Here is a 115,343-nt window from a genome sequence, read left to right as displayed (position 1 = left end):
CATTCCAGTGGTTTTATGGGTCACGAACTGGCCGGTTTCAGACGCTGCTCGGTCTGCGCATCGAAGATCAATGCCTTGCCCTCGGCAATTTTGAGGCCGATTTTTGTTCCTGCGTTGAGCAAACTCCTGCTTTTGGACGCGGCTAGGATCTGCCCTACCGGACTGTCGCAGATGACAGTGGTATCGGAACCCGTCGTCTCAACAGCGTGAACGGTTGCAGGCAATGCTTCAGCCGTATCTTCAGAGACAATTTCCAGATATTCCGGCCGCACGCCGATGATCACGTCACGCCCGCGCGCGTCTGGATAGTTGCCGGGTATAGGCAGCACCTTCTGACTATTGTCGAGAAGCAATGTCCTGGCGTCCTCGCTCACCTTCGCCTTGAACAGGTTGATGGCCGGCGAGCCGATGAAGCTTGCGACGAACACGCTGTTGGGCAGGTCGTAAAGTTCCAGAGGCGTTCCAGCCTGTTCGACACGTCCATCCCGCAACACAACGATCTTCTGACCCATCGTCATCGCTTCCACCTGATCGTGGGTCACATAGACGGAGGTGGTGTTCCATTTTTGATGAAGGTCGCGGATTTCGCCGCGAACCTGGCTTCTCAGCTTCGCATCCAGATTGGAAAGAGGTTCGTCGAAAAGAAACACCGACGGATTGCGCACGATGGCACGTCCCATGGCGACGCGCTGCCTCTGTCCGCCAGAAAGCTCCTTGGGAAGGCGATCAAGGAGTTTCTCGAGGTCCAGCATATGTGCGACGTCGTCAATCTTCTTCTTGATTTCCTCCTTGGGGCGCTTCGCCAGACGCAGCGCAAAGCTCATATTTTCGCGCACGGTCATCTGCGGATAGAGCGCATAACTCTGGAACACCATGGCGATATCGCGCTCTTTCGGCTCCAGGTCGGTCACGTCACGCTGCCCGATCTCAATGGTGCCATTGCTGGCTTCTTCCAGTCCGGCAATGATGCGCAACAGAGTTGATTTGCCTGAGCCGCTCGGCCCGATCAACACGCAGAACTCGCCATCCTCTATGTCGATGGACACGTCCTTGATGACATCGACGGCACCGAATGACTTGGAAACATTCCGCAGGGATACTGCACCCATATTTTCCTCCTGAATATACTGGCGCCTCGGCGCAATTAGCCTTTGACCGCGCCTGCCATGATGCCGCGATTGAACTGCCGCTGAAGCAGGAGATAGACGATGACACTCGGCGCCATGGCCACAAGCGTCGCAGCAACGAGTATGTTTGGTGTAATCGTATCGTCCACGCGCAGGGAGCCAAGTGCCACCGGAAGCGTCATCAGATCCTTGTCGTTTACGACGATGAGAGGCAGCAGATACTGATCCCAGATCATGATGAAGCCAAAGATCAGCACGGTTCCGAGTGCGGGCCTTACCAGAGGCAGGATGACGCGGAAGAATATCTGCCATTCACTTGCACCGTCGATACGGGCAGCCTCTTCCAGCTCAAGCGGGATTGCCCGCATGAACTCCGTCAGCATGAAGATCGAAAAAGCCCACCCCACCACCGGCAGGATCATTGCGAGATAGGTGTTGTAGATCGAAACGTTGATGATCGGCAGTTCCTTCTGCATCACCAGATAAAGCGGGATGGCTATGACCTCTTCAGGCAGCATGAGCGTGCATAGGATGAGAAGGCTGACGACAGCAGCACCACGAAACTTCTTGCGCGCCAGCGCATAGGCCGCCAGCGCGCTGACGGTAACCTGCAAGGCGGTGCCGACAATCACGACGATTACCGAGTTCATCAGGTAGCGCCACACCTTCATGTCCACGAGGGCGATGCGGAAATTCTCCAGCGTCGGGCTCTGCGGGATCAGCGTCAGTTCACCGGGTTTGAGGCTGACGCCACTAAATGCCGTGACAAGTGCACCCCAGAATGGGCCTACGAAGACGGCAATCAGCACCGCATAGAGAACATACCGGATCAGGGTCAGCCAGAGGGGAGTTTTCATCTATGGCCTCCTTAGCGGGTAAGTCTGGATTTGATGGTCATGTGCAGAACCGTCAGCAAAACGGTAAAGACAAGCAGCATCAGGGAAACGGCGGACGCGTAGCCGTAATTCAGCTCTTCGAAGCCGACCTTGTAGATGTGCGTCATGATGGTGGAAGTAGATCCCGCCGGGCCGCCGCCGGTGGTGGCATAGACCTCCGCAAAGACCCGGAAACCGCGAATGAAGGACAGCATAAGGACGACGGAAATGGACGGGATGATTCCGGGTAGCGTAACGTGCCAGAGCTTACGCCAGTGGCTTGCTCCATCGACGCTCGCCGCATCGTAGAGTTCACGGTTGACGCCAACCAGCCCGGCGACAAAAATGACCATGTCATAGGGCGCGCTTTTCCACACGCTCATCAGGATCAGCACCCACAGCGCCTGATTGGGATCACTCAGAAACCCTTGCGGCGCAATGCCAAAGAAGCCGATGACGGAATTGACCAGACCGTAATCTGCCGAATTGAAAAGAATACGCCAGATTTCTGCGATAATGGCGACGCTGGTAATCGCTGGAAGGAAGACCGCCGTGCGGATGACGGAGAGGTGACGCGCTGGCCCTTCAAGCGCCAGAGCCATGAAGAAGGCGATGAAGGAGGCCGAAAGCGTCGCTACAATGACGTAGATCGTCGTGTGAATCACTGCCTCTCTCAAGGCCAGATCGTTGAAAGCGCGGTAGAAATTGTCCAGCCCGACCCATTTGCTGTCCGAGTAGAACTGGACGTCATAGAAGGACATCGAGAAGCCCGACACCATGGGATAGAACTTGAACCATGTGAAAATGATCAAGGCAGGCGCCAGAAACAGCCATGGCGTCAAGGATGCACGAAAGCTCTTTCGGGCGCGGTGGCGTTTGGGCGCAGACCGAACGGCTGCTTTTCCAACAGGGGAAACCTGGGATGTGACGGACATTTGCACCTCGCTGAACAGGGCCTGTCCCGCGCCGCCATTTTTCGGCAACGCGGGAAGAACATTTACTGCTGGGAAGCCGACAGGGCATCCTGCCCGCTAAGCTCGATCGCGACCTGCTTGTTCAGCGCTTCGAGTTCCTTGGCGACATCTGCATCGCATTGCGCCAGAATACGGTTGAAGCCTTCACCCGTGACGGTACGGATCGCAGTCCAGTTGGGAACAGCGGGCATGTAATGTCCGTATTTGTCGAATGTTTCCTTGAAAACCATCCAGCGCGGATCGTTGCGGACCTTGTTGACATCGACCTTGTTGTTGACCGGCAAACGGACGATAGGTGTCTTTCCGGAGCCTTGCGCCATCGCAATCTCCTGTCCCTTCGGCGAAATCAGGAACGCCAGAAACTTGTTTGCAGCCTCGACGTTCTTTACGCTTTTCAGGAGATAGGCACTGGTGCCTTCCGCAAGAGAAGCAACGCCACCGGGACCCGCTGGCATCATCACCACTTCAACGACATCCTTGCCCGGTTCTGCATCCAGCTGAGGAATGTGATACGGACCGGAAACGAAAATCCCCGTCTGCCCGGAACGGAATGTCGGCAGGGTGTCACCCGTTGTGGCATTGATCGCGCCCGGCTGCGCAAGCTTGTCGCAAATCATCCCACGCATATAGGTCATCGCTTCCGCGACCTCCTTCGTATTCAGCGTCGGAACGAAACCATCGCCTTCCTGCTTGACGTAATCGCCACCGGCCTGCCAGATGAAACTGCTCATGAACCAGCTGGCGTAGCCTCTCGTAGTCGATCCGGGAATCGCCATGCCGAACGTATCTGCCTTCCCGTTGCCATCGGGATCCTTGTTCGTGAAAGCTTCAGCCAGCTTGCGCACGTCCTCCCAGGTCTTTGGCTGGGGCAGACCGAGCTTTTCGCGCCAATCCTTTCGGATGAACATGGCGAAGGACTGGGCGGAAATTGGAACGGAATAAATCTTGCCATCGTTCGCCTTGGCGCCGTCCCAGGCCGAAGCCGAAACATCCTGGCTACCGTCGATCTTGCTGGCATCAATGGTTTCGAGAATGCCCATCTGCCGCATCTGGCCCATGGCGGTGGTGTCATTCAGCACGATATCCGGCAAGGTCCGACCTGCCGCAGCACGCGCAAGGCGTTGCTCGAAGTCGATCCCGGTATTGAAAGTCTCCACCGTGATACCGCTTTCCGCAGTGAAGGCATCGGTTAGCGCCTTCAGGACGCTGATGGATTCATCGGTCTGGCGGGACCAGACGCTGATGCTTTCCGCCTCGGCGGTCGCGATGCTGCCGCAGCAGATTGCGCAACCCATCAGCAGCGCCTTCAGAGAATTTCTTTGCATTCGTACCTCCCAAGCTTTCTCCCAGAACAGCCGGACGACTGCTCAAACTCAAATGATGAGTTAGCCTAACTTATACGATGTTACAAGAAATTTATATGCTCGACCGCTAAGAGCCGGGATGAACACAGGCCCGTTTCGTCGGAAAAACAACCTAAAGGTCAATCAAGAAAAGAGATGCTTCGAGGGTGGCTCGCGAATTTTTCGATCGGAAAACAGTTAGAGCAAGGCCACATGCTCCGACCGTTTTGGCTTACATCTCATTGTTATCACTTATTTTTCCGATTTTCTTTGCAATATTAGATCAGAACAAATAGCAGGACGGCCAGATATTTCTTGTCGCGGGGTCCACAGCCGTCGCTATATTTTAGTAATTCAAAATACATATGATAAGTTTAGAAAACTCATCGCGCTGATAATGAGAAACGGCCCCCTCGGTTTGAGGGAGCCGTCTCGCGGAGGTCAATTGATGATCTGCTGTTCAGGACTTGTCTGGATTAGTCTCGTCAAAGTTCACGTCCCAGTCCTTGTCCGACTTTTCCTTGCGAGGGGAATCGCGGTTGACGGTCGCGTCTTCCGAATGCGTGACGGCTGTGGGCTTCGCACTCGCCACTCCCGAAGCTTTGGGATCGGCCTGCGAAGGCGCGTACTGGCCTTTTGCATCACCCTCTACTGCACTTTTAGGATCGTTGTTGTTCATTTGAGAAACTCCTTATGTGCATCTAACAGCCCCGGGCGCAGTTCGTTCCCGCCTCCTGCGGCAAGGGTCATCCACGTGGGCGCAAAGCGGCGATACCGAAACCAGTCCAACAAAAAGGGCCGAGGCTTTTGGCCTCGACCCTCCATTTTCGATTGGCGAGCTGGGATTACTTGCGAGCTTCCTTCAGCTCCGCCATGATGGCATCGACAACGTCGGCACCGATCTGGGCCTTGTGCTTTTCATATACGACCATCGATTTCTCACGGATACGGGCCTGCTCTTCTGCAGAGAGAACATTGACCTTCAGCCCGGCCTCCTTGATCTTCTCGAGCGAGGTCTTGTTCAGTTCCTGGATGACCTTCCGTTCCTCGTCACGTCCGACAACCGCGCACTCCCGGAGGGCTGCCTGTTCTTCTGCCGTGTATGTGTCGAAGATGGCCTTCGAGAAAAGCAACAGGAACGGCGTGTAGGCGTGGTTCGTCTCGGTGATGTATTTCTGAACCTCGAAGAACTTGGATGTATCGATCGTCACATAGGGATTTTCCTGTGCATCGATGGCATTGGTCTCAAGGGCGGAAAACACCTCGCCGAAGGCCATCGGCGTCGGATTGGCTCCGAGATTCTGGAACGTGTCGAGGAAGATGTTGTTCTGCATGACACGAACCTTCATGCCCGAGAAATCTTCCCACTTCGTCACAGGGCGCACCGAGTTGGAAAGATTGCGGAAGCCATTCTCCCAGTAGGCGAGATTGACCAGACCTGCGGCTTCCAGCTTCTGGTTCATCATGTCGCCGAACTTGCCGTCGAGCACCTTGTAGGCTTCCTGCGGTGTCGAGAACAGGAAGGGAAGATCGAAAACGCCGAGCGCCGGAATGATACCGACGAGTGGCGATGATGAGGTGACAACACCTTCCTGCACACCGGAGCGAAGGGCCTGGGTCGCCTGCAGGTCCCCGCCAAGAGCACCGCCCCAGAAGGCAGTAATCTTCAGTTTGCCGCCGGATTTTTCATCGAGGCAGGCTTGCATGGCCTTGATGCCGTTGCCGACAGGATGGTCTGCGTTGATACCGTTGGAAATGCGAATGTTTCTGGCATTGAACTCAGCCGATGCCGGAAGGGCACCTGACAGGCTGAGGGCGATTGCCGTGGTGGCTAGAAGCAGTTTTCTCATAATATCCTCCCTGGATCATTGAAAACGACAGTATGGCGTCAGGCTGCTATCGCAGCCAGCGAGCAGGCACGAGCACGAGGTCCGGAAACAGGACGAGCAGAAACAGAACGATGGTCTGGGCCAGCAGGAACGGCCAGACACCGATGGTGACTTTGCCGAGCGGAATGCGTCCGACGCCGCTGACGACGTTCAGCACGACACCCACCGGCGGTGTGATGAGGCCGATGCAGTTGTTCATGATGAACATCACACCGAAATAGACGGGATCGATGCCAGCCTGCTTGATGATGGGCATCAGGACGGGCGTCAGAATAAGGATCGTCGGCGTCAGATCGAGCGCGGTTCCCACCACCAGCACAAGCACCATGATAACGAACATCAGAAGTGTCGGGCGGTCGATCAGAGGCTCGATATATCCGGCGATTTCGGCAGGAATGTTGGCAGCCGTGATGAGCCACGCCGAAACCAGCGCCGCACAGACCAGAAACATGATGACGGATGTGGTCTTGGCAGCCTGCAAGATGACGCGTGGCAAATCCTTCGGCTTCAGCTCCCTGTAGATCACCATGCCAACGAACATGGCGTAGGCAGCCGCAATCACTGCCGCTTCGGTTGGTGTCACGACGCCGGCCTTGATGCCGCCGAGAATGATGACCGGCATTCCCAGTGCCCATGCGGCCCGTCCGGTGGCATGGAGCCGCTCGGACATCGGGGCCTTGGGCAAAGGCTCTACCTTGTCCTTGCGAACCACGATCAGCCAGGCGATCACCAGCGACAATCCCATCAGAACGCCGGGCACGATACCCGCCATGAAGAGCTGGGTGATGGAGACGTTGGCAGCCACACCGAAGACAATGAATGCCATGGATGGCGGAATGACAGGTGCGATAATGCCTCCGGCCGCAATCAATCCGCCAGCGCGTGGCACATTATATCCGGCTTTGGCCATCATCGGCAGCAGAATGGCGGCAAGGGCAGCCGTATCCGCTGCTGCAGATCCCGAAATGCTGGCCATGATGACGGCCGCAAGAATTGCCACGATGCCAAGCCCGCCACGGATATGACCGACGCAGGCGATTGCAAAGTCGATGATGCGGCGAGACAATCCGCCGGAATTCATCAATTCGCCAGCCAGAATGAAGAAAGGGATTGCCAGAAGCGTGAAGGTGTCGGCACCGGCAATCATGTTTTGCGCGATGATCTGCGTATTGAACATGCCCATGAACCACATGAGCATGACACCGCAAAACATCAGGGCAAATGCCACAGGCACGCCGATGACCATTGCACCCAGAAGCGACGCTAGAAAGACGAGAAGTGTCATCAGGTGCGCTCCGCCAATTGCTCAATGGTCAGGTTTTCCCCGGCAAAGGCGGCAATTTCCTCATCTGTCACCCGTCCAGTGACCAGACGAAGCACCCGTTCGAGCGCAATAATGGTCATGCCTGCACCGGTGAACAGGCCGATCCCGTAAACCCAGATCATCGACATGCCCGTTACCGGGGCAGCCATGCTGGCGTTGATGGGAAATTGCTTCCATGTGCCCCAAAAGAAAATGCTGGAGCAGAGGATGATCACAAGGTTGGACAGGATCATGCAGAAAATCCGGCCACGCCTAGAAAGAAACATGACCAGCGTTTCAATGCCAAGATGACTGTGTTCCCGGAACGCGACGACCGCGCCGATGAATGTCAGCCAGACGAAGAAATAGCGAGAAAGCTCCTCCGAGACATTGAGGCCGGAATTGAAACCATAGCGCAGGATCACGTTGACGAAGACCATGATGGCCATGCCGGAGAGCAGGACGATCAGCAGCAGTTCAAGAAAGCGGTAAAAAAGATCCGATATTCTTTGCATGGCTCAAGCCCTCCCCAGAAGGTCGCGTTCCGCCAGATTGCGGATGAGCGCGCGCACGCCGAATGTCCATTCCGGGCAGGCATCCGTTCGCTCCACCCAATTGACCAGACGTCCGAGGCTGGCTGTCGAGATATCGACGCGGTCACCGACCTCGTGAGTAAATCCTTCGCCGGGGCCGCGGCGATCCTTGACCGGAGCGAACATGGTGCCAAGGAACAAGACAGCGCCATCGGGATATTGATGATTTCGGTTTCGCAATTGCGAGGCAAGATTGTCCGGGGAACGACTGATTGCTTCCATCGGGCTTTCGCCCGTCATCTCGAAGCCGTCCTCGCCATGAACTTCGAGAGCGACGCGGACCTTCTGCAGATCCTGCATCGTGAAATTACTGTCGAACAGGCGGATGAAGGGACCAATCGAGCATGACGCATTGTTGTCCTTCGCCTTGCCCAGAAGCAGCGCCGAGCGCCCTTCAACATCGCGAAGATTGACGTCATTGCCAAGCGTGGCTCCAAGGATCGTTCCATCTGAGCGTAGAACGAGGACCACCTCAGGCTCGGGATTGTTCCATTGCGAAATCGGGTGGATGCCGACGAGATCGCCACACCCGACTGAAGACATCGGCTGCGCCTTGGTGAAGATTTCAGCATCCGGGCCGATGCCGACTTCCAGATATTGTGACCACAGGCCCATATCCTGAAGCAGCTTCTTGACCTTGGCGGCCTGCTGCGAGCCAGCAACGAGGCCGCGGAGACTGTCACCGAGGACCGGCGCAAGCCGCGCGCGGATATCCTGTGCCCTTGCCGGGTCGCCCTTGGCCTGCTCCTCGATAACACGTTCCAGCATGCTGTCGGCAAAGGTGACGCCAGCCGCCTTTATCGCCTGCAGGTCGATGGGAGCGAGCAGCTTGCCTGTCTCACCATCCAGAAAGCTTTGCAAACTGCCCAGATCGTCAAAGCCCTTGGAATCCTTGAGAACTTCGGCCAGATTTTCGGTTTCCAGCAGTGCCGACATCGTCGCTGCCATGCTCGTGAGATCAAGGACACGACCCTCAGAGATCATGACGATGCAGGGGCCCGACAAACGATTTGACCAAACGCGCCCCAGAAGCAGGGCGTGATCGACATCGTCAGGCAGAATGGATTCTGCGCGCAGTACACGTTCAAGCGGCAAAGATGACCCTCCAAATATGCTCGCAAGCGCGCCCTCCAGCGCCGCTTGCCCAATTGTCAGGATGTCTGACAATTGTCCTCACGAAACTTCTAGTATGACTTATTCCGCATGTCCAGCACTCCTGACGCGGTAAATTTGAAGTTTCTACAGGAACCGGTCCAGCGTCGTCTAATAGATCTCAAGGGTCAGCGCGAGACGCGAGGCCGCCCCTTCGACGTGATGCCGCATTGCTGCACGAGCCTTCAACGGGTCGCGCGTCACGACGGCATCGCGAATGGCGACATGTTCGGCAATCGTCGTCTCGACAATTTCCTCCAGCACCGCAGATGCCCGCGCGGCATTGATTGCCAGACTGATTCTTTCCGCGATGAAGCCGACGAACAAAGGAAAATACTCATTATGTGTGGCGGTCGCCAAGGCACGATGGAACATGAGATCGGCGGTAATGCCCTGATCAGTCCATTTTTCCGCACCCGTCATTTGCGCAAGCGCTTCGTCCAGCTTCCGCAGATCCTCTTCATCGTGGTGCACGGCGGCAAGACCCGCCGCTTCGATTTCAAGCGGCATTCGAAGCTGGAACAGGCTGCGAAAGCTTTCCCTGTCATAGAGGTCGGTTTGCTCGATACGGATTGAACCGCGTCCCGTCCCTTCCAAAACGAAGGCACCGATGCCTTGGCGCGTTTCCACCAGACCTTCATTGCGCAACTCGGCGATTGCCTCCCGCACGACGGACCGGCTGACGCCGAAAGTCTTTGCCAGAATATGCTCGGTCGGCAGCTTTTCGCCCGGCAGGATGCGGCCCTCGGCGATTTCCTTGCCAATGTGCCCGGCTATACGTGCCGGTAGATGCTCGTTACGTCTGATCTGGCTAAAGTCCGCTGCCATGCATGTGTCCGCCTTTGGTGTCGCAAGACTATTCTACGATAAGCCTTCGAATTTCAATTGGCAGCCGGGGTTCATGATGCCAGCCGGATCAATCGCGTTTTTCACGGCCGTCAGCAAGGTGCGTTGCGGCGCAGCCAATCTTTCCTCGAAGTCGGATCTCTTCAGCCGGCCGATACCGTGTTCGGCACTGATACTGCCCTTGTAGATATCGACGACCTCATTCACCACGACCTTTGCCCTGTAGATCGCTTCATCTCTTTCAACCTTTGCAAGGCTGGAGGGAGGCAAGACGTTGAGATGAACGTTACCATCCCCGACATGGCCATAGGATACGCTGACGCAGTCCGGCAAGGCGCGCGTGACCGCCGCTTCGGCGTCGCGTACGAAATCGGCAAGACGTGAGAGCGGCACGGAGATGTCAGTGCGCATATGCGCACCGCGCTTTGCTTGCCCTTCATTCATGCCTTCGCGCACCAGCCAAAGATTGCGGGCTTGCGCCTGGGAGGCGGCGATAACCCCATCCAGCACAAGTCCGTCCGTCATGACGTTTTCCAGAAATCGCTCCATCAAATCGGCAACATCAACCAGACCAGAGCCCGAAATTTCCATGAGAACATAGGCGGGATAGTCCGTTGAAAGCGGCAGGGGCAGATCAGGCATGGCTTCCCTTGCTAGGGTGAAGGCAAGCGGTGGCATGAACTCGAATGCCGACATAAGATCGCAACAATCACGCCGGGCACGGCGGTACAATGCAATGACATCATCAAGAGAATTCACGCCCAGAAGGGCGGTGGAGATCTGGTCAGGATGCGGCATCAGCTTCAGTGAGACGGCGGTGATGATGCCGAGCGTACCCTCGGCCCCAATGAAAAATTGCTTGAGATCGATGCCGCGGTTATCCTTCCGCAAGGTGGAAAGGCCATCATAAATGGTGCCATCAGGCAGGACGACTTCCACTCCAAGCACCAGCTCGCGCGTCATGCCATAGCGCAATACGTTGATACCTCCTGCATTGGTAGAAACATTGCCACCAATGCGGCATGACCCCTGTGCACCAAGCGCTAAGGGGAAGAACATGCCCTGTTCCGCAACGCGATCCTTCAGTTCAGACAGAATGCAGCCCGCCTCCACGACAGCAGAGAAATCATCCGCATCGATCTTTCGCAGGCTTGCCATGCGTTCCAGGCTGAGAACCACCTGGTTTTCCGGCTGATCTGGAATGCCTCCCAATACAAGTCCCGTATTGCCACCTTGCGGCACGATGGCAATGCCGAGATGACCGCAGACACGAACAGCCGCGCTCACCGCTTCGGTCGAGCGGGGGCGCAAAACAGCCACGGCACCACTCGTCACGTCCCCGTGCCAGTCCCTGCAATAGCGAGATATCTCGCCCTGGTCGGTCAAAACGACGTCGCCACCGAGAGCGGTTAACAAAGCACGCTGCAGATCTCCTACGATGCGATCGGTGTTTATATCCATTTTTCCCTCTTCTCTGCGCCTCGTCGGAGAGGCATAGCGCGCCAACTCGTCCACAGGCGCGCGGCATATCCCTTTTCAACTCGACAATATAAGGTTATCAGACAACCTTACAATCGGATTTTTTCAGTTCGCCAGAATGTCCGGGCGACTGACGATCCCGGTGCACAATCGGAGGAGAGAACATGCATATATTGATCATTGGCGCGGCTGGAATGGTCGGTCGTAAATTGGCGGACAGGCTTTCCAGCGATGGCCATCTGGGGGGCAAATCGATTGATGCCATGACGCTGGTAGACATCATCGTGCCTGCAAAACCGCCCGGCTTCAGCGGCACTGTCACTTGCACGGAAAGCGATCTGTCTGCGCCGGGGGAAGCTGAAAAACTGGTCGAAATGCGACCCGATGTCATCTTCCATCTCGCCGCAATTGTATCCGGCGAAGCAGAACTGGACTTTGAAAAGGGCTACAGGATCAACCTCGACGGCACGCGCTATCTCCTCGATGCCATCAGGCTGGCCAATGGTGTGGACGGTTACAAGCCTCGCCTTGTGTTCACGTCATCGATTGCGGTGTTTGGCGCGCCCCTGCCCTACCCCATTGCCGACGACTACCACACCACGCCGCTGACCAGTTACGGCACGCAAAAGGCAATTTGCGAGTTGCTGCTGTCAGATTACAGCCGACGCAACTTTCTCGATGGTATCGCCATCCGCCTGCCGACAATCTGCATCCGCCCCGGAGCGCCGAACAAGGCAGCGTCCGGCTTCTTCTCCAACATCCTGCGAGAACCACTTGTCGGCAAACCTGCTATCCTGCCAGTCCCGGAAGACGTTCGCCACTGGCACACATCTCCAAGATCAGCGGTCGGGTTTTTGATCCATGGGGCAACCATTGACCTCGAAAAGGTCGGCCCGCGCCGGGCGCTTTCGATGCCGGGACTAAGCGCAACCGTGGGCGAGCAGATCGAAGCGCTGCGAAGAGTTGCTGGCGACAGCGCTGTCGCGCTGATCGAGCGAAAGCCGGATGAGGCAATCATGAAAATGGTCGCGGGCTGGGCGCCGGGCTTCGATGCAACACGGGCGAACTCACTCGGTTTCAAGTCGGAAACATCCTTTGACGAGATCATCAAGGTCCATATCGAGGATGAACTTGGCGGAAAACTGCCGAACTAGATCGCGCAGGCCGGCAAGAGCGTGACTCTTGCCCTATAAAGTGAAGCCCCCACGCACCTATGGGGGCTCGCAAACCGACAAAATTAGCGGCAGAAGCGGCCTACGGGATAGACTTTCCAAACTTTGACAATATAATAGAAATTATTTCTAAGATTGACATCTCGGAGAGATAAATCATCGTGACGACCGCGGTTATTGAATGTCCTGTTTATGGGCCAGAGCGCTCGATTTCCCTTAAGCGGAGTGACGCCTGATGCAAGAATGCCTGCATATGCCGCCCGTTACCGCCCTGCCCGCCTGTGAAAATCGTGATTGGGCACGGCGTGCCATCGGCATCCTTCAGGGTGACGGGCGGCGCTCTGCCGATACGCATCTCGTCAAACCCGTTTTCAAGGGGCTGCGCGGTATCTCGATCTATCTCAAGGATGAATCGACCCATCCCACCGGCAGCCTGAAGCACCGTCTGGCACGCTCTCTCTTTCTCTACGGCATCTGCAACGGCAAAATTGCGCAGGGAACCACGCTTGTAGAGGCATCTTCAGGCTCGACAGCTGTCAGCGAGGCCTATTTCGCTCATCTTCTCGATCTGCCGTTCATAGCGGTGATGCCGCATTCCACCAGCCCGCAGAAGGTCGAGGCCATCGAGCGGTTCGGTGGAAAATGCCATTTTGTCGACCGCCCGTCGGAAGTCTATCTTGCTGCGGAAAAACTGGCCTCTGATACCGGAGGCTACTATCTGGACCAGTTTACCTATGCGGAACGGGCAACGGACTGGCGCGGAAACAATAATATTGCTGACTCCATCTTCGAACAGATGAAAAGCGAGGAGCATCCAGAGCCCGAATGGGTGGTGATGAATGCGGGCACGGGCGGCACATCGGCAACGATCGGCCGGTATATTCGCTACCGCAACCTGAAGACCCGCCTCTGCGTGGTCGATGTCGAGCACTCCGCTTTCTATACGTCCTATGTCTCAGGGGATCGCAATGTCACCTGCGCCACACCCTCCCGCATAGAGGGGGTTGGTCGCCCCAGAGTGGAGCCATCCTTCATTCCCGGTGTCATTGATCACATGATCAAAATCCCGGACGCCGCATCCATCGCCGCCATGCACGTGTTGTCTGACCGCCTGTTCAGAAAGGTCGGCGGTTCGACAGGGACGAATTTCTTCGGGCTGTGCTGGATTGCCTCGGCCATGATGAAGGAAGGCAAGCAGGGCTCGCTCGTATCGCTCATCTGCGATAGCGGCGACCGCTATGCCGCCACCTATTATAACGCCGATTGGCTGGCGAGGAACAACATCGACATCACCCCCTACCGTGACATGCTGGAAACTTTCATCGACACCGGGGAATTGAATTTGAACGATGAGAGCCTTGTGCCAAATACAGCTGGATAAGGGGAAGCGGCCTGTCTGCGCCGGGCCGCAACGCTTTCCGTAACTGAGCGGTATAGCAAAAGGTCATAGTTGACCAGGATGTTGCGGCGCATCGTGACGACGCGCCGCTTTTCGGCCTGTCAGATCGCTGTCTGCGATATTTTAAGCGTCCGCCCCGGACAGCAGATTATATTTTTGCAGGATGTCGCGAATTTTGGCGTCCTGCTCAGCGTTGGGCATCAGCGCCGGCTGTCGACTGGCGCCGACAGACGCGTCTTGCAAATACAGCGCGCGCTTGACCATGGCGGGGGGAAAGCCATGGGCGTAAAGGTCGGTACGGAAAGCGGTATAGACGGACTGGTGCCGTTCAGCTTCCTCGATGTCCCCTGAGTTGAAGCCTTTGACAATTCCCGCAAGAACATCCGGCATGGCGTTACCAAGGCCGGAGATGCAGCCCGCAGCACCGTTCTGCAACGCCCAGAGAACCAGATGATCGGGACCGGAATAGACCTCGAAGCCTTCGACGTCCTTTGAAACCTGCAGATAGGCTTCCAGTGTTTCCTGTGCGCCGCCGGAATCCTTGATGCCGGCAATGTTGCCATGGCTTGCCAGCTTGCGCGCCGTTTCAGGTTCGATGTGGTTTTGGGTGCGCGCAGGAATATCGTAGAGATAAACAGGCGTGTTTACCGCATCTGCCACAGTCGAGAAGTGGCGGACGAGGCCGTCCTGCGTGCAGGCGATGAAGAACGGCGTGATGACGGCGATGCCCTTGACGCCGATACGGTCAAATTCCCTGGCAAGCTGCAGCGTCTCGAAAGTTGCGGGCATTCCGGCATTGACGATGACATCGGCCTTGCCGCCAACTTCATCAACCACTTCCTCCAGAAGCCGGATTTTTTCAGAGTGGGTGAGCGCGGTGAAGTCACCATTTGTGCCAGCGCACATGATGTTGTTGCCAGCAACCACCTGACGGCGAACCTGTGCGCGGGTGGCTTCGTAGTTGATCGTTTCGTCATCATTGAAACAGGTTACGATCGCGACAAAGGCTTTTTTGGTCATCGGCTTTACTCCGGTCATTCAAATCAGGAAACGCTGGCGAGGCGGGCATTGCGGTTGGCTGCCTGCACGTCCGGGTCAGGGTCGAGCGTGGCAGAGATGAGGGCTTGCGTATAACGTTGCTGCGGATTGTCGAAGACTTGCCCGACCGTGCCCAATTCGACGACCTCACCCTTCTGCATGACCATGACGTAATCCGCGAAATCGCGCACCAGAGGCAGGTCATGGGCAATAAAGATGAAAGCAATTCCCATCTCCCGGCGCAGCTTGTCGAGCAGGCTGACCACCTGCGCCTGTACCGATACGTCGAGTGCTGAGACCGCTTCGTCGCAGACGATCAGCTGCGGTTCAAGTGCCAGTGCACGGGCGATGGCGATACGCTGGCGCTGTCCGCCGGAGAACTGATGGGGGTAGCGACCCATATGCTCTGGCGAAAGTCCGACCTGATCTAGCAGCTCTGCGGCGCGTGCGCGCCACTTGGCCTTGGGCAGAATCTCTGGGTGGATCACCCAGGCCTCGGAGATCAACTGATAGACCGTCATGCGCGGATTGAGCGATTGTGTCGGATCCTGAAACACCATTTGCAGATCACGCCGCAGTTTGAACAGCTCGCCCGGCGAAAGCGCAAAAAGATCCTGACCCTTCCAGTGCGCCGTACCGCTGTCGGGGTCATCGAGCCGCAACAGGATGCGGGCGAGAGTGGATTTTCCAGAGCCGCTTTCTCCAACCACGGCAACCGTCTCGCCAGCCTTCAGATCAAAGGAAATGCCTTTGAGAGCTTCAAAACCGCCATAGGATTTGCGCGCGTTGCGAACCTTCAGGATCGGCTCTCCACCGGTCGCTGGTTCGTGCAGTTCGCCCTTGCCGGGGGCAGCGGCGATCAGCTTCTTTGTATAGGGGTGTTGTGGATTGCGGTAGACCTCCCGGACGGTGCCGCTTTCGACCAACACGCCCTTTTCCATCACCACAACGCGATCGGCAACTTCTGAGACGACGCCGAGATCATGGGTGATGATCAGCACGCCCATGCCGGTTTCGCGCTGGAGTTCTTTCAGCAGCGCCAGAACATCCGCCTGCACCGTCACGTCCAGCGCGGTCGTTGGTTCGTCGGCTATCAGCAGGTCGGGTTTGAGCGCCAGAGCCATGGCGATCATGACGCGCTGGCGCTGACCACCGGAAAACTCGTGCGGATATTTATCAAGTGCCTTTTCCGGCTCCGGCAAGGCAACGCGCTTGAACAGACGCAAGGCTTCGGCCTGCGCTTGGCGGTTGTCGATACCGTGTGTTCTCAGGGCTTCGCGCATCTGCCAGCCCACCGTATAGACCGGGTTCAAGTGGCTCAGTGGATCCTGAAAAATCATGGCGATGAAACGGCCATTGACGGCCCGACGCTCATCCGCACCCATTTTCAGGAGGTCCTTGCCGTTGAGCAGGATCTCGCCGGATGAAATCTTGCCGGGCGGCATGTCGATCAGGTTCATGATCGCGGAGGAGGAAACAGACTTGCCTGAACCGCTCTCACCCAGAATGGCAAGCGTTTCGCCACGATCCAGATGGTAGGAAATGTTGCGCACAGCGTGGACGGTGCCCGTCGCGGTGTAAAAGTCCACCGAGAGATTACGTACCTCCAGCAAATGATCAGCCATGTTTCGGTCCTTTCATCTCCAGGCGCCAGCGCTGGACGGGATCAAGCGCGATACGCAGCCAGTTGGACAGAAGGTTGAGCGATAGCGTGGTCAGGATGATCGCCAGACCGGGCCAGAAAGACAGCCACCAGGCATTGGTAAGATATTGCCTGCCCTGACTGATCATCAGACCCCAGGTAATCTCCGGCGGTTGAATGCCAATGCCGAGAAAGGAAAGGGCGCTTTCCGCCAGCATGACATAGGCAAAATCCAGCGTCGCCAGGGTCGTCAGCGTCGGCAGAACAACGGGCAGGATATGCCGGAACAGAATACGCTTTGAAGAAGCGCCCATGACGCGGGCTGCCTGCACGAACATGCGGCTGCGAATTTCCATGACTTCTGCGCGGGTGGTGCGAAGATACACGGGAATACGCGTAATCGACAGGACCAGCATCAGGTTGAGGATGGAAGAGCCTAGAATGTAAAGCACGATCACGGCAACGAGCAGGGAGGGGAACGACATGATGACGTCGGCAAGCCGCATGATGATCTGGCTGGTGCGCTGCGATGAGAAGCCGGCTATCAATCCCAGCAGTGTACCAACAACGGCAGATATGAAGACAGCACCAGCCGCGACCAGGATCGTGTTCTGGGTAGCAACGATGATGCGTGGCCAGAGCGGGCGCCCCAGCGCATCGGCACCGAGCCACATGAACCATTCGCGGCTGAAATCGAAGGGCGCGAGGTTTCGGCCTCGCAGGTTCTGTTTGGTGGCGAGCTCATTGAGCAGGGTGGGGCCGATGATCGCAAGGATTATCACGACGACGAGGAATATTGCGGCGCAGAGTGCAAACTTGTCTGCCCACAGCATGCGCGCCATACGCACGATGGCGCTCGCTTCTTCGGTAACTGGTTCTTTTGCCATGCCGTTATCGGCGGTTTTGGGGGATTGAGTGGCCATGATCATGTCGATCCTCAGTAGCGAATGCGCGGATCGAGCAAAGCATAGGCCAGATCGATCACGAGGTTCATGAGGAAAATTGCGAAAGCGGTGACAAGGATTGCCGCCAGCACGACGTTGAAGTCACGCTGTAGAATACTGTCGATCATCAGTTTGCCGACGCCGGGAAAGCCGAAGATCGTTTCAATGACGACAGCGCCATTGAGCAGGCTCGCAGCCTGGTCGCCGATGACGGTTATCACGGGCAGCATCGCATTGCGCAGTGCGTGGATGAAAATGATTGGGCCGGATTTTACGCCCTTGGCGCGGGCCGTCTTGACGTAGGCGGAGGATAGCGCCGAGATCATCGATCCGCGCACGACCTGCACGATGATGCCGAAGGGGCGAACGAAGAGAACGCAGATCGGCAAAATCCAGTGGGAGAATGTGCCGGTGCCTGAGGTTGGCAGCCAGGAGAGCTGGATGGCGAACACGACGATGGCAACGATGGCAAGCCAGAAATCAGGCACTGACGCCCCGATCAGCGACACCATCGAGGAAAAGCGATCGAAGAAACCGCCCGTGCGGAACGCCGCCAGCGACCCGACGACGATGGCACAGACGGTAACCAGCGTCATCGTGATAACGGCAAGCCACAGCGTCCAGGTAAAAGCTTCCAGAACAACGTCGAGAGCGGGGCGGGCCTTGCGCAGGCTTTCGCCGAGATCGCCGGTCATGACGTTGCCGACATATTGCACAAATTGAACGAGGAGTGGCTGGTCCAGCCCATGCAGCGCCCGAAATTCGGCCTTCATTTCAGCGGAGGCTTCCACGGGAAGAAACAAGGAAGCGGGGTCGCCGGTCAGGCGGGAGAGAAAAAACACCATGATCAGAAGCCCTATCAGCGAGATAAGGCTGGCGAGGGCGCGTTTGCGGATGAATCTGAGCATTGAGACCTCGATCAAGCTGGAATGGGCGACTGCGATTGCGCCGTCCACTTCACATCGACAGGACGATCAGTCGCCCTCTTGTTGAATGGACAGGATGGCAACGGGATGCGTGCCGCCCTGACCTTTGTTGACGGGCACCACCCTCCCGACCTGATGATGATCGATCAGGGGTCGGATGGTGCCTTTTCATGCTTACTGCTTGAGGCCGATCTCAGAGAGCTGCAACATGGAGTTGGTGGCGATGGTTGGTTTGAAATCCAGGCGTTCCGACACCCGCGAATAACCGACCATGTGGAATAGGAGGACATCGGCAACCAGATCGTCATGGACGTAAGCCATGAGTTGCGACCAGAGTTTTGCACGATCTTCACCAGTGGCAGCAGAGGCGCGGGCGATCAGATCATCGACCTTCTTGTCGGCGAAACCAGACTGCGTGCCCTTGCTGTCATATTTGAAGAACATCGTAAACGATGGGTCGCCCTTGGAATTGTCGTGCATGGCAGCGACGATCTGCGGGCCACGGCCCTCCTTGAAGGGCTTGGAATAATAGACCTCGTGCTCCGCCACTTCGACGAAACGAAGCTCGACCTTGAAGCCAACTTCCTGCAACTGCGCCTGCACGGCTTCCATGATTTCCGTCACATTCGGGAAATTGGCTGTGCGCGCAATGATGGTGATAGGCGTGTCGACCGGAACGCCAGCGGCCTTGGCTTCTTCCAGCAGTTTCTTTGCCTGGTCCGGATCGTAAGGGAAGACCTTGACGTCAGGGTTCCAGCCAAGCGTGGTTGGCGGCACCAAAGCTGTTGCAAGCACGGCATCCTGCGGAACGAGCGTGCCGATAAAGGCCTGCCGGTCGATGGCAAGGTTCAGCGCCTTGCGAACGCGAACGTCGTTAAGTGGCGCTATGTTGCCATCAAGGCGCAAGTAGACGGTTTCACTGTCGAGATAGGAGAAGTCTGTCTTGTCGTTGGTGGCATCCACCTGGGCAATGGAAGGTGCCAGATCGGCTTCACCGGCTTGAACCATGGCGGCGCGAACGGCCGGATCAGCACGGAACAAATAGGTTGCCTTCGTGACGGCAGGCTTCTTGCCCCAGTAATCGTCACGTGCTTCGAGAACGATCTGCTGGCCCGGCGTCCAGTTGGACAGCTTGTAAGGGCCGGTGCCAACAGGCTCGCGCACGAATTCCAGCGGCGTTCCCTCTGGAACAATGGTAACGAGCGACAGCAGCAGAGGCAGGATCGGCTGAACCGGGTCAACCTTGAAATCGATGGTGCTTTCGTCAACCACCTTCACGTCGAACTTCATGCCCCCGAAATAGCGGCGCGACTCGCAAATATTCTTGTCGCTGAAAATGCGGTCAAAGCTGTATTTGACATCCTTGGCACCGAACGTCTTGCCATCGGAGAATTTCACATTCTGACGCAAATGGAACCGCCAGACGCCATCGCCTGTCTGTTCCCATTTTTCTGCCAGACGCGGCATGACGCCTTTCTTCCCGCGGACATCGAGCTCGGTCAGCGTTTCGCTGACATTTTCCATGATGACGCGGCCGATGTTGGAGCGCGTTGCCATGCAGGGCTCAAGCAGGTCGGCCTCCTCTGGCAAAACGATCTTGATGTCTGTCGATGCGGCGTTGGCTGGCGCAATGCCGGGCCCGAATGCGAGAACGGAACCCAGAACAGCTCCGAAAAGACGCGAGGTTTTCATGTCATTCTCCTCCCTTGTGGGTGCTGGTCGCACCGCTTGATCTTCACCTCGCGACGGCATGACTGCTGCGCGGTTTGAAAGCATTCCTCCGTGAAACCCTACGCGCCACCGTAGACGGATCGTTGCCCGACGGCGCCTTAACTGGGCTGACGCTGAACATGGAATTTATCGGCAAGTTTGTCAAATTAATTATTTGTTTCGATCTATTTGTGCAAAATCCAGACGAATAAAATACAATATTTACAATTATTTATGACGCCTAAGCGACTCGTAGTTTGCAACTGACAAGACTTTTCAAACTTGACAACTTTGCAAATTTGATGATTTTCGTGGTTGTAAGAGGAGGCCAAAATGACGCCTGAAATGATTGCAACCGTCATGACCGGCAAGGTTGAAGCTGCTGGAAAGGGGCGACACGAAGCCGTGTTGGCCTCGCCCATGATTCAGAACCATGCATCCTTCCTGCATCTTGCCGATGATGGCGCGCTCATCTGCGCCTGGTTTGGTGGCACGCTGGAAGGAAAGTCGGATATTTCCATCTTCGCGTCAGTTCTGATGGCAGGGTCCGATCAATGGGGCGAGCCGCAGCGGCTGAGCTTCGATCCCGATCACTCCGAGCAGAACCCGGTTTTGTTTTCAGCACCCGACAAGACACTGTATTTGTTCCACACGTCGCAGCCATCCGGCAATCAAGATGAATGCCGTATCCGCATGGCGCAGGTTTCGCGCGACGCGTCGGATCCGACCAGACTGACGGCTGGCGACGGGCGATATCTCGACCTGCCGCGCGGTTGTTTCGTTCGTGCCCCGCTTATGGTTCGCGACGATGGTGCATGGCTTTTGCCGATCTTCCGGTGCATCCAGCGTCCAGGCCAGAAATGGAACGGCAGTCATGACCGTGCTGCGGTTGGCATTTCCGAAGATGGCGGTAAGACCTGGCGTCTGGAGGATGTCGCCCAGTCCACTGGCTGCGTGCATATGAGCCCGGTCTCCATCGGGGATGAAAAGCTGGCAGCGGTGTTTCGCCGTCGTCAGGCCGATTTCGTCTATCGCACGGAAAGTGTTGATGGCGGCCGCACGTGGTCGCAACCTCAGCCAACGGATGTGCCCAACAACAATTCCTCTATCGCCGCGATCCGTCTGCACGATGGCCGCATCGCGATGATCTGCAATCCCATCAATGCCGATATGTCGAGCGACCGACGCGCCTCGCTTTATGATGAGCTGGGCGAAGATGACGACCGGCCCGATGCCGACCCCGATGGCGGTTGCGTGCCCATCTGGGGTGTGCCGCGCGCGCCTGTCAGCGTCTGCATTTCCAGTGATGGCGCAAAAAGCTTTCCGCAGCGGATCATCATTGAAGAGGGGCCGGGCACCTGCCTTTCGAACAACTCGATCGATGGCCACAACAAGGAAATGTCCTATCCGTGGCTTCTTGAGGGAGCCGATGGCTCGCTTCACATCGCCTACACCTATCATCGGCGCGCTATCAAATATGTTCGTCTGGCTCCGGGCTGGGCACATGCGGCAGACGGGAGATAAATCATGAGCAATATCATTGGCATCACCATGGGCGACCCCTGCGGCGTAGGGCCGGAAATCACGGTGCGGGCGCTGGCCGAGATGGATGAAGCGAACCGCGCCGCCACCCGCATCTATGGCAACCTGCCCACCCTGGAAGCGGCTCGCAAGGCGCTGAATGTCGACATAGATCTGGCGCCTTACGTTGTCGATTTGCCTGTCGAGGGTGCGCCGCTGGCCTGGGGGCAGCTCTCGCCTGTCGCCGGTGACGCTGCGTTCCGCTTTATCGAAAAGGCAGTGCGCGATGCCGAAGCCGGGAAGATCGGCTGCATCGTCACGGCCCCCATCAACAAGGAAGCGCTCAATCTCGCAGGCCACCATTATGATGGCCACACGGGCATGTTGCGCAGCCTTACCAAATCAGCCGCCGCCTATATGCTGCTGGCCTCGGAAAAGTTGAAGGTTATCCACGTATCCACCCACGTATCGTTGCAGGAGGCGATCCGCCGGGCAACGACGGAACGGGTTCTGGCTACCATCAAGGCTGGCAACGAGCATCTGAAGCGCACCGGCTACGAGCGCCCGCGTATCGCTGTTGCCGGCATCAACCCCCATTGCGGTGAAAATGGCCTTTTCGGCACGGAGGACGACGACCAGATCGCGCCCGCAGTGGCTGCCGCTCGCGCCGAAGGCATTGATGCCTATGGTCCGATTTCCGCCGACACGGTGTTTCACCGCGCCTATTCCGGCGGGTTCGATCTTGTTGTGGCGCAGTATCATGATCAGGGACACATCCCGATCAAGCTCGTCGCTTTCGATACGGCGGTTAATGTTTCCGTTGATTTGACAATCGACCGTACCTCTGTGGATCACGGCACGGCTTTCGACATCGCAGGCAAGGGCATCGCCAACCACGGCAATATGTTGTCCGCCATTGCCTATGCACGCAAGCTTGTGGCTGGCAGCACTTCCAAGGGAGCGCAGGCATGACCAGCACCCCAGTCATTACCCTGCATCAGCCAAAACGGCTGATCGTCGGTGCCGGAACAATCGGAGACGTCTCCAACTGGGTCGGCGAAGTTTCGTCGACGCTGGTCATTGCCTCACCGATCACGGGCAGCTTCGTTGACCGCCTGAAGCTACCGGGCAAAGTCGCTTTGTTCGATGCTATTCCGGGCGAACCGGAAATCTCGACGCTCGATGCCGCACTTGCGGCAGCACGTGCGGCCAAGCCGGATTTGGTGATAGGCCTGGGTGGCGGTTCGGTCATGGATGTGGCCAAGCTGGTGGCAGCCATGTGGGATGGTGAGCAGACTCTCGCAGATGTCGCAGGACCCAACAGGGTGACTGGCCGGCGAACGCGGCTGGCGCAGATCGCCACCACTGCGGGTACAGGTTCCGAAGCGGGCATCCGCTCGCTGATCACTGATCCGGTCAAGGGCAACAAGATCGCGGTTGAAAGCCCGCATCTGATTGCCGATCTCGCCGTTCTCGATCCCGAGCTGACCTACTCCGTACCGCCAGCGGTCACAGCTGCAACTGGCGTAGACGCGATGGCGCATTGTGTCGAAGCTTTTACCAACAAGCGTGCGCATCCCATGATTGATGGCTTCGCCAGGATGGGCTTTCACCTCGTCGGGAAATATCTAGGCCGAGCGGTGCGTGACGGGTCGGATCGTGAGGCGCGCGAGGGCTTGCTGCTGGCCTCCTATTATGGCGGCATTTGCCTCGGGCCTGTCAATACGGCGGCAGGTCATGCCATTGCTTATCCGCTTGGAACGCTGCTGCACCTGCCGCATGGGCTAGCCAATGCCATCGTGTTTCCGCACGTCCTGGCCTTCAACCAGCCAGTCGTTTCGGCAAAGACAGCGGAAGTTGCCGAGGCGCTCGGTCTCGGGAGTGGCCTTTCTCAGGCGCAATTGCGTGACGCCGCCTTGGCGTTCTGTGGCGATCTCGGATTAGAAATGTCGCTTGCCCGGCATGGCGCGACGGAAAACGATCTGTCCCGCTACGCTGAAGATGCCCACGCCATCCGTCGGTTGATGGACAATAATCCGGCCGATATGAGCGTTGATGACGTTCTTGGTATCTATAGAGCCAGTTTCTGACGCCAACCATTGGGGCAGCGCGGTCTCGCTGCCCTTCAATTCGTCAGTTCGTTCAGTGTCGCACATCAGCCACAGGCTATTGCGACGCCTGAAAAAGCCTTCCACGCGATCCCTGAAGGTGCTCGAACATAAGCCTTCGCGCATCCTCTTCCCGGCGATCCGCAATTGCGTTGGCGATAGCCTCATGCTCGGCAAAAACACGGGTCAACCCGGAGGCCTCCCGCCTGATCGAAGCACCGTGAAATTTCATTCCCACGGCAATGTGGTCTTTCAGGGCTTCCATGGCTGTCGAGAAATAGGTGTTTTGCGCTGCGCGCGCGATAGCAAGATGAAATTGGAAGTCAGCATCCTCGCGGTGCGACTGTCTGTTGGTCGCATCGCGGAGCAGTTCCAACGCTTGCCTGATGGCTTTCAGACTTTCAGCATCATGGCGGCTGGCCGCTGCCGCAGCGGCGGCAGGCTCGAGTGTCAGGCGAAATTCATAGCAATTGAGGAGATCGGCGACATTTTCCAGCTGCCCGAAACCGAGCGGCTGCCTTAAGCCCACGGAGCGGACAAAACTCCCCGCACCACGGCGGGAATAGATCAGACCCTGGTCGCGAAGGCGCTTGAGAGCCTCGCGAACAACCGGACGGGACACCTCGAATTCGGCCGCAAGTTCGTGTTCCGTGGGCAGCCGCTCGTCAGATTTGTAGGCACCTGATTTGATCGCCCGCAACATGCGTTCGAACACGATGTCGGGAAGGCCTTTGCGAGCGATTCCGGCTTCCAGTCCCATGTCTCAACTTGCCTTCCGCAGAACCATCTCTGCAATAATCTTAAGGGTATCGGAATGGCCGAACCCGCCTGATTTGGCTATGATATAGCGCCCATTTTCGGAGGCAACACCTAAGCCCGGCAAGCATTCACCATGGAGATGGAGCCGGGATACACCAAGGCTTCGCATCACGGCATCCGCCGTGGCACCGCCAGACAGAAGCAATGTGGCGTCATTCCTGGATAGAATGGCCCCAAGGCCGCCACCTAGAGCGTCAGCAACCGCCTGCGAGGTTGTCTCACTGGGACCCGGCGTTGCCTGTATCAATGTCAGCGCGGCATTGGCTTCAAGGCCACCAGAGATATGACCGTTTGGCGCTGCTACATAACTCACCGCGCCCGTCGCGCGCAGTGCGTCGATTTGGGCGAGTGTAATCGGATCGCGCGAGCCAATAACGAAAATGGCTCGGCCAGGCGGCACGATCGCCACCTGCGGGACTTCCCCTCCCGTCATGCGGCAGGCAAGCGCCTCGGCAAGGCCACGCGCCCCGATCAGAAGGTCAGTACCGTCGTTCTCGGCTGCGGCAAGCACATCTTCCATGTCGTCATGAGACAGCGTATCTGGAGCTTCGACACGGACAAAATGCGACCCGAAACACTCCGCAATTGAGATCGGTGTATCAATACCATGCCCTTTGACATGCGCCGCCTCGACAATCCGGTCAAATGCCGGAATGGCAGGTGCGACAAGTGCGCGGGAGTATGGGATGGCCTCGAGCTCGGAGGCAATATTGCCCTTAAGCCTGGAATCGACTTTCTTGAAGAGACGCGTCTTGGCTGGCAACAAGCCAATCGCTGCAGCCGTGGCAATCCTTGCCTCATCGGCGCTGATCTCGCGGGTGTTCAGGTTGATCGAAATGACATCCGGCTTGTCCGCGATAATCTCGGCCACGGCCTTCAGGTCAAGCGCAACATCCGCGCGAAGCCCGCGTGCGGCAAACGGTGCTGCCGAGTCCAGCGCACCGGTCAAATCGTCCGCAAGAATCGCCAACATGACATTTACCTTATAAAGTTGTCATCTTATAATTCAAAAAAACTCTTTATTGTCAATCTTTGATCGATATTTCCAAACAAATTATAGAGGTCAGTTTCGCCGGAACCTTTCACTCCATCCATCGGCAACTGAACGCAGGGTTCAGTTGGTGAAAGTCGACATTTTCACCATGCCAAGCCTGGTTTTCTCAACTGTGGCAATCCGGGCGTCACAATGGAGTGGCGCGCCTCGATGTCCGGTCGCGGCAGGCAGATCATGACCCATCCAACGAGCCTTGCGTCGTCAACGACGCTATTGTCGGCACAGAATTCTATTCCATCGAAACGCAGGATCTTCTGTCTTGGGCCAATGCGTGAGCGGTGTTTGCCCTGCCTCACTCATCGGCTCCAGTCCGCGCAGCGACCGAGACATATTTCGATATCTGCTTCCTCAAACAATTGCCTAGGACAATGCGGAAAAAGACTTGTTCGATAGCGATAAGTGCAGGATTGATAGGCATCTCTAAGAGGGAAACCCAATGGACCACAACAGCAAATCGAACCTGCCCAATCTTTCAAATTTCTGGATGCCCTTTACTGCAAACCGCCAGTTCAAGGAATCCCCTCGCCTTCTGGCGAGTGCCGAAGGCATGTATTATACCGACATTGACGGCAACAGGATTCTGGACGGCACCGCCGGTCTCTGGTGCGTCAATGCCGGCCATGGCCGCAAGAGCATCACCGCCGCTGTAGAGCGGCAGATGTCGACCATGGATTTCGCGCCCACGTTCCAGATGGGCCACCCGATCGCCTTCGAGTTTGCCGAGAAACTCGCAGCGAATGCGCCCGGCGGTCCGGATGCCCAGCTCGATCGTATCTTCTTTACCGGCTCCGGTTCAGAATCTGTCGATACCGCGCTCAAAATTGCGATCGCGTATCAAAGAGCAATCGGCCAAGGCACCCGCACCCGTTTCATCGGTCGTGAAAAGGGATATCATGGCGTCGGCTTCGGCGGAATTTCCGTTGGCGGGCTGGTCAACAACAGACGCGTTTTCCCGCAGATTTCCGCAGACCATATGCGTCACACACTCGATGTCGATCGCAACGCCTATTCAAAGGGAATGCCCGAGCACGGCGTCGAACTGGCGGAAGATCTTGAGCGCCTGGTTGCCCTTCACGGCGCGGAAACGATCGCTGCGGTTATCGTTGAACCCATGTCAGGGTCCGCCGGCGTCATCCTGCCGCCCAAGGGATATCTGGAGCGACTTCGCGCTATCGCAGACAAGCACGGCATCCTGCTGATTTTCGATGAAGTCATCACCGGCTTCGGTCGCCTCGGCAAACCATTCGGGACGGATTATTTCGGCGTGGTGCCGGATCTGGTGACCACCGCAAAGGGCATCACCAACGGCGCCATTCCCATGGGGGCGGTTTTTGCAAAGCGCAGCATTTACGACGCGCTGATGCAGGGGCCACAAAACCAGATCGAACTCTTCCACGGCTACACCTATTCCGGACATCCGGTAGCCTGCGCCGCAGGTATCGCTACACTCGAAATCTACGAGAAGGAAGGCTTGCTGACACGCGCTGCCTCCCTCGCTCAGGCATGGGAAGAAGCCCTCCATTCGCTAAAGGGTGCTCCTCACGTCCACGACATTCGAAACCTCGGTCTCGTCGGCGCTATCGAACTCACGCCCCGGGACGGTGCTCCGGGAACCCGCGCTTACGATGTCTTCGTTGATTGCTTCAAGAAGGGATTGCTGGTTCGCGTCACGGGCGACATCATTGCACTTTCCCCTCCCCTGATCATCGAGGAAAGTCAGATCAGCGACATCGTTTCCGTTATCGGAGATGCCCTGCGGCGCGCTGCGTAACGCCAGAATGCAGCCGGGGCGGCCAACGGTCGCCCTGGTTCAAACGCTAAATTTTTCTTAAATTTTACATCACATCATCGAACTGTTTTCATTCAGGAAAAACAGGCAAGTGAAAGCGAAAACGGCGTTTCGTTTCATCACTTCGTATGACACTTTTCAAAGTTCTATTTCGATGTTTTGATTGTTTGTCCTGAGATGCTCAGACGCTCCGTTGGCGTCGATGAGTCTGGCCTTCAGCCTAGGACGAGCAAGTAATCCCCCAAGTCCGCGCTCCTGTCAAGGCACCTGAAATGACATTTACGCGTGGCAGTCAGATCATGCGACGACCCCATGGTGCCGTTTTGCTCATCTACAAAAGCTCACCAAAGATCTCGATGGAACGAGCGAAGTGCTCGAAATCTAGCCGCCGATTGAGTGATCACATCGCGCTAGGCGCATCTGTCCCAATCTTTCAGAGAGGCATTCGCTCAACCGATGGATTCGGTTTGGAGATAGGATCATCAGGTACAAAAGAAACATTCACTATGACCGGCGGCGCTCGGCCTTAAGGTCACGTCCGTCGGAGATCACGGATGCCTACCTCAACCGGCGTGAGATCGGGAATTCGTCTGTCAGAATGAACACTGAACAGGCTACACCTCGCGCTCCGAGTAGGGGACCCTCCCACATCAGAGAATGACCTCATACCTAGTGAAGCAACATCCGGGCAAGCCATCAGTGAACGCGGACGAACCGCGATGCTCTCGTCAGTGCGCGGGCAATCTGACGACGCGATCTCAAACGGGTTGGGTGCGCCTCGATCGAGTTAGCCGCGGCAAACTTTAGGCCCCAGCAATAATGGGTGAAATTCCAGCTCCACCCACGCCCCCAACTTCAACCAATTTTGGCGGGCCAACAAAGGGAAAAGGAAGAGAGCAGATAGCTATAGTTCAAAAGTCGATACGACGGTCTTGCATCTAGCACAGTCCGCTGCCCAGCACCGTTAAAGCTTCACCCGCATCCGAGAGCGAATGCGGCGGCCATCCCGGAATATATCATGAGAGATATCTGCGCATGTTAGAGCAGCCGAGCGCGACGAAATTTATGCGGTGACTAACGCAGTTCCGGCATCGCCCTCCGCAATTTGGAGGTCCCATCCAGCGCCAGCGATAGATCAATCCACAGATGCTCGCATTATGATCATGAAGTTAGCCGCGGCAAACTTTCTGAGAAGAGTCGCTGCGAAGGGGAAAATCTTTCACGTCCACTGCAAAAAAACGCCCTTACCAGCCTGAAAAGATTCATGTCTTGGTAACACAAATGCCTATTGCACCGGAAAGAGAATCGGCGCTTATATCCCAGTTGCGGTAAAAACCGATTTCAGCGGAAAAAACCGCAACTGATCCAACAAGTGGAAAAGATGAGATATGACACAAAGCGCCGATCTGAAATCTGCTGGCAAGGCACCCGATCTCACGGGGCTCATATTACAGCATTCGGCCGCGTTGTCTGCGCAGCTGCAAGCACACAATGCAAATACCTTCGCACCGCTTGCCGAAAAAAGCATGCGAAACTTTTCTCCATCGGAAACCGCGAAGCTTATCGGTATTGGTGAGGCCTACCTGCGCCAGATCGCTTCCGAGCAGCCGGAGCTTGCCGTGGCAAACAGCGGCGGGCGGCGCAGCTATTCCGTCGAAGACATTCACGAGATCAGGAAGTTTCTGGATCAGGGAGCCCGCGGCACACGTCGTTATCTTCCGCACCGCCGTGAAGGTGAAGACCTTCAGGTGATCGCGGTCATGAATTTCAAGGGCGGCTCTGGCAAAACGACGACGTCTGCGCATCTCGCACAATATCTTGCCCTGCGCGGTTATCGGGTTCTGGCGATCGATCTCGACCCACAGGCCAGTCTCTCGGCGCTGTTCGGTCATCAGCCTGAACTGGACGTCGGACCAAACGAGACGCTCTACGGCGCAATTCGCTACGACAAGGAACAGCGGCCAATCGCCGAGATTGTCCGTGGCACCTATATTCCGGATCTTCACATCATCCCGGGTAATCTGGAGCTGATGGAATTCGAGCATGATACGCCACGTGCCCTCATGCGCCGCGCTCCTGGCGATACGCTCTTCTTCGCCCGTATCGGTCAGGCGATTGCTCAGGCTCAAAACTTCTACGACATCGTCGTCATCGATTGCCCACCGCAATTGGGCTACCTGACTCTGTCAGCACTGACCGCGGCAACGTCCGTTCTCGTCACCGTACACCCGCAGATGCTCGACGTGATGTCCATGAACCAGTTTCTCGCGATGACAGGCGACCTGCTCGCCGAAATCGGCAGAGCTGGCGCAACATCAGACTATCACTGGATGCGCTATCTTGTGACCCGATTTGAGCCGAGCGACGGACCTCAAAATCAGATGGTCGCTTTCTTGCGCTCGATTTTCGGCGAGCATGTTCTCAATCATCCCATGCTCAAGACGACGGCCGTTTCAGACGCCGGTTTGACCAACCAGACCCTGTTTGAGGTGGAGCGTACCCAGTTCACCAGATCGACTTACGATCGGGCACTGGAATCCATGACAAATGTAAATGCTGAAATTGAAGGCCTGATCAAGAAGGCCTGGGGTAGGACTGCATGAGCAGAAAAGAAATCTTCGCCAACCTCGGCGGTAAGTCCAGTGAGAACAATGATGCGCCTGTAGAGCGCGCACGTCCTCGTATTCGTCCCATTCTTGGTTCGCCAGAACTGGTCACCGATGTCGTTCACTCGCCCGTCGGCATGATCGGGCAGTCGCTCAACGAGGTGTCTGAACGGTCAAAGCGCGCAGAAGAAATCGAAAAGAAGCTCGCTGAAGGCCTGACGATCGTCGCACTCGATCCTGCAGATGTCGATCCATCCTTCATTCCAGACCGTATGCCGTCGTCAATAGAGGCCGATGTCGGCTTGGTCGAGGCTATTCGTGAACAGGGGCAGCAGGTTCCAATTCTGGTGCGCCCTCACCCAGACCATCCAGGTCGCTATCAGGTGGCATTCGGTCACCGCCGCCTGCGTGCCGTTGCCGAAATTGGCATTCCTGTCCGCGCCGTCGTCAGAAATCTAACCGATGAGCAGCTTGTTGTTGCCCAGGGCCAGGAAAACAACGAACGCCGTGACCTCAGCTATATCGAAAAGGCACGATTTGCCCAGAAGCTGCAGATGCGGTTCACGCGCGAGACCATCATGGCCGCCATGTCTCTTTACAAGGGCGATCTGTCCAACATGCTGTCTGTCGTTGGGCGTATTCCGGACGATATCGTTGATAGCATCGGGCCTGCGCCAGGCGTCGGGCGTCGTAACTGGATGGACCTCGCCGAACAACTTTCTTCCTCCAAGGTCAACGAGGCTGCCCGCGCCTATCTTCGTGACGATAGCGTAGCGCGTCTTCCATCCGAAGAGCGGTTCAAATCGCTGCTGGAGTTTCTGAAGCCAAAGCCCGAGCCAAAGAAGACTGGTGTTCTCTCCACCGAGAATGGCCAGAAGCTGGCGAAGATTGTCGAGACGGACAACAGGCTCGATATTTCGATCGATCGTCGGCAGGCGCCAGAGTTCGCCGCCTTCGTTCTCGAACACCTACAAACGCTGTTTGAAGAGCATCGCTCCAAGCAGTGAAACCATCATAACCGATTAACGACTAACAGGAGCAGCAAGCACAAAAGAAAAAAGCCCCCGAACGTTGCCGCACGGAAGCCTTTCTTTGATCTAAGCACCCAAAGAATCTCATTTCCGCGAATCATAGTCAAGAGTCTTGGCATCGATATTTTTTCGGTGAGCGATTTTCTTTTGCCTTTTTGAAGGTGAAAGACATGAACAGTGATAATCTAACGACGCCTTTCGGGCGGCGAGGGGTCTCTATTGGCCTGCTCGCAACCCAGTTTGCGTCGAGAAACATCGATCCTGCGCGTTCGATCGATAAATGGAAGTTGTTTCGAGCAACCTGCGAAGCCCGACCTCATCTCGGTATTTCCGACAGGTCATTGGCTGTGCTCAATGCACTGATCAGCTTTTATCCGAAGGCAGAACTGTCCGAGGAAAACGGGCTCGTGGTTTTCCCGTCGAATCAGCAGCTTTCCCTGCGTGCTCATGGAATGCCGGAGCAGACTCTGCGTCGGCATCTGGCAGCATTGGTTCAAGCCGGGCTCATTATTCGCAAGGACAGCCCAAACGGAAAGCGCTATGCCCGGAAGGACCGCAGCGGCGGCATCAGTGATGCCTATGGTTTCTCTCTTGCTCCGCTCATTTCCCGCGCGGACGAGATACAATCAATTGCCGAAAAGGTTGTTGAGGAACGCCTGCACCTCCAAAGACTGCGAGAGAAAATCACCCTCTGCCGCCGCGACATCGTCAAGTTCGGTGAAATCGCTATTGAGGACCAGATAAAGGGAGACTGGGATCACATCCGAAATCGTTACGTCACGTTGATTTCTTCCCTTGATCGCAAATCAAAGGCCCCTTTTCTGGAGCTTCTTCTCGCAGATCTCTCAAAACTGCGTGCTGAAATGGCTAACCAACTGGAAAAACACGTAGAAAGCCAAAAAATAAGCGTCAATGCCTATCAAAATGAGCGGCTTATACAGAGTTCAGAATCCGAATCCCTTATTGAAGATGAGCAGCCGGCAGCCAAGAACGAAGTCTCGAATGTCGGGCTTGCTGCAACCAATCAGGCATCGAAGACTGCCAGTGCAGTGAGGAATCCTGAAAAGTACCTGAAAGCCGTCAGCAAGGCAGGTTTTGATCTCGCTACACTCCTCAAGGCGTGTCCGGAAATTACCCTCTACGGCCCAGGCGGTACGGTCAGAGACTGGAATGATCTGAAACATGCAGGGAACGTCGTTAAATCGATGCTCTCCATCAGCCAATCCGCTTATGATGAAGCCGAGCAGGCTATGGGAACACAGAATACGAACGCAATCATAGCGTGTATTCTTGAGAAGTCCGATGTGATTCAATCAGCTGGAGGCTATCTCAGAAGTCTGACGGAGAAATCGAAAACCATGCAGTTCTCCATAAAGCCAATGCTGATGGCTCTGCTACGGGCACGCATGACATCACATCTTCCACCAGCTGGCTCGCTATGCTGACCAAAAGTCATCTCGACGTTCCAACAAGGACTGAGGGATAAATTGACTCCGAAGTGAAAGATTTCTATGTCCGTAATTGAGCGTGAAAGGAAACGAATATGACTGCTGCAGAACTGGCGACGACCACACCCGAGCTTGAACCCAGCCGGACGAAACGCCTCAAAGCAGCGACGCGCCAGGCGCATGAGGAACTCGACAGCTTTATCATGTCTGCCAAGCCCTTTGAAAACCGTGCCAATTTCGGAAAATTCGTCCAGACACAATATCTCTTTCACAGGGATCTCGATGCACTCTTTGCCAACGAGCGTCTAAGCGAGCTTCTTCCCGATCTGAAGGGCCGTAGACGCCTCGGCTATGTCGATCAGGATCTTGCAGATCTGGATATTGCAGCACCTGCAGGCGGAGAGGTCCGTTTCCGTGCGGAGGATACATCTTTCGATCTCGCAGAAGCCCTTGGCTGGCTCTACGTCGTTGAAGGTTCAAATCTGGGCGCTGCGTTCCTGTTGAAGGACGCCGCGAGACTCGGCCTTGATGACAGCTTCGGTGCGAGACATCTGGCGGGTGCGCCTGAGGGGCGGGGATTGCATTGGCGCACCTTTGTCGCAGCGCTGGACACTATCGATCTGAGTGAAGAGGAAGAAGGCCGGGCGATTGCCGGTGCGCAGGACGCCTTTCGCACGGTCCATGCCTATGCACGGGAAATGATGGTTTAACTCCGGACGGGCAAGACTTAGGTGTTGCTTGCTCTGGAGAAGGTTTGAGCTAAACTGGCACGGTGGCGGGGAGGCCGCTCCACAGGAGGTTCAATGACTTACAAGCATTTCACCCGGCGCGCTGCGCTGGCGCTTGCTGCTTCAGCAGCCGGTTTTCTCTCTTTTGCCGGATCAGGCCAGGCGCAAAGTTTCCCTGATCGGACAATTACTCTGGTCGTGCCCTTCGCAGCGGGTGGTTCGACGGACGTTGTTGCCCGCGTTATCGCCCAGAAAATGGGGCAGGAGCTTGGCCAGCAGGTCGTGGTTGAGAATGTTGCCGGCGCTGGCGGCAATCTGGGCGCAGACCGCGTTGCACGGGCGGAACCGGATGGCTACACCATCCTGATGGGCACCGTCGCTACACATGCGCTCAACCCGCTCATTCTCAAGACAAAGCCCTATGATCCGGAAAAGGATTTCGCCCCGATTTCCTTGCTGGTCGTCGTGCCCAATGTTCTCGTAGTCAATCCTCAGCTTCCGGTAAAGACGATTGCCGAGCTGATTGCATTGTTGAAGGCTGAACCCGACAAATACGCCTATGCGTCCTCCGGTAACGGAACGCCGCTTCACCTGTCGGGTGAACTGTTCAAGGCAATGACCGGCGTATCGATGCAGCACGTGCCATATAAGGGGTCTGGCCCGGCACTGAACGATCTTCTGGGAAATCAGGTTTCGATCATGTTCGACAACCTGCCATCATCGTCAGGTCATATGAAATCCGGGACGTTGCGTGCGCTGGGTGTCACGACTGCGGAGCGGGCATCCTCTTTCCCTGACGTGCCGACCATTGCCGAAACGGTGCCGGGTTATGAGACCTACACCTGGAATGCGCTATTTGCACCCGCTGGCACTCCTGCAGCAGCAGTCGATGTCCTCAAAGCTGCTGCGAAAAAGGCACTGGCAGACCCTGATGTCGCCGCCCGCATGGGGGATTTCAGCGCGAAGATCGTCGGCTCCACTCCCGATGAACTCAAGACGCATGTTTCAAAGGAAATCGCCAAGTGGGAGCCTGTGGTCAAGAACGCAAATGTCCAGATGGACTGAGCCAAGACCAGGCGAAATCTGAAGCCTGAGCGCTTAACTCGCGTGAAGACAACAGTGTGTTGTGAACAGGTGCCGTTCGAAAGTGCGGCGCCTCTTTTTTGTCTAGCACGGCCACGGGAGTACATCACAAAGTAAAAAAGAAAGCTGCTGCGATACACGCGGCACCGCCGCGCTTCTCTCAAATCGCTGCTCCAAATTTGAGCACATAAATTTACCGAACGATAAAAAATTTATCATTTGATAAAATTATTGAAGTGGATCCCTGTCAACGCATTGAAACCATTTGAGATAAAGAACTGGCACAGAACCTGCATTTCCATGTGAGAACCTGATACGGGCGCTAACTGGAGAATGCACATGGAAATCGGCGTATTCATTCCCATCGGAAACAACGGCTGGCTGATCTCGGAGAACGCTCCGCAGTACAAGCCGACGTTCGAGCTCAACAAACAGATAACCCTGGCCGCCGAAAAATACGGCTTCGACTTCGCGCTCTCAATGATCAAGCTGCGGGGCTTCGGTGGCAAGACGGAGTTCTGGGACTACAATCTGGAATCCTTCACGCTGATGGCAGGGCTGGCCGCGGTCACGTCCAAGATCAAGCTGTTCGGGACGACGGCCACATTGGTCATGCCGCCAGCAATTGTGGCACGAATGGCGACGACCATCGATTCCATTTCCGGCGGCCGCTTCGGCATCAACCTCATCACCGGGTGGCAAAGGCCGGAATACAGCCAGATGGGTCTATGGCCGGGCGATGATTATTTTGGCGACCGCTACGCCTATCTCAGCGAATACACCACCGTCCTTCAGGAACTGCTGACCAATGGACAATCGGACCTGAAGGGCCAGTATTTCACGATGGATGATTGCCGGATGAAACCGGTGCCGCAGGGAGACGTCAAGCTCATCTGCGCCGGTTCTTCCGACAAGGGCATGGAATTTTCCGCAAAGTTCGCGGACTACAGTTTCTGCTTCGGCGTCGGTGTGAACACGCCCACCGCCTTTGCGCCGACCAATACAAGGCTGATGGCGGCGACGGAAAAGACCGGCCGTGATGTCCGCTCCGTGGTGCTGACCATGGTTCTGGCTGAGGAAAAATCCGAGGACGCCTGGGCAAAATGGGAGCATTATAAAGCAGGCGCCGATCAGGAAGCGATCAAATGGCTTGGTTTGCAAAGCTCTGTCGATACGAAGTCCGGTGCCGATACCAATGTCCGTCACATGGCGAACCCTGTCTCAGCCGTCAACATCAACATGGGAACGCTGATTGGCTCCTATGAGGAAGTCGCGGCCATGCTGGACGAGATGAGCGAAGTTCCGGGCACGGGTGGCGTCATGCTGACTTTCGATGACTTCGTGGAGGGTATCGAGAAATTCGGCAAATATGTGCAGCCCCTGATGAAGAGCCGTCAACACATCACCACCGTACTGGAGGCCGCAGAATGACCGATAGCGGCATTTCCGGTTACCAGCCTCCCAGAAGCCACCTGGACAGCGTAACGCTGCCCGCGCGCCCGGAGCCGCTTTCGTTGAAACCCAGCGAAACCGCAGTCGTGGTGGTGGATATGCAGAACGCCTACTCGACCGAAGGCGGCTATGTCGATCTCGCAGGGTTTGATATTTCCGGCGCGAAATCCACCATCGCCAATATCGGCAAGACGCTTGATGCGGCGCGAGCCGCCGGGGTGCAGGTCATCTATTTCCAGAATGGCTGGGACAGTGACTATGTCGAGGCCGGGGGGCCGGGTTCTCCCAACTGGCACAAGTCCAACGCCTTGAAAACCATGCGGGCGCGGCCGGAATTGCAGGGCAAGCTGCTGGCAAAGGGCACATGGGACTACGCCATTGTGGACGAGCTGCAGCCGCAACCCGGTGATATCCTGGTACCCAAGACGCGATATAGCGGCTTTTTCAACACCAACATGGACAGCGTGCTGCGGGCGAGGGGCATCCGCAATCTCGTCTTCGTCGGCATTGCCACCAATGTCTGCGTCGAGAGCTCCCTGCGCGACGCGTTCCATCTCGAATATTTCGGGGTGATGCTGGAGGACGCGACCCATCATCTGGGTCCAGATTTCATCCAGCAGGCGACCGTCTACAATGTCGAAAAATTCTTCGGCTGGGTGGCGACCGTCAATGATTTCTGCGCCGTCATCTCGCAAGCAGCCCCGATGGAAGACTGATCAAACTTTAGAGGAGAACAGACATGCCAAAGACCATTATCGTTCCTGAAGGCACACAAAAGCCAATAGCGCCCTTTTCTCCCGGCACACTTGCCGATGGCGTCGTCTATGTCTCGGGCACGCTGCCCTTCGACAAGAACAATGATGTGGTGCATGTCGGCGATGCCGCAGCCCAGACACGGCATGTGCTGGAAACCATCAAGACCGTCATCGAAACTGCCGGCGGTACGATGGAGGATGTCACGATGAACCACATCTTCATTACCGACTGGGCGAACTACCAGGCGGTCAATAAGGTCTATGCCGAGTATTTTCCCGGAGACAAGCCCGCGCGCTACTGCATTCAGTGCGGGTTGGTGAAGCCCGATGCCCTCGTGGAAATCGCAACAGTTGCCCATATCGGCAGCCGATGACAGGAAGGCGTGACATGCATTTCGAGGTTTCGGGTCGAACGGATCCGGATGCGGAAACAATTGTCCTGTCTTCGGGTCTGGGTGGGGCAGGGGCCTATTGGGCGCCGCAGATGGACGTGCTGCAACGGCATTTCCGAGTCGTCATCTATGACCACCGCGGCACCGGCCGAACCGGCGGAGAGGTACCCGTGGACGGTGGCATCGCCGCCATGGCAGATGATGTCATGGAGATCGTAAGCCAGCTAAATATTGCAAGATTTCACTTCATGGGACATGCGCTTGGCGGGCTCATCGGACTTGATATCGCACTGCGCTGGCCGGATTATCTTGACCGTCTTGTCCTCATCAATGCCTGGAGCAAGGTGGACGAGCACTCCCTGCGGTGCTTCGAAGCCAGAATTGCCCTTCTGGAAAACACAGGCGTCGAGGCGTTTGTGCGGGCGCAGCCGCTGTTTCTCTATCCAGCGGTGTGGATGTCCGAAAATGCCGAGCGTCTGGCCCGCGACGATCTCCATGGCGTCGCCCATTTCCAGGGCAGGGACAATGTTCTGCGCCGCATAGACGCTTTGCGCCGTTTCGACATCGATGACCGGCTTGGGGACATAAAGAACGACACCCTCGTCATCGCTGCCAAGGATGATCTGCTCGTGCCCTATACGCGCTCGTTGCGCCTTGCCGAAGGACTGGAACATGCCGAGCTCATGGTTTTTGACGCGGGGGCACATGCGGTGAACATAACCGAAGTGGATGATTTCAATCGCGAGTTGGAAAGGTTTCTGCTCGCTCGCAAAGCTTGATAAGGTATTGAGATATGACAGTTGACCAGCAGGCACTTGCTGCATTGTTTATGGATGCCCGTACGCACAATGGCTGGCAGGACAAGCCAGTGAGCGACGAGCTTCTGGCGAAGATCTATGATCTGACCAAAATGGGTCCGACATCGGCCAATTGCTGCCCGGCCCGTTTTGTCTTCATTCGGTCGCCTCAGGCAAAGGAAAATCTGAAACCATGCCTCTCTTCGGGCAATCTTGAGAAGACCATGACGGCGCCGGTGACTGTGATTGCTGCAATGGATGCAACATTCTATGAGAAATTGCCCTTCCTGTTTCCGCATACGGACGCGAGAGCATGGTTTACCTCAAGCCCTGCGATGGCTGAAGAAACGGCTTTTCGAAATGCAAGCCTTCAAGCGGGATATCTGATCATGGCTGCACGTGCGCTAGGGCTGGACACCGGTGCAATGTCAGGCTTTGACAAGGCCAGGGTCGACGAGGCATTTTTTGCCGGGACATCGTGGAAATCCAATTTCCTCATCAATCTCGGCTATGGCGACACGTCGAAACTGTTCGCGCGTCTGCCGCGTTTGCCCTTCGATGATGCCTGCCTTCTGGCGTGACAAGAGACTGAAAAGGATAGAGAAGATGCACACGCTGTCTCTTACAAAGGATGCCGAGATGGAGACCAAGACTGCCGAGCAGAGCAGCCTGGACTATAAAAACGCCATGTCGCAACTGGCCGGTGCCGTCAACATCGTCACAACCGATGGGCCTGAGGGCAGGGCGGGCTTTGCCGCCACGGCAGTTTGCAGCGTTTCGGACAATCCACCGACACTGCTGGTTTGCCTTAACCGCAACTCCTCCGCTTACAAATATGTGACCGCAAACGGTGTTCTCTGCGTCAATACGCTTGCGGCGAACCAGCAGGATCTGAGCACGCTGTTCGGCGGTAAAACCCCTATGGATGTGCGCTTTTCCGCAGGGGAGTGGACGACACATGAAACCGGTTCGCCGCTGCTTTCCGGAGCGCTCGCCTCTTTCGATTGCCGCATTCGAACCGTGCATGATGGTGGCACCCACGATATTCTGATCTGCGATGTGGTGGAATCCATCGCAAGTGACGAAGACGAAGCACTTGTCTATTTCAGGCGCAGCTACCGGCAGGTTTGACGACCGAGATTCCGCGCAAGTGCGGATTTGACGTTCGAATGAGATTCCCGCCGCTTGCCATCGTCGGCTCCCGGCATGCGTGCCTCGTCAAGACGTGCCCAAGAGACAAATATTAACAAATCATAACTCACCAGTTGACTTTGCGGCAGGGTGCGCTTTACTGCGTCGTAATTGGTAAGACCATTTTACCAGTCTGGGAGGACTTCATGTTCGTGGCTTTGGAACCGCGCCGCCTGCACCGGCAGGTCGCGGACCAGATACGTGCGCTGATCGAAACGGGGGAACTGGTTCCCGGCGCAAAATTGCCTGCCGAGCGTGATCTCGCAGAGCGTTTTGCCGTCTCCCGCCCCACCATTCGCGAGGCGCTCATCGTTCTCGAGGTGGAGGGTCATATCCAGATCCGCATGGGCTCAGGCGTCTATGTCAGCCAGCGAACGCCTCAGGCTGCATCGAAAGTTCTGCCGGTGGACGAGAATGACAGCCCATTCGAGATACTGCAGGCACGCAGCATTATCGAAGGTGCGATCGCCGAAGAGGCGGCGATGATGGCGACGCCTGAGGGCATCAAGCATCTCGACGAATGCCTGCTGCAGATGGAACGGGCAATCGGGGACCCCGTCGACATGCTGGTGCAAGACCGCGCCTTCCACACGGCAATTACCGATATCGTTGGGAACGCAACGCTTCATCGTCTGACGGGTCAGATCTTCGACCGGCGAATGACACCCTATTTCGAGAGGCTGGCAAGCCATTTCGAAGGCCCTCACACATGGCGACTGGCGCTTGAGGAGCATCGCGTGATCCGCGACGCCATTGCAGCCAAGGACGCGGTCGGGGCCCGTAACGCAATGCGGCGGCATCTGACCCTGTCGCAGAAAAGATTTTCCGAAAGCTTCGGGGAGGAGCCGTAGGAAAACCGGCGCCGTCAGGAGAGAGGGCGGTGCCGGGACAAGACGATCTGATTTCAATCCGGGAGGGAATACAATGATATCAAGATTATCCGCCTTGCTAGGCGCAACCGCTCTTGCCTTGGCCGCGGCGTGTTCGGCTCATGCGCAGACCGCGCTGAAGTGGGCGCATGTCTATGAGACGACCGAACCATTCCATACGGAATCCGTCTGGGCCGCAAAGGAGATCGAAAAGCGCACCGAAGGACGCTACAAGATCGATGTCTTCCCCGCCTCGCAGCTTGGCAAGGAAGTCGATATCAACCAGGGCCTGAAACTCGGTACGGTCGATATGATCATCTCGGGCTCCAGCTTCGCCGCCCGCGACTACAAGCCCATCGGTGTCACCTATTTCCCCTATATCTTCCGCAGCCCTGAGCATCTGATCGCCTACACAAAGAGCGATGTCTTCAAGCGGCTCGCCAAGGGTTATGAAGACAAGACCGGCAACGTCATTACGGCAGTCAGCTACTACGGAACACGCCATACGACAGCCAACAAGCCTATCGCCAAATGCGGCGATCTTGCTGGCGTGAAGATGCGTGTGCCAGATGTTCCCGCCTATCTCGCAATGCCACGGGCCTGTGGTGCAAACACCACGCCGATTGCCTTTGCCGAGGTCTATCTGGCGCTGCAGAACGGCACCGTCGATGCGCAGGAAAATCCGCTGACAACAATCGAGGCGAAGAAATTCTTCGAGGTCCAGAAGAACATCATTCTGACCGGACACATCGTTGATCATCTCAATACGGTCGTTTCCAAGAGCCGCTGGGCAAGCCTTTCGGACGAGGACAAGAAGATCTTTGTCGAGGTGATGCAGGAAGCGGCAACCAAGACGACCAAGATCATCGAGGAACGGGAAAACAAGCTGGTCGATGATTTCAAGGCGCGCGGTCTTTCGGTGACGGAAGTCGACAAGGCCGATTTCGAGAAAAACGTGCTGGAAAAGGTGAAGTTCGAGGACTTCGGTTATGACAAGGCCGATTGGGAAGCCATTCGCGCCATTCAATAGACCGCATCCGGCGCGGTCTTCGGATCGCGCCGCCCTTTCTTCTCAGCCGGGACAATTCAATGTCGAAGGAACTTCACACTCAGGTGACGCCTGAGGAACTCGCCCATACATTCGATGAGGCGCCGCCTGATACGGATCTCTCTGTCTATTCGTTCGAAGACTGGATTACGCTTGCCCTCTTCTGGGTCATGACGGGCTGCGTGTTCCTGCAGTTCTTCACGCGCTATGTGCTCAATGACAGCTATGCATGGACCGAGGAAATCGCCGTCAATTGCCTGATCGGCGTCGTCTTCATGGGCTCCGTGATGTGCGTGCGCCTGTCACGCCATATTCAGGTGGACGTGCTCTATCACTACCTGCCACCCCATGTGACGCGGATCATGTCGCTTGCCGTGGATGTGCTGCGGATGGGCTTCTTTGCCTATGCATCCTGGCTGATGTGGCGGTATCTCGATATTGTCGCGGATGAGGAGATGGTAACGGTGGCCTTGCCGCGCGGCATCGTCTTCTACACGGTCTTTGCTGCATTCGTGCTGATGTTCCTGCGGTCCATTCAGGTCTTCGTCGCCAATCTGCGGCGTGGTTATTCCGTTCTGGAACGGCCTGAAGAGTTTCAAAGCGTGGAGGAAGTATAAGATGCTGGTTCTTATCGGTTCCTTCCTTCTTCTGATGGTCATCGGCCTTCCCGTCGCCATTTCCATGGCTGTGTCATCGCTGCTCTATATCGTGTCCTACAACGTCGCTCCCGATATCATAGCGGCGCAGCGTATGATCGCGGGTGTCGAAAGCTTTCCGCTGCTTGCGGTGCCATTCTTCATCCTTGCGGGAAATCTGATGAATGTTGCGGGCGTTACCGGCCGCATCTACTCCTTCGCCGTCGCCCTTGTCGGATGGATGAAAGGCGGGCTGGCGCAGGTCAACATTATCGGTTCGGTGATTTTTTCCGGCATGTCCGGAACAGCCCTTGCCGATGCGGCCGGTATCGGCACCATCGAAATCAAGGCCATGAAGGACCATGGATACCCGGTTGAGGCTGCCGTCGGCGTCACCGCCGCCTCGGCCACACTCGGTCCAATCTTTCCGCCGTCCCTGCCATTCGTGATCTATGGAATGATGGCGAATGTCTCGATTGGCGCGCTGTTCATGGCTGGCATCGTTCCCGGTGTCGTCATGACGCTGTTGATGATGATCACCGTGGCCGCCTTCGCATATGTCAAGAATTGGGGTTCGGACACGCCATTCAGCCTGAAGACGATTTTTGGCGCCTCGCTGGAGGTGCTGGTCGTCATGATGGTGCCTGTCGGCATTTATCTGCTGACAATGCTGGGCATGTCGCTGAACCTTGCAATCGTCATCGTGCTTGCAGTTCTGATCGTCTGTGACTGGTATTTCGACTTTTCTGCCGTGATGGCTTTGATGACCCCGGTCATCCTGATCGGCGGTATGACGATGGGATGGTTCACGCCCACCGAAGCGGCGGTTGCCGCGGTCTTGTGGTCGCTCTTTCTCGGTCTCGTCCGCTACAGGACCATGACGCTCAAAACATTGGCAAAGGCGACTTTTGAGACGATCGAAACGACGGCCTCCGTGCTCTTCATCGTCGCGGCAGCTTCCGTCTTCGCGTGGCTTTTGACGGTCAGTCAGGCGGCGCAGGTTCTATCGTCAGCAATCCTTACCCTGACGGACAGCAAGTGGATATTCCTCGTGCTCGTCAATCTGCTGATGCTGTTTGTCGGGTGCTTCCTCGATACGATTGCCGCAATCACCATTCTGGTGCCGATCCTGCTGCCGCTCGTTCTGCAGTTCGATATCGACCCGGTGCATTTCGGGCTGATCATGACGCTGAACCTGATGATCGGCCTTCTGCATCCACCGCTGGGAATGGTGCTGTTCGTGCTGTCGCGCGTCGCGCGGCTATCGGTGGAACGCACGACGATGGCCATTCTTCCCTGGTTGGTGCCACTCTTCGTGGCGCTCATCCTCATCACCTTCGTGCCAGCCATCACGCTGTGGCTGCCGACGGAAATGGGGTTGATCCGCTAAGTCATCACCCCGCGCGACCATTTGCGCGGGATTTCCCACCCATACGAGAGTGAAGTGCATGTTGACCCGCGTGGCGCGTCTTTACGGCAAACAGGACATCAAGGTCGAAACACAGGACGTCAGGCAGCCCGGCGTCGGGGAGGTGCTGCTGCGCATGGCCGCAGGCGGCATCTGCGGCTCTGATCTGCACTATAATCAGGATGGTGGTTTCGGCCCCGTCCAGGTGCGAGAACCAATCATTTCCGGCCACGAAGCATCTGGATATGTCGAGGCACTGGGGGAGGGCGTAAGTGGACTGGCGATTGGCGCGCTTGTTGCGGTCAACCCGTCCCAGCCGTGCGGCCAGTGCCATTACTGTAAATCCAACCTGCCGATCCATTGTCTCGACATGCGTTTCATGGGCAGCGCCATGCGCCTGCCGCACGAGCAGGGCATGTTCAGGGACTGGCTTGTGGTGCCGGCAGAACAATGTTTTGCTTTCGCGAACAATTCCACCTCCGCCGAAGCTGCCTGTGCCGAGCCATTGGCCGTTTGCCTCCATGCCGTTGCGCAGGCGCATGACGTGGCTGGCAGCCGTGTGCTGGTGACCGGGGCGGGCCCGATTGGCCTGTTGACGGTGGCTGCCGCACGGCACGCCGGTGCCGGAGAGATTGTCGTAACCGATCTTGCCGATGCGGCTCTTTCACGTGCTGTTGCCATGGGCGCAACCCGCACAATTAACGTGCTGACCGATCCGCAAGGGCTTGCACCATTCCAGGAAGGCAAGGGCAGTTTCGATATTGTCTTCGATTGTTCCGCTGCCTGCCCTGCCCTGCGCTCTGCATTCGCTGCAATAAGACCGCGCGGCACGATTGTGCAGGTGGGCGTGACCGGAGACATGACCATCCCGCTCAATGCTCTCGTCGGCAAGGAAATCGTCTGGCGCGGCTCCCAGCGTTTCGATCAGGAATTTGCGCTTGCCGTCAAACTCATTTCGGACCGCACCATCGACGTGCGGCCCATCATTTCCCACGCGTTTCCACTCGAAAGCGTTGCCGAGGCGTTCGAACAGGCAGGCGACAGATCCGTCGCCTGCAAGGTGCAGATCCTCCTCGGCGGCTCGAACTGATATCTGAAGGACATAGACATGAAGCATACCTGGCGCTGGTTTGGGCCAATTGACAAGGTAACGGTGCGGGATGCGGCACAGGCCGGTGCCGAGGGCATCGTCAGTGCGCTGCACCATATTGCCACCGGTGCCGTATGGCCGGTGGATGAGATCGAAAAACGACATCGGGACATAAAGGCGGGTGGCCTTTACTGGGATGTGGTGGAAAGCGTGCCGGTGTCGGAAGACATCAAGACCCAGACCGGAGACTGGAAAGCCCATATCGTCAACTGGCAGGAAACTTTGCGGCGGCTTTCCCGAAGCGGCATTCGCACCGTGTGCTACAACTTCATGCCGATACTGGACTGGACACGCACCGACCTGCGCTGGGAAACCCGCCACGGGGCCAAGGCGATGCGTTTCGACCTGACCGATTTCGTTGCCTTTGATATCCACATTCTCAAAAGGCCGGACGCGAACTATGATTACCCGGAATGGCTGATCGAGGCCTCCGCCAAACGCTTTGCCGAATTGAGCGGCGACAGGATCGCTGCTCTTGGCAAAAACATCGGTGCCGGTCTGCCGGGTTCTGCCGATGGCTACACGCTGGAACAGCTGCTGGAGAAACTCAGAACCTATCAGGGCATCGATCGCGAGAGGCTCCAGTCCAATCTGGTCGATTTCCTGTCGCAGGTCGTGCCTGTGGCCGAGGAGGTGGGGATCAACATCTGCGCCCATGCGGATGATCCACCATGGCCCTTGCTGGGCTTGCCGCGTATCCTGTCGACAGAGGCCGATTATGCGCACATGCTTTCCAAGGTCGATAGCAGAGCCAACGGCGTGACCCTGTGTACCGGTTCATTGGGCGCCCGTCCGGACAATGATTTGCCGCAGATCGCGAGACGATTTGCTGACCGCATTCATTTTGTGCATCTGCGCAATGTCACGCGTGATACGGAGGCCGTTCCATGCTCTTTCTTCGAGGATGAACATCTGGAGGGGGCAACGGACATGGTCGCCGTCATCGCCACATTGCTTGAGGAGGAAAAGCGCCGACGTCTGGAAGGGCGCGAAGACCACCGTATTGCCATGCGGCCGGACCATGGGCAGGAAATCCTCGATGATCTCACGCGCGGCGCGCAACCCGGCTATCCCGCCATTGGGCGTCTCAAGGGGCTTGCGGAACTCCGCGGCATAGAGCGCGCCCTTCTTCATCCTCACTACGGTCGAGTATAGGCCCATGGACACGCTTTCGAATTCTACCGTTTTGCCAAATGCGGTCTTGTCGCCTTCATTTAACCGGCGCGAACTTAAACCCGGCATCGTCCATATCGGGCTTGGAGCATTTCATCGCGCCCATCAGGCGGTCTATACGCAGCGCGCGCTGGAAAAGAGCTTTGGGCCATGGGGTATTGTTGCGGTCAATTTGCGCTCCCCAGAACCCGTTCGTGCACTGGAAAAGCAGGATGGTCTCTATTCAATCATCGTGCGCAGTGCCGAAGGTGATAGAGCAGAGGTTATCGGCACGACAGTCGACTGGCTTTGTGCCGCTGAAAGACAGCAGGACGTACTGGACTATTTGTCAAACCCGGATATCCGCGTCGTGACGCTCACAGTGAGCGAGAAGGCCTATGGCCTCGATCCGATGACAGGTGGTCTTGATTTCCATCACCCAGCAGTGGCGGCCGATATCGCGCAACCAACCAGGCCGCAAGGCGTCATCGGTTTTCTCGTCGAGGGCCTCTTCAGACGTTGGGAGAGGGGGATTGATCCCTTTACGGTCCTGTGTTGTGACAACCTGCCCTCCAACGGCAGGGTGGTGCGTCGTCTGGTGCTGGAGATGGCATGCAGACGGGATCAGGCCCTGGCAAACTGGATAGAGAGCCATGGAAAATTCCCGTGCAGCATGGTGGATCGCATCGTCCCGGCAGCAACGGACGAAACACGCGACCGCGCCGCCGCACTGCTGGGTGCTGAGGACCGGCTGGCAATCGAGACGGAACCATTCATGCAATGGGTCATCGAGGATGATTTCGTTTCCGGCAGGCCCGCATGGGAAGAGGCGGGTGCGGTATTTGCCGATGCCGTTGCGCCTTACGAAGACATGAAGCTGCGTCTGCTCAACGGTTCTCACACGCTCATCGCCCATCTGGGTATTCTACACGATCTCGAATTCGTGCGCGACGTGATGGCCGTCCCCGAATTCGTTGAGATCGTCCAGCGCCATATGGAGGCGGCAACCGCTACCCTGGGCGCCGTGCCCGGCATCGATCTTCCCGCCTATAAACATCAACTGCTGGAACGCTTTGCCAATCCGACGATTGCGCATCGCAACGCGCAGATTGCGATGGACACTAGCCAGAAGCTGCCGCAACGTATTCTTGCCGCAGCTGCAGAAACGTTGAAGGCTGGTGGAGAGGCAAGGGAATTTGCCTATGTTGTCGCGCTCTGGATTGCCTCAATCCACAAGCGCGGTGATCTGAACGACCCGCGTCGCGACGAAATCCTCGCCGCAATCCGGCAGGCAGACCGGCAGGATACCTCCGCCCCCCTGTTTTCCATCACAGGACTTTTCCCTCAGGAACTGATCGAAAATCGAGGCTGGCGCGATCTTGTCAATCGCGAACTTGCCAGCTTCGATATGACGGCCGACGTCGAAAAAACCTGAGGCGACCTGGGAGGCTCAATGGCGGGAATTGTTGATTGCTAATTCCCGCGCGAGTGGCGTTCTTGAAGATATTGACCTAGTGGAAGCGGCCTGCGGGCAAGCGCTGTTTTATGGCCGAATGCCTGAAATAAGCCTTTCTTTTAGCACTTCATTTATGGGCTTCACAATCCTGTAACAACAGACCTAATATACAGGTGCAGATGCCGAATCGATCAGGAGACGCCCTTGACGATTGCAGTTTCACCACAGGCCCTGCCCGCGCTCGTTTTGAACGCAGACTACAGGCCGCTGAGTTATTATCCCTTGTCGCTCTGGTCCTGGCAGGACGCGATCAAGGCCGTGTTTCTTGACCGTGTAAACATCATCGCAGAATATGATCACGCGGTGTGTTCACCAAGCTTTTCCATGAAGCTGCCAAGTGTTGTCAGCCTCAAGACCTATGTCCAGCCAACCCGAAATCCGGCTTTCACCCGCTTCAACGTCTTCCTGCGCGACAAGTTCGAGTGCCAGTATTGCGGCTCAAAGGACGACCTGACCTTCGATCACGTCATCCCGCGGGCACATGGCGGCGAAACGACCTGGCACAACGTTGTCGCGGCCTGCTCGCCCTGCAATTTGAAAAAAGGAAGCAAGCTGCCCCGGATTGCCGGAATGTTTCCTAGTCAGAAGCCCTACCAGCCAACCGTTCAGGACCTGCATAACAATGGGCGTTCTTTCCCGCCCAATTATTTGCACGAAAGCTGGATGGACTATCTGTACTGGGATACCGAACTGCAGCCATAAGAGCCTCAGGCGGTCTTGCGGCTCGCTCCGAAGAACGCGATGGCTGCAAGAATGACGCTTGCAATCACGTTCCATCCGGCAAAGGAAAGGCCAAGGACGCGCAGTGCAGCGTCGTTGCACGATGGCGGCTTTACAGCGTTGAGGTCATTCAAGAGGTTTCCGGCATTCGTGGTCAATGAAGGCGCTCCGGTCGAGCAGGTAATGGGCCCTGGCCAGAAGCCCCATTCAACACCGGAATGATAAACACCAAGACCGGCGCCGATCAGCATCGCGATCCCGATCAGGACAAGCGCGGACCGTGTCAGCCATGACGGCAATTTGAACATGGCCGCCGCAATCGCCAGAATTCCGACGGGTATCGCATAATAATAGGGATCGCGCTGCAACAGACATAGCGCACACGGTGTATATCCGCCGATATGCTGGAACCCAAGTGCAGAGCCCACCGTGAAAATCATTCCGACGGTAACCAGAACCGCCGAAATTGTTCGGTTCTTCTCTGCGGAAACTGCACTTTCCATCTATAATTCCTCACTCTACGCGGCCTTGGGACCGCCCATGATATGACCCAGCGAAGCGGCCCGAACTGAAAACGCTCCATAGCCTCTAATCCAGTCCAGCGACGCTTGCAATTCGCACCTTCGTCAACAATTCAAGCGCTGTACGTGGTGTCTCCTAAGCGCACTAATTTTGCAAAAATAAGTTGACCTCCCATGGCTTGTTCGTATAGTCCGCGACATACCAAGATGTAAGCATCCAAAGTGCCCCTTTGGCGGAATTGGTAGACGCGCCTGACTCAAAATCAGGTTCCGAGAGGAGTGCTGGTTCGATTCCGGCAAGGGGCACCACTACAGCTTGAAATCCATTGAAATCGTTGTGCTTTTAACGTTTTTTTGTCCCGCCTCTAACCGACCCCTGATCGCGTGGGACATTTTCAGGGCTGAGGTGTCCGACACCAGCGACAGCATTTTTGGCGATGTATTCTCCGTCATGCTGACCCTAAACAACAACATTCCAGCGGTTTTTCAGATGCTATCAAAGTGTCTGTCGGCCTGGATGAGCCCTCACGGGAATGGGTCTTTCACAAAGTTGTTGACTTCCAGCACTTGAGCCGACTTGCAAATTGTTAAACTCCATCCGCGGTATGACAGATTAAGCCTCAAGCATGGATGCGGTCACGAGCGGCACGGGGGCAACTCAGAAAAATCCACACGGCAGTTCAGTACCTGGATCCATATGATGCGCTCTGGGATACGGGCCCGCGACCTCATTAGCGCTGCTTTCCCGGGAGGTGCTTGCCGCGCTACAGTATTGTCCGCGCCGGAAGTAGCGATGTTGACGGACGTGTTAGGGCTTTCGATTTAACCCTTAACAATCGCGTTACAGCGATCTTGAGAAGTGCGCGGTCTTGCGGTCAACAGCATTTTTCGAAAATCCTTGAGCGATCAGGAAGGCAGACACCTGTTCGACTTTGTCCTCACCGATGATGTGCGGATGAAGCTCAACAATGATATCACGAACAGTGTGCATATTCGCACCGACAAGCAGTTCATGCTCGGCTCCTTCGACATCGATAATGAGTATGTCAGGCGACCTGAGTTCCAAAACAGTGTTGAAAGCAATGCTGCTTACATTGAAACGCTTGCTCGGTGTATCGCGCTCAAACGCACTGGACGAGATGATATTTTCTGCTGCATGGAATTCCAAGTCCCGACCATCTTTGGTCACGGCCTTCATGGTCAGATGAGGATGTATGTCGTTTAGCGCGTAGTTTTCTCTGATTATCGGCTCAACTAGGGGGTTCGCCTCATAAGTGAACACGCGCTTTTCACCACATATTTTAGCCGCAAGCATGGATATAAACCCCATTCCCGTGCCTAACTCTACCACGACCGAATGAGGCGTCACCGTTTTGAGCAACAGGTTCCTCTCCGTGTCCTCGTAAACGTCTTTAAACATCAAGCGGCGGAGGTAAGCAGGCACTCGCCTTTCATCGGAAATAAGCCTTATTCCGTCAATTTTGACGGTTTTTGCGTTCACCAGTTTTCTTGCTCGGGCTTTCAGCGATCGTATCAGTTTTTTCATTTGGGCCTCTGATCATCTTGGAACTGTTCATATTTGTTGTTGTAGCGTTTCGCTAGACTTTACAGAGGCGTCAATGAAACATGTGTTCGCAGCAATCTCTATATTGCGCTTGATTTCCTGCTAATTACAGCCGCCTGTGGCGACGCAGATTAAGAGTGAGAATACAATTGAGGACGCAGGCAAAGCGAAGCGAGGCCCCTTATCCATAAGCGGGTTATGTTTCACAGATCGTCGCCATGATAGACACCTGCCTGCTAGCCTGCGTCCACTGGATTGTCTTAGCCGTCTAGCCGCGTGATGGCGGTCATTGGCATCAGGCTTTTGCTACCAAACGGCTGTCAGGTTGGGCAATGTGAAAACTACTTTTTTCTCCGTCGCATGACAAACAGGTCACCTTGGAAATGCACGTCCACGGACAAGCGTCCCCACCCAAGGAGGAAAACGTTTGGAAGCGGCACATTCATGCGCCGCTCCAGAGGCCTCAACCTTTACGCGGCTGCGTTGATGACCAGTGTTTGCGAATTGGTATATTCACTCAAGCCGTCGAGCGCGTTTTCTATCCCGATACCCGATTGTTTGTGGCCGCCAAAGGCGACGTGGGGTGAGAAACTGTGGATTTCGTTTACCCAGACGGTGCCTGCCTCTATCCGCTCGGCAATGCTGCGTGCCTTGACCACGTCCTTGCCCCAGACGGAGGCCGCCAGGCCGTATTCTGTGTTGTTGGCGCGGTCGATGACGTCGTCGAGATCCTTGAACTTGAGAAGAGGCAGGACGGGACCGAAGGCTTCTTCGACCACCACTCGGCTGTCTTCTGGTGGATTGTCGATGATCGTCACGGGGACAAAGAAGCCTTTGCCTTGCCCGATATCGCCGCCCAGCAGGAAACGCAGTCCCTTGTCTTTTGCGTCTGCCAGAAGGTTTTTGAGTTTTTCAAACTGCATCCGATTCTGGATCGGGCCAAGATCCGTGCCCTGGTCGGCGCCATCGCCCACTTTCACGGTTCTGGCATAGGCCACCAGCGCCGCTGCCAGTTCATCGTAGATATCCTCATGGATATAGAGCCGCTTGGCAGCCACGCAGAATTGGGCGCTGTTCTGGAAGGCGGCCCAGAATAGTTTTTCAGCTGTTTTCTCGATGTCTACGTCAGGCAGAACGATGGCCGGGTCATTGCCGCCGAGCTCCAGCGTGATACGCTTGAGGTTTCCGGAACACGCTTCCATGATCTTGCGTCCAGTGGCTGTGGAACCGGTGAAACTGATCTTGCTGATGTCCCTATGCTGGGTCAACCAGGAGCCGAGCTCGTTGCCGCCCGATACGATGTTGAGCACGCCCGGAGGGAGAATGTCGCGGACAATCTCACCCAGTTTCAGTGTGCACAAAGGGGTGTAAGGCGATGGTTTGAGGACCATGGTGTTGCCGGCAACCAGCGCAGGTGCAATCTTCCACACGGCAAGGAGGATCGGGAAATTCCATGGGGTGATGCCACCGACGACGCCGAGCGGAACGCGCCTTGTTTCCACTGTCCGGTCATTGGTTTTCTCGACGACGTGTAGGGGCAGCTCCTGCTTGGCAATTTCCCGGCACCAGATGGAAGATCCGCCGACCTCCCATTCAGCACCTTTGAACGCTTTTCCCTGTTCCCGCGTCAAAAGCCGCATGAAATCGGCCGCATGGGCTTCGATGGCATCGCCAAGACGTGCAACAAAGGCCTGCCGTTCGGCCAAGGGGCGTTTCGACCACGCGGGGAAGGCAGCTTTGGCTGCGGAAACGGCTGCTTCCAACTGTTCGCGGCTGGCGTCAGGTGCCGTTGCGATCACCTCCTCCGTTGCGGGATTGAATACCTCGAATGTCGACGCGGCCGTGACTGCCTTGCCGTCGATGGTCATCGTATAGTCTGCATTGAAATTCACGGACATGATGGAACCTCCCATTCCCCGCGCATGGACGCGCACATAGTGATGAAGGCAAAGCGCCGTCAGACGCTTGCCTGAGCTTCTCGAAGCGAACGGCGTAGAATTTTTCCGGTGCTGTTTTTAGGAAGATCCTCAACGAAAATGACCTTTCGCGGAATCTTGTAGGATGCCAGATGCTTGCGGCAGTGGGCGATCAGGTCTTCTTCACTCAAGACCGCATTGCGGTGGGGCACGACGAAAGCCTGGGCGATTTCGCCCTTCTCCTCGTCGGCGGTGCCGGCAACGGCGACCATTGCGACAGACGGGTGCATGGCAATGACCTGCTCAAGCTCAGCAGGATAGACGTTGTAGCCAGCGGTAATGATCATGTCTTTCTTGCGGTCGACGATGAAGATGAAACCGTCCTTGTCAGCACGTGCAATATCGCCGGTCGCAAGCCAGCCCTGCGCATTGATGGTTTCTTTTGTGGCAACTTCGTTGCGCCAGTAGCCCTTGGTGACCATAGTACCGCGCACCATGAGTTCACCTGCTGCACCCGGTGCTGAGTCGCGCGACGAATCCTCCAGATCCGCAATACGTGTCTCAAAGCCGGGCATCGGCAAGCCGATGGAACCGGGTCTCGGGCTCCAGTATGGCGAATGGGTAACGGCAGGCCCTGCAACTTCTGTCATGCCCCATAGTTCCAGAAGCGGGCATCCAAAGCGGCTTGTGACGGCATTTATCTTGGCGGTCGGCATGGTCTGGCCGCCGACGGTGCACCGTGTCAGACTGCTCAAGTCGGCATCGCCGATACTGGGGTGGGCCAACATCTGGTAGAACATGGTCGGCACCCCCTCGAAAAGGGTCGCCTTTTCCTCGCCGATGAGGCGCAACGCCTCAGCTGCATCGAAGCGCGGCGTTGTAATCAGCCGCGAACCGACCAGAAACGTCGCATTCATGACGATGTTTCCGTAAACATGCGGGAAAGGCAGGGACGTCAACACCGCATCGCCTTCATGGCGGACATGGATCGTGGCGGTTCCCGAAAGGCTAGCGAAAAGGCCTTCATGGCTCATGGTTGCGCCCTTGGGCCGACCGGTCGTTCCGGACGTATATCCGATGGTAAAGAGGTCTTCCGGATTGCGCTCTACGGGTAACATGTAGTCACCGTCGAGAAGGCGGGTCAGTTCTTCGGCCTCCGGCGCCTCGCCAAGCGTGTAAACCTGGGCTCTCGTCTTGAAAGAGGCACGACGTTCCGCCGGAACGATCAGGGCAGTCGCTTCGGAGTCCTCTACGATATAGGAGACCTCTTCGGCGCTGAGGAGGAAATTTGCAGGCACGACGACCCCACCCAGCCTGGCTATTGCGTGATAGGCAACCACCCATTGCCAGCCGTTGGGCAGATGCAGGACGATCCGGTCGCCCGCCTTCAGGCCGCGTGCCGCAAATGCGCCAGCCATGCGTCCAGCCAGATCATCGATCTCCCGAAAGCTCAGGGAGCGCAGACCTGGCAAGGTCAATGCGGTCTTTTCACCGAATTTCAGGGCGGCCCTATGGGCCAGGTCGCTCACACGGGATTGCAGCATTGGCGCACCACCGCGGCATTGAATTCGATCATCCAGGTCCCCTCCCATCAGCGCCCCGTCCCACCGGGTTGCGTCTTGATCTTCGGGAAAGCTATAGGCGAACAGGCATCAAATCCTGCCAAAGAATTGACGCATTGAGACAACTGCAGGGAGGCATTGCGATACCATGCAGCTTTCAAGCCTTGGCGTGCACCGACCTGCCCTGACGGGCGTTGACAGCATAAGCGCGTGGGGTTTGGCCGCTCCAGGATTTGAACGCCCGCACAAAACTTGCCTCGGCGTCGAAACCGCATTCGCGCGCGATTCGCTTGATCGGCCATGGTGTCGAGGCGAGCAGTCGTTCCGCCAGACGGCGGCGCGAAAGATCCTTCAGAGCCTGAAACGAGGTCCCTTCCTGCTTGATGTGCCGGTGCAGGCTGCGGGTCGACAGGTTCAGCTTCTCGGCCAGTTCATCGGCACTCGCCGCAGGCATATCGCCCAGCAAGCGCAGGATTTCACGAGACAGGAGACGGTCACGGCGATACTGGCGCACCATCAACGGCAGCGGGCGGCGCAGCATCTGCCTCAAGGCGGCATCGTCGCGAAGGACTGGCAGAGCCAGATAGGCCGCGTCGAAACGAAGAGTCGTGAGTTCTGCTCCGAACGAGGCAGGTCCATCGAACAGATAGCGGTAGCTTTCAGCATGGGCCGGTGCCGCAAAGGGAAACTCGACATCGATCAGGGGTATGCGCGTGTCGCCGAGCCAGGAGGCCACACCTTGCAGATTGCGCAGCAGGCTTACCAGGCAAAACTCTCTCAGAATGCCAAGGTCGCGCTTCTCTTCGATCCGAACCTCAGCCAGATGTCTGTCGGCTTTGAGGCTGAGTTCAACATCCTGCGCTATGAGGTTGTGATGGCGGCACCAGCGCGCGATGGCTATGCCGAGAGTGGCGGAGGGCAGGGAGGCGCGGCACAACATGCCGTAACTTCCCCAGGGCAGCCGTCTGGAAAACCAGCCAAGCGCCTCGTCGTCCAGCTCCCGCATGGCGTGGTTTGAGAGGCGCTCAAGCTGGTCCGCCGTAATCCTGCTGTCCGGATGAAGTTCACCAGGCGTCAGAACGGCTGCGTCAAGTGCTTCCTGCGGGTTCATGCCCCGCATGTGATAGGCGGAAACAATGGCCGAGGCAAAGCCGGACGGCGTTCTTGCATGGGTCATCAACCCTTACCCCCTTGGCACTATCCATCAATTCTTTGACGGGATTTGAGTATCTTGAAACGTTAGATTACGCGAAAGTCAATAATTGCCGGCGCGGGGGAACGCCTGCAGTAGAGGAGGCCGGACGTGAACCCTTTGTCAACAAGCATCAACTCCGCTTCGGCAGAATTTCGCGCCAATGCGCAGGCGATGGCCGATGCGGTTGCCGATCTCGTTGATAAAACGTCGCAGGCGGCCTTGGGTGGCGGTGACGTCGCGCGCAAACGCCACACAAGCCGCGGGAAGATGCTGCCGCGCGAACGCGTTGATCGCCTGCTGGATGCGGGATCGCCATTTCTTGAAATCGGTCAGCTCGCAGCGCACGGACTGTATGACGGTGAAGCCCCGTCTGCCGGCATCGTGGCAGGCATAGGCAATGTCGAAGGCCGCCGATGCATGATCATCGCCAACGACGCGACCGTCAAGGGCGGCACCTATTACCCTATGACAGTCAAGAAGCATCTGCGTGCCCAGAAAATTGCCGCAGAAAATCGACTTCCCTGCCTTTATCTCGTGGATTCAGGTGGTGGTTACCTGCCTCTGCAGGACGAATTCTTCCCGGACGAAAATCATTTCGGCCGTATCTTCTATAATCAGGCACAGATGTCGGCGGCAGGGATCGCCCAGATCGCCGTTGTCATGGGCTCCTGCACGGCGGGTGGGGCCTATGTTCCCGCCATGAGCGATGAGACGGTCATCGTTCGTGAGCAGGGCACCATCTTCCTGGGAGGGCCGCCTCTGGTAAAGGCGGCGACGGGTGAAGTCGTCACGGCTGAGGATCTTGGCGGTGGAGACGTGCACACCCGCATCTCCGGTGTTGCCGACCATCTTGCTGAAAACGATGCGCACGCTCTCCACATTGCCAGACGCATCGTTTCGACATTGCCAGAGCAGAACAGTGCCGCCGCACCATTTGAGGAGCCGATCTATCCCGCCGAAGACCTCTACGGCATCATTCCCTCGGATACACGCAAACCATATGACGTGCGCGAGGTCATTGCCCGTCTGGTCGACGGCTCCTGCTTCGATGAATTCAAGGCGCGATATGGCACCACGCTGGTGACGGGATTTGCCCGGCTCTATGGGATGCAGGTCGGCATCATCGCCAATAATGGCATTCTATTCGGTGAAGCGGCTCTGAAGGGCGCGCATTTCATAGAGCTTTGCGTGCAGCGCCGCATTCCCCTGCTGTTTCTGCAGAATATTACCGGCTTCATGGTCGGTCGCGCCTATGAGAACGAGGGCATCGCCAAGCACGGGGCCAAACTTGTGACAGCTGTCGCCACAGCGGCGGTTCCCAAGCTCACGCTCGTCATTGGCGGAAGTTTTGGCGCCGGAAACTATGGCATGTGTGGACGTGCCTATAGTCCGCGTTTTCTCTGGATGTGGCCCAATGCGCGCATCAGCGTCATGGGTGGGGAGCAGGCCGCATCCGTTCTTGCAACGCTTCGTCGTGACGGCGCCGCCGCCAAGGGAGAGACATGGCCTGCGGAAGAAGAAGATGCGTTTAGAAACAATATCCGTGACCAATATGAACGGCAGGGCCATCCCTATTATTCGACCGCGCGGATGTGGGACGATGGCATTATTGACCCCGCCCAGACCCGTCGCGTTCTTGGCCTTTCGCTTTCGACCGCGCTGAACGCGCCGATTGGCGAAACGCGCTTCGGCCTTTTCCGCATGTGAGGTTCCCATGACCTATAAAACGCTTCAACTCGAGATAAATGATAAGGTCGCGACGGTCTGGATGAACCGGCCCGGACAGCACAATGCCTTTGATGAAAACCTCGTTCGGGAAATGACTGATGTCATAGAGATGCTTTCCAAAGACGCGCATGTGCGTGTCCTGGTCCTTGCCGGACGGGGGGCGAACTTCTCGGCGGGAGCGGATCTTGCTTGGATGAAACGGCAAGGCGCTGCTTCCGTTGAAGACAATGCTGCCGATGCGGCGGCCATGGGGCGCATGTTCCTGGCATTGCGTGAATGCCCCAAACCGCTGATTGCTCGTGTTCAGGGTGCAGCCATTGGCGGCGGTATGGGGCTGGTGGCAGCCTGCGACATCGCAGTTGCTGCTCCCAATGCGGTATTTGCGACATCCGAGGTCAGGCTTGCATTGATCCCAGCCGTTATAAGCCCCCTGATTGCCGCCGCGATCGGTGAACGCCACTGCCGCCGCTATTTTCTGACCGGGGAGCGTATGGACGCAACACGCGCACATGCGTTGGGCCTCGTCCATGAGGTCAGCGACAGGGACAGTCTCGATGACGTTGTCGAGGGGATTGTGGCCGCTCTGCTGAGAGGCGCCCCACAGGCTGTTCAGGAAGCGAAGTCGCTGGTCGGGCGGATTTCAGGACGCACCATTGACGGCGCGCTGGTGTCGGAAATGGCGGAACTGATCGCAGCGCGCCGGGCGAGCCAGGAGGCACGGGAAGGTCTTTCTGCCTTCCTCGAAAAGCGCGATCCCGGCTGGATCGCAGAGCGGCCGAAAGGATCAGGTTAAAGTCATGTTCAAGAAGATCCTGATCGCCAATCGCGGGGAAATTGCCTGCCGAATCATTCGCACCGCGCGGAGCATGGGCATTGCGACGGTGGCTGTGTATTCCGAAGCGGATGCGGGCGCGCGGCACGTGCGGCTTGCGGACGAAGCAATCCTCATTGGACCTGGAGCTGCCCGCGAATCCTATCTTGTGGCCGAGAAAATTCTCGCTGCGGCGCGACGCACCGGCGCCGAGGCCATTCACCCCGGATACGGCTTCCTGTCTGAAAATGACGACTTTGCCGAAGCCTGCGCTGCGAGCGGCATTGTGTTTATCGGTCCACCTGCGGCCGCCATTCGTGCCATGGGCTCCAAGTCGGCCGCCAAGGAGTTGATGGGCAAAGCGGGCGTGCCGCTCGTGCCCGGATATCACGGTGCGGATAATGATCCGGCGCTGCTTCAACGCGAAGCGGACCTTATCGGCTACCCAGTCCTTATAAAGGCCTCTGCGGGCGGTGGCGGCAAGGGAATGCGGCGTGTCGACCGCCCGGAGGATTTCGCAGATGCGCTCGGCTCCTGCCAACGCGAGGCGCGCAACGCCTTCGGCGACGATCATGTTCTCATCGAGAAATATATCCTCAAGCCGCGCCATATAGAAATCCAGATTTTTGCGGATACCATCGGCAACTGCATCCATCTCAACGAACGCGATTGCTCGGTGCAACGCCGGCACCAGAAGGTTCTGGAAGAAGCGCCCGCACCCGGAATGACGGATGAGCGACGTGCCGCCATGGGCGCTGCTGCTATAAAGGCGGCAAAAGCGGTCGGATATGTCGGGGCAGGAACCGTCGAGTTCATCGTGAACCAGGACGGGTCCTTCTATTTCATGGAAATGAACACCCGCCTGCAGGTGGAGCATCCCGTAACGGAAATGGTGACCGGGCTTGACCTCGTCGAGTGGCAGTTGCGCGTTGCTTACGGCGAGCCATTGCCGCTACGCCAGGAGGACGTGCTTTTGATCGGGCACGCTATAGAGGCGCGTATCTATGCGGAGGATGCGGACGCGGGGTTTCTGCCGTCCATCGGTACCATCAGGCATCTGGGGCTGCCCGCAACGGATGCCCGGGTGCGAGTCGACAGCGCGGTTGACGCAGGTGATGCCATATCCCCTCATTATGACCCCATGATTGCCAAACTGATCGTCCACGGGGCGGATCGAGAAGAGGCGCTGAAACGCATGGGCGAAGCACTGGGCTCGATCCAGATCGTCGGATTGACCGCCAATGTCGGCTTCCTCAGCCGCCTTGTCCAGACACCATCCTTTTCCGGGGCCGACCTCGATACTGGCCTGATCGAGCGCGAACAGGAGGGATTGTTTGCCGCTTCATCCGTCCCTGACGAGGTGTGGTATCTCGCGGCTTTGGACGAACTTCTGCATGATGAGCCAGAGCAGAACGCATCACCCTGGACGGCGATTGACGGCTGGAGGCTGAACGGTCGGGCAGAACGTCGGATCGAGCTTTCCTGCAGGGGTGAGACTTGCGAGATAACGGCCTTTTCCTCGGGTAAGGGCTGGACGTTAGCGCTTTCTTCTGCGCGGGACACATCTGTTTTCGCACAAGGTCATGCGCGCAGAAGCGGCGCCGCGGCGATAGTTTCCGTGCGCCTTGGAGAGCGCCGATGCGAGGCGACAATCGTCAAGGATGCGGACGACCGTCATGTCTTCCATTCCGGGCAGAGCTATGTGGTGCGCCGACTGCCTGATCTCCAGTGGGAAAGCGGCACGCAGACCGGCAGCGGAGGCCTTCGTGCGCCGATGCCGGGCTCGGTCATAGCACTTCTTGCGGAGACCGGCGCATCCGTTAAGGCGGGAGATCCTTTGCTCATCATGGAAGCGATGAAGATGGAGCACACGATCACTGCACCTTCGGATGGAACGCTTGCCAGCTTCCATTATGCAGTTGGCGATCAGGTGCTGGCAGGGGCGGAACTGGTCGATTTCCAGCCTGCCGGACGGGGATAGGGTGATGCAGCGAGCAAGCGAAGACAAGGTCGTCATCGTAGAGGTTGGCCCAAGGGACGGCTTGCAGAACGAAGCCGCGATTGTTGCGACGGAGGTGAAAGTCGAGCTGGTAAAGCGTCTTGCCAAGGCAGGCCTTCACCATATCGAAGCCACCGCTTTCGTTTCGCCGAAGTGGGTTCCGCAGATGGCGGACAGTACAGATGTCATGATGGCCTGCGCCAGGGCATCCGAGCTGGAGAATGTCACTCTCTCGGCGCTTACGCCCAATATCAAGGGTTTCGAGGCCGCAAGGGCAGCCGGAGCGCGAGAGGTCGCGGTATTTGCTTCTGCCTCCGAGACATTTTCCCATCGCAACATCAACTGTTCCATCGATGAGTCCTTTGCGCGCTTTCGTCAGGTGTTCGAAGCTGCCCGGCTGGCCGGACTGCCGGTGCGCGGCTACGTTTCCTGTGCCATTGCCTGCCCCTATGAGGGAGCAATCGATCCCCGCGCTGTCGCGCGCGTCACACGTCTGCTGCTGGAAAATGGTGCGCGTGAAGTATCGCTGGGTGATACGATCGGCGTGGGCACGCCAGCCAGGGTGAAGCGGATGCTCGAAGCGGTCGCGGCAGAAGCTCCCCTATCGGCGCTCGCTGGCCATTTCCACGATACATACGGCATGGGCATTGCCAATATTCAGGCCGCACTGGATGCCGGAGTACGCGTCTTCGACAGCTCGGTCGGCGGTTTGGGCGGCTGCCCCTATGCAGCCGGGGCAGCCGGCAACGTCGCGACGGAAGAGGTGGTCTATTTGCTGCAGGACCTTGGCCTTTGCCGCGATATAGACCTGGAGCAGCTGGCGGAAACGGCCTTTTGGATTGCTGACGTCACGGGTCGCGCTGAGCTTTCGCGCGTAACGAAGGCACTGGCAGGCAAATTGCGAAGGTGACGTCGGCTTTACAGGGCCCTGTCGCGGCTTACGTTCACAGCTCTGTATCTTGAAACACAACTACGCGACCGGTTTTTAGAACATCGCGCTAACTGGTGGCGGGCCGGTTTCCTTGCCAGTCGCCTGATTTCGTCGACCTCATCTCTGCGCTTAACATCCCACTCTTCTGCATCTGTGGGCATGTGGGCTGATGCCAGGACGCTTAGCTCCGTGTTTCGCCCTCAGTTAGCGTGCCTTTCAAGCCGCTGGAAATGAATGTCTTCAGGTCCGCGCCACTTTTGGCGATATCCTCATCATCCACTTTGCCGTCGGATAACATGCGCATCCGGCCGGTGATGGAGAAGATATGCAGCATCGCCCCTACGGTGCAGACGTATCCGCGTACGACCTTGTCGTCTGGCACATCCGGACAAATTCTCTTGAGTTCAGCAATGAAGAGTTCTGATGTCGCGTCGAAATATCTATGGATGAGCTCGATCCATCGGCTTGATTGGGCAAGGTGGGCAATCAGCCTGCCATAGTTTCGCCAGCCGTCGTTTTTCGTCGTCATCATCTCAAGAAAAGGATCGATGAAGGCATCCACGATCTTTTCGATGGAGCTTTCACTGGTTCCGGCAAAAACAAGCAGACGGTTTTTTCTCTCACTGCTCAGGACATCGATCCGCCGCGCGATGACGGCTTCGAGCAGAGCCTCCTTCGACTCGAAATAGTAACTCATCAAACCAAGCCGGGCATCCGCGCGGCGCATGATCTCGCGTATGGGAACGGCGTCAAAGCCGGCTTCGGCAAACAGCGCCTCGGCGGAGTCCATGATTCTCGTCTTCGTATCCCGCGGCTCGGTCACACTATCTCCTTGGTAAAATCGAAAGTGGCAGTCATCCGTTGTCATCCAGATTGGCTCTGTTTGGATCAACGAGATGGCCCAGTAAATGCACTTAAGCAAGTTCTGAACACTTTCGATCGTCTCTACCTTAAATCCAGGAGTGACGTCGAGAGAACTGACGGATCAATTGACCGGTGAAATGAGAGGGAGCGCCCACGGAAGCCTGGTATCACCATGGTTGATCGTCAGCGACGCAAAGCGGAAGCGTCACGGGTGATCGGTTCGGCATGGACGCAGCCGTATGATCCCGGCGACGTAGCCTTGGACTTCGCGGCTTCCATCGTTGTGAGCAAAGAGAAAAGGCGATGCAGATTTGGAGGGATCGATTTTTCTGTCGTCCCCCTTCCAAGGCTTGACCACTTTTACATGGGGCGGCTCGGATTACCCGCCCCGGGCAGCCCGGCTGGGCGTTAGCCAGATTTGGCTATCCGCTGTCCAGACGTCGCCGAAAACAGGATTGGTTGATCAGGATCGATGGTGAGCGATACCGGCTGTCCCATCGACAATTCGCAATAGCCGGGAACTGTCACCATGACCGCATCGAGGTCACCGTCGTCAGTGTGGGCTGTCCTGCCATCGGTGAGGCGCACGGCGATGATGGAATCGGCACCGACATGTTCGACCATGACAACCTCGCCACGCAGTGAACCCGGGCTGAGCTCGGTGGTCAGTGTGATTGCGTTGGGCCTTACGCCAAGAAGGACATCGCTCTCTGTACCTGAAGCGGGGAGGTTGACGGGAACGGTTGTTGATCCCACCGTCAACATGTCTCCCTGGTGTTTTGCGACGATGAGGTTCATTGGTGGTGTGCCGATGAAGCGCGCGACATAGGTGTTTGCCGGATCGGTATAGATTTCCCGTGCCGTGCCGAACTGCTGGATGATGCCATCTCGCATAAGGGCGATCTTGGTGCCCATCGTCATTGCTTCCACCTGATCGTGGGTCACGTAGACGAAGGTTCCCCCGATCTCCTTATGGAGCCTCGATATTTCCGAGCGCATGGAGGTGCGCAGCTTTGCATCGAGGTTGGAGAGCGGTTCATCCATGAGGAAGACTTCAGGCTCGCGTACCATGGCGCGACCAAGCGCAACGCGCTGTCTCTGCCCGCCGGACAATGTTCGGGGAAACCTGTCCAGCATCTCCGTCAAGCCAAGGATTTTTGCAATCCTGCCGACTTTTTCAACGATGCGAGCAGAGTTTTCAATGCGGCGTTTTGCAATGCCGCCAATGAAAGGCAGGTGGTGCCACAGGCGAAATTCCTGCATCAGAAGGGGAAAGGACATGTTCCTGCGAACGGAGAGATGCGGGTAGAGTGCGTAGGACTGGAAAACGAAGGCGATGTCGCGATCACCCGGTGGCAGCTGGTCGACCCTTTTGCCTCCAATCATGATCTGACCGCCTGAAATGCTTTCCAGCCCTGCCAGCATTCGCAGCAGCGTGGATTTTCCACAGCCGGAGGGACCAAGCAGAACGAGGAAGTCACCCTCATCGATGGAGATATCGATATCGCGAATGACTTCCTTCGCACCGAATTTCTTGGAAATATTGATGAGCTCGATAGCGGACATGACAGGTTCCTATCAGCCTTTGACGCTGCCAGCGGTCATTCCGGCGACCACGTAGCGTTGGGCGAAAAGATAAAAGACGATGGCAGGCAGGGTGTAGATGACGCCGACCGCCATGACGGAATGGATGGGCGTGGAAAGCTCGCCGACGAAACTTGCAAGACCGACCGAAGCGGTCCGCATGTTCTCGCTGCTGATCAGCGTTTGGGCGAAAACATATTCATTCCATCCATGGAAAAAGGAAATGACTGCGGCGGCTGCGAGTGTGGGGGCGATGAGCGGAATGACGATGCCGAGCACGATATCCAGCCGCGAGCATCCATCAACCCGCGCCGCTTCCTCAATTTCGATCGGTATGCCGTCAATGGCACCCTTGATGATCCACGTTATGACCGGCACGACAAAGGCGGTATTGGCAAGGATGAGGCCAGAGGCGGTGTTCAAAAGATTGAGGTCCGCAAAGATGGAATAAAGCGGCACTACCAGCATCGCTTCCGGCAGCATCTGCGTTGCAAACAGGGCGAAGCCCAGAAGGGCCAGCCCCGTAAACCTGAAGCGAGACAGGGCATAGGCTGGCAAGACTGCAAGCAGGATACTGAGCACCGTTGTTCCCGCTGCGACGAGAAAACTGTTTTTCAGCCAGGTTGCGACCGGTATCGTATTGAAAACCTCAAGGTAGATGCCGAGTTGCGACCAGTCCGGCAGCAGCCGCGGCGAGGTCGCAAACAATTCGGATGACGGTGTCATCGACGTCACGAACATCCAGTAGATCGGAAATGCGGCAAAGCCCAGCATGAGAAGAACCAAGAGGATGCGAAGGTGCTGGCCGTTGTGTCGAGTGCTCATCACCGTTTTCCCTGTGCCTGCTCGGTCATCTGGGTGACCTTGAAATAAATGACGGTCACCAGAAGAGCGATGGAGAGACCGATCATGCCGAAGGAGGCCGCGGTGCCGAGATCACGATAGACAAAGCCCTGTCGGTAAAGCTCGATGACGAGGGTGTTGGTCGCTCCAATCGGCCCGCCCTGCGTCATCAGCCAGATGAGATCGAAACGTCGCAGAGACCAGATGGTGACGAAGAGTGTCAGCATCAGCACGGTCGGCTGGATGGTGGGCCGGGTTGCCGTCTTGAAAATGTTCAGGCGGTCTGCGCCGTCGATGACGGCCGCCTCTTTCAGTTCCTGCGGCACACCTTGAAGTGCTGCAAGAATGACGACCGATGAGAACGGAAAGATTTGCCACACGGTGGTCAGGAGAATGGCTGGCAAAGCAAGGCCTGGATTATCCAGCCAGTTTTCGCTGCCCAATGGGAGGCCGAAAGCAGTCAGGATGCGGTTGAAGATGCCGTATTGGGAATTGAAAATCCAGGTGAAGATAAGGGCGACTGCCACCGAAGGCGCTGCCCAGGGAATGGTGACAAGCGCGCGGGCGACACCGCGCCCGAAAAACGGAGAATCGAGAAGCAGCGCCGATCCGAGGCCGACGCCGATAGCGAAGATCACGCAGGCCAGCGTATAGATCGCCGTAACCCACAAGACTTTCCACAGTTCACCGTCTTCAATCAGGAAGGCATAGTTCTCCACGCCGACGAACGGATTGATATCCGGTGTCAACAGGTCCGTCGCGGTAAAGCTCATGTAGAGCTGCTGTACCAGCGGATAGAACTGAAATAGCAGAAGATAGATGCCGACAGGGGCGGCGAAGAGATATGGCGTCCACGGGTGCCCGTCTAGCCGTGCTCGAACGTGTCGGGCGCGTTCCATGATTGACCTCAAACTGAAAGCGGGTGGTTATGCGGAGGCCCGTGTCGAGCCTCCGCTGTTGTGTCACCGAAGAACGCGGCGCTCGACCAGAGTTTGCGCGCGGTCCATCGCTTCTTTCGGGTCTGCATCTTCGAGAAGGACTTTCAGCACCTGTTCCAGGACGATCTGCTGAATTTCAGGCGTTTTGCTCTCGTGTCCCATGACGAGTTGCGGAAGCGCGTTCTGCATCTGCCCCTCGTAGACTTTAAGCCAGGGTTGCTTGGCTTGTTCTTCGGCGGACATATCAAGCTTGGTGCCGACGCCGGTTCCCATGGCGGCCTGAAGGGCTTTCTGGTTTTCAGGCGAATAGACCCATTTGATAAATGATCCGGCCGCATCCTTGTGCTTGGTGTTGGCATTGACGACAAGCGCCGTCATGATGAGACCCTGGGCCTTGTCAGGAAACGGCGAAGGGGCAGCGGCAAAGGGCAGCTGTGGCGCGTTCTGGTGGAAAATGGCTGCCACGCCGCCATTGTCGACGTTCATGGCAATCTTGCCTTCCCAGAACATGCGGCGGTAGGTTGCTGCATCCGCACCCTTTGGCGTTACGCCTGCATCGTAAACCTTCTTATAGGCTTCCACACCCTTGATGACCTCTGGGCTATTGAGCGTCAGCTTGCCATCCTTGTCGCTCCAGCGCCCGCCAAAGCCGAAGACATAATTGCACAAATCCTGCCAGAAACCTGCGCGCTCGGCCATCGTGGCACGGTAGGCATAGCCGAAGGTACCGTCCTTCGTCTTTTCCTTGGCGGCAGCCAGGAAGCTATCGAAGTCCTTCGGCGGCTCAGGCAGGATATCCTTGTTGTAAAGCAGGGCATAACCCGTGGTATCGAAGAGCAGACCGTAACGGACGTCCTTCACCTTCATGAAGCGGTCGGGCCCCAGGAATTCATAGTCCTTGTCGTTGATCAGGTCGTTGAGTGGCAGCAGGCGACCGGACGGGACCGCAGCAAAAAAATCGGTCTGGTCAAAACGAACGAGATCCGGGCCTCCACCGCCACCCATCTGGGTGAAGACGGTGTTGGCCAGGCTGGAGAAGGGAATCGCAATTGCTTCGACTTCGACCTTATCCTGGCTTTCGTTGAATTTCTGAAGCCATGCCTTTACGCGGTCACCACGTCCGGCCTCGGCAAAGACGGCTGCTGCGAAAGTGATCTTGTCCTTTGCGAATGCTGTGGCGCCCCAAGGGACCAGAGCAGCCACTATCGTGGCTGCCATCAGTGATTTCATAGCTTTTTTCATTCTTGCTCCTCCCTGAGCGTTGCAGCGACACCTCCCCAGCGTCACCATCAGTTAGAATTTCGTGATATTTCAGCGTCGAAGATGCAGTGAGACGCCGCGCAATTGGCTTTATCGCGCGGTATTTCCTGCGCTTCAGATATTGAAAATCGGCTCGATGCTGCAGTCCAGAAGCCGGGGGTCCATCCCTACCTCCATCTCGTCGAACATCGAATCCACGAAGCCGATCAGTGCGTCGGTTGCTGATATCGCGGTGTCGAGATGTCTGTTGGCGACGGCATTGAGCACCGACAGATGGCAGTCGACGGTCTGTGAAAGATCTGCTTTCCCAAGCGTCAATGTGTGGTGGATAAACCCGATGCGACGATAAATCGTGTGTAATGGCCGCAGCGTATGCTCAAGGAAAGGCTCGTTCGCGGCAGAAAGCAGGATCTGATCTATCCGGCGGTCCAGGAGGTTGAATTCGGTCAGGGTGATCTTGTCGCGGCGCTCGCGCAGCGCGCGTTCTATATGCAGCATCTGATTGCGATGGGAGAGACTGGCGCGTTCGATTGCCAGACGCACGACAAACCGCTCCATGTCGCGGCGCAATTGCAGAAGCAGCCGCTCCCGCGCCAGATCGATCGGGGCAACCCGCAGGCCGTGTCGCGGCAAAACGATGAGAAGTGTATCTGCGGCAAGCCTGCTGACGGCATTGTGGACAGGTGTGCGGCCAAGGCCCGTCACATCCTGCAGTTCCTGAAGGGTCAACTGGCGGCCGGGTTTCAGCTCGCAATTGATGAGGAGTTCTTCGATCCGTTCATAGGCGAGATCAAAGAAATTCACCCGGTTTGCCCGCTGCGGTTTCTGGCCGTCAGTTACGAGTTCGGGCTTGGTTTGCTTGCGTGCCATCTCCGGTCTCCTCCCACTGCGATCCAGAAAGCCAGCGTCACACCCCTATAAAACATGTTGTGAAATTTCACAAGGGCTAGTTTTCGCTTGGCTTGGGGCACAAAATCGATGTCTGCGCGGAAAGGGATATCCGCGCTGTGAGGTGTCCCGTTACCTATGAGCATGGAATGATACTCACGCCAGGGCAAAGCCCAGATTGACGACGATTTCGAAGTTAACAATGAAGTTCTGAAAAGTCTTGACGGGAATAATAAATCCATTAATCTGGATATATGGAAAAAGAAAACGCTATTTCGATACTCGCAGCCTTGGCTCAAAACACGCGGCTTGAGACATTCAGATTGCTCGTGAGCCACGAGCCTGATGGCGTGCCGGCTGGAGAGTTGGCGCGTCTGCTCGATGTTCCGCAGAACACGATGTCTGCCCATCTGGCAACACTCTCTCGTGCCGGCTTGGTCAGAAGCGAGCGTCAGAGCCGATCAATCATCTACCGGGCCGACCTCGACTCTTTGCGCGACTTGACGCTGTTCCTGCTGAAAGACTGCTGTGGCGGATCGACCGAGCTTTGCGCGCCGCTGATTGCAGAACTGACGCCATGCTGCGCACCGCAGGCGAAGCCATGTTGAGCGCGATCACGCTCCGCCGAGTGTCCGGTGACGACGCCCGTCTCTACAAGGCGCTCGATAGCGCTGCCGCGTGCTGATGTGTCAGCTGCGGTGCGTGCAGCCCACTAGATGTCGTCAATTTGTAATTGTAGGCGACCATGATGACGATGAACATGACACCAACCTCATTACGGACCACACCCATGACTGACAAAATTTATAACGTACTGTTTCTCTGCACGGGCAATTCCGCCCGCTCTATTCTAGCCGAATCCATTCTCAACAAGGAAGGTGCGGGCAGGTTTAAAGCTTACTCTGCTGGAAGCCAGCCGAAGGGCGAAGTCAATCCCCATGCGCTGAAGGAACTGAATGCGCTCGGCTATGAATCGCAGGGCTTCTCGTCAAAGAGCTGGGATGTTTTCGCGGAGCCTGGCAGCCCGGAGATGGATTTCATCTTCACCGTCTGTGATAGCGCAGCCGGTGAAGCCTGCCCGGTATGGATCGGCCATCCGATGACCGCCCACTGGGGCGTCGAGGATCCGGCGGCTGTGGTTGGGACTGAGGTCGAAATTCAGCGCGCTTTCGCTCAAGCTGCACGGTTTCTGAAAAACCGGATCACCGCCTTCATCAATTTGCCCATCGCCTCGCTTGACCGCCTGGCCCTCGAACAGCACGTTCGCCAGATCGGCTCGCTTGAAGGCGCATCGGTCAAGTCCGCAAAGGCCGAGTGAAATGTCCACATTCGAACGATATCTGACGATCTGGGTGTTTCTCTGCATCGCAGTTGGAGTAGCCCTTGGTCATCTGATGCCCGGCTTTTTCCAGATGGTTGGGGCTGCGGAGATTGCCAAGGTCAATATTCCCGTCGCAATACTGATCTGGTTGATGATCATTCCCATGCTGTTGAAAATTGATTTTCGGTCGCTGGGGCAGGTCGGGTCCTATTGGCGCGGGATCGGGGTTACGCTTTTCATAAACTGGGCGATCAAGCCGTTCTCAATGGCGCTTCTCGGATGGCTGTTTATCGGGTGGTTGTTCCGCCCCTATCTCCCGCAAGATCAGATCGATTCCTACATCGCAGGGCTGATTATCCTGGCTGCGGCACCATGCACCGCCATGGTTTTCGTCTGGAGCAATCTAACCCGTGGTGAACCGCTGTTTACCCTGTCGCAGGTGGCACTCAACGATGCCATCATGGTCGTCGCCTTTGCGCCGGTCGTCGGTTTGCTGCTCGGGCTTTCCGCAATCACGGTGCCATGGGCAACACTGGCGCTCTCTGTCGGTCTCTACATCGTCGTGCCGGTTGTGATCGCGCAGCTTTTAAGAAAACGGCTGACCGCGGACGGAAGCAGTCGCGCACTGGACAGCCTCTTGGCAAAGCTGCAGCCCATGTCGCTTGTTGCCCTGCTGGCAACGCTGGTTCTTCTCTTCGCATTTCAGGGCGAACAGATCATTTCCCAGCCGACCATCATCGCCCTGCTGGCTGTACCGATCCTTATTCAGGTCTATCTCAATTCCGGGCTCGCATATCTGTTGAACAGAATGGCGGGCGAGAGGCATTGCGTCGCCGGGCCATCCGCCCTGATCGGCGCCAGCAACTTCTTCGAACTGGCCGTTGCCGCGGCAATCAGCCTGTTCGGCTTCCAGTCCGGTGCGGCCCTGGCGACGGTCGTCGGCGTCCTGATTGAAGTTCCGGTGATGCTGTCTGTCGTCTGGATCGTGAACCGCTCGAAGGATTGGTACGAAGCATCGCCTGCTGTCTCGAAACGAGCAGCAGCTACCGAAAGGACATGAATATGAACGTCACCATCTACCACAACCCGGCCTGCGGGACGTCTCGCAATACGCTTGCCTTGGTCAAAGCGGCCGGGATTGAGCCAACCGTCATCGAATATCTCCACAATCCGCCATCGCAAGAGCAACTTGCGAAGATGATTTCGGATGCGGGGCTGAGCGTGCGCGCGGCAATTCGTGAAAAGGGCACCCCCTACGGCGAACTTGGTCTCGACAATCCGGACTTGACCGATGATGAGTTGCTGGCGGCGATGATCGCGACACCGATCCTGATCAACAGGCCATTCGTCGTCACCCCGCTCGGCACCAGGCTTGCCCGGCCCTCGGAAGTTGTGCTCGACATCCTTCCTGCTGATGCCTTCAAAGGGCCTTTCACCAAGGAAGATGGAGAGCAGGTTCTCGGTCAGGAAGGAAAGCGTATTGTCTGAAACATTCCCAGCGCTTCTGGAAAGCTCCCTTCAGCCGATTGAGCCCGCGATGCTGCAACCGGCATTTTCGACGCATAAGCCCAGAATATTGATCCTCTATGGATCTCTCCGCGAAGTTTCCTACAGCCGCCTGCTGGCTTTCGAGGTTCGTCGCCTGCTTGAGCGGTTTGGATGCGAGGTGCGGCTTTTTGATCCGGCCGGATTGCCGCTTCCAGACGAGGCACCTGCCAGCCACGCAAAGGTACAGGAGCTTCGCGCGCTCTCGGAATGGTCGGAAGGGCAGGTCTGGATCAGTCCTGAACGCCATGGTGCAATGACCGGCATCATGAAGTCTCAGATCGACTGGATACCCCTGGCAATCGGTTCCGTGCGCCCGACACAGGGCAAGACGCTGGCTGTGATGGAGGTCTCCGGCGGAAGTCAGTCCTTCAATGCCGTCAATCAGATGCGCATTCTCGGTCGCTGGATGCGGATGATTACCATCCCCAACCAGTCATCTGTCGCCAAGGCGTTTCAGGAATTCGATGCGGACGGACGGATGAAGCCTTCGTCCTTTTATGATCGCGTCGTCGATGTCTGCGAGGAGCTTGTCAAGTTCACCATCCTCACCCGCGATGTTTCGACCTATCTGACCGATCGCTACAGCGAGCGGAAGGAAAAAGCGGCTGAGTTGGAAGAACGGGTGTCTCTCAGGTCCATCTGACCTTGCCTGATGAACGGCGGTTTTCAAATCTCGCATAAAAAAAACCCGGCGATGGTATCGCCGGGTTTTCAGTGTCAGAGGTTCTGTCAGTTCATTTGATGAATGTCACGATCCTTCGTTTCCGGCAGGAACAGAAGCCCGATGACGAGTGTAATGCCTGCGAAAATGATCGGGTACCACAGGCCGTAATAGATATCTCCCTTGGCCGCACTCATGGCGAATGCGGTTGCGGGCAGGAGACCACCGAACCAGCCGTTACCGATGTGGTAGGGCAGGGACATGCCGGAGTAGCGGATGCGGGTCGGGAAGAGTTCGACCAGAAGCGCTGCGATCGGGCCGTAGACCATGGTCACGTAGATGACGAGAACGGTCAGCACGGCAATGATGACCACCCAGTTCACGGCTGCCGGATCGGCAACCATGGTGAAGGTACCGCCGCCAGCAACGCTGTAGACAGGCATTTCAGTGACGCCGTTGACCTCTGCCGCAGTCAAGAGCTTATCGGCCACAAGCTTGTCTGCCGGAACCGTCTTTGCCGGTGTTGCACGCACTGCGTCGGCATTGAGGCCAAGTTCGGGGTTCGCGGCAATGAAAGCATCGAGCTTGGCAGCCGGAACCTGTGCGGCACCGCGCACCAGCGGATAACCGCTGTCATGGAGCGCGATGTTGATCTGCTTCTGGAAAGCGCGGTCATTGGCAGCAGCGTTGGCACCTGCGGCAATGGCGTCATAGCTGGCGATGGTCTGCTCACCGATCTTGACCGTTGCCGGTTGACCCGCAGGCCCCTCCACAACGTCATAGGGCACGGAGTTTCTTGTCAGGAATGCGGTGGCAATATCGCAAGATGTGGTGAATTTTGCCGTGCCGGTTGGATTGAACTGGAATCGGCAGTCGCCAGGCGCGGCGGTGACGGTCGCACGGACCGAAGCCTGGGCCTGCGCAAGGGCCGGGTTACCTGCCCATGTCAGTGCCTTGAACAGCGGGAAGTAGGTCAGCATGGCCAGAACAAGACCCGCCATGATGATGGGTTTGCGTCCGACCTTGTCGGAAAGCCATCCGAACAACACGAAGAAGCCGGTGCCTAGAAGCAGGGCGCATGCCACCATGATATTGGCGGACTGGCCATCGACCTTCAGAATGCTCTGCAGGAAGAACAGCGCATAGAACTGCCCCGTGTACCAGACGACCGCCTGACCGACGACTGCGCCCAGAAGTGCGATGATGGCGATCTTCGCATTCTTCCATTGGCCGAAAGCCTCGCTCAGAGGAGCCTTGGATGTCTTGCCTTCCTCCTTCATTTTCTTGAAGGCAGGGGATTCATTCATCTTCAGACGGATCCAGACGGAAACGCCGAGCAGGATGACGGAAAGCAGGAACGGAATGCGCCAGCCCCAGTCGGCGAAGGCTTCACGACCGACAGCAAATTGCACACCGAGAATGACGACGAGGGACAGGAACAGGCCGAGTGTCGCTGTCGTCTGGATCCATGATGTATAATAGCCACGGCGGCCATTGGGGGCGTGCTCGGCAACATAGGTCGCCGCGCCGCCATATTCACCGCCCAGCGCAAGCCCTTGCAGCATACGCAGCAGGATGAGGATGATGGGAGCGGCAATGCCGATCTGGGCAGCGCCCGGCAGAATGCCCACCACGAAAGTGGAAAAGCCCATGATCAGGATTGTGATGAGAAAGGTGTATTTGCGTCCGACGATGTCGCCCAGGCGGCCAAACACCAATGCGCCAAACGGACGCACGAGGAAGCCAGCGGCGAATGCCAGAAGCGCGAAGATGTTGCGCGTTGTTTCCGGATACTGGCTGAAAAAGTTCGCGCCAATATAGATCGCCAGCGATCCATAAAGGTAGAAGTCATACCACTCGAACACTGTTCCAAGAGAAGAGGCAAAGATTACCTTCTTCTCTTCACCCGTCATCGGACGGGCTTTTTCCGCAGTTGCGGTCGCTATGTTTGCCATTGTCTGTCCTCCACAGAATGTCAATCGACGCATCACCTGCAGCCACGCTCTCCTCCAGGCTGCCCTTGCGGTGTGATGCACCTGACAACAGAGTGACAGATAATTAGCAAAAGGAAGAGCAATGCTTTCGGCTTATGACTTTAGTCTAAGGAAGGGGTTTGAAAATGCTGATGGCTGGAACGGCTTTGGCAGCGTGAAGACGGTTTTGCCCTTTGATTGCGCTTGACAGATAGTCGAAACACCATAATAGGTTTGCCTCGAAAAGGAGCGCGATCTTGATCAGACATGTCCGAGACATGGTTGTCATGCACAATCCGGCAGGGTCTGCCGGTGGCGAATCGCGCTTTTTCTATTCCATCCGAATTACGGCCAAAACGACGATTAAAACCGTCTGACGTCTCTGGCCCGCCGCTCTCTCCCCGGTTTGGTCGGGGAAGAAGGAAGCCGCAGTTATGCGGGTTCCCCTCACCAAAAAGAGGAGAGGCAGAAAGAGAGCTTTATCATGGGTTTCAAAGTTGCAATCGCAGGCGCTACCGGCAATGTCGGTCGTGAAATGCTCAATATTCTCGCCGAGCGCGGGTTTCCGGCAGACGAAGTCGTTCCTTTGGCTTCGGCTCGTAGCCAGGGTACCGAAGTCTCCTACGGAGATCGTACGCTGAAGGTATCCAACCTGGAAAACTACGATTTTTCCGACACGGATATCTGCCTGATGTCGGCCGGTGGCGATGTATCCAAGAAGTGGTCGCCAAAGATCGGCGCGCAAGGTTGCGTCGTGATCGATAACTCCTCAGCCTGGCGCTATGATCAGGACGTTCCGCTGATCGTGCCTGAAGTCAACCCCGATGCGGTTGAGGGCTTCAGCAAGCGCAATATCATTGCAAACCCTAATTGCTCCACGGCACAGCTTGTTGTTGCCTTGAAGCCTCTGCATGACTTTGCCAAGATCAAGCGCGTCGTCATCTCCACCTATCAGTCCGTTTCCGGTGCCGGCAAGGAAGGCATGGATGAGCTGTTCTCGCAGACCCGTGCGGTCTTCGTTGCTGACCCAATAGAAGCGAAGAAGTTCACCAAGCGCATCGCCTTCAACGTCATTCCCCACATCGACGTCTTCATGGAAGACGGTTACACGAAGGAAGAGTGGAAGGTTCTGGCCGAAACCAAGAAGATGCTCGACCCGAAGATCAAGGTCACCTGCACCGCCGTGCGCGTTCCCGTCTTCATCGGTCACTCGGAATCGGTCAATATTGAATTCGAAAGCGAAATCACGGCCGATCAGGCTCGCGATATCCTGCGCGAAGCCCCCGGCTGCCTTGTTATCGACAAGCATGAAAATGGCGGATACATCACGCCGGTCGAATGCGCCGGTGAAGATGCTACCTATATTTCGCGTATTCGAGAGGATGCGACTGTTGAGAATGGTCTCAACATCTGGGTGGTTTCCGACAACCTGCGCAAGGGCGCTGCCCTGAACGCAATCCAGATTGCTGAGCTTCTCGTCAACCGGGGTCTTATCAAGCCGCGCAAGGCTGCTGCCTGATACGGTTTTTTAACATCTATTAACTATAACCCGTCCACTCAGCTGCTGTAATGGGCGGGTTTTCCGATGTGTCTGCATCACGGGCAGTTTATTTGCCGGTTATGACTTAGCTAGGCAATTTGAAAATCCAAGCATTCTCTGCGGTGTGGCGACAGGTCTGGGTATAATCCCAAAATATTGAAGGCAAATTCTCATGCGGGCAATGAAAGCTTTTTCCGTTGGCGTAGTATTGGCGACGGCGCTTGCGGCCTCACCGGTTCTGGCGGCGCAATGCGGCAATACATCAGCAGGCTTCAACGCCTGGGTCGGTGCGTTCAAACAGGAAGCTGCAGGGCGCGGCGTCAGCCCCTCCGTTCTCGACAAGGCTTTCTCGAATGTAACCTATAATCAGGCGACCATTCGGGCCGATCGTGGTCAGCACAGTTTCAAGCTCTCATTTGAGCAATTCATGCAAAAGCGCGGCGGTCAGGCGATCATCAGCCGTGGCAAGACAATGAAGAAGAACAACGCTTCGCTCTTTGCCAATATCGAACGCGCTTATGGTGTTCCTGCCGGCCCGCTTCTGGCAATCTGGGGCATGGAAACCGGCTTTGGCGGCTTCATGGGCAACCAGCATACGCTGTCTGCCGTCGCGACTCTGTCTTATGATTGCCGTCGTTCCGACTACTTTACCGAACAGCTCTATGCTGCCCTGAAGCTTGTCGGTAGCGGTAATCTCAGCACAACGGCAAAGGGTGCTGCCCATGGTGAAATCGGCCAGACCCAGTTCCTGCCGCTCAACGTGGTTCGTTATGGCGTCGATTTCGATCGCGACGGTCGTATAGACCTCGTCGGCTCACGTGCAGATGCATTGGCATCGACCGCAAACTTCCTCGTCGGTCACGGCTGGCAGCGCGGTGCGGGATATCAGCAAGGACAGGCAAACTTTGCGGCAATCCAGGGATGGAATGCAGCAAGTGTCTATCAACAGTCGATCGCCTTTATTGGCAAGGCAATCGACGGCCAATAGGTCAGCCGTCGATCGCTTTCAGAGTTCAGAAATCCGGGCGGCGAAAGTCGCCCGTTTTGCTGTCCATCACCCACAATTCGCCGGTCGAGATATCGAACCATGCGCCGTGCAGTTTTACCTTGCCGGCTGTCTCCTGCGCTTTCACAAAGGGAAAGCCGCGCAGGTTCTTGACCGAGTTGCGGATCGAGACGCGCTCCAGCGCAGTCTGGCGTTCGGACGCCGTCATTACATCGTTGCTCTGGATCTGCTCGGCGGACGATTTGACCAGATTCATCCACTTGCCGATGAAGTCACCGGGCGACAGGGGCTCGAGGTTGGGATCGAGTGCGGCCTGAATACCGCCGCAACGTCCATGACCCATAACAACGATATCTTTGACCTTCAGGACCTGAACGGCATATTCGATGGCGGCTGAGGTTGCGTGATACTGGCCATCCGGTTCAAAGGGCGGCACCATGTTGGCGACGTTTCTGACGACAAACAATTCGCCAGGGCCGCAGTCGAAAATGGTTTCCGGTGCTGATCTGGAGTCACAACAAGCAATGATGAGCGTTTGCGGCTTCTGCCCGGTGTCGGCAAGAACGCGGTATCTTTCTCGTTCATCGATATAACGGCCGCTCATGAAGTTCTTGTAGCCGTTGAGCAGGTAGTCTGGAAAATCTTTCATGATATCGCAGTACCATCGTCTTGGGGCCAGCCTCACCATCGAAGCCAGCGCGTTGAAACCCGTTTTTCGCTCCGCTATTTGCGCTTGCTTCGTGAAGGATGCAAGAGATGACGCATCTGAACCATTGCCATTGGTGTGGAAAGGCTGGATGCGTCGGTTTCCAGTGTCAGTTCGTTGACGCCGCGCTTCATCGTTCTGGCCAGAACTTCGAAGACGCTGGCTGTGGCCAGTTGCAGCGCTTTTTCATCACTGCAACCCTGAAGAAGGCGTGCGAGAAAAAGCGAGGCGAGAAGATCTCCCAGCCCATTGGGCACGTTCTCGATAGCGCGATGCTCGGCCAACAGGGCATGGCTTCCGCTCAGGAACAGGTTACCGATGCCGCCACTCATCATCGGAACGGACGATGTAACGAGCATCTTCGCAGGGCCAAGCGCCAGCGCCGCATCCATGATATCAGTGTTGGTTTCAAGCTCGGCGCCACTCATCCAGGCAAGCTCGTAGCGGTTGGGTGTCGCAACGGCTGCCAGTGGCAACAGTTCATCGCGAATGGCCTGTGCCGTTTCGGCGGGCACGTAAAGGCCGCCCTTGTCGCCCATGACGGGATCGCACAGATAGAGCAGGTCGGGGTTGCGTTCCTTCATTTCCCGAATGAGCTTTGCGACCGAGCGGACCTGTTCTGCGCTGCCGAAATAACCGGTCAGGATAGCGCGGACTTCTCCAGACCAACGGGATTGGGCAAGCTCCTGCATTGCCCTGTCGAAATCGCCATTGTCGAAGCGCAGGCGCGTTGACGGGCCGTGGCCGGGATGCCAGGGCAGGACAATCGTGGGAACGGCCCAGACCGGAAAACCGAGCGTCTCCAGCCCGAATACAGCGGCCCGGTTGCCAACGGAGCCACGCATGACGTGGCTTGAAATGACGATTACGGAGCCGTTGGTATTATCCTGCATGGCACACTCTTCGACTGGTCAGACGATGCTGCCTCAAGCAGCATCTTTTCCTGGCTCCTCATGGCACATCGGCTTTCAGCTTTCCACCAATAAGTAAGCGCGCCGGGGGCTACCTTGCTATGCGCTCCAATGCCTTCAAAACTGTCCGCTCCGACAGATTGAGGTAAAGCTCCATCTGGGACGCTGCTTCAACGACCTCGCCCTTTTCGACGAGCTCAAGAATTTGCGCATTCATGTCCACAAAGGGGGAGTGAAGCTGCTCTGGATCTTTCAGAAGTCCAAAGCTCAAGCGAAGTTCTGCCGCCACGCGTGCGTAGAAATCGCTCAATCGGCTGCTGTCGGAAAGATCGACCACGGCTGCATGAAACTTCATGTTGGCGCTGCCAACTTCGCGCCAGTCAGCCAGATCATGCTGTTTTCTGGCGTGCTCCACCGCCCCACGCATGACTGCTACCGCCGGGTGCTTGGGCCATGCCTGGCGCAGGGCACCGCATTCCAGCATTCGTCTGACGCGGTAAATATCGATGATGGAGTCAGTGCTGGGGACGGAAACGAAGACGCCGCGATTGGCTTCGTGTCGCAAAAGCCCGTCTTTGGTAAGAAGCCGGAACGCTTCACGCAGGGAATTGCGCGAAATATCCAGTCTTTCGCTGAAAGCCGCTTCTGAGAGCCGCTGCCCCGGCGCAAGTGCACCCGTGATCAGGAGGTCGCGAATATCTTTCGCCACACGATCCGCAAGCGGCAAAGGTTCGGTCATGGGTTTCTCTTCATCTGGCAATATCTGGCTTGAGGAAACGGAAAATCGGCTGTCTCCTGTGGGTTGCAATACCATAAATAATAGGCATGGCACGTAAAAATCCTGCTTATTTTCAACGCATTCGTCCCAAATATTGCTCAAAATGAAAGAACGATAAAATTTAATTGTTCAACAATATTGACAATTTTGTAGATGCGGACAAGATTTCAACCAATGCACCGCGAGGGGCGGTTGCAATAAGGAGAAAATCCATGGAGCAAACAAAAATTGCCCAGACTGTCGAGTTCGCCCGGTCAAGACGCGCGTCTCTCACAGCTGCCATCTTCCTGATGGCAACATCGGCCATCGGGCCTGGCTTTATCACGCAAACGGCTACCTTTACTGCCAAACTCGGTTCGGCCTTCGCCTTTGCAATCCTCGCCTCGATTGTCATCGATTTCGTGGTGCAGCTGAATATCTGGCGCATCGTCACCTTGACCCGCATGAGAGCGTCCGACATCGCCAACGCGGCGATCCCTGGCTCTGGCTATGTTCTCGCCGTTCTCGTCATCGTCGGCGGCCTGTTCTTCAACATCGGCAATATCGGCGGGTCCGGGCTTGGGCTGAACGCGATGCTCGGCCTTGATCCCAAGTGGGGCGGCGCGCTGAGCGCCCTTCTGGCCATCGGCATCTTCCTTTCCAAGCGCGCTGGCATGGCTGTCGACCGGTTCATCATCTTTGCCGGCGTTCTGATGATCGTGCTGACCATCTACGTTGCTTTTGCATCTGGTCCACCGGTTGGAGATGCGCTGTTCCAGACATTTCTCCCATCCACGATCGACTTCGCGACGATCACCACCATCGTCGGCGGGACCGTCGGTGGCTACATTACCTATTCCGGTGCCCATAGATTGCTCGACAAGGGAATGGTCGGCGTTGAAAATCTCGGTTCTGTAAACCGGGCAGCTCTGACAGGCATAGCGGTGACCGGCGTCATGCGTTACGTGCTGTTTCTCGCCATCCTCGGCGTTGTCGCAAGCGGCGTTGTCATCGACGTCTCGGGCAAGGGCGCAAACCCTGCGGCGCAGGCCTTCCAGGTTGCGGCTGGCGATATAGGTCTGAGAATATTCGGCGTCGTTCTCTGGGCTGCTGCCATCACATCCGTCATCGGTGCCGCTTATACCTCGGTGTCTTTCATCACCATCTTCAACAAGAATATCACCGAACGCGGCCGCAACATCGCCACCGTCATCTTCATCGCAGTATCGCTCTTCTTCTATATGGTCATCACCACGCCACCGGCTCAGATGCTTGTATTCGTTGGCGGACTCAACGGTCTCATCCTTCCAATCGGTCTGTCCATCTTCATTTATGCGGCCTGGGCGCGATCCGATCTGATGGAAGGCTATCGTTATCCCCGTTGGCTTCTTGTGCTTGGCGTTATCGCCTGCGCGCTCACGTGGTACATGGGCTACAAATCCATCGGTCCAATCTTCGCACTCTTGACGGCGTAAGGAGAAAAACATGGCCTCCATTGATCTGAACAGCGACCTTGGTGAAAGCTACGGTGCCTGGAGCATGGGTGACGATGGCGCAATGCTTTCCGTCGTTTCCAGCGCCAACATCGCCTGCGGATTTCACGCGGGTGACCCGGCGGGCATCTATCGCACCGTCAAGGCCGCCGTCGCCAATGGCGTGGTCATTGGAGCCCATGTTTCCTATCCGGATCGCGTCGGTTTTGGCCGGCGCGACATGGACGTCACCACGGATGAGTTGATCGCCGATGTGATTTACCAGATCGGTGCGCTGAAAGGCATCGCTTCGGCCGCAGGTGCGTCTGTCCGGTATGTCAAACCCCACGGCGCCCTTTACAACCGCATCGCCAATGACGCGAAGCAGGGCCAGGCCGTCATCGATGCGATCAAGGCCATCGATTCCTCTCTGGTTCTGATGGGGCTGGCCAACGCGCCCATTCTGGATCTGGCCCGCAGGTCCGGATTGTCGGTGGTGTCGGAAGCGTTTGCCGATCGTGCCTACACACCGCAGGGACAGCTGGTGTCCCGGCGAGAAGAGGGTGCCGTCCTGCATGATGCGGATGCGATTGCCGCGCGCATGGTTCAGCTTGCGCGTGAGGGAACACTGGAAGCCATCGACGGAAGCATCATCAAAATCGATGCGCAGTCCATCTGTGTTCATGGCGACAGCCCCGGTGCCGTCGCTATCGCAAAGCAGATCCGTCAGCGGTTCGAAGCTGAAGCCATCGCAATCCGTTCGTTTGCCGTTACGCAACAGGGAGTGTGAGGCATGAACCCAACATCCTTTCTGAGCCACACCGATGCATCTGCCGCACGCGACGCAAGGCAAAGCTATCGCGATGGCCTGGTTGCGCCGACCTCAGGCATCGCGCCCGGTTTTACCCAGGCGAACATGATTGTCCTGCCACGAGACTGGGCTTTCGATTTTCTGCTTTATGCGCAGCGCAATCCAAAGCCATGCCCGGTGCTGGACGTGTCCGATCCCGGTGTGCCGACGACCTTGCTTGCGCCGGGTGCAGATCTTCGCACCGATCTGCCTCTCTACAGAATCTGGAGAGATGGCAAGATGGTCGAGGAAACCGCTGACGCGACGGCTGCCTGGGCCGAGCGCGACGATCTCGTGGCATTCCTCATCGGTTGCAGCTTCACCTTCGAAACGCCGATGGTGGAGGCAGGTATCGAAATCCGCCACATGACGGATAAGCGCAATGTGCCGATGTATCTGACGAACCAGCCGTGCCGTCCGGCCGGTCGGTTACAGGGCAACATGGTCGTCTCCATGCGTCCCATCCAGGCGTCGCGGGTTGCGGATGCGGCAACGATCTCAGGACGGTTCCCTGCGGTTCACGGTTCTCCTGTCCACATTGGCTCGCCCGAGGAAATCGGGATTGCCGATCTGGCCAAACCGGATTTCGGAGATGCCGTGCGCATAGAGCCGGGTGAAGTCCCAGTGTTCTGGGCCTGCGGTGTCACGCCTCAGGCTGCGGTCATGGCATCCGGCGTTCCCTTCGCAATCACCCATTCGCCGGGACATATGTTCATCACTGACATCCCGGATTCGGCCTATCATGCGTGAGGACAGAATGCGCTTTCTCCCCGCAAGCCTCACAACCATTCTGGTAGAGCTTGCCGATCTCGATCAGACGCTTGCCCTGTTCGCATCTCTGGAAGCAAATCCCATCAAGGGCATTGAGGAGACGGTGCCGGCTGCCCGTACCTTGATGATCCGCTTCAGGCCGGCCGATATCAGCGCTGAAGATCTGGCTTGTGAAATCGCAACACGTGATCTGTCTGCCAAGATCGTGCCGTCGGACAAGCTGGTTGAAATTCCGGTTCGTTACGATGGCGAGGATCTCGCCGACGTTGCCGAACTGACGGGTCTGAGTGTCGAAGAGGTCATTCGTCGCCACACGGAGAGTGAGTTTACGGTCGCATTCTGTGGCTTCGCTCCCGGCTTCGGATATCTCGTCGGTGGCGATCCAGCCCTGCATGTGCCGCGCCGTCAAAGCCCGCGCACCCGTATTCCGGCCGGATCTGTTGCTCTCGCGGGTGCTTTCAGCGGCGTTTATCCACAAAACAGCCCCGGCGGTTGGCAGATACTGGGCACCACGCCTTTGAAAATGTGGGACATTGGACGGGACCCTGGCGCTATCTTGCAGCCCGGCTATCGCGTGCGGTTTTCCGACATGGAGACGTCCGGCAAAGAGGTCGAAGCGGCTGAGACCCCATCAATGGGCGCCGATGTCCGCTCGACCTCCAATTCCGCCCGCTTTGAAGTTCTGACAGCACCGATCCCGGCCATTTTTCAGGATCTGGGACGCTTCGGGCAGACCGGTCAGGGTGTGTCCGCGTCGGGGGCTCTCGACCGCTCCTCGTTCCACGCTGCCAATCGCATTGTCGGCAATCCCGTCAACACGGCCTGTCTGGAACTGACACTGGGCGGCTTTTCCTTCAAGAGCACGACTCGCGCCGTGATCGGCGTGGCAGGCGCGCCATGCGTCATCACGGTAGAAGGCGCATCCTGCAGCTTTGAGACTGGAACATACACTCCGATATCCCTCGAACCAGGCGATGTGGTCAAATTCGGAAATCCGGCTAAGGGTATGCGGAGCTATCTCGCAGTTCGCGGCGGCTTTGATGTCGCGCCGGTCTTGGGAAGCGCTGCGACGGATACTCTTGCCGTCGTCGGGCCTGAGGCTATCGTAGCGGGATCCGTGCTGGAGCTGCGCAATGACAAGAGCGGGCTTTCCTCCGTTTCAATCCATGAGCTCCCGGCATTCGATTTGCCCAGCTCTGGTGACACTGTGACACTCGACATTGTCTACGGTCCCCGGACGGACTGGTTCACGCAAAAAGGTGTCGAAACACTGACGAACCAGCTTTGGCAGGTCACACCCCAGTCGAGCCGCGTGGGCATTCGGCTGGCGGGTGATGAGCCACTGGAGCGCAGGGACAGTGCAGAACTCCCAAGCGAAGGCACCGCGACCGGCGCGATCCAGATTCCCCATAGCGGGCAGCCAGTTCTTTTCCTCGCGGACCATCCGCTGACTGGTGGATATCCCGTCGTGGGCGCTGTTGCCGAGTATCATCTTGATCTCGCGGGCCAGATACCCATCAACGCCAAGATACAGTTTCGCCCGCTTGGGCCCTTCGCAGAGATTGCTGCGACCAGGAAAACAAAAATATCGGGAGAGCAGCCATGAAGAAAGTACTGATTGCCAATCGCGGTGAGATTGCGGTGCGCATCATCCGCGCCTGTCGCGATTATGGTATCGGATCCGTGGCGGTCTACGCCGACCCCGATCAGGATGCCGTCTTCGTTCGGCTCGCCGATGAGGCCTATGCGCTGGAAGGCGTTAGACCCGCAGACACCTATCTGAACATCGAAAAGCTGATTGCCATTGCCCGCCGCTCCGGTGCCGACGCGGTTCACCCCGGCTATGGCTTTTTGTCGGAGCGGGCTGAATTCGCTCAGGCCGTCATCGATGCAGGACTGATATGGATCGGCCCTGATCCTGAGGTGATCAGGATATTGGGTGACAAGGTCGAGGCACGCCGCATTGCAACCAGTGTCGGCGCCCCGCTTGTCGCAGGCAGCGACGGTCCGGTTGCGACCGCAGCCGAGGTCGTCGCATTCGCAGAGCAACACGGCCTGCCGGTTGCCATCAAGGCCGCACATGGCGGTGGCGGACGTGGCATCAAGGTTGCCTGGAAACTTGATGAGATTGCCGATCTCTACGATTCCGCCGTTCGTGAAGCGACGGCAGCCTTCGGGCGCGGCGAATGCTTCCTGGAGCGGTTTCTGGATCGCCCACGTCACATCGAAGCGCAGGTCATAGCCGACAAGCATGGCAATGTGGTCGTGCTTGGAACCCGCGATTGTTCACTGCAGCGCCGCAACCAGAAACTGATCGAAGAGGCGCCCGCGCCGTTCTTGAGCGTCGAGCAGCGACAGAAGATCCACGAAGCTGCGAAGGCAATATGCACCGCAGCCAAATATTCAGGCGCCGGAACGGTCGAGTTCCTGCTGGGAGTAGATGGCACCATTTCCTTCCTGGAGGTCAATACACGTCTTCAGGTGGAGCATCCTGTCACGGAAGAAACGACGGGCATCGATCTTGTCATCGAGCAGTTCCGCGTCGCAGAGGGCCATGCATTGCGCGTGACCGAGACCCCGGAGCCCCGTGGTCACTCGATGGAATTTCGTATCAATGCCGAAGATCCCGGTCGTGGCTTCCTGCCGACACCGGGCGCGATCTCGCTCTTCGAGCCCCCGTCTGGACCCGGCATCCGGCTCGACAGCGGCGTGGTCACGGGGTCGATCATTCCCGGTGTTTTCGACTCGCTCATGGCGAAACTCATCGTGACCGGAGCGGACCGTGAGCAGGTTTTGCGCCGCGCTCGCCGTGCGCTGAAGGAATTCAAGATCGAAGGCATCGCCACTGTTCTTCCCTTTCATCGTGCCGCAATCGACTCTCCCGATTTTACGGCTGAGGACGGCTTCAAGGTTCATACGCGCTGGATCGAGACCGATTTTGCCGACATCCCGGAAGCAATGGAGCGGCCCACTCCGGTTGACGATGCCACGATGATCCGCACATGGCTGGAAATCGATGGCAAACGGACAAGTGTCGGCCTGCCCCACCTTCTGCTGGCTGGACTAGGCGGGGTTGGGACAGATCGGCCTGCGGCTCCGACGTCTTCGACATCAAAGGAAGACGGCATCATGGCCCCGGTTTCAGGCACCTTGCAATCATTCAAGGTGGCCGATGGCGACGAGGTGTCGCAAGGCGATCTCGTCGCGGTGATGGAAGCCATGAAGATGGAAACGCAACTCATCGCGCCGAAATCCGGCACGGTGCGGTTACGGGTAAAAGAAGGTGATTACCTTCAGTCCGGTGACGTGGTTGTCATCTTTGAATGACCGCGCTTGGCTGATCGGCAGGAGGCGAATTGACGCTTCCTGTCGATCCTGGCCAAGCTTCCATTTTGCCCCATAGCTGCCCTAATGTGCTGATGTAGTCGGTGATACGCACTGTATCGTAACGAGACCGGACAGCATTTTGGATACCAGGGTTACGGCATTCGGCCAGAGCATTCGGTCGCCAGATAAAGCGGTACCGGACGATGTGGACGACATCCACCACCGGACATTTGAATATTTCTGGCTCGGTAGCCATCCGGTATCTGGACTGGTGCGCGACCGTCTGAGAGCCGACGGGACGCCGATCAACGAGATCGCCTCCATTTCCGGCACCGGTTTCGGCTTTCTGGCTATCATCGTCGGTGCCGAGAGAGGTTGGATCACACGTGACCAGGCTTTGGAACGTGTGACGACAATGGTCCACAGCTTGCGAAAGGCGAAGCGATTCCACGGTGCCTTTGCGCATTTCGTGGATGCGGTTACCAGCAAGGTCATTCCATTCGGTCCGAAGGACGATGGCGGTGATCTGGTGGAAACAGCACTTCTGTTGCAGGGGCTGATCTGCGCCCGCGAGTATTTCTCCGGGCTGACGCTGGCCGAAACCAGGTTCCGCAACCTCGCCCACGATCTTGTAACCGCGGTGGAATGGGACTGGTACACACAAGGGTCGGATGGTCCATTGTGGTGGCATTGGAGCCCGAAATACCGATGGTGCTTCGATATTGCCATCAGCGGCTGGAACGAGGCGCTGGTTTGCTACATCCTCGCAGCAGGTTCGCAGAACCATTCCATCAATGCCATCAACTATCATCAAGGTTGGGCGCGCTCAGGGGCAATGGTCAACGGTAACAGCTATATGGGCACAGTCCTGCCTCTGGGCGAGCCATTTGGTGGCCCGCTGTTTCTCTCGCAATATTCCTTCTGCGGACTGGACCCGAGGGGCCTGTCAGACCGCTATTGTCACTATCAGGAGCAGGTGGAAGCGCATACGCGCATCAATCACGATTATTGCCTGTCGAAATTTCCCGGGCAGGATTTCTGGGGCATGACAGCCAGCGATGGCCCGAACGGATATCGCGTTCATTCGCCTGTCAACGATGACGGTGTTATTGCACCCACCGCTGCCCTATCTGCTTTTCCGGTGATGCCCGACGAGGCAATCCGGGCAATACGGGCATTTGCTGATTATCAGGTTGGCAAGCTCATCGGTCGCTATGGCTTTGTGGATGCCTTTGCGCCCGGGTCGAACTGGATTGCAGACACGCATCTGGCCATAGATCAGGGGCCTATCGTAGCGATGATGGAAAATTATCGCTCCGGTATTCTATGGAGGCTGTTCATGAACGCGCCGGAAGTCCGCCGGGGTCTGGACCACCTTGGCTTCCGGCACGAGACCAGAGAGAACTAACTCCGAGCGCTATCCTCTTAATCCCGAGGCATTCCTGCCGGGCGAGACATTCGTCTTTGCGCGCCGATGCGGAATGGGGCATTCATCGCACCGTAGCCATTATATTGGCCCCGCCGTTCCACGATTTCGAAGAAGAAGCCTTCGCCAAAGGTCTGGCTGTAAATCTGGAAATATTCGCCATTCTCATCGCGATCATACAGAATGCTCGATGCGCGCAGCGCATCTGACAATTCCGGTTCCAGTCCGAAACGGGCTTCAAGATCATCGTAATAGTTTCGCGAAATCGGCAAAGGCTGAAAACCGCAGGCATGAAGCTGCTTTGCGGTCGCAAAAATATCATCGGTGGAGAAAGCAATATGCTGGATGCTGGTGCCGAAGCCCTCAGCCAGGAACTTGCCGGCAAAGGTCTTGCGGTTGTCTGCGCCGTTCATGGTCAGGCGGAAATCAGGCTTGGGAAGGCTTTCTATTGCCTGGCTGCGGACAAGCCCGCCTGGCTCCACCACATCGACCATGGATGTCCGCCGCATCGAAAATATCGACGTATAGAACAACAGCCATGTCAGCATTTCGTCATAGCGCGTCGTCTGGGCGAGATGGTCTATTCTGGTCAAACCGGCATCGGCGCGGCTGGAACCTTCGACGGGCACGAATTCCTTTTCCCAGATGTCTGAAAGGGCCGGAGAGCCGTCAAGAAAGTAGATGACGCCGTTTCCGACACCCTGAATGGCCGGGATAGACGCCTCGCCGCTTTTTCTAGGTTCAAGAAATGTGGTCGCGCCAAGGGCCGCAGCACGCTCCAAGGCTGCAGCCGCGTCTTTGACGCCAAGCCCGAAAGCATAGGCATTCGTGCCGTGGACCGAATAGGAAGCGCCCGCGAAACTGTCTCCAGTGCTGTCGGTATTGATGACGATGCGGATATCGCCCTGTGTGTACAAATCGACTTCGCGGTTGCAGTGGCGTGCGGCCTTGCTGAAACCGAGCGAGCCCAGCAATGTTTCCAGCTGCTCCTTTTCCGATGGTCCGGTGGTAAACTCGACAAATTCGACGCCCGAAGTTTCCACGGGGTCTGGCATGTGCGGCGCCGCAATACGGATATCCGGCTCCAGTCGGCCCACCTTGTCCATGAGGTTGATCAGGGACCGATGGCCATCTTCTGCCAGAAGACGGGCCGAGCCGCCGCGGAACTGGTCGTTGAAAATCTCCAGCGAAAGCGGTCCACAATAGCCCGTCGCTGCAACGGCCCGCATGAACTCCACCACGGGTAGATCGCCTTCACCCGGCATGTTGCGGAAGTGACGGCTCCAATAAAGAAGATCCATGTCGAAGAGAGGGGCATCGGCTAGCTGGACGATGAAAATCTTGTCGCCGGGAATGGAGCGGATCGAGTTGGGATCGATCTTGCGCGAAAGCGTGTGGAAACTGTCCAGGATAATGCCGACATTGGCGTGATCTGCACGACGCACCACTTCCCACGCATCGCGGTGGTCGCTGATATGCCGACCCCATGCCAGCGCCTCATAGCCGACACGCAGTCCGTGGCGCGCAGCACGCTCGCCGAGCTCATGAAAATCATTTGCGGCCCTGTCGATTCCGCCAAGCGAAATCGGCGAGACGTTGGAGCAGATCAGCATCAGATCTGTGCCGAGCTCGCCCATAATGTCGAATTTGCGCTCTGCTCTTTCGAAAGCCCGCTGCCGATGCTGGTCGGGCATTCCTTCGAAATCTCGGAATGGCTGAAACAATGTTATTTCCAGCCCGTGGTCACGAACCATGGCGCGGACCTCGCGCGGTGAGGCGTCGTAGGTCAGGAAATCATTCTCGAAGATTTCGACACCGGCAAAGCCCGCCTTGGCGATTGCGGCCAGCTTTTCGGGGAATTCTCCGCTGATGGAAACTGTTGCGATGGAAGTCCGCATCGGCAGCTTTTGCTTCTCCGTGCCAGAGGTGACCATATTGCCTTCCTTTCCGGTGTTATGTACTAATTAGTTAATAATACGGGTTCGGTTTGGGATGGGCTGACCGCTAATGGGTGGAACAATGACGAAAGCCGCAACTTTGAGCAGGCCAACCGCAACGCGGCAGGCCAAGCGCGACCCTGAGGGCGTCAGGCGCGACATTCTTTCGGTGGCGATGGAAGAGTTTTCCCAGAACGGCCTTTCGGGTGCGCGTATCGATGAAATCGCTGCGCGGACCCGCACGTCCAAACGCATGATCTACTATTACTACGGCGACAAGGAAGGCCTGTATCAGCAGGTGCTTGAAGAGGCCTATGCGAAGGTGCGCGGCGGCGAAAGCGATCTTGAGCTTGACGATATGGAGCCACGGGCTGCGCTTGAAAAGCTCTGTCGTTTCACCTTCGACCATCACCGGCGCAACCCGGCATTCATTCGCATGGTGATGATCGAAAACGTCCATCACGGCAGACATATGCAGGCGTCCGAAACCATCCGTCAGCTGAACCGACCCGCAATCGAAGCGCTGGAGGGCGTTCTCGCCAGAGGTCAGAAAAAGGGCGTCTTTCGCGCTGGCATCGAAGCGCTGGAACTGCACTGGCAGATCAGCGCCCTTTCCTTTTTCAATGTCTCGAATTCCGCTACCTTTTCCTTCATTTTCGGGGAAAAGCTGTTTACCGATGAGGGGCAGGAGGCCTTGTCGCGGCATGTTGCCGACATGGTCCTGCGCTACGTGCTTCGTGTCGACCACATGGAAGCCATCGGAACAGGCGATTAGGGCCTTACCCGCAGACAAGTTCAAACGGAGCTTTGGCTGCGGTGCTGCGTGTCTCATCCCACGGCCTCGGCTTCACACAATTCCTTGAAATGCGCTGCCATCCGGTCAGAATCGGGCTCCCGCTCGGCAAATAGCCGGAACGCTCCAACCGCCTGGAACACGGCCATTCCACCGCCGGGCAGGGTCTTGCAGCCCTTCGCTTCCGCTGCTGCCAAGAGCGCTGTCACCAGCGGCATATAAACGATATCAGCGACCCAGTGGCGGCTTTCGAGAAGCTCTTCCGCAACGGGAATTCCCGGATGCGCTGGCATCCCCACCGGTGTGGCGTGGATCAAGCCATCGGCATGGGGAAGCGACTGCCCGGGCGCTTCGACCGTAAAGGCGCGTTTGCTCCCGAAACGCTCGTTGAGCTGTTCTGCCAGCTGTCGGGCACGCTCCTTGTCCTGATCGAAGATATCGAGATGCCTGATATCGAGCTTCAACGCCGCGTGTGCGACCGCAACCCCGGCGCCGCCCGCGCCGATTAGAAGAGCCCGGTCGCGTTTCGCATTGGGCAAGCCCCGCTTGAAGCTCTCGAAAAAGCCGTACCAATCCGTGTTGTGACCGGTGCGCTTTCCATCGCGAAAGACGACGGTGTTGACCGCGCCGAGCATACGGGCATCGTCCGACAAAGCGTCGAGGTGGGAAATGACGCGTTGTTTGAAAGGGTGGGTGATGTTCAAGCCTGCAAAGCCGCGCGCCTGCGCTTCATCCAGCAGCTGGGGCAGGGCGCTTTCCGCCAGATTTCGGGCGTGGATGTCCATCAGCTCATAGGAATAGTCGATCCCGTGCGCCTTGCCCTCGCGCATATGCATGGGCGGGGTCTTGGAAAGCTGGATGTCGGCACCAATCAGCCCGACTTTCAGGGATGGTCTGTCTGTCATGGAATGCATACTCGTCGATTGATGTGGTGACCCAGCCCGCATCTGGCGCTGTTGTCCGTCGTCTCGTCAGTGATGGGCGAGAATTTCGCCAAGGAACGTGCGTGTCCGCTGATGTTTGGGATCACGGAAAAACTCTTCAGGCGGGGCTTCCTCGATGATCTCGCCGGAGGCCATGAACACCACGCGGTCTGCAACCTGACGGGCAAAGCCCATTTCGTGTGTCACGCAGATCATGGTCATGCCATCTCGGGCAAGTCCGATCATCGTGTCCAGCACTTCCTTGACCATTTCCGGATCCAGCGCCGATGTGGGCTCGTCAAACAGCATGGCTTTAGGCTCCATGCACAATGCCCGGGCAATTGCCGCACGTTGCTGCTGGCCGCCCGACAACTGGGCCGGATATTTTTCCGCCTGATCGAGAATGCGAACGCGTTCGAGATATTTGCGAGCGATTGTCTCGGCCTCGGCTTTGGAAAGACCTTTTGCCCGCATCGGTGCCAAAGTGCAGTTTTCGAGAATTGTCTTGTGCGGGAACAGATTGAAGTTCTGAAACACCATGCCGACTTCGCGCCGGACGGTATCGATTGCGGCGGCAGAACTCGTCAGCTTCGTTCCCTCGACGGTGATCGTGCCGCCCTGGGTATCTTCGAGATGATTGATGCAGCGGATCAGTGTTGATTTGCCCGAGCCGGACGGCCCGCAAAGGACGATTTTCTCGCCTTTGCGAACCGAAAGGTTGATGTTCTTCAGGGCATGAAAGGCTCCATACCACTTCTCCACCCCTTCAAGGGCAATCAGCGGAACCTGCGCGGCGGTATCTTGCGGCATGGTAACCTCCTTCATTACTTGGCTGTGAACGGGATCTCAGGCAGGGATGCCGGGAAGCTTGGAACGTCGCGCTTCATCCACTTGGTGTAGATCTTTGCGAGTTCTCCATCGCCCTTGATCTTGGTCAGGAAGGCGTTGATCGTTTCGTTCCAGTCCTTCTCGCCCGGACGCGTGCCTGCGCCGTTGTAAAGGGTCGTCAGATCGAACTTCGATTCGTACTTGCCTGCTGCGGCTGCATTCAGGCGGTCGCCGTAGAACTGATTGCCGCCAACAACTTCGACCTGGCCGGAAATGAGAGCCTGAATGTTGGCTGCGTCATCATCGAAGCGCAGAATATTGGCCTTCGTGCCTGCACCGGCAGTAATTGCCGTGTCCATCGCGCTCGACTTCGGCACGCCGACAGCGACACCGGAAAGGTCGTCAAAGCCAGCGATCTTCTTGTCCTTCGGCCCATAGACGGACAGGACGTTGCCGGCATATGGCTGCGAGAACTGGATCGTCTTCGCACGCTCGGCGGTCATGCCCATGGTGGCGAAGAGAACGTCGACCTTGCCGGTCATCAGCGCTGGAATGCGGTTGGCAACGGCCAGCGGCACGAACTCAGCCTTCACGCCGAGGTATTCGGCAAAAGCCTTGCCAATGTCGGCATCGAGGCCGTCTTGAACGCCGCTCGAATTGACGAAGCCCCAAGGCGAGTTATCGCCCTGAATACCGATGACCACTTTGCCCTTGGCCTTTGCCTCATCGACCGTGCCTGCAAAGGCATCCACCGGTGCGATAAATGGCAATGCGACCGTTGCAGCGGCCAATGCAAGAATGGCGCGGCGGTTTAGTTTTACACTCTTGGATTTCATCTTTTGCTCCTCCTAACAAAGCTGATGACGGATACTATCGCGATGCAGTCTGCAGTCGCTTTTCGACGCTGGCGCCCCAAAGAGAAAGCGGCCAGCAAATCAGGAAGTAGATCAGGCCAACGATGGCAAAAACCGTCAGAGGCTTGAAGGTCTGGTTGGAAACGATCTGTCCGGCGCGGGACAGTTCAACAAAGCCGACAATGGCGGCCAGCGACGTGCCCTTGATGAGCTGGACCATGAAGCCGATTGTCGCCGGGAGCGATATCTTGAAAGCCTGCGGCAGGACGACGTCCTTCATGCGGGACACGTAGTGAAGCCCAAGCGCCTTGGCGGCCTCGGTCTGGCCCTTTGACACCGCCTGGATGCCACCACGCCAGATTTCACCCAGAAAGGCACTGGCATGAAGCGTAAATGCAATGGCAACCGCGATCCATGCGTCGATGTCGAGGCCAACCAGCCCAACGCCGTAATATACGACAAAAAGCTGCATGAGGAGCGGCGTGCCCTGAAACACCGCGATATAACCGGCGGTGATACGCTGCCCGATGGGGCTTTCCGCAGTTCTGGCAAGCGCCACGCACAGGCCGAAGATGCCGCCGCCGATAAAGCCGATAACCGTCAGTGCAAGGGTCCACTTCAGGCCCTGCATGAGGAAGAACAATTCGTTGGGACCGATAGGCGTCATTGTTTCCCCCTCACTTGACCGGATAGCTGAAAGACAGGCGAGAAATCACCGAGAAAACGCCCATCATCAGGGAGGAAATGACGAGGTAGAGCAGCGTGATCGAGAAGTAGACCTCAAAGGACCGGAAGGTTTCCGCCTCGATCCTCTGGGCAACCGACGTCAACTCATATGCGGCAATGGATGTGCAGACAGAGGTCGTCAGCGTCAGCATGATGAACTGGCTGGTCAAGGAAGGGTAGACGGCGCGCAGGGCTGGCTTGAGGATGATGTGGCGGAAGATCTGCGCACGTCGCAGTCCCAGCGCAAGACCTGCCTCGACCTGACCTTTGGGAATTGCATCCACACCGCCGCGAATGATCTCGATGGCATAGGCGCCGCCGTTTAAGGCAAGCGCGACGACGGCAGTGGTTGTCGGATTCAGCCGCAGGCCCAGTTGGGGAAGCGCAAAGAAGATGAAAAAGATCTGGACCAGAAACGGTGTGTTGCGGATGAGTTCGACAAAGCCGATGACGAGCGCTCGCAGAGGCTTGAAACGCGAACCGCGCGCGACGACACCGAGAACGCCGATGATCATCGCGAAGAACATGCCGGCCAGTGCCAGCCCGATCGTTGCAAGGCACGCAAGCAGTAACTCGGGCAGGCGGTCATAGACAGCCGAAAAATCAAGCGTGTAAGACATTCATCCTCCCTTTTCGGCCAGAGCTATTCTCTGCTCTTTCCTCACAGCCGCCACCGCCTTTTACCGTGGTGGATGTCAAACTGCACGTCCACGCCTCCCGCGCTGACGGCTGTAACATTATTGTTTGTACCAGTTAGTTCATTTGTGTCAAGCGACGTCGAAACGGATTGCGTTGATCTCGAAAACTGACCTTGAAAGTCTGTAGAAATGCCGCGCCAAGCCCTGTGGATTTCTGCTGTCCTATACTCAAATCGGCGCCTCGCAGAACGCCAGTTGCGGGACACTGTACTATCTGCGGCACTTTTTTCCGCTCAGATCGTTCCCTGATCCGTTGAGCTCACGCCTTCGTATCTCATCGAAACGTCAGAGAGTCCCGCCATGTCCCGTTGCCGCAATCTCATCTTCATTCTGGGCGATCAGTTATCCCTTGAGATTTCGTCGCTGGAGGGCGCTGACCCCGCCAACGACGTGGTTCTCATGTGCGAGGTGGCAGAGGAAACGACCTATGTTCGCCACCATCGCAAGAAGATAATCCTTATCCTCTCGGCAATGCGGCATTTTGCAGAAGAGCTTTCTGCCAAAGGGTTCGAGGTCCGCTATATCAGGCTTGATGATGATGAAAACACCGGCTCTTTCACTGGAGAACTGAAGAGGGCGGTTGGCAGCCTCAACCCGGAACATATCGTTGTGACCGAGCCGGGGGAATGGCGCGTGTTGCACGCCATGCAAAACTGGGAAGAGCAGATGGGCCGGTCCGTGGATATCAGGACCGATCGCAGGTTCATTGCCTCCCATGAAGACTTTCGGCAATGGGCCGAAGGGCGCAAACAGATGACGATGGAGTTTTTCTATCGCGAAATGCGCCGCAAGACCGGTCTCCTGATGGAAGGCGATCAGCCGGTTTCCGGGCGATGGAACTATGACAGCGAAAACCGGGCCCCTGCAAAGACCGACTTGTTCCGCCCGCGTCATCCAACCTTCGCACCGGATGAAACGACACGCTCCGTCATGGAACTGGTCGATGCGCGCTTTCCCGACCATATGGGCAAGGCCAAGGGATTTTCGTTTGCGGTGACGCGCAAAGATGCCGAAAAGGCAGCGGACGCGTTCATTGTCGACTTTCTGCCGCGGTTTGGAGAAACGCAGGATGCGATGGTGAGAGACGATCCGAACCTCAACCACTCGCTCATTTCCTTTTACATCAATATCGGCTTTCTCGATCCGCTGGCCGTATGTCAGGCGGCAGAAAGGGCCTATCTGCAGGGGGATGCCCCCATCAATGCCGTGGAGGGCTTCATCCGCCAGATCATTGGCTGGCGGGAATACATCCGGGGTGTCTACTGGATATTCATGCCCGACTATGCGCGAAAAAATTTTCTGGATGCCAGCCGGCCGCTTCCGGACTTCTACTGGAGCGGAAAAACCGACATGGCTTGCCTGGCAACGGTCATCCGTGAAACCATCGACAACGCCTACGCCCACCATATTCAAAGGTTGATGATCACAGGCAATTTCGCTTTGCTTGCCGGGCTTGATCCCCATTCCGTCCACGAATGGTATCTGGAAGTCTATGCTGATGCCTATGAGTGGGTGGAGCTGCCCAATGTGATCGGCATGAGCCAGTTTGCCGATGGCGGCCTTCTCGGATCGAAACCTTATGCCGCCAGCGGCGCCTATATTTCCCGAATGTCTGATTACTGCGAAAACTGTCGCTATGACGTTCACCGCAAGACCGGCGAGGGGGCATGTCCGTTCAATGCGCTCTATTGGGATTTTCTGGACAGAAATGCCGAAAAGCTATCTGGCAATCGAAGGCTGGCCCAGCCTTACGCGACATGGCGGCGGATGAGCGATACAAAACGCGAGGATTACAGGCAGAGCGCCCGCCTGTTCCTGCAGAAGCTCGATAAAGGAGAGCCGGTCTAGACGGGTGGCGCTCTTCTTTATGTTTTCCTTATGTGCCTTACCTTTATTCCCAATCGAACCCTGACGCGGTCCGGACGTAAGCTTGCCTCCTCATCATAGGAGAAACACATGTCCGACATTGTCTTCATTCTCACTGGCAGTTGCGTGCTGATTGGCTTTGCCCTTTACGCCCGCGCGCTAAGCTCATTGTGAGGACGGCATGATCGAAGCTTTGCTTGCGCTGGCCGTGGCCGGCGCTCTTGTCGTCTATCTCGTCGTGACGCTGTTGCGTCCCGAGCGCTTCTGACCTTCGGGGAGAATTTCCATGACCATTATCGGGTGGCTGCAGATCAGCCTCCTCTTCCTCGCCGTGCTCTGCGTCGTCAAACCGCTGGGCCTTTATATGGCGAAGGTGTTTTCGGGCGAAAGGACCTTTCTTTCTCCTGTTCTCGTGCCGATTGAGCGCGGCATCTACCGTGCCTGTGGTACCAGCATGGACAAGGAGCAGGGCTGGCTGGCCTATACGCTTTCCATGCTGGCCTTTTCGCTGGCGAGCTTCCTCTTCCTCTACGGGATTTTGCGGCTGCAGGCCTATCTGCCTTTCAATCCGCAGGATTTTGTCGGTGTTCCGCCTGATCTCGCATTCAACACTGCCGTCAGCTTTGTCACCAACACGAACTGGCAGAACTATGCTGGCGAAGCGACGATGAGTCATTTCAGCCAGATGGTCGGCCTGACTGTCCAGAACTTCCTGTCGGGGGCGGTTGGTATTGCCATGGCAATGGCGTTCACGCGCGCCTTCATGCGTTCCCAGGCGACGACACTTGGCAATTTCTGGGTGGATATGACCAGGGCGACGCTTTACGTGCTTGTGCCGTTGGCACTCGTCATCGCACTGGTCTTTGTCTGGACCGGCGTGCCTCAAACGCTCGACGCCAGCGTGACGGCAACGACCCTTGAAGGTGCCCAGCAGGTCATCTCGCTTGGACCGGTTGCCAGCCAGGAAGCTATCAAGCAGCTGGGAACGAATGGCGGCGGCTTCTTCAATGCCAATGCGGCCCATCCCTTTGAAAATCCGACCGCATTTTCGAACTACATCAACATTTTCGCAATGTTGTGCGTGTCTTCTGCGCTGGTTTACACCTTTGGCCAGATGGTCGGTAATCGCCGCCAGGGCTGGGTGCTGCTGTCGGCAATGGCCATCCTGCTCATCGCCGGTGTTGCAACGATCTACTGGGCGGAAGCGTCCGGCAACTCCATCGTCACCGCGCTTGGCGTTGATGCCCTGCAGGGCAACATGGAGGGCAAGGAACTGCGCTTCGGCCAGGCCATGACCGCGCTCTATGCCGCCGTTACCACCGGCCTTTCGAATGGTGGTGTAAACGGTATGCACGGCTCCTTTACGGGACTAGGCGGCTTGGTGCCGATGTTTCTGATCCAGCTCGGAGAAATCCTTCCCGGTGGCGTCGGTTCAGGCCTCTATGGGATGCTTGTCTTTGCTCTTCTGGCGGTCTTCGTTGCTGGCCTGATGGTTGGCAGGACCCCGGAGTTTCTGGGCAAGAAGATTGAGGGACGGGAAATGAAATGCGCCATGCTGGCCGTTCTCATTCTGCCTTTGACCATCCTCGGATTTTCAGCGGTCTCGGCCATGTTGCCATCTGCCGTTGCCAGTATCGGTACGGCTGGTCCTCATGGTCTCTCGGAAATCCTCTATGCCTTTACGTCTGCCGCCGGCAATAATGGTTCGGCCTTCGGTGGCCTTTCGGGCAATACCAGCTGGTACAACACGACGCTTGGGCTCGCCATGTTGCTCGGACGGTTCGCCTACGCCATCCCGGTCATGGCTATCGCCGGTTCGCTTGCCGCAAAGGTCCGCGTTCCTGCCTCCACCGGCACCTTCCCAACAGATGGTCCGCTCTTTGTCGGACTTCTGGTCGGTATCATCCTCATCCTGGGCGGGCTTCAATATTTCCCGGCTCTGGCACTTGGGCCCATCGTCGAACATTTCGCCATGCTGGCCGGTCAGACCTTCTAAAGGAAAACAATAAATGTCACAAAAGCCGGAAAAACCTGGTCTTTTTGATCCAGCCATCATCTTGCCCGCCATCAAGCAGGCATTTGTCAAGCTCGATCCCCGACAACTCATACGAACACCCGTCATCTTCGTGACGGAAGTGGTGGCCGCTATGGTGACCGTCATTTTTGTTCGAGACGCCCTGGCAGGCAACGGCGCGGCTGGCTTCTCTGGCCAGATTGCCGCCTGGTTGTGGTTCACGGTCCTGTTTGCCACCTTCGCAGAAGCGGTGGCGGAAGGACGTGGCCGCGCACAGGCGGAAAGCCTCAAACGCAGCCGCTCCGATCTTACCGCGCGTCGCATTGGCGCCAACGGCACCATCGAGACGGTTCCCGCCACCATGCTCGCGCTGGGCGACGTGGTGGTGGTGGAAGCGGGAGAGCTCATTCCCGGAGATGGAGAGGTCATCGAAGGCGTTGCCTCCGTCAATGAAAGCGCCATCACCGGCGAGTCCGCCCCCGTGATCCGCGAGTCCGGCGGCGACCGCTCTGCCGTGACGGGGGGAACGCAGGTTCTCTCCGACCAGCTGAAGATCCGCATCACCACACCGCAGGGCGCAAGTTTTGTGGATCGAATGATTGCGCTCATCGAAGGGGCAGAACGGCAGAAGACACCGAATGAAATTGCCCTGTCCATCCTGCTTTCCGGCCTTACCCTTGTGTTCCTGATCGTCGTCCTGACTATCTGGGGTCTGGCAGGCTACTCCGGCACCGTCCTTTCGGTCACGGTTCTTGCGGCGCTGCTCGTTACGCTCATTCCTACGACCATTGGTGGGCTGCTTTCTGCAATCGGCATAGCCGGGATGGACCGCCTTGTCCGCTTCAACGTCATTGCCACATCGGGGCGTGCGGTCGAAGCCGCGGGCGATGTCGATACACTTCTTCTGGACAAGACAGGCACGATCACCTTCGGCAACCGAATGGCGGCAGACTTCATTGCCGCCCCTGGTGTAACGCAGCATCAACTTGCCGAGGCAGCACTTCTTGCCAGCCTGTCGGATGAAACGCCGGAGGGGCGTTCCATTGCGGCACTTGCGACCGGAGAATTTGGCCTTTCCACTCCAAAGGCCGTTGTCGACAGCACGATTGCGTTCAGTGCACAGACCCGTCTTTCAGGCGTCGATATGGGGTCTCATCAGTTGCGAAAGGGTGCCATTGATGCCGTCCTGAAATTTACCGGACTGACGGACAAGGATGCTCCGCGTGAATTTATGCAGGCGGTGGACAGCGTCGCACGGTCTGGCGGCACGCCGCTTGGCGTGGCGGATGGGAAACGTCTGCTCGGCGTCATTCATCTCAAAGACGTCGTCAAACCTGACATCAAGGAGCGTTTCGCAGCGCTTCGTGCCATGGGCATTCGTACTGTCATGGTGACGGGTGACAACCCGGTCACGGCCGCGGCCATCGCTTCTGAAGCCGGTGTCGACGATTTTCTCGCCGAAGCCACGCCTGAAGACAAGCTCGCTTATATCCGACGCGAGCAGCAGGGCGGCCGTCTGATCGCCATGTGTGGAGATGGCACAAATGATGCGCCCGCTTTGGCGCAGGCGGATGTGGGTGTTGCGATGCAGAGCGGAACCCAGGCGGCGCGAGAAGCCGCAAACATGGTCGATCTCGATTCCAGCCCGACCAAGCTCATCGAGATTGTTGAAATCGGCAAGCAGTTGCTGATGACACGCGGATCTTTGACGACATTCTCCATCGCCAATGACGTTGCAAAATACTTTGCGATCATCCCGGCTCTGTTCGTAACGACCTATCCTGCACTCACCGCCTTTAACATCATGGGGCTTTCCACGCCGCAATCGGCCATCCTGTCGGCGGTCATCTTCAATGCGCTCATCATTATCGCACTCATACCCCTCGCCCTGAAGGGTATAGCCTACCGGCCATCCAGTGCTGCTGCACTCTTGCGCCGTAACCTGCTGATCTATGGTTTCGGGGGGCTTTTGCTGCCTTTCGCCGGGATCAAGCTTGTCGATATGGCCGTTACGGCCCTGCATCTGGTGTAAATCATGTTGAAACTTGTCAGACCCGCCTTTGTCATTCTCGTTCTTCTGACGCTCGTCACCGGTGTTGCCTATCCGCTTGCGGTCACCGGCATCGCGCAGGTGCTCATGCCGCAACAGGCCAATGGCAGCGTCATCAGGCGCGGCGATGCGGTCATAGGCTCCGACCTCATCGGCCAGAATTTCACGTCACCGCGTTATTTCTGGTCTCGTCCGTCCGCGACGTCGCCCGATCCCTATAATGCATCGGCTTCATCCGGCTCGAACCTGGGCACAACATCGGCCAAGCTGCGCGATCGCGTTGCGGGTGATGTCGAGCGGTTGAAATCCACCGGCATTACGGGCTCCATCCCCGCAGATGCCGTGACGACATCCGGTTCTGGTCTTGATCCGCACATCTCGCCGGAATTTGCCCTGGCGCAGGTCGATCGCATAGCGGCTGCGCGGCAACTCCCTGTCGAGCAGGTCAGGGCTCTGCTTGACAAAACTATCGAGGGTGCGGCCTTCGGAATTGTCGGGCAACCGCGCGTGAATGTGCTAGAACTCAACCTTGCGCTGGATGCGCTCAAGAGCTGATATTGTATGCCGACGAACGAGCCTTACGGGACCAACCGTCCTGACCCTGACGCATTGCTTGCCCTGGCGGATAAAGACCGCCGGGGCAAGCTGACGATTTTTCTTGGCGCTGCGCCGGGCGTCGGCAAGACCTATGCGATGCTCAACCGCGCCCAGAGATTGGCGGCAGACGGGTTTGAAATCGTGGTGGGGCTGACGGAGACCCATGGGCGCAGTGAAACCTCGGCTCTGCTGGCTGGTCTGGAAGTGCTGCCTCGTGTGCAGGTGGCGTATTACGGCAAGGACTTGCAGGAATTCGATCTCGATGCTGCTCTGGCGAGAAAGCCGGGCACGATCATCGTGGATGAGCTGGCCCATTCCAACCCCGAAGGATTTCGCCATCCCAAAAGATATCAGGACATAGAGGAACTGATAGAAGCGGGAATAGACGTATGGACCGCGCTCAATATCCAGCATCTTGAAAGCCTTTCCGATCTGGTTGCGCAGATCACCGGCGTGAATGTGCGCGAGAGAGTTCCCGATACCGTCTTGAAGAAGGCGGATGAGGTCGTGCTTGTGGATTTGCCGCCCGCCGAGCTCATTACGCGACTGCAGGAGGGCAAGGTCTATCTTCCGGCAAGCGCCAAACGCGCCGCAGACCGGTTTTTTCGCCTGGGCAACCTGACCGCGTTGCGCGAGCTGGCCCTGCGGCGCACCGCAGACCGGGTTGATGACCAGATGATCGATTATCTGCGTCAGAACGCAATTGAGGGACCGTGGGCGACGTCGGAAAGGCTTCTCGTCTGTATCGGCTCCGACATCCTGTCGGAGAAGGTGGTTCGGGTAGCCAGCCGCCTGGCATCCGGGCTGAATGCGCCGTGGCTGGTCGTCAGTATTGCGCATTCAGACCGTGAAACGCTTGATGATGACGAGCTTCGCCGCATCGATGACACCTTCCGGCTTGCCGAAAAACTGGGAGCGGAGACACGGCGCATAACCGGCAGCAACTTCGTGACGGAAATCCTGAAACTTGCCAGACGGGAGCACGCCACGCAGATCGTGATCGGCTCTCACTGTCGCTCATGGTTTCGAAACCCTTTGCGCAGCAGCCTTGCCGATGCGTTGACGCGGGAAATGAGCGGCATAGGGCTTCACCTCGTCACTGCCGATGAAAAATCGGGCCGTCAGGCGTCTACGAGGAGAGCCTGGCCAAAACTTCCCACTCTTGCAAAGCCACTTGGCATTGCCTTTCTATGCGTCTTGCCGGCCGCCTTGATCGGCGCGCTGATAGACCGCATCGTCTACCTGCCGAATATATCACTGCTGTTTCTGATTGCTGTCCTGGCCGCTGCGACCTATGCCGGTTTTGCTGCCGCCCTCATGGCGGCCATGCTGTCCGCCTTGGCATACAACTTCTTTTTCATACCCCCGCTTTACACATTCACCATCGCCTCGCCGCATGAGGTGTTTGCGCTCTGCATCTTTGTCGTGGCGGCCATTCTGGCCGGTAGTCTCGGATCACGCATCCGCGAACAGGCAAAGACCGCCCGCGCTCGCGCCGCCGCCATGCAGGCGCTGTACGACTTTGCCCGTAAGCTTTCCGGCACCGCCGATGTCGATGAGGTGCTTTGGGCTTCCGTCAGCCAGCTTCATGCCGGCATTAACAGAAACATCGTCTTTCTGCGGGCAAGTGGCGATACGTTGGAGACAGCTGCAGCCTGGCCGCCCGATACGGAGCTTGGCATTGCCGAGATCGCGGCCGCACGCTGGGCCAATACCAGAAACGAACCCGCCGGCGCTGGCACCGGAACGCTGCCAAATTGCCGCTTCCAGTTTCGACCCCTGACCAGCCCGCATGGCGTGGTCGGTGTCTGCGGATACGAGGTGGGCAACGAGGCGCTGGATTCAAACGCCGAGCGCATGTTCTCCGCAATCATAGACCAGACTGCCACCGCGATTGACCGCGCACGCCTGTCTTCCGAAAGCGCCAAGCAGGCAGTGAGGCTGGAAAGCGAGCGTTACAGGGAGGCACTTTTATCCTCCATTTCGCATGATCTGCGCACTCCGCTTGCCACGATCACCGGTGCCGTGACGAGCCTGCGGGAGCTTGGCGAGAAGATGACGCCCGAAAGCCGCGACGATCTTCTGCAGTCCATAGAGGAGGAAGGCGCGCGTCTCAGCCGTTTTGTCGCAAACCTCCTCGACATGACACGGATTTCGACCGGAACGCTGAAAGCCAAGCGCGACTGGGTCGATGTGGGCGATGTGGTCCGCTCTGCCGTGGCGCGGGCGCGCAGGTATTTTCCAGCCCAGCCCTTCGAAACGGGCATTGCAGCAGACCTGCCGCTGTTGCGTGGTGACAGCGTGCTCTTGGAGCAGGTCCTGTTCAACCTTCTGGACAACGCCGCCAAATACGGCGGCGGCGATGCCGTCAATGTCTACGCCCGCTGTGATGGCAAGGAGGTGGTCCTCTCGGTAACGGACCTTGGCAAGGGTATTCCGGCCGGTGAGCTTGATCGAATTTTCGAGAAATTCTACCGCCGCTCCAAGACGGATGGACGCTCTCCCGGCACCGGCCTTGGTCTTTCCATTGCCCGTGGCTTCGTTGAAGCCCTTGGAGGGCGCATCCATGCCGAAAGCCCGGCTGTGAGGAAGAGAGGCACTCGTATTGTCATGCGTTTCCCGGTAGAGGAAAGAGACCGAACGCAAGGACTGACATGACGCTTGCCCGTATTCTCGTTGTTGATGATGAGCCGCAGATCCGCCGTTTCCTAAGGCCGGCGCTGGCCGCTGCAGGCTATGATGTCATCGAGGCGGAGAACGGCGCCGATGCCCTCAAGGCCGTTGCAACGGCAGCGCCCGATGCGGTCATTCTCGATCTGGGGCTTCCCGATATGGATGGCAAGGACGTTATCGCCAGCCTCCGCGGCTGGTCTACCATCCCCATCATCATCCTGTCCGCACGGGACAGGGAGGCAGAGAAGATTGCCGCGCTCGATCTGGGGGCGGATGATTATATCGAAAAGCCTTTTGGCATAGGCGAACTTACCGCCCGTATCAGAACGGCAATGCGCCACCGCGTGGATGCCAGCAAGGCTCCATCGCTGGTCAATGCGGATGGTTTGCTGATCGATGTGGTTCAGCGCATCGTGTCGCGGAACGGTCAGTCCATTCGCCTGACGCCGAAGGAATACGACCTCCTCGCCCTGCTTTCACATCATGCTGGCCGTGTGGTCACACATCGAACCCTTTTGACGTCCGTGTGGGGGCCTGCCCATGAAGAGGATCTGCATTATTTGCGTGTCTTCATTGGTCAGCTGCGCCAGAAAATCGAAAAAGATCCGGCGCAGCCAAAAATCGTTCAGACAGAGCCAGGCGTTGGCTATCGGCTGGTCGGTGATTGAGCTTTGTTGAAGAAATGGCCGCTCGCGGCGGCCAATTTCCCGTTTTGTCTATTTTTTCGCGTGCTCAGACGGAATGACCGGAAAGAGAAGATGGGAGTCGTAGCGCTCTCCCGTGCGGATCCGGTGCCTGCCGCGATTGCGTGTAGGCAGATCCAGAATGGCCCCTGGCAGCGTTCCGTGAGCATGGGGCCCAACGGGGTGCCCCGCTATTTCAACAACGAGCCGCTCGCCAGCATGGATGACCATCGATGTCGGCCACAGCGAAAGCTCGATTGGTACGCATTCTCCAGGGATCAGTCGATCCTCGTTTCTGTGGGTGATCAGCGGCTCCGATGGCGTTGACCGCTCTGGATCGATGGCGCGCTGCGAAACCCTCAGGCGACCAAGCGGGCCGGTGTAGCTGAGGGTGCCAGGCAGCTTGCCATCCTGTTCAAGCGATTTCACGAAACCCCGCGCCTGTGGGCCAACCAGCGTGATGTGATGCAGGCGCTTCCCATCGGCCGATTCCTTGTAAAGGGCGGCAAAAAGGTCCATGTCATCGGCATCCGCTGCCTCGATCCATAGGTGGAGATTGAGGTAGCCGGTGATTTCGGTTTCCTCTTCGAAGACCTTCGAGAACCTGACGCATTGTGTCAGATCGTCACCGGCATATTCCGCCACCGATGGGGATGTAAGAGGTTCGTTCGAAAGTCCGAAGGACTGCGCATCGAGATAGAGCTTGCGCCATTCCTGGCGTTCCAGCGGCCAGGACGTTTCGGGCCGATTGACCTGATCTTCGCCGCCGGGATCGAGAATGGACAGCCGTACCTTTGGTGTTTCATCCCAGTCATTGTCGATGTTCTTGAGATAGCGGTCAAAGAACTTCCGGAGATCCGCCGTGCTGCCCGCATCGGCCAGATCGAGCCATTCCTGATTGTTGTGGACGCGCAACCATTTGTGCTCCGAGGCCACGCCACGGAATGCTTCCAGCGTTCCGCGCGGATGGATCGCACTTGTGAAACTTGCCACGACATAGGCGGGTACGGTGATCGCCTTCAGGTCGGGACGCTTGTCCTCCCAATAGGCATTGTAGAGCGGATAGCGCTGCGCCATCTTCGTCAAGGCTTCGCGATTGTTGCGGCCAAAGATGAAGGCGGCAATGTCCCTGTCGTGGAATTTCGTATCCAGAATACCGCCACGCATGACGACGTCGCGATAGCTGTCGTTCAGGCCTTCCCAAGGTGCAATGGCGGCAAGATGCGGTGGCTGCAAGGCGGCGGTTGCCCACTGGATCATGCCGAGCTGGGAATTTCCGGCCATGCCAACCTTGCCGTTGGACCAGTCGCGCTGTCCGAGCCACTCGATGACATCATAGACGTTGCGTCCTGAAGCCGTGCCCATGAAGACTTCATCGCCGCCGGAATTCGACGTGCCGGCGGCATCCACGACAGCCACGGCATAGCCGGCATCGCACCAGATCGCAGGGTCTGGTGCCTCGAAGGACTGAAGACCGGACAGCGTGCTCTGTGGAACGCCGAACTTGGTCGCATTGAAATTCAGATTCCACCAACCGCCGCGCTTGCAATAGGGCGTATAGGCCAGAATGATGGGCACATTTTTTTCGTTGGAAGGACGGAAAATATCACCGTAGAGGATGGTTCCGTCTCGCAGCGGGATCGCAACATCCTGTTCGAACGTGATGTCACAGGTCAAGGCCAGTGCGCCTTCGACATGGACATAGCCCTTCTTGAACTCGACTGTTCTGGTGTCGACAGCAGGAACGGGCGGCTCCGATGCCGACAAGGGAGTCGTCGGATCGAAAATGACATCAACACCGAGGGCTTCGATAAATTTTTCCATGGCAAATAGTTCCTCCCTACCGGTCTAAAAACGAGGATGGGGCCCGGAACTTCCAGACTTCACGCCGACGTCAAGGCATACAGATGTCTGCCAAATGCCGCGGTGTCATCGCCGACTGGCCTCTCTTCCCGACCGGAAATTGGCACGGTAATCTCCATTTGCGAAATCGATTGTTTGGATAGTTGATATTCGTTTCATGGATATGTGGCCGGTGCGATGACCGCTTAAGTTTGCCAATATATGACGGCGTTTTGTCATGCTGGTCAGACCGCATGCCAGACGCCTTTCACCTGCACGGGATTGGAGATTTCAGTATCGATTGCTTTGACGGGTGCTGCCGAATTTTTACATATCGTATTTCGACGCTGGCGGGCGGACTTCAGTTCATGCGTTCGGCTTCATCCAGAATGATGCTGCGGACCCACTCGGCGGCAAGGTCGCCATTGTGTACGGGCGACCACTGTATGACTTCCGTAAAGGAGGGCAGTGGCATTGGCAGGTCCATCACGCGTACGGGCATGGTCTTGGCAACCTCATCCGCAAGGCGTTTGCACATTGTTCCGACCCGATTTGTCCCTACCAGCAGATGAGGGACCATCGCAAAACTCTGAACCGCAACTTCGACACGGCGCTTTACCCCGTGTTCAAGCATCAGCCAGTCCTCGATGGAGGGTTTGTGTGACCGGCCGAACTGACTGGCGACGTGCCCCATCGACATATATTGGGCGAATGTCAGGGATTCTCCGACAATACTATTTCCCTCCCAGATGACCGCGACCAGCCGATCTTCAAAAAGCCTTGCCTGGGGGAAAGCTTCAGACAGGAAGATATTCGGGAAAATCAGGAAGTCGACCTCACCCCGACGGATCAGTTCGTCAGGCTTGTCATCAAATGGAACCAGATCAAATGTGATGTTGGGTGCCGCGCTGGCAATCTGTGCCATGGCGGAAGAAAACAACACGAGCATGGCGTAGTCTGACAAGGCAACACGAAAACATCGCCGTGACGTGGACGGATCGAAGGCGTCCCGCTTGGCAAGCATCGCCTTGATCTGCAGGAGCGCATCGCGGGTGGGACCGGCAAGGCTCTCGGCAACAGGGGTAGGCACCATGCCGCGCGCCTGTATTCTGAAAAGATCGTCACCGAAATAGGACCGCAGGCGTGCCAGCGCGGCACTCATTGCGGGCTGGCTCAGATTGAGCTTGTTCGCCGCTGCCGTCAGGTTGCGCTCCGTAAGAAGCTCGTCAAGCGCAACCAGAAGATTGAGATCAAGACCCTGAAATCGCATCTCCGTTTCCTCCCGGGATATCCACGCCCATCACATCCATATTGCGGATAGTACGCATTTAAACAATCGATTTTTTAAATAGTGCGCAATGTGCTTAGCTACCCCTAGCCGACACTGGAGGGTGTCCAACAGGGAGGAAACAAATGGCCTTTAGTCCTTAAACACGAAGTTTCGCGGCACCTGCTTGGCTTGACGTTCAGGGGAGCATATCGGCGGTGATACATCCTGGCCGACCATGACTCGTTGGCGAACTTCCAGCCTGTTTGGCAGGCACCAAAATCGAATTTTCAGTCCACTAAATCTGCGAGCAACTCGTCACGCCATTTCGATGGCCTGCGGTTGCTTCGCCATGACCTTTTTTCAGGGAAGACCATGAACAACCAAGCCGACAGCAATCCGATCGCAACCAGGACTTTCAGCACCCGTCCGCCGCTTCGTTCATTTGTCGACGGCAAGATGCGTGTCGATAAGAATGTGGCGATTGAGGTCGAAGATGGCCGGATCGTTATGGCGGACGTGTACCGGCCTGATACGACGCAGCAATATCCCGCAGTCATGTGCTTTACCCCCTACGGCAAGGACATTCACTTCGAAACGAAAGAGCCAGCCGTTTACGCGCGCATTTCGATGAAGAATGAGTACGCGGTCTATGAGGCTCCCGATATTCTGCGATGGGTCGCGGATGACTATGCTGTCGTCATCGTAGACGCCTGCGGGCTTGGTGCCTCGCCGGGCGTAGCCGACGTCTGGTCACCGCGCGATATCGAGGATTACGCCGCCGCAATCGAAGCCATCGCCGTGCAGCCCTGGTGTACCGGTCGAGTCGGTCTAAACGGAATTTCCTACCTCTCGGCAACGCAAATCGCAGTGGCAACGCACAAGCCACCGCACCTCACCTGCATGATCCCCTGGGAAGTAGGCGGCGACAATTATGAAATGACCTATCAGGAAGGCATGTTCAACACCTTCTTCGTCAACTCCTGGTTTGACGCGTGGATCGTGCCCAACCAGCATGGCTATGGAACGCTGCCGCCGCAGGAGCTGGAACGTATGCGTGAGAACTGGCCCGCAAAGGCCATAGCTCACCCCTTCTTCGATGAGTTCTGGGCGGCACGTACACCCGATCTTTCTGTCATCGACGTTCCGTTCCTGACTGCTGCGAACTGGACAGGTTCGCTGCTGTCGCTTCAGCAGCATTTCGATCTGTTTTGCCAGTCCGCCTCGAAGCACAAATGGCTGCGGGCCCATATCGGCGGCCACATTGAGCCCTACTACAGCGAAGAGGGATATGCCGCGCAAAAGAAGTTCATGGATTTCTGGTTGAAGGACATTCAGAACGGCATGATGGAAACATCGCCGCTGACGCTTTGCGTGCGCAGACCCGGTGCCATCGAGTGGATGGAAGCCAAGGAATGGCCGCTTCCGCAGACGCAGTGGGTGAAATGGGAACTGGACGCCGAGGCCATGAGCTTGAGCAGCGATCCGGTACAGGGGTCGGCCACTGCCGATCTTCTCGCAGTCCCGATTGAGCCGCCGCGGCTTGAAAAGCCGGCTGAAGATGACAGCGAACACCATGCGGTTCACATGAATGAATCGGTGATGCAAGCCTATATCAAGGATGGCCTGAGCCGCCCGTTGCAGCAATCCTGGAACGCGGTGTTCACGTCCAAACCGCTGGAAGACGATTTGCGGCTGATCGGCCCGGTGACGGTGCACCTGACGGTCGCCGCGTCTGAAGGTGACGCGGACCTGTTTGTCTGCCTGCGCGACATCGCACCTGACGGCACGGAAGTCGTCTATGACGGGTTGGACAATCCCGAGACGCCCCTTGGTCTGGGTTGGGGACGTCTGTCCCGTCGTGAGCTTGACCCCGATCGAATGATCGACGGTTCTCACCGTCCGGTCCACTGGCGCGATTGCGAAAAGGCACCTGCACCCGGAGAAACGGTCAGCATCGACATTGCAGTGGGACCGACGAGCGCGGTGTTTGAAAAGGGGCACCGCCTCATCATCGAGGTGTCGACGCGCGACGTCTTCCGCTCATTCCCCTTCTTCCATGTCACGCCGGAGCATCAGCGGATCGGCGGGGAGGTGAAGATCAAGACCGGGAAAGGCATAAGCTGGGTAGAACTGCCGGTCTGCCCATAACGGCCGGATGATGCCAGCCCACCGTTGGAGGCGGTGGGCTTTTTAAAAACGGGAGGAGGAAACATGTCAAATCGCAAGGGTCTGCGCGGTATCGCCGCGCTTTACGTCGGCCACATGGCCGGGACGATCGATCTGGCGGCATTGCCGCTCTGGATCGGAGTACTGATGGCGCATTATGGGCTTGCACCAGAGCAGGCGGGCCTGACGGTGACGCTTTTCCTTGGCGGTATCGTGGTTATGAGCACCATTCTGGCGCCGAGGTTCGATCGCCTGTCGCCCCGCTGGATCGCATTTGCGGGTTTCTGTGCCGCAGCGCTTTGTTTTTCATGGGCCTGGGGTCTTCCCGTGGCTCCATCAAGCTTCGGCAAGCTTCTTGCCATCCACGGCATAGCGGGACTTTGCGTCGGCTCCGCCCTGTCCATGGTCCATGGCAGTATTGGACGCACGGAAAACCCGCATCGCCATTTCGGGCTTGCAAATGTCATGGTGGGAGTTCTCGCGGTTCTGATGTTCGCATTCCTCCCCGGTGAGATCGCAGCTTATGGCGGGCAGGTCGTCTTCATGGCTTTCGTCGTCATCATGGCGATTGGCGCGGGCGCTATCGCGCTGTTTTTCCCCGAGCAGATCATACGAGGACAGGATGCTGCAGATGAGGCTGGAGTTGAAGCCAAATCCGGCGCTGGCCGTGTCCCGCTCATTGCCTATCTGACGATAGCGGCTGTCGTTTGCCTGATGCTCAATCAGTCCATGGTCTTTGCATTCATCGAACGCATAGCAGCGACGCGCGGCTTTGACGCGAGCCAGGTCCAGATACTTCTCGTTCTGCTCGGTTTCATCAATCTCATGCCGGGAGTGTTGGCAGTCCTGCTGCAAAGGCGCTTACCCGCGCTGGCGGTCGGCATCGCTGGCGCACTCACCCAGGCGGCTCTGGCGCTGACATTGACTAACGCCACTATTTTCAACGCTTTCGCTGCGCCAACGCTATTTTACGCATCGATTGTTCTGTTTACCCACACCTTCCTTTTCGGTGTGCTGTCCCGGCTTGATCCTTCAGGCCGGGCCGTCGCTGCGACACCTGCCATGATGATGACGGGCGCTGCACTCGGCCCGGCGCTGGGCGGCGCCATTGTCGCCATCATTGGCTTTGAAGGTCTCGGTTGGGCGACTTTCTGCTTTTCCGCCATCGCAGCTGCTTTGCTCATGGCGGTCAAGCGCAACCTATCCCACAGAAAACATCTGGTCGCCACGCGTCCTGCGCATTCAAGCTAAGTCGCGGAAAGGCAGTGCGAGGCGGTTTCAGCCCTCCTTGCGCAAAACCCATTCTGCGGCCGCGTCGAGTGTCTTGAACTCGGTCATCGATCGCGAGGCGATGGAAGGGACGGCATCTCTGGCCATTGCGGAAAGATCACCGCCGGGCAGAAGTTCAAGCAGTGTTGTGCAGCCCACTTCCTTGAGGCTTTCCATACAGCCACGCCAGTCGATGCATGTCTCCAGTTGGGCGGAAAGCCGCTGGATGGCGACTTCGCGAGAGCGAACGGTTCCGCCATCGATACCGGCCAAGACCGGCGCGGTCGGGCTTTTGAAATCCGTCGCTTCCAGTGCCTTTGCAAAGGCAGCGACGGCCGAATGCATCAAGGGCGTATGGGAAGCGATACGCACGGGAAGAGGTGTGACATGCGCGCCGCGTTGTTCGGCATCCCTTGCCGCGCCCGCGATATTGTCCAGAGGTCCAGCGACGACAAAGCGGTCCTCGCCGTTGCGAATTGCGATATGAACGGCGTTGCTGCTGCATATCGGCGACACACTCGTTTCCCGGAGGCCACGAATGGCGATCATGCCGGAAGGTGTCGGGCAAGCCGCGTCCATCAGAGATGCCCTCAGGCTTGCCAGGTGGATCAGGTCCCTCGCGCTGATCGACCCGGCGCATCCATATGCTGCCAGCTCACCGATACTGTAGCCGGCGAAGTAATCGGGCGCGGGAAGGGCGCGTCTGACAATCCGGAACGCCGCCAGTTCCACAGCGCAGATGACCGGTTGTGCAATGGCGTTCTCGTGCAGGCGCCCCTGCCTCACCACCTCGAAAATCGAGCTGCCCATCACCTCCTGAAATGCCACGAAAACATCGGTTGCCTCTGGCGCGTCGCGCAGGCGATCGATCATCTCCGGAGCCTGTGCGCTCTGACCGGGGCATAGAATGCCGAGCGTCATTCGCCTGCCCTCACATCATGAAGGAAAATAGCGCATGAAAGAAGATCAGCCGCTCCTCCCGGTGAGATGCGGCGTTGAGAGAACGCCCGATGCAGCTCTGCGGCGCGGTCTATGGAGCCAGAGGCGAAGACGCCGCCGTCGGACAAAAATTCGCGGGCCTGCTGGTGCACGTAATCGAGGCCTTCACGTCCAGCCCGATGCAGGATGTTCGTGTCGTTCAGCACGGACATGAGCGCAAAGAATGTTTGCAACGCTGACAAATCGCGGTCGCCTGACTGCTTCAACGCATTGTCATATGTCGGTACGGCCACATGCCTCAGAACCGGGTATCCCAACGCCGCCTGCTCTCTGGCTCCGGGGCCACCATGACGGGCAATCGCACGTGAGCCATTTGAGTCTACTGGCATGTCCGCCATTAGATCCTTGCCCCATAGCGTGGCGACGGTCATGCAGATTGCATCGGTATCAAGCGGCAAGCGGTTGGCTATATGATATCCAGCCGAGGCGGAAAGCAGTCCGAGATTGAAAATTGCTCCCCGGTGCGTGTTGATACCCGCCGTGGCCGTCAACATACGTCTTTCGGCATCCATGCCCAGTTGCTTGAGGGTGATGAACCGGCTTTCAAACCCGCCTGCGGCAGCAATCTGGACGAAGTAGGTCCTGAGCGAAAACAGGCTGCGCATGAAGGTGGCCATGCTCATATCGTCATGAGCACCGTTGTCGACCGGGCTGACGAGGCCCGGTTTAGGATAAAGCGACAGCTCGGTGTAGAGCGAACGGATCGCCATTCTGCCGAGTACCCGGCTGCTATCCCGCCGGACAATGCGCGGTTGCTCCGCAACTGGGTGAAGCACCGTGGTCATCCGGCACTCCTTGCAACGGACATGAGCGAAGAATATTCGACCAGTCTCGGCCCACCATGCTGTTTGACAAGGATCTGGTTGGGCCGCGCAGCGTATTCCCGCAGATTGACGCCCGAACCGTCTGTCAGCAGCAACTCCCCATCCAGTCGCGGCTTTCCAGCGATGTCGAGAAGCGACTGAACGGCTTCAAGGTAGCTGTCGGGAGTAGAGGTGGAAACGAGCAGATCGAGGTCAGAGCCAGCATGCAAATGGTTTTCGCCGGAAAGATGTGTCCATGCCAAGGACCCAAAGACGGAGAGACTGAGCCCGTACCGCACTGCTGTCTTCAATACCAACCGAATGGTGTCCTGCCATTCATCCGGCGCACTGGTGGCGGCATCTTCGAGCGCGACAGGAGGCAAAACGCGATTGATGGCCTCTAGGGCCACGCAAAGTCCAAGTCTGCGTTTTTCTGGTGTCGAAAGGCCGAGACGAATTGTCGTCTCGCCGTCTCCTGCGGCGGAGGAAGCCACGATCAGGGGACGACCCGCATCAACCCAGTCCGGAAGCAGTTCGCCCGCTGCGATACCGCAAGGAGAGAGGATCGCGTGGTCACGCCATGAGGATTTGAGCGTGACGAAGCGGTGCCTTTCAGGCCGCATCATGCCGCACCCGATGAGAAACAGAACGTGCCAGTGTCCGTCCCTTGCGTTCTTCTCCGTAGTTGCGACGGGTATCGCTGCCGGGATCCTGGCTCTCTTCCAGCGCCTTAACCAATGCACTGGCGAGATCGCCATCCCAGGTTTCACGCACTGCACCCATGGCGACGTAATTGGCAACGCCCGGAGCAAACACCGCGCTGTCCTTTGACAATTCCTCCAGCCGCTCGACGGGAATTTTCGTCACACGCGACATGGCGGGCAGGTTCATTACCCTTACCTCGGCTTCCGGCAGCGCATAGCAGGCGTCGGCCAAAAGGCTGGACGACAGGAACCCGGCGCTGACGGCTTCTCCATAGACGAGGCCGATAATTTTATGGCCCCGACGTCTCGCCACATCGATACATTTGGCAAGATGGGCTATATATCCGTTCAGGCCCAGAAGCTCGTCACGGCGGCTCATTTTCTGACCGGCCGTATCCACCAGAAGCAGGATCGGGCTGCCCGGACGCTCCTTCATGATGCGAATGACCTCAGACGCCATGCGCATGGCCAGATCGATGCCGATATGCGCCTTTTCGCGCGTGCCGATGACCGATACCGGTTGTGAACCGGCCTTTGCGGTCCCCGCGAAGAAGAGACCCTCTGAGGAAATGTCATGGCCTTGCGGAAACAGGCGGTCGAACAAAACTTCCGGCGTCATCATGCGCTTCTCCTTCCATCGATGGCCTGGTGGAATTCCTCCGTTGTCATCAGGGGAATCCTGTCCACATCGGCAATATCCAGTGCCGACCAGATATCGCTAGCATCCTGCACGTCGCCAAAACGGGCAAGACGCGCAGAGAGTGCAGCGTGTTCCGCTTCAATGCCATCGAGATCGAGAGGTTTTGCCGTGCCGAGAAGGCCAATCGCTGCGTTTCTGAACGCATCCATGTCATCAGAGACAAGGCCTGCGGTTTCGCCAAGGATATAGCGATGCTTGCCGCCAACCGTGCGCCAGACGAGAGCCTTGTCGGATGCATCGAATTCCTCCACGCCCATGGTGGTTTCGATGACTTCAGGCCCGGATAGGCCAAGCCGTCCCTCTTCCGACATGACGATGGACGAGCAAAGCCGCGATGCGATGCCCATGCCGCCAAAGACGCCGTAGCGTCCGCCATCTAGAACGATGACGGGAATACCGGCGGCGCGCAGATTGAGAATGGCGCGCATGATTTCGGAAACGGCGATCAATCCCGCATTGGCCTCATGCAGCCGCACGCCGCCGGATTCCAGCAGCAGCAGAACCGCACTCGGCTTTTCGTCCAGTCCGCGCTCCAGAAGCCCGGTGATCTTGGCGCCATGCACCTCGCCCACCGCGCCGCCCATGAAGGCACCTTCCTGCGCGGCGATGAGGACGGGCTTGCTGTCCAGCAGTCCCTTGCCGACGGCCACGCCATCATCGAAGGCGGCTGGTGAGCCGAGGACCCGCAAATGCGGGCTTGTCATGCGGTCCTGCGGAGGAAGGAGTTCGATGAAACTGCCTGTATCCAGCAGACCGTCGATACGCTCACGCGCGGTTGCCTCGTACCAGCTTCTGCTCATGATGTCGCCTCGCTGCTTTTGCCCGAATAAGCCTGAAGGGCCTGATCCAGCCGCAGTGCCACGACGGCGGGCGTTGCGCCTGCATCGTTGATCGACACTTTCACGTCGCCGATCTTCCAGCGGTCGAACACGTCAGACAGCACCGCCTGCCAGATGGCACCGAAGCCCACCGCTGCCGTTTCCACCTCGACGCGGCATTTGCCGGAGAGGTCGCAGGCCTCGACCAGAACCTCGAGATTGCCGGAGCCGAGAACGCCCGAAAGGATCGGTTTGTTTCGCGCCGCCAGAACGCTGCCGCCGCCAAATTCATATTCCAGTCTTTCCATCGTCCAACCTCACCAGTTCCGGAACCGGGCAGGGGGGCGGTAAAGGCCACCCGATGCACGTACGAGATCTTTCATCGATTTGGCTGCCAGGAGATCGCGGCTTGCCAGCGACACATCGACGCCCAGATCGACTGGCCGTTTGATGATGCCACGGTCCCGCAGATTTTCCACCATGCGCTTGTCGCGACCAAGACCGACAGCCGTATAGCCCGCAACACCACGAATGGCCTGCTCCCGCTCCTCTGCCGTGCGGCACAGAAGCAGATTGGCAATGCCCTCTTCGGTGAGAATATGGGTTACATCGTCGCCATAGATCATGACCGGCGGCAGGTCGAGACCAGCGGATTCGGCCAGTTTCCACGCGTCGAGCTTTTCCACGAAGGCCGGTGCCATATGTTCGCGGAAAGTCTCCACCATCTGGACGACGAGCTTGCGGCCGCGTGGCATAGTGCCAGTCGCGGCCTCTTCGCCTGCTTTCAGCCATGCTTTCGAGCCATGCCTGCGCCCTCTGGCATCCGATCCCATATTCGGCGCGCCACCAAATCCGGCAATACGGCCAAGCGTTGCCGTGGAACTGTTGCCATCGAGATCGATCTGGAGGGTGGAGCCAATGAACATGTCGCAGGCGTAAAGTCCCGCCGTCTGGCTCAGCGCCCGGTTGGACCGCATCGAGCCATCGCGTCCGGTAAAGAACACGTCCGAGCGGGCGCGGATATAATCCTCCATGCCCAGTTCCGACCCGAAAGAATGCACGCTCTGGACAAAGCCCGCCTCGATGGCGGGAATGAGCGCCGGATGCGGATTGAGCGCCCAGTGGGTGGCGATCTTGCCCTTGAGGCCGAGACTTTCGGCGTAGGTTGGCAGGATGAGCTCGATTGCTGCGGTATCGAAACCGATGCCGTGGTTGAGGCGCGTCACTCCATATTCGGCATAGATGCCCTTGATGGCCATCATGGCCATCAACACCTGAATTTCCGAAATCTGGGCGGGATCGCGGGTAAAGAGCGGCTCGATGTAGTGCGGCTTGGGGCTTTGCACGACGAAGTCGACCCAGTCGGTGGGAATGTCGACGCGCGGCAGCACGTCAACGATCTCGTTGACCTGGGCGATCACGATGCCCTGTCGGAACGCTGTGGATTCGACGATAACAGGCGTGTCTTCAGTGTTGCCGCCGGTATAGAGGTTGCCGGCTCTATCCGCTGCCTGGGCGCAAACGAGGCTTACGCGCGGAGTAAGATCGGTAAAGTACCGACCGAACAGTTCGAGATAGGTATGGATCGCGCCGATACGGAGCTGACCGGCGCTCAAGAGCCTTGCAAGACGCGCCGCCTGCGGTCCCGAAAAGGAAAAATCCAGCTTGGATGCAATGCCCTTCTCGAACACGTCGAGGTGTTCCGGCAGCGCCAGAACCGATTGGACAATGTGCAGATCGTGAACCACTTGCGGATTCACATTTGCCAGAGCCTTTGCCAGGAAATCGGCCTGTTTCTGGTTGTTGCCTTCGATGCACAGCCGATCGCCCGGTTCAATCACGGCCTCCATGAGAGCAATGATCGCATCTGCTTTGACCACCTTGCCGTTTGAGAGCGGTGAAGCCCGTTCCAATCGGCTCGCGCGGTTTGTCGCAAGTTTAGTCCACATGAATGCGCCTCCACAGCATTTGCGCCCATATGTATTCCGGAGATCAAATTTTATCAACGTATAAATTCATTATTGCCTATTCGCGTTTTTTGCGCATACATACCCCAATGGGTTGTGCGGGGACGCCGCACGGATGGCGAACGGCAAGAGGGTGCCGCTTCCACTCCGACCCTCTGGCTTTCGGGAGGAGCTGTCATGTCATCAGAAGTCATTACTATACTCGGGCTCGTCGTCATGTTTATCGTGGCGACTGCCCTGCCGATCAACATGGGCGCGCTGGGTTTTGCCCTCTCGTTCATCATCGGCACGCTCGTCGTCGGCATGAGCGTCAAGCAGATTTTCGAAGGTTTTCCAGGTGACCTTTTCGTCACGCTTGTCGGTATCACCTATCTTTTCGCCATCGCGCAGAATAACGGCACGGTCGACTGGCTGGTTCGGGCCTGCGTGCGCGCCGTCAAAGGACGCATATCGGCCATTCCGTGGGTCATGTTCTTCGTCTCGGCGCTTTTGACTGCAATTGGTGCTGTCAGCCCGGCGGCTGTTGCCATCATCGCCCCGATTGCCCTGCGCTTTTCGGCAAAATATGGCATCAATCCGCTTCTCATGGGCATCATGGTCATCCATGGTGCACAGGGCGGTGGCTTCTCTCCCATCAGCATTTATGGCGGCATCACCAATCAGGTTGTTCAGCGCGCTGGCCTGCCGGGTGACGAAACCGTTCTCTTCCTCGCCAGCCTCGGCTTTAACCTGCTGATTGCCATCGGCGCAGCCATGGTTCTGGGGAGGAAATCGAAAGCGGCTGCTGGCGCGAACGGTTCCGGCGACGTCTTCACACCGGGCGTATCCGTGGATGTGCGCGGCAGTGGCGGCCATATGGCGATCGACCCGCGCCAGCGTGAATCGGAAATGACTGAAGTCACGACCAGCGGCAAGCTCGATCTGGAGCAGGCGCTGACATTGACCGGTCTTGCCGCCTTGGCCATTCTGTCTCTGGCATTCAGCCTCAATGTCGGTCTTGTTGCCATGTGCGTCGCCGTCATCCTGGCACTGGTTTGCCCACGGGGGCAGAAGGGCGCCGTCGACAAGATTGCATGGTCAACCGTGCTTTTGATCGCGGGTGTCATCACCTACATCTCGGTACTGGAGAAATCCGGCGCCATCACCTATGTCGGCAACTCCGTGTCCGCACTGGCCATGCCGCTCGTTGCTGCCCTTCTCTTGTGCTATATCGGCGGCATCGTCTCGGCCTTCGCCTCCTCGGTCGGCGTTATGGGGGCTATGATCCCGCTCGCGGTTCCCATGCTCATGCAGGGTGAAATCGGCACGCCGGGCATGATTGCGGCACTCGCCATTTCCGCCACCATCGTTGACGTTTCGCCCTTCTCGACCAACGGCGCTCTGGTTGTTGCCAATGCGCAGAATGTCGATCAGACGAAGTTCTTCAAGACGCTGCTTTACTACAGCGCATTTGTCGTCGCCGCGGGCCCGCTTCTCGCATGGCTCGTCTTCGTGGCTCCCGGCTGGCTTTGATGCCAGCCCGGATCGCACCCCTCAGTCAACGTCAACAGTAAAGCTGGATGCACATGTCCCAGAAACTCTATCCGGTCCTGAAGTCCGCGAGACA

Annotated in this window: 101 protein-coding genes and 1 tRNA gene; 54 read left to right on the top strand and 48 right to left on the bottom strand. The window is 57.2% G+C overall.

What is annotated here, in order from left to right; genetic code table 11:
- Positions 1 to 20 precede the first annotated feature (20 nt).
- The 11 genes from ugpC to ASF69_RS19895 all read right to left on the bottom strand — a co-directional run bounded on the left by ugpC (position 21) and on the right by ASF69_RS19895 (position 11,563).
- Positions 21 to 1,109 carry a sn-glycerol-3-phosphate ABC transporter ATP-binding protein UgpC gene (ugpC, locus tag ASF69_RS19945; RefSeq protein WP_062590025.1) on the bottom strand — a complete coding sequence of 363 codons (1,089 nt, stop codon included), beginning with the start codon at positions 1,107 to 1,109 and terminating at the stop codon, positions 21 to 23.
- Positions 1,110 to 1,144: 35 nt separating this feature from the next.
- Positions 1,145 to 1,984, bottom strand: coding sequence for a carbohydrate ABC transporter permease (locus ASF69_RS19940; RefSeq protein WP_062590023.1), 840 nt, complete (start codon positions 1,982 to 1,984; stop codon positions 1,145 to 1,147).
- Between the two features lie 11 nt (positions 1,985 to 1,995).
- Entirely contained in the window at positions 1,996 to 2,937 is a 942-nt protein-coding gene (locus ASF69_RS19935) for a sugar ABC transporter permease (protein WP_082469810.1), read from the bottom strand.
- Positions 2,938 to 2,999: 62 nt separating this feature from the next.
- Positions 3,000 to 4,301, bottom strand: coding sequence for a sugar ABC transporter substrate-binding protein (locus ASF69_RS19930; protein WP_062590021.1), 1,302 nt, complete (start codon positions 4,299 to 4,301; stop codon positions 3,000 to 3,002).
- Positions 4,302 to 4,779: 478 nt separating this feature from the next.
- Positions 4,780 to 4,998 (bottom strand): hypothetical protein, encoded by a 219-nt coding sequence (locus ASF69_RS19925; RefSeq protein ID WP_062590019.1) that lies wholly within the window; start codon positions 4,996 to 4,998, stop codon positions 4,780 to 4,782.
- A gap of 166 nt (positions 4,999 to 5,164) precedes the next feature.
- A complete protein-coding gene (locus ASF69_RS19920) occupies positions 5,165 to 6,169 on the bottom strand; it encodes a TRAP transporter substrate-binding protein (protein WP_062590017.1) in 1,005 nt (334 codons plus the stop codon).
- Positions 6,170 to 6,215: 46 nt separating this feature from the next.
- On the bottom strand, positions 6,216 to 7,493 hold the full coding sequence (locus ASF69_RS19915; RefSeq protein WP_062590015.1) for a TRAP transporter large permease subunit: 1,278 nt from the start codon (positions 7,491 to 7,493) through the stop codon (positions 6,216 to 6,218).
- Complete coding sequence (locus tag ASF69_RS19910; protein WP_062590013.1) at positions 7,493 to 8,026, bottom strand: TRAP transporter small permease; 534 nt, start codon at positions 8,024 to 8,026, stop codon at positions 7,493 to 7,495. The genes ASF69_RS19915 and ASF69_RS19910 overlap by 1 nt, the downstream gene beginning before the upstream one ends.
- A gap of 3 nt (positions 8,027 to 8,029) precedes the next feature.
- Entirely contained in the window at positions 8,030 to 9,199 is a 1,170-nt protein-coding gene (locus ASF69_RS19905; RefSeq protein ID WP_156462132.1) for a fumarylacetoacetate hydrolase family protein, read from the bottom strand.
- A gap of 168 nt (positions 9,200 to 9,367) precedes the next feature.
- Positions 9,368 to 10,084, bottom strand: a complete 717-nt coding sequence (locus tag ASF69_RS19900) for a FadR/GntR family transcriptional regulator (protein ID WP_062590012.1) — start codon at positions 10,082 to 10,084, stop codon at positions 9,368 to 9,370.
- A gap of 33 nt (positions 10,085 to 10,117) precedes the next feature.
- Complete coding sequence (locus ASF69_RS19895) at positions 10,118 to 11,563, bottom strand: FAD-binding oxidoreductase (protein WP_062590011.1); 1,446 nt, start codon at positions 11,561 to 11,563, stop codon at positions 10,118 to 10,120.
- Positions 11,564 to 11,745: 182 nt separating this feature from the next.
- Here ASF69_RS19895 and denD point away from each other — a divergent pair, with 182 nt between their 5' ends.
- Both denD and ASF69_RS19885 read left to right on the top strand, forming a co-directional pair.
- Positions 11,746 to 12,735, top strand: coding sequence for a D-erythronate dehydrogenase (gene denD, locus ASF69_RS19890; protein ID WP_062590010.1), 990 nt, complete (start codon positions 11,746 to 11,748; stop codon positions 12,733 to 12,735).
- A 253-nt stretch (positions 12,736 to 12,988) separates the two neighbouring features.
- Positions 12,989 to 14,134: a PLP-dependent cysteine synthase family protein gene (locus ASF69_RS19885; RefSeq protein ID WP_082469797.1), complete on the top strand. Its 1,146-nt coding sequence runs from the start codon at positions 12,989 to 12,991 to the stop codon at positions 14,132 to 14,134.
- A gap of 141 nt (positions 14,135 to 14,275) precedes the next feature.
- On the opposite strand, the gene ASF69_RS19880 is transcribed toward ASF69_RS19885, so the two are convergent.
- The 5 genes from ASF69_RS19880 to ASF69_RS19860 form a co-directional block, all read right to left on the bottom strand.
- Entirely contained in the window at positions 14,276 to 15,172 is an 897-nt protein-coding gene (locus tag ASF69_RS19880; protein ID WP_062590008.1) for a dihydrodipicolinate synthase family protein, read from the bottom strand.
- A gap of 23 nt (positions 15,173 to 15,195) precedes the next feature.
- Positions 15,196 to 16,815 (bottom strand): ABC transporter ATP-binding protein, encoded by a 1,620-nt coding sequence (locus ASF69_RS19875; protein WP_062590007.1) that lies wholly within the window; start codon positions 16,813 to 16,815, stop codon positions 15,196 to 15,198.
- Complete coding sequence (locus tag ASF69_RS19870; protein WP_062590191.1) at positions 16,808 to 17,719, bottom strand: ABC transporter permease; 912 nt, start codon at positions 17,717 to 17,719, stop codon at positions 16,808 to 16,810. Before ASF69_RS19870 ends, ASF69_RS19875 begins: the two co-directional genes overlap by 8 nt.
- Positions 17,720 to 17,769: 50 nt before the next feature.
- Complete coding sequence (locus ASF69_RS19865) at positions 17,770 to 18,684, bottom strand: ABC transporter permease (protein WP_062590189.1); 915 nt, start codon at positions 18,682 to 18,684, stop codon at positions 17,770 to 17,772.
- A gap of 192 nt (positions 18,685 to 18,876) precedes the next feature.
- Positions 18,877 to 20,394, bottom strand: coding sequence for an ABC transporter substrate-binding protein (locus tag ASF69_RS19860; RefSeq protein WP_062590006.1), 1,518 nt, complete (start codon positions 20,392 to 20,394; stop codon positions 18,877 to 18,879).
- Between the two features lie 351 nt (positions 20,395 to 20,745).
- On the opposite strand from ASF69_RS19860, the gene ASF69_RS19855 reads away from it, so the two are divergent.
- Genes ASF69_RS19855 through ASF69_RS19845 form a run of 3 tightly spaced genes read left to right on the top strand, consistent with a single transcriptional unit; the run spans position 20,746 to position 24,023 of the window.
- Positions 20,746 to 21,936, top strand: coding sequence for an exo-alpha-sialidase (locus ASF69_RS19855; RefSeq protein WP_062590005.1), 1,191 nt, complete (start codon positions 20,746 to 20,748; stop codon positions 21,934 to 21,936).
- Between the two features lie 3 nt (positions 21,937 to 21,939).
- On the top strand, positions 21,940 to 22,905 hold the full coding sequence (gene pdxA, locus ASF69_RS19850; RefSeq protein ID WP_062590004.1) for a 4-hydroxythreonine-4-phosphate dehydrogenase PdxA: 966 nt from the start codon (positions 21,940 to 21,942) through the stop codon (positions 22,903 to 22,905).
- On the top strand, positions 22,902 to 24,023 hold the full coding sequence (locus ASF69_RS19845) for an iron-containing alcohol dehydrogenase (protein ID WP_062590003.1): 1,122 nt from the start codon (positions 22,902 to 22,904) through the stop codon (positions 24,021 to 24,023). The genes pdxA and ASF69_RS19845 overlap by 4 nt, the downstream gene beginning before the upstream one ends.
- Before the next feature lie 76 nt (positions 24,024 to 24,099).
- Here ASF69_RS19845 and ASF69_RS19840 read toward each other — a convergent pair whose 3' ends face one another.
- Positions 24,100 to 24,801: a FadR/GntR family transcriptional regulator gene (locus ASF69_RS19840; RefSeq protein WP_062590002.1), complete on the bottom strand. Its 702-nt coding sequence runs from the start codon at positions 24,799 to 24,801 to the stop codon at positions 24,100 to 24,102.
- 3 nt (positions 24,802 to 24,804) lie between these two features.
- A complete protein-coding gene (locus ASF69_RS19835; protein WP_062590001.1) occupies positions 24,805 to 25,833 on the bottom strand; it encodes a four-carbon acid sugar kinase family protein in 1,029 nt (342 codons plus the stop codon).
- Between the two features lie 218 nt (positions 25,834 to 26,051).
- Between ASF69_RS19835 and ASF69_RS23185 the strand changes: the two genes are divergently transcribed.
- The 21 genes from ASF69_RS23185 to ASF69_RS19735 all read left to right on the top strand — a co-directional run bounded on the left by ASF69_RS23185 (position 26,052) and on the right by ASF69_RS19735 (position 47,666).
- A complete protein-coding gene (locus tag ASF69_RS23185) occupies positions 26,052 to 26,189 on the top strand; it encodes a hypothetical protein (RefSeq protein ID WP_156462130.1) in 138 nt (45 codons plus the stop codon).
- A gap of 161 nt (positions 26,190 to 26,350) precedes the next feature.
- Positions 26,351 to 27,685 (top strand): aspartate aminotransferase family protein, encoded by a 1,335-nt coding sequence (locus ASF69_RS19830; protein WP_062590000.1) that lies wholly within the window; start codon positions 26,351 to 26,353, stop codon positions 27,683 to 27,685.
- A gap of 1,406 nt (positions 27,686 to 29,091) precedes the next feature.
- Positions 29,092 to 30,306 (top strand): plasmid partitioning protein RepA, encoded by a 1,215-nt coding sequence (repA, locus tag ASF69_RS19825; RefSeq protein WP_082469796.1) that lies wholly within the window; start codon positions 29,092 to 29,094, stop codon positions 30,304 to 30,306.
- The gene (gene repB / locus ASF69_RS19820) at positions 30,303 to 31,316 is read left to right on the top strand and encodes a plasmid partitioning protein RepB (RefSeq protein ID WP_062589999.1); all 1,014 of its coding nucleotides are present in this window, start codon (positions 30,303 to 30,305) and stop codon (positions 31,314 to 31,316) included. The genes repA and repB overlap by 4 nt, the downstream gene beginning before the upstream one ends.
- Positions 31,317 to 31,510: 194 nt before the next feature.
- Positions 31,511 to 32,785, top strand: a complete 1,275-nt coding sequence (repC, locus tag ASF69_RS19815; protein WP_062589998.1) for a plasmid replication protein RepC — start codon at positions 31,511 to 31,513, stop codon at positions 32,783 to 32,785.
- 98 nt (positions 32,786 to 32,883) lie between these two features.
- Entirely contained in the window at positions 32,884 to 33,498 is a 615-nt protein-coding gene (locus ASF69_RS19810) for a biliverdin-producing heme oxygenase (RefSeq protein WP_062589997.1), read from the top strand.
- A gap of 93 nt (positions 33,499 to 33,591) precedes the next feature.
- Positions 33,592 to 34,581, top strand: coding sequence for a tripartite tricarboxylate transporter substrate binding protein (locus ASF69_RS19805; protein WP_062589996.1), 990 nt, complete (start codon positions 33,592 to 33,594; stop codon positions 34,579 to 34,581).
- A 357-nt stretch (positions 34,582 to 34,938) separates the two neighbouring features.
- Positions 34,939 to 36,030, top strand: a complete 1,092-nt coding sequence (gene rutA, locus ASF69_RS19800; RefSeq protein ID WP_062589995.1) for a pyrimidine utilization protein A — start codon at positions 34,939 to 34,941, stop codon at positions 36,028 to 36,030.
- Positions 36,027 to 36,767 carry a pyrimidine utilization protein B gene (gene rutB, locus ASF69_RS19795; protein ID WP_062589993.1) on the top strand — a complete coding sequence of 247 codons (741 nt, stop codon included), beginning with the start codon at positions 36,027 to 36,029 and terminating at the stop codon, positions 36,765 to 36,767. The genes rutA and rutB overlap by 4 nt, the downstream gene beginning before the upstream one ends.
- 23 nt (positions 36,768 to 36,790) lie before the next feature.
- Positions 36,791 to 37,180 (top strand): pyrimidine utilization protein C, encoded by a 390-nt coding sequence (rutC, locus tag ASF69_RS19790; RefSeq protein ID WP_062589992.1) that lies wholly within the window; start codon positions 36,791 to 36,793, stop codon positions 37,178 to 37,180.
- A gap of 14 nt (positions 37,181 to 37,194) precedes the next feature.
- Positions 37,195 to 37,977, top strand: a complete 783-nt coding sequence (gene rutD, locus ASF69_RS19785; RefSeq protein ID WP_062589991.1) for a pyrimidine utilization protein D — start codon at positions 37,195 to 37,197, stop codon at positions 37,975 to 37,977.
- 14 nt (positions 37,978 to 37,991) lie between these two features.
- Positions 37,992 to 38,576: a malonic semialdehyde reductase gene (locus ASF69_RS19780; protein ID WP_062589990.1), complete on the top strand. Its 585-nt coding sequence runs from the start codon at positions 37,992 to 37,994 to the stop codon at positions 38,574 to 38,576.
- A gap of 25 nt (positions 38,577 to 38,601) precedes the next feature.
- Positions 38,602 to 39,126 carry a flavin reductase gene (locus ASF69_RS19775; RefSeq protein WP_062589989.1) on the top strand — a complete coding sequence of 175 codons (525 nt, stop codon included), beginning with the start codon at positions 38,602 to 38,604 and terminating at the stop codon, positions 39,124 to 39,126.
- A gap of 206 nt (positions 39,127 to 39,332) precedes the next feature.
- The gene (locus tag ASF69_RS19770) at positions 39,333 to 40,037 is read left to right on the top strand and encodes a FadR/GntR family transcriptional regulator (protein ID WP_062589988.1); all 705 of its coding nucleotides are present in this window, start codon (positions 39,333 to 39,335) and stop codon (positions 40,035 to 40,037) included.
- A 73-nt stretch (positions 40,038 to 40,110) separates the two neighbouring features.
- Entirely contained in the window at positions 40,111 to 41,085 is a 975-nt protein-coding gene (locus ASF69_RS19765) for a sialic acid TRAP transporter substrate-binding protein SiaP (protein ID WP_062589987.1), read from the top strand.
- Between the two features lie 59 nt (positions 41,086 to 41,144).
- A complete protein-coding gene (locus tag ASF69_RS19760) occupies positions 41,145 to 41,720 on the top strand; it encodes a TRAP transporter small permease (protein ID WP_062589986.1) in 576 nt (191 codons plus the stop codon).
- Between the two features lies 1 nt (position 41,721).
- Entirely contained in the window at positions 41,722 to 43,128 is a 1,407-nt protein-coding gene (locus ASF69_RS19755; protein ID WP_062589985.1) for a TRAP transporter large permease, read from the top strand.
- A gap of 58 nt (positions 43,129 to 43,186) precedes the next feature.
- A complete protein-coding gene (locus tag ASF69_RS19750) occupies positions 43,187 to 44,236 on the top strand; it encodes an L-idonate 5-dehydrogenase (protein ID WP_062589984.1) in 1,050 nt (349 codons plus the stop codon).
- An 18-nt stretch (positions 44,237 to 44,254) separates the two neighbouring features.
- Positions 44,255 to 45,451: a mannonate dehydratase gene (gene uxuA / locus ASF69_RS19745; RefSeq protein ID WP_062589983.1), complete on the top strand. Its 1,197-nt coding sequence runs from the start codon at positions 44,255 to 44,257 to the stop codon at positions 45,449 to 45,451.
- A gap of 4 nt (positions 45,452 to 45,455) precedes the next feature.
- On the top strand, positions 45,456 to 46,883 hold the full coding sequence (locus ASF69_RS19740; RefSeq protein ID WP_062589982.1) for a mannitol dehydrogenase family protein: 1,428 nt from the start codon (positions 45,456 to 45,458) through the stop codon (positions 46,881 to 46,883).
- Positions 46,884 to 47,108: 225 nt separating this feature from the next.
- Positions 47,109 to 47,666, top strand: coding sequence for an HNH endonuclease (locus tag ASF69_RS19735; RefSeq protein ID WP_062589981.1), 558 nt, complete (start codon positions 47,109 to 47,111; stop codon positions 47,664 to 47,666).
- Positions 47,667 to 47,671: 5 nt separating this feature from the next.
- On the opposite strand, the gene ASF69_RS19730 is transcribed toward ASF69_RS19735, so the two are convergent.
- Positions 47,672 to 48,187: a disulfide bond formation protein B gene (locus ASF69_RS19730; protein WP_062589980.1), complete on the bottom strand. Its 516-nt coding sequence runs from the start codon at positions 48,185 to 48,187 to the stop codon at positions 47,672 to 47,674.
- Positions 48,188 to 48,429: 242 nt separating this feature from the next.
- Between ASF69_RS19730 and ASF69_RS19725 the strand changes: the two genes are divergently transcribed.
- Positions 48,430 to 48,514: transfer RNA gene (locus ASF69_RS19725), tRNA-Leu, on the top strand.
- A 532-nt stretch (positions 48,515 to 49,046) separates the two neighbouring features.
- Here the strand turns inward: ASF69_RS19725 and ASF69_RS19720 are convergent.
- The 4 genes from ASF69_RS19720 to ASF69_RS19705 all read right to left on the bottom strand — a co-directional run bounded on the left by ASF69_RS19720 (position 49,047) and on the right by ASF69_RS19705 (position 54,424).
- A complete protein-coding gene (locus ASF69_RS19720; protein ID WP_062589979.1) occupies positions 49,047 to 49,751 on the bottom strand; it encodes an FkbM family methyltransferase in 705 nt (234 codons plus the stop codon).
- Positions 49,752 to 50,239: 488 nt separating this feature from the next.
- Positions 50,240 to 51,667, bottom strand: a complete 1,428-nt coding sequence (locus ASF69_RS19715; RefSeq protein WP_062589978.1) for an aldehyde dehydrogenase family protein — start codon at positions 51,665 to 51,667, stop codon at positions 50,240 to 50,242.
- Positions 51,668 to 51,726: 59 nt separating this feature from the next.
- On the bottom strand, positions 51,727 to 53,229 hold the full coding sequence (locus ASF69_RS19710) for an AMP-binding protein (RefSeq protein WP_062590185.1): 1,503 nt from the start codon (positions 53,227 to 53,229) through the stop codon (positions 51,727 to 51,729).
- A gap of 175 nt (positions 53,230 to 53,404) precedes the next feature.
- Positions 53,405 to 54,424, bottom strand: coding sequence for an AraC family transcriptional regulator (locus ASF69_RS19705; RefSeq protein ID WP_062589977.1), 1,020 nt, complete (start codon positions 54,422 to 54,424; stop codon positions 53,405 to 53,407).
- A gap of 126 nt (positions 54,425 to 54,550) precedes the next feature.
- On the opposite strand from ASF69_RS19705, the gene ASF69_RS19700 reads away from it, so the two are divergent.
- Genes ASF69_RS19700 through ASF69_RS19685 form a run of 4 tightly spaced genes read left to right on the top strand, consistent with a single transcriptional unit; the run spans position 54,551 to position 59,890 of the window.
- Positions 54,551 to 56,149, top strand: a complete 1,599-nt coding sequence (locus ASF69_RS19700) for a carboxyl transferase domain-containing protein (RefSeq protein ID WP_062589976.1) — start codon at positions 54,551 to 54,553, stop codon at positions 56,147 to 56,149.
- A 7-nt stretch (positions 56,150 to 56,156) separates the two neighbouring features.
- A complete protein-coding gene (locus ASF69_RS19695; RefSeq protein WP_062589975.1) occupies positions 56,157 to 56,963 on the top strand; it encodes an enoyl-CoA hydratase-related protein in 807 nt (268 codons plus the stop codon).
- Positions 56,964 to 56,967: 4 nt separating this feature from the next.
- A complete protein-coding gene (locus tag ASF69_RS19690) occupies positions 56,968 to 58,962 on the top strand; it encodes an acetyl/propionyl/methylcrotonyl-CoA carboxylase subunit alpha (protein ID WP_062589974.1) in 1,995 nt (664 codons plus the stop codon).
- Positions 58,963 to 58,966: 4 nt separating this feature from the next.
- Complete coding sequence (locus ASF69_RS19685) at positions 58,967 to 59,890, top strand: hydroxymethylglutaryl-CoA lyase (RefSeq protein WP_062589973.1); 924 nt, start codon at positions 58,967 to 58,969, stop codon at positions 59,888 to 59,890.
- 202 nt (positions 59,891 to 60,092) lie between these two features.
- On the opposite strand, the gene ASF69_RS19680 is transcribed toward ASF69_RS19685, so the two are convergent.
- The 6 genes from ASF69_RS19680 to ASF69_RS19655 all read right to left on the bottom strand — a co-directional run bounded on the left by ASF69_RS19680 (position 60,093) and on the right by ASF69_RS19655 (position 66,270).
- Positions 60,093 to 60,734 (bottom strand): TetR/AcrR family transcriptional regulator, encoded by a 642-nt coding sequence (locus ASF69_RS19680; protein WP_162238099.1) that lies wholly within the window; start codon positions 60,732 to 60,734, stop codon positions 60,093 to 60,095.
- Between the two features lie 449 nt (positions 60,735 to 61,183).
- Positions 61,184 to 62,341 (bottom strand): ABC transporter ATP-binding protein, encoded by a 1,158-nt coding sequence (locus ASF69_RS19675; RefSeq protein ID WP_062589971.1) that lies wholly within the window; start codon positions 62,339 to 62,341, stop codon positions 61,184 to 61,186.
- 12 nt (positions 62,342 to 62,353) lie between these two features.
- The gene (locus tag ASF69_RS19670; RefSeq protein WP_062589970.1) at positions 62,354 to 63,184 is read right to left on the bottom strand and encodes a carbohydrate ABC transporter permease; all 831 of its coding nucleotides are present in this window, start codon (positions 63,182 to 63,184) and stop codon (positions 62,354 to 62,356) included.
- On the bottom strand, positions 63,184 to 64,101 hold the full coding sequence (locus ASF69_RS19665) for a sugar ABC transporter permease (protein WP_062589969.1): 918 nt from the start codon (positions 64,099 to 64,101) through the stop codon (positions 63,184 to 63,186). The genes ASF69_RS19670 and ASF69_RS19665 overlap by 1 nt, the downstream gene beginning before the upstream one ends.
- A gap of 63 nt (positions 64,102 to 64,164) precedes the next feature.
- Positions 64,165 to 65,382 carry a sugar ABC transporter substrate-binding protein gene (locus ASF69_RS19660; protein WP_082469794.1) on the bottom strand — a complete coding sequence of 406 codons (1,218 nt, stop codon included), beginning with the start codon at positions 65,380 to 65,382 and terminating at the stop codon, positions 64,165 to 64,167.
- A gap of 132 nt (positions 65,383 to 65,514) precedes the next feature.
- Positions 65,515 to 66,270: a GntR family transcriptional regulator gene (locus ASF69_RS19655; RefSeq protein ID WP_062589967.1), complete on the bottom strand. Its 756-nt coding sequence runs from the start codon at positions 66,268 to 66,270 to the stop codon at positions 65,515 to 65,517.
- A 272-nt stretch (positions 66,271 to 66,542) separates the two neighbouring features.
- On the opposite strand from ASF69_RS19655, the gene ASF69_RS19650 reads away from it, so the two are divergent.
- The 5 genes from ASF69_RS19650 to arsH all read left to right on the top strand — a co-directional run bounded on the left by ASF69_RS19650 (position 66,543) and on the right by arsH (position 69,800).
- A complete protein-coding gene (locus tag ASF69_RS19650) occupies positions 66,543 to 66,896 on the top strand; it encodes a metalloregulator ArsR/SmtB family transcription factor (protein WP_062589966.1) in 354 nt (117 codons plus the stop codon).
- Positions 66,897 to 67,078: 182 nt separating this feature from the next.
- Entirely contained in the window at positions 67,079 to 67,606 is a 528-nt protein-coding gene (locus tag ASF69_RS19645) for an arsenate reductase ArsC (protein WP_062589965.1), read from the top strand.
- A gap of 1 nt (position 67,607) precedes the next feature.
- Positions 67,608 to 68,669 carry an ACR3 family arsenite efflux transporter gene (arsB, locus tag ASF69_RS19640; protein WP_062589964.1) on the top strand — a complete coding sequence of 354 codons (1,062 nt, stop codon included), beginning with the start codon at positions 67,608 to 67,610 and terminating at the stop codon, positions 68,667 to 68,669.
- Positions 68,670 to 68,671: 2 nt separating this feature from the next.
- Positions 68,672 to 69,097 (top strand): arsenate reductase (glutaredoxin), encoded by a 426-nt coding sequence (gene arsC / locus ASF69_RS19635; protein WP_156462128.1) that lies wholly within the window; start codon positions 68,672 to 68,674, stop codon positions 69,095 to 69,097.
- Positions 69,054 to 69,800, top strand: a complete 747-nt coding sequence (arsH, locus tag ASF69_RS19630) for an arsenical resistance protein ArsH (RefSeq protein WP_062589962.1) — start codon at positions 69,054 to 69,056, stop codon at positions 69,798 to 69,800. Before arsC ends, arsH begins: the two co-directional genes overlap by 44 nt.
- A gap of 86 nt (positions 69,801 to 69,886) precedes the next feature.
- On the opposite strand, the gene ASF69_RS19625 is transcribed toward arsH, so the two are convergent.
- On the bottom strand, positions 69,887 to 71,773 hold the full coding sequence (locus ASF69_RS19625) for an MFS transporter (protein WP_062589961.1): 1,887 nt from the start codon (positions 71,771 to 71,773) through the stop codon (positions 69,887 to 69,889).
- Between the two features lie 502 nt (positions 71,774 to 72,275).
- Between ASF69_RS19625 and ASF69_RS19620 the strand changes: the two genes are divergently transcribed.
- Both ASF69_RS19620 and ASF69_RS19615 read left to right on the top strand, forming a co-directional pair.
- Entirely contained in the window at positions 72,276 to 73,310 is a 1,035-nt protein-coding gene (locus ASF69_RS19620; protein ID WP_062589960.1) for an aspartate-semialdehyde dehydrogenase, read from the top strand.
- 193 nt (positions 73,311 to 73,503) lie between these two features.
- Positions 73,504 to 74,319 (top strand): lytic transglycosylase domain-containing protein, encoded by an 816-nt coding sequence (locus ASF69_RS19615; protein WP_062589959.1) that lies wholly within the window; start codon positions 73,504 to 73,506, stop codon positions 74,317 to 74,319.
- A 25-nt stretch (positions 74,320 to 74,344) separates the two neighbouring features.
- Here the strand turns inward: ASF69_RS19615 and ASF69_RS19610 are convergent, their stop codons facing one another.
- The 3 genes from ASF69_RS19610 to ASF69_RS19600 all read right to left on the bottom strand — a co-directional run bounded on the left by ASF69_RS19610 (position 74,345) and on the right by ASF69_RS19600 (position 76,693).
- On the bottom strand, positions 74,345 to 74,986 hold the full coding sequence (locus ASF69_RS19610; protein ID WP_062589958.1) for a carbonic anhydrase: 642 nt from the start codon (positions 74,984 to 74,986) through the stop codon (positions 74,345 to 74,347).
- 74 nt (positions 74,987 to 75,060) lie between these two features.
- Positions 75,061 to 75,936, bottom strand: coding sequence for a pyridoxal kinase PdxY (pdxY, locus tag ASF69_RS19605; protein ID WP_062589957.1), 876 nt, complete (start codon positions 75,934 to 75,936; stop codon positions 75,061 to 75,063).
- Between the two features lie 109 nt (positions 75,937 to 76,045).
- On the bottom strand, positions 76,046 to 76,693 hold the full coding sequence (locus tag ASF69_RS19600; protein WP_062589956.1) for a GntR family transcriptional regulator: 648 nt from the start codon (positions 76,691 to 76,693) through the stop codon (positions 76,046 to 76,048).
- 251 nt (positions 76,694 to 76,944) lie between these two features.
- Between ASF69_RS19600 and ASF69_RS19595 the strand changes: the two genes are divergently transcribed.
- The 6 genes from ASF69_RS19595 (at position 76,945) to ASF69_RS19570 (ending at position 84,539) form a co-directional block, all read left to right on the top strand.
- On the top strand, positions 76,945 to 78,186 hold the full coding sequence (locus ASF69_RS19595) for an NRAMP family divalent metal transporter (RefSeq protein WP_062589955.1): 1,242 nt from the start codon (positions 76,945 to 76,947) through the stop codon (positions 78,184 to 78,186).
- 10 nt (positions 78,187 to 78,196) lie between these two features.
- Positions 78,197 to 78,973 carry a 5-oxoprolinase subunit PxpA gene (locus ASF69_RS19590; protein WP_062589954.1) on the top strand — a complete coding sequence of 259 codons (777 nt, stop codon included), beginning with the start codon at positions 78,197 to 78,199 and terminating at the stop codon, positions 78,971 to 78,973.
- Between the two features lie 3 nt (positions 78,974 to 78,976).
- Positions 78,977 to 79,783: a putative hydro-lyase gene (locus tag ASF69_RS19585; RefSeq protein WP_062589953.1), complete on the top strand. Its 807-nt coding sequence runs from the start codon at positions 78,977 to 78,979 to the stop codon at positions 79,781 to 79,783.
- Positions 79,784 to 79,790: 7 nt separating this feature from the next.
- Positions 79,791 to 81,410 carry a 5-oxoprolinase/urea amidolyase family protein gene (locus ASF69_RS19580; RefSeq protein WP_062589952.1) on the top strand — a complete coding sequence of 540 codons (1,620 nt, stop codon included), beginning with the start codon at positions 79,791 to 79,793 and terminating at the stop codon, positions 81,408 to 81,410.
- Positions 81,407 to 83,131, top strand: coding sequence for an acetyl/propionyl/methylcrotonyl-CoA carboxylase subunit alpha (locus tag ASF69_RS19575; protein ID WP_062589951.1), 1,725 nt, complete (start codon positions 81,407 to 81,409; stop codon positions 83,129 to 83,131). Before ASF69_RS19580 ends, ASF69_RS19575 begins: the two co-directional genes overlap by 4 nt.
- Positions 83,132 to 83,270: 139 nt before the next feature.
- Complete coding sequence (locus ASF69_RS19570; protein WP_244475530.1) at positions 83,271 to 84,539, top strand: glucoamylase family protein; 1,269 nt, start codon at positions 83,271 to 83,273, stop codon at positions 84,537 to 84,539.
- 17 nt (positions 84,540 to 84,556) lie between these two features.
- On the opposite strand, the gene ASF69_RS19565 is transcribed toward ASF69_RS19570, so the two are convergent.
- Positions 84,557 to 86,455, bottom strand: a complete 1,899-nt coding sequence (locus tag ASF69_RS19565) for a sugar phosphate isomerase/epimerase and 4-hydroxyphenylpyruvate domain-containing protein (RefSeq protein ID WP_062590181.1) — start codon at positions 86,453 to 86,455, stop codon at positions 84,557 to 84,559.
- Between the two features lie 121 nt (positions 86,456 to 86,576).
- Here ASF69_RS19565 and ASF69_RS19560 point away from each other — a divergent pair, with 121 nt between their 5' ends.
- Positions 86,577 to 87,269 (top strand): TetR family transcriptional regulator, encoded by a 693-nt coding sequence (locus ASF69_RS19560; RefSeq protein WP_062589950.1) that lies wholly within the window; start codon positions 86,577 to 86,579, stop codon positions 87,267 to 87,269.
- A 53-nt stretch (positions 87,270 to 87,322) separates the two neighbouring features.
- Here ASF69_RS19560 and ASF69_RS19555 read toward each other — a convergent pair whose 3' ends face one another.
- From ASF69_RS19555 to ASF69_RS19535, 5 genes are all read right to left on the bottom strand, one after another.
- Complete coding sequence (locus tag ASF69_RS19555) at positions 87,323 to 88,192, bottom strand: shikimate dehydrogenase (protein WP_062590179.1); 870 nt, start codon at positions 88,190 to 88,192, stop codon at positions 87,323 to 87,325.
- A 66-nt stretch (positions 88,193 to 88,258) separates the two neighbouring features.
- Positions 88,259 to 89,020 carry an amino acid ABC transporter ATP-binding protein gene (locus tag ASF69_RS19550; RefSeq protein ID WP_062590178.1) on the bottom strand — a complete coding sequence of 254 codons (762 nt, stop codon included), beginning with the start codon at positions 89,018 to 89,020 and terminating at the stop codon, positions 88,259 to 88,261.
- Positions 89,021 to 89,034: 14 nt separating this feature from the next.
- A complete protein-coding gene (locus tag ASF69_RS19545) occupies positions 89,035 to 89,874 on the bottom strand; it encodes a transporter substrate-binding domain-containing protein (RefSeq protein WP_062589949.1) in 840 nt (279 codons plus the stop codon).
- 34 nt (positions 89,875 to 89,908) lie between these two features.
- Positions 89,909 to 90,559 (bottom strand): amino acid ABC transporter permease, encoded by a 651-nt coding sequence (locus ASF69_RS19540; protein WP_062589948.1) that lies wholly within the window; start codon positions 90,557 to 90,559, stop codon positions 89,909 to 89,911.
- 10 nt (positions 90,560 to 90,569) lie between these two features.
- Positions 90,570 to 91,238 carry an amino acid ABC transporter permease gene (locus ASF69_RS19535; protein WP_062589947.1) on the bottom strand — a complete coding sequence of 223 codons (669 nt, stop codon included), beginning with the start codon at positions 91,236 to 91,238 and terminating at the stop codon, positions 90,570 to 90,572.
- A gap of 378 nt (positions 91,239 to 91,616) precedes the next feature.
- Here ASF69_RS19535 and ASF69_RS19530 point away from each other — a divergent pair, with 378 nt between their 5' ends.
- From ASF69_RS19530 to ASF69_RS19505, 6 genes are all read left to right on the top strand, one after another.
- Positions 91,617 to 93,164 carry a cryptochrome/photolyase family protein gene (locus ASF69_RS19530; protein WP_062589946.1) on the top strand — a complete coding sequence of 516 codons (1,548 nt, stop codon included), beginning with the start codon at positions 91,617 to 91,619 and terminating at the stop codon, positions 93,162 to 93,164.
- A 304-nt stretch (positions 93,165 to 93,468) separates the two neighbouring features.
- Positions 93,469 to 95,178, top strand: coding sequence for a potassium-transporting ATPase subunit KdpA (kdpA, locus tag ASF69_RS19525; protein ID WP_062589945.1), 1,710 nt, complete (start codon positions 93,469 to 93,471; stop codon positions 95,176 to 95,178).
- 13 nt (positions 95,179 to 95,191) lie between these two features.
- Complete coding sequence (gene kdpB / locus ASF69_RS19520) at positions 95,192 to 97,228, top strand: potassium-transporting ATPase subunit KdpB (protein WP_062589944.1); 2,037 nt, start codon at positions 95,192 to 95,194, stop codon at positions 97,226 to 97,228.
- A 3-nt stretch (positions 97,229 to 97,231) separates the two neighbouring features.
- Positions 97,232 to 97,801 carry a potassium-transporting ATPase subunit KdpC gene (kdpC, locus tag ASF69_RS19515; protein ID WP_062589943.1) on the top strand — a complete coding sequence of 190 codons (570 nt, stop codon included), beginning with the start codon at positions 97,232 to 97,234 and terminating at the stop codon, positions 97,799 to 97,801.
- A 6-nt stretch (positions 97,802 to 97,807) separates the two neighbouring features.
- Positions 97,808 to 100,501, top strand: a complete 2,694-nt coding sequence (locus tag ASF69_RS19510) for a sensor histidine kinase KdpD (protein ID WP_062589942.1) — start codon at positions 97,808 to 97,810, stop codon at positions 100,499 to 100,501.
- Positions 100,498 to 101,184 carry a response regulator gene (locus ASF69_RS19505; protein WP_062589941.1) on the top strand — a complete coding sequence of 229 codons (687 nt, stop codon included), beginning with the start codon at positions 100,498 to 100,500 and terminating at the stop codon, positions 101,182 to 101,184. The genes ASF69_RS19510 and ASF69_RS19505 overlap by 4 nt, the downstream gene beginning before the upstream one ends.
- 48 nt (positions 101,185 to 101,232) lie before the next feature.
- Here the strand turns inward: ASF69_RS19505 and ASF69_RS19500 are convergent, their stop codons facing one another.
- Both ASF69_RS19500 and ASF69_RS19495 read right to left on the bottom strand, forming a co-directional pair.
- Positions 101,233 to 103,023 (bottom strand): CocE/NonD family hydrolase, encoded by a 1,791-nt coding sequence (locus ASF69_RS19500; RefSeq protein WP_062589940.1) that lies wholly within the window; start codon positions 103,021 to 103,023, stop codon positions 101,233 to 101,235.
- Between the two features lie 379 nt (positions 103,024 to 103,402).
- Complete coding sequence (locus ASF69_RS19495; protein WP_062589939.1) at positions 103,403 to 104,311, bottom strand: LysR family transcriptional regulator; 909 nt, start codon at positions 104,309 to 104,311, stop codon at positions 103,403 to 103,405.
- 372 nt (positions 104,312 to 104,683) lie between these two features.
- On the opposite strand from ASF69_RS19495, the gene ASF69_RS19490 reads away from it, so the two are divergent.
- Both ASF69_RS19490 and ASF69_RS19485 read left to right on the top strand, forming a co-directional pair.
- The gene (locus ASF69_RS19490) at positions 104,684 to 106,459 is read left to right on the top strand and encodes a CocE/NonD family hydrolase (protein ID WP_062589938.1); all 1,776 of its coding nucleotides are present in this window, start codon (positions 104,684 to 104,686) and stop codon (positions 106,457 to 106,459) included.
- A 63-nt stretch (positions 106,460 to 106,522) separates the two neighbouring features.
- Positions 106,523 to 107,728, top strand: coding sequence for an MFS transporter (locus ASF69_RS19485; protein WP_062589937.1), 1,206 nt, complete (start codon positions 106,523 to 106,525; stop codon positions 107,726 to 107,728).
- Positions 107,729 to 107,755: 27 nt separating this feature from the next.
- On the opposite strand, the gene ASF69_RS19480 is transcribed toward ASF69_RS19485, so the two are convergent.
- The 7 genes from ASF69_RS19480 to mdcA are packed head-to-tail and all read right to left on the bottom strand — an operon-like array spanning position 107,756 to position 113,719.
- Complete coding sequence (locus ASF69_RS19480; RefSeq protein WP_062589936.1) at positions 107,756 to 108,667, bottom strand: acyltransferase domain-containing protein; 912 nt, start codon at positions 108,665 to 108,667, stop codon at positions 107,756 to 107,758.
- Positions 108,664 to 109,530 carry a triphosphoribosyl-dephospho-CoA synthase MdcB gene (gene mdcB / locus ASF69_RS19475; protein WP_062589935.1) on the bottom strand — a complete coding sequence of 289 codons (867 nt, stop codon included), beginning with the start codon at positions 109,528 to 109,530 and terminating at the stop codon, positions 108,664 to 108,666. Before mdcB ends, ASF69_RS19480 begins: the two co-directional genes overlap by 4 nt.
- Positions 109,527 to 110,174, bottom strand: a complete 648-nt coding sequence (gene mdcG / locus ASF69_RS19470; protein WP_062589933.1) for a malonate decarboxylase holo-[acyl-carrier-protein] synthase — start codon at positions 110,172 to 110,174, stop codon at positions 109,527 to 109,529. The genes mdcB and mdcG overlap by 4 nt, the downstream gene beginning before the upstream one ends.
- Positions 110,161 to 110,874 carry a biotin-independent malonate decarboxylase subunit gamma gene (mdcE, locus tag ASF69_RS19465; RefSeq protein ID WP_200939116.1) on the bottom strand — a complete coding sequence of 238 codons (714 nt, stop codon included), beginning with the start codon at positions 110,872 to 110,874 and terminating at the stop codon, positions 110,161 to 110,163. The genes mdcG and mdcE overlap by 14 nt, the downstream gene beginning before the upstream one ends.
- A complete protein-coding gene (locus ASF69_RS19460) occupies positions 110,871 to 111,752 on the bottom strand; it encodes a biotin-independent malonate decarboxylase subunit beta (RefSeq protein ID WP_062589932.1) in 882 nt (293 codons plus the stop codon). Before ASF69_RS19460 ends, mdcE begins: the two co-directional genes overlap by 4 nt.
- Positions 111,749 to 112,078: a malonate decarboxylase acyl carrier protein gene (mdcC, locus tag ASF69_RS19455; RefSeq protein WP_062589931.1), complete on the bottom strand. Its 330-nt coding sequence runs from the start codon at positions 112,076 to 112,078 to the stop codon at positions 111,749 to 111,751. Before mdcC ends, ASF69_RS19460 begins: the two co-directional genes overlap by 4 nt.
- A 9-nt stretch (positions 112,079 to 112,087) precedes the next feature.
- Complete coding sequence (gene mdcA / locus ASF69_RS19450) at positions 112,088 to 113,719, bottom strand: malonate decarboxylase subunit alpha (RefSeq protein ID WP_062589930.1); 1,632 nt, start codon at positions 113,717 to 113,719, stop codon at positions 112,088 to 112,090.
- Between the two features lie 195 nt (positions 113,720 to 113,914).
- Here mdcA and ASF69_RS19445 point away from each other — a divergent pair, with 195 nt between their 5' ends.
- A complete protein-coding gene (locus tag ASF69_RS19445; RefSeq protein WP_062589929.1) occupies positions 113,915 to 115,249 on the top strand; it encodes an SLC13 family permease in 1,335 nt (444 codons plus the stop codon).
- The last annotated feature ends 94 nt before the right edge of the window (positions 115,250 to 115,343 follow it).

This window comes from Rhizobium sp. Leaf311 (genome assembly GCF_001423445.1).
Classification (GTDB): domain Bacteria; phylum Pseudomonadota; class Alphaproteobacteria; order Rhizobiales; family Rhizobiaceae; genus Agrobacterium.
Note: the sequence above shows the minus strand (reverse complement) of the source record. Positions and strands in the feature narration are given on the sequence as shown.

Excerpts from the sequence above, each read along its gene's own strand:
- rutB (WP_062589993.1), top strand. The coding sequence starts at position 36,027 with ATGACCGATAGCGGCATTTCCGGTTACCAGCCTCCCAGAAGCCACCTG.
- denD (WP_062590010.1), top strand. The coding sequence starts at position 11,746 with ATGCATATATTGATCATTGGCGCGGCTGGAATGGTCGGTCGTAAATTG.
- ASF69_RS19650 (WP_062589966.1), top strand. The coding sequence starts at position 66,543 with ATGGAAAAAGAAAACGCTATTTCGATACTCGCAGCCTTGGCTCAAAAC.
- mdcG (WP_062589933.1), bottom strand. The coding sequence starts at position 110,174 with ATGATGCGGCCTGAAAGGCACCGCTTCGTCACGCTCAAATCCTCATGG.
- ASF69_RS19775 (WP_062589989.1), top strand. The coding sequence starts at position 38,602 with ATGCACACGCTGTCTCTTACAAAGGATGCCGAGATGGAGACCAAGACT.
- ASF69_RS19925 (WP_062590019.1), bottom strand. The coding sequence starts at position 4,998 with ATGAACAACAACGATCCTAAAAGTGCAGTAGAGGGTGATGCAAAAGGC.
- ASF69_RS19535 (WP_062589947.1), bottom strand. The coding sequence starts at position 91,238 with ATGTCTTACACGCTTGATTTTTCGGCTGTCTATGACCGCCTGCCCGAG.
- ASF69_RS19910 (WP_062590013.1), bottom strand. The coding sequence starts at position 8,026 with ATGCAAAGAATATCGGATCTTTTTTACCGCTTTCTTGAACTGCTGCTG.
- ASF69_RS19685 (WP_062589973.1), top strand. The coding sequence starts at position 58,967 with ATGCAGCGAGCAAGCGAAGACAAGGTCGTCATCGTAGAGGTTGGCCCA.
- ASF69_RS19705 (WP_062589977.1), bottom strand. The coding sequence starts at position 54,424 with ATGACCCATGCAAGAACGCCGTCCGGCTTTGCCTCGGCCATTGTTTCC.
- rutA (WP_062589995.1), top strand. The coding sequence starts at position 34,939 with ATGGAAATCGGCGTATTCATTCCCATCGGAAACAACGGCTGGCTGATC.
- ASF69_RS19490 (WP_062589938.1), top strand. The coding sequence starts at position 104,684 with ATGAACAACCAAGCCGACAGCAATCCGATCGCAACCAGGACTTTCAGC.
- ASF69_RS19530 (WP_062589946.1), top strand. The coding sequence starts at position 91,617 with ATGTCCCGTTGCCGCAATCTCATCTTCATTCTGGGCGATCAGTTATCC.
- ASF69_RS19655 (WP_062589967.1), bottom strand. The coding sequence starts at position 66,270 with ATGGCACGCAAGCAAACCAAGCCCGAACTCGTAACTGACGGCCAGAAA.
- uxuA (WP_062589983.1), top strand. The coding sequence starts at position 44,255 with ATGAAGCATACCTGGCGCTGGTTTGGGCCAATTGACAAGGTAACGGTG.
- ASF69_RS19805 (WP_062589996.1), top strand. The coding sequence starts at position 33,592 with ATGACTTACAAGCATTTCACCCGGCGCGCTGCGCTGGCGCTTGCTGCT.
- ASF69_RS19915 (WP_062590015.1), bottom strand. The coding sequence starts at position 7,493 with ATGACACTTCTCGTCTTTCTAGCGTCGCTTCTGGGTGCAATGGTCATC.
- ASF69_RS19865 (WP_062590189.1), bottom strand. The coding sequence starts at position 18,684 with ATGCTCAGATTCATCCGCAAACGCGCCCTCGCCAGCCTTATCTCGCTG.
- repB (WP_062589999.1), top strand. The coding sequence starts at position 30,303 with ATGAGCAGAAAAGAAATCTTCGCCAACCTCGGCGGTAAGTCCAGTGAG.
- repC (WP_062589998.1), top strand. The coding sequence starts at position 31,511 with ATGAACAGTGATAATCTAACGACGCCTTTCGGGCGGCGAGGGGTCTCT.
- ASF69_RS19615 (WP_062589959.1), top strand. The coding sequence starts at position 73,504 with ATGCGGGCAATGAAAGCTTTTTCCGTTGGCGTAGTATTGGCGACGGCG.
- ASF69_RS19885 (WP_082469797.1), top strand. The coding sequence starts at position 12,989 with ATGCAAGAATGCCTGCATATGCCGCCCGTTACCGCCCTGCCCGCCTGT.
- pdxA (WP_062590004.1), top strand. The coding sequence starts at position 21,940 with ATGAGCAATATCATTGGCATCACCATGGGCGACCCCTGCGGCGTAGGG.
- mdcE (WP_200939116.1), bottom strand. The coding sequence starts at position 110,874 with ATGATGACGCCGGAAGTTTTGTTCGACCGCCTGTTTCCGCAAGGCCAT.
- ASF69_RS19485 (WP_062589937.1), top strand. The coding sequence starts at position 106,523 with ATGTCAAATCGCAAGGGTCTGCGCGGTATCGCCGCGCTTTACGTCGGC.
- arsC (WP_156462128.1), top strand. The coding sequence starts at position 68,672 with ATGAACGTCACCATCTACCACAACCCGGCCTGCGGGACGTCTCGCAAT.
- ASF69_RS19875 (WP_062590007.1), bottom strand. The coding sequence starts at position 16,815 with ATGGCTGATCATTTGCTGGAGGTACGTAATCTCTCGGTGGACTTTTAC.
- ASF69_RS19675 (WP_062589971.1), bottom strand. The coding sequence starts at position 62,341 with ATGTCCGCTATCGAGCTCATCAATATTTCCAAGAAATTCGGTGCGAAG.
- pdxY (WP_062589957.1), bottom strand. The coding sequence starts at position 75,936 with ATGCAGGATAATACCAACGGCTCCGTAATCGTCATTTCAAGCCACGTC.
- ASF69_RS19720 (WP_062589979.1), bottom strand. The coding sequence starts at position 49,751 with ATGAAAAAACTGATACGATCGCTGAAAGCCCGAGCAAGAAAACTGGTG.
- ASF69_RS19880 (WP_062590008.1), bottom strand. The coding sequence starts at position 15,172 with ATGACCAAAAAAGCCTTTGTCGCGATCGTAACCTGTTTCAATGATGAC.
- ASF69_RS19920 (WP_062590017.1), bottom strand. The coding sequence starts at position 6,169 with ATGAGAAAACTGCTTCTAGCCACCACGGCAATCGCCCTCAGCCTGTCA.
- mdcA (WP_062589930.1), bottom strand. The coding sequence starts at position 113,719 with ATGTGGACTAAACTTGCGACAAACCGCGCGAGCCGATTGGAACGGGCT.
- arsB (WP_062589964.1), top strand. The coding sequence starts at position 67,608 with ATGTCCACATTCGAACGATATCTGACGATCTGGGTGTTTCTCTGCATC.
- ASF69_RS19690 (WP_062589974.1), top strand. The coding sequence starts at position 56,968 with ATGTTCAAGAAGATCCTGATCGCCAATCGCGGGGAAATTGCCTGCCGA.
- ASF69_RS19585 (WP_062589953.1), top strand. The coding sequence starts at position 78,977 with ATGAACCCAACATCCTTTCTGAGCCACACCGATGCATCTGCCGCACGC.
- ASF69_RS19895 (WP_062590011.1), bottom strand. The coding sequence starts at position 11,563 with ATGGATATAAACACCGATCGCATCGTAGGAGATCTGCAGCGTGCTTTG.
- ASF69_RS19590 (WP_062589954.1), top strand. The coding sequence starts at position 78,197 with ATGGCCTCCATTGATCTGAACAGCGACCTTGGTGAAAGCTACGGTGCC.
- ASF69_RS19625 (WP_062589961.1), bottom strand. The coding sequence starts at position 71,773 with ATGGCAAACATAGCGACCGCAACTGCGGAAAAAGCCCGTCCGATGACG.
- ASF69_RS19540 (WP_062589948.1), bottom strand. The coding sequence starts at position 90,559 with ATGACGCCTATCGGTCCCAACGAATTGTTCTTCCTCATGCAGGGCCTG.
- ASF69_RS19855 (WP_062590005.1), top strand. The coding sequence starts at position 20,746 with ATGACGCCTGAAATGATTGCAACCGTCATGACCGGCAAGGTTGAAGCT.
- kdpC (WP_062589943.1), top strand. The coding sequence starts at position 97,232 with ATGTTGAAACTTGTCAGACCCGCCTTTGTCATTCTCGTTCTTCTGACG.
- mdcB (WP_062589935.1), bottom strand. The coding sequence starts at position 109,530 with ATGACCACGGTGCTTCACCCAGTTGCGGAGCAACCGCGCATTGTCCGG.
- ASF69_RS19770 (WP_062589988.1), top strand. The coding sequence starts at position 39,333 with ATGTTCGTGGCTTTGGAACCGCGCCGCCTGCACCGGCAGGTCGCGGAC.
- ASF69_RS19755 (WP_062589985.1), top strand. The coding sequence starts at position 41,722 with ATGCTGGTTCTTATCGGTTCCTTCCTTCTTCTGATGGTCATCGGCCTT.
- ASF69_RS19575 (WP_062589951.1), top strand. The coding sequence starts at position 81,407 with ATGAAGAAAGTACTGATTGCCAATCGCGGTGAGATTGCGGTGCGCATC.
- ASF69_RS19620 (WP_062589960.1), top strand. The coding sequence starts at position 72,276 with ATGGGTTTCAAAGTTGCAATCGCAGGCGCTACCGGCAATGTCGGTCGT.
- kdpA (WP_062589945.1), top strand. The coding sequence starts at position 93,469 with ATGACCATTATCGGGTGGCTGCAGATCAGCCTCCTCTTCCTCGCCGTG.
- ASF69_RS19595 (WP_062589955.1), top strand. The coding sequence starts at position 76,945 with ATGGAGCAAACAAAAATTGCCCAGACTGTCGAGTTCGCCCGGTCAAGA.
- ASF69_RS19710 (WP_062590185.1), bottom strand. The coding sequence starts at position 53,229 with ATGCTGCAATCCCGTGTGAGCGACCTGGCCCATAGGGCCGCCCTGAAA.
- ASF69_RS19900 (WP_062590012.1), bottom strand. The coding sequence starts at position 10,084 with ATGGCAGCGGACTTTAGCCAGATCAGACGTAACGAGCATCTACCGGCA.
- ASF69_RS19505 (WP_062589941.1), top strand. The coding sequence starts at position 100,498 with ATGACGCTTGCCCGTATTCTCGTTGTTGATGATGAGCCGCAGATCCGC.
- rutC (WP_062589992.1), top strand. The coding sequence starts at position 36,791 with ATGCCAAAGACCATTATCGTTCCTGAAGGCACACAAAAGCCAATAGCG.
- ASF69_RS19510 (WP_062589942.1), top strand. The coding sequence starts at position 97,808 with ATGCCGACGAACGAGCCTTACGGGACCAACCGTCCTGACCCTGACGCA.
- ASF69_RS19480 (WP_062589936.1), bottom strand. The coding sequence starts at position 108,667 with ATGACGCTCGGCATTCTATGCCCCGGTCAGAGCGCACAGGCTCCGGAG.
- ASF69_RS19610 (WP_062589958.1), bottom strand. The coding sequence starts at position 74,986 with ATGAAAGATTTTCCAGACTACCTGCTCAACGGCTACAAGAACTTCATG.
- ASF69_RS19460 (WP_062589932.1), bottom strand. The coding sequence starts at position 111,752 with ATGAGCAGAAGCTGGTACGAGGCAACCGCGCGTGAGCGTATCGACGGT.
- mdcC (WP_062589931.1), bottom strand. The coding sequence starts at position 112,078 with ATGGAAAGACTGGAATATGAATTTGGCGGCGGCAGCGTTCTGGCGGCG.
- ASF69_RS19665 (WP_062589969.1), bottom strand. The coding sequence starts at position 64,101 with ATGGAACGCGCCCGACACGTTCGAGCACGGCTAGACGGGCACCCGTGG.
- ASF69_RS19930 (WP_062590021.1), bottom strand. The coding sequence starts at position 4,301 with ATGCAAAGAAATTCTCTGAAGGCGCTGCTGATGGGTTGCGCAATCTGC.
- ASF69_RS19445 (WP_062589929.1), top strand. The coding sequence starts at position 113,915 with ATGTCATCAGAAGTCATTACTATACTCGGGCTCGTCGTCATGTTTATC.
- ASF69_RS19600 (WP_062589956.1), bottom strand. The coding sequence starts at position 76,693 with ATGACCGAACCTTTGCCGCTTGCGGATCGTGTGGCGAAAGATATTCGC.
- ASF69_RS19740 (WP_062589982.1), top strand. The coding sequence starts at position 45,456 with ATGGACACGCTTTCGAATTCTACCGTTTTGCCAAATGCGGTCTTGTCG.
- ugpC (WP_062590025.1), bottom strand. The coding sequence starts at position 1,109 with ATGGGTGCAGTATCCCTGCGGAATGTTTCCAAGTCATTCGGTGCCGTC.
- ASF69_RS19810 (WP_062589997.1), top strand. The coding sequence starts at position 32,884 with ATGACTGCTGCAGAACTGGCGACGACCACACCCGAGCTTGAACCCAGC.
- ASF69_RS19670 (WP_062589970.1), bottom strand. The coding sequence starts at position 63,184 with ATGAGCACTCGACACAACGGCCAGCACCTTCGCATCCTCTTGGTTCTT.
- ASF69_RS19660 (WP_082469794.1), bottom strand. The coding sequence starts at position 65,382 with ATGAAAAAAGCTATGAAATCACTGATGGCAGCCACGATAGTGGCTGCT.
- ASF69_RS19845 (WP_062590003.1), top strand. The coding sequence starts at position 22,902 with ATGACCAGCACCCCAGTCATTACCCTGCATCAGCCAAAACGGCTGATC.
- ASF69_RS19565 (WP_062590181.1), bottom strand. The coding sequence starts at position 86,455 with ATGCGGACTTCCATCGCAACAGTTTCCATCAGCGGAGAATTCCCCGAA.
- rutD (WP_062589991.1), top strand. The coding sequence starts at position 37,195 with ATGCATTTCGAGGTTTCGGGTCGAACGGATCCGGATGCGGAAACAATT.
- ASF69_RS19780 (WP_062589990.1), top strand. The coding sequence starts at position 37,992 with ATGACAGTTGACCAGCAGGCACTTGCTGCATTGTTTATGGATGCCCGT.
- ASF69_RS19555 (WP_062590179.1), bottom strand. The coding sequence starts at position 88,192 with ATGACAGACAGACCATCCCTGAAAGTCGGGCTGATTGGTGCCGACATC.
- ASF69_RS19760 (WP_062589986.1), top strand. The coding sequence starts at position 41,145 with ATGTCGAAGGAACTTCACACTCAGGTGACGCCTGAGGAACTCGCCCAT.
- ASF69_RS19940 (WP_062590023.1), bottom strand. The coding sequence starts at position 1,984 with ATGAAAACTCCCCTCTGGCTGACCCTGATCCGGTATGTTCTCTATGCG.
- ASF69_RS19580 (WP_062589952.1), top strand. The coding sequence starts at position 79,791 with ATGCGCTTTCTCCCCGCAAGCCTCACAACCATTCTGGTAGAGCTTGCC.
- ASF69_RS19560 (WP_062589950.1), top strand. The coding sequence starts at position 86,577 with ATGACGAAAGCCGCAACTTTGAGCAGGCCAACCGCAACGCGGCAGGCC.
- ASF69_RS19750 (WP_062589984.1), top strand. The coding sequence starts at position 43,187 with ATGTTGACCCGCGTGGCGCGTCTTTACGGCAAACAGGACATCAAGGTC.
- ASF69_RS19500 (WP_062589940.1), bottom strand. The coding sequence starts at position 103,023 with ATGGAAAAATTTATCGAAGCCCTCGGTGTTGATGTCATTTTCGATCCG.
- ASF69_RS19545 (WP_062589949.1), bottom strand. The coding sequence starts at position 89,874 with ATGAAATCCAAGAGTGTAAAACTAAACCGCCGCGCCATTCTTGCATTG.
- ASF69_RS19935 (WP_082469810.1), bottom strand. The coding sequence starts at position 2,937 with ATGTCCGTCACATCCCAGGTTTCCCCTGTTGGAAAAGCAGCCGTTCGG.
- arsH (WP_062589962.1), top strand. The coding sequence starts at position 69,054 with ATGGAGAGCAGGTTCTCGGTCAGGAAGGAAAGCGTATTGTCTGAAACA.
- ASF69_RS19860 (WP_062590006.1), bottom strand. The coding sequence starts at position 20,394 with ATGAAAACCTCGCGTCTTTTCGGAGCTGTTCTGGGTTCCGTTCTCGCA.
- ASF69_RS19715 (WP_062589978.1), bottom strand. The coding sequence starts at position 51,667 with ATGTCCGTGAATTTCAATGCAGACTATACGATGACCATCGACGGCAAG.
- ASF69_RS19765 (WP_062589987.1), top strand. The coding sequence starts at position 40,111 with ATGATATCAAGATTATCCGCCTTGCTAGGCGCAACCGCTCTTGCCTTG.
- repA (WP_082469796.1), top strand. The coding sequence starts at position 29,092 with ATGACACAAAGCGCCGATCTGAAATCTGCTGGCAAGGCACCCGATCTC.
- ASF69_RS19695 (WP_062589975.1), top strand. The coding sequence starts at position 56,157 with ATGACCTATAAAACGCTTCAACTCGAGATAAATGATAAGGTCGCGACG.
- ASF69_RS19870 (WP_062590191.1), bottom strand. The coding sequence starts at position 17,719 with ATGGCAAAAGAACCAGTTACCGAAGAAGCGAGCGCCATCGTGCGTATG.
- ASF69_RS19835 (WP_062590001.1), bottom strand. The coding sequence starts at position 25,833 with ATGTTGGCGATTCTTGCGGACGATTTGACCGGTGCGCTGGACTCGGCA.
- ASF69_RS19495 (WP_062589939.1), bottom strand. The coding sequence starts at position 104,311 with ATGCGATTTCAGGGTCTTGATCTCAATCTTCTGGTTGCGCTTGACGAG.
- kdpB (WP_062589944.1), top strand. The coding sequence starts at position 95,192 with ATGTCACAAAAGCCGGAAAAACCTGGTCTTTTTGATCCAGCCATCATC.
- ASF69_RS19645 (WP_062589965.1), top strand. The coding sequence starts at position 67,079 with ATGACTGACAAAATTTATAACGTACTGTTTCTCTGCACGGGCAATTCC.
- ASF69_RS19830 (WP_062590000.1), top strand. The coding sequence starts at position 26,351 with ATGGACCACAACAGCAAATCGAACCTGCCCAATCTTTCAAATTTCTGG.
- ASF69_RS19840 (WP_062590002.1), bottom strand. The coding sequence starts at position 24,801 with ATGGGACTGGAAGCCGGAATCGCTCGCAAAGGCCTTCCCGACATCGTG.
- ASF69_RS19730 (WP_062589980.1), bottom strand. The coding sequence starts at position 48,187 with ATGGAAAGTGCAGTTTCCGCAGAGAAGAACCGAACAATTTCGGCGGTT.
- ASF69_RS19550 (WP_062590178.1), bottom strand. The coding sequence starts at position 89,020 with ATGCCGCAAGATACCGCCGCGCAGGTTCCGCTGATTGCCCTTGAAGGG.